At 65.9% G+C, this 115,343-nt stretch carries 113 protein-coding genes (2 of these 113 only partly in view); 48 read left to right on the top strand and 65 right to left on the bottom strand.

The features are described from left to right. Positions 1 to 331, top strand: the 3' portion of a protein-coding gene (locus F7O44_RS21950) for an O-methyltransferase (RefSeq protein ID WP_343073906.1). 242 nt of this gene lie to the left of the window's left edge; the window shows 331 of its 573 coding nt (coding positions 243-573); its start codon lies off the left edge, out of view; its stop codon occupies positions 329 to 331. 52 nt (positions 332 to 383) lie between these two features. Here F7O44_RS21950 and glgC read toward each other — a convergent pair whose 3' ends face one another. Beyond that, positions 384 to 1,604 (bottom strand): glucose-1-phosphate adenylyltransferase, encoded by a 1,221-nt coding sequence (gene glgC, locus F7O44_RS21955; protein WP_162452421.1) that lies wholly within the window; start codon positions 1,602 to 1,604, stop codon positions 384 to 386. A gap of 112 nt (positions 1,605 to 1,716) precedes the next feature. Here glgC and glgA point away from each other — a divergent pair, with 112 nt between their 5' ends. After that, complete coding sequence (gene glgA / locus F7O44_RS21960; RefSeq protein ID WP_162452422.1) at positions 1,717 to 2,877, top strand: glycogen synthase; 1,161 nt, start codon at positions 1,717 to 1,719, stop codon at positions 2,875 to 2,877. Positions 2,878 to 2,997: 120 nt separating this feature from the next. Here the strand turns inward: glgA and fdhD are convergent, their stop codons facing one another. From fdhD to F7O44_RS21985, 5 genes are all read right to left on the bottom strand, one after another. Further along, the gene (fdhD, locus tag F7O44_RS21965) at positions 2,998 to 3,822 is read right to left on the bottom strand and encodes a formate dehydrogenase accessory sulfurtransferase FdhD (RefSeq protein WP_174255970.1); all 825 of its coding nucleotides are present in this window, start codon (positions 3,820 to 3,822) and stop codon (positions 2,998 to 3,000) included. Positions 3,823 to 4,151: 329 nt separating this feature from the next. After that, a complete protein-coding gene (locus tag F7O44_RS21970; protein ID WP_162452423.1) occupies positions 4,152 to 6,416 on the bottom strand; it encodes an ABC transporter ATP-binding protein in 2,265 nt (754 codons plus the stop codon). A gap of 19 nt (positions 6,417 to 6,435) precedes the next feature. Further along, on the bottom strand, positions 6,436 to 7,602 hold the full coding sequence (locus F7O44_RS21975; protein ID WP_162452424.1) for an ABC transporter permease: 1,167 nt from the start codon (positions 7,600 to 7,602) through the stop codon (positions 6,436 to 6,438). A 16-nt stretch (positions 7,603 to 7,618) separates the two neighbouring features. Further along, positions 7,619 to 8,614 (bottom strand): ABC transporter permease subunit, encoded by a 996-nt coding sequence (locus F7O44_RS21980; protein ID WP_162452425.1) that lies wholly within the window; start codon positions 8,612 to 8,614, stop codon positions 7,619 to 7,621. 84 nt (positions 8,615 to 8,698) lie between these two features. Then, the gene (locus tag F7O44_RS21985; protein ID WP_162452426.1) at positions 8,699 to 11,128 is read right to left on the bottom strand and encodes a golvesin C-terminal-like domain-containing protein; all 2,430 of its coding nucleotides are present in this window, start codon (positions 11,126 to 11,128) and stop codon (positions 8,699 to 8,701) included. Positions 11,129 to 11,377: 249 nt separating this feature from the next. Between F7O44_RS21985 and F7O44_RS21990 the strand changes: the two genes are divergently transcribed. The 4 genes from F7O44_RS21990 to F7O44_RS22005 all read left to right on the top strand — a co-directional run bounded on the left by F7O44_RS21990 (position 11,378) and on the right by F7O44_RS22005 (position 18,690). After that, positions 11,378 to 13,180 carry an ABC transporter substrate-binding protein gene (locus tag F7O44_RS21990; protein ID WP_162452427.1) on the top strand — a complete coding sequence of 601 codons (1,803 nt, stop codon included), beginning with the start codon at positions 11,378 to 11,380 and terminating at the stop codon, positions 13,178 to 13,180. Beyond that, the gene (locus F7O44_RS21995) at positions 13,170 to 13,946 is read left to right on the top strand and encodes a helix-turn-helix domain-containing protein (protein ID WP_162452428.1); all 777 of its coding nucleotides are present in this window, start codon (positions 13,170 to 13,172) and stop codon (positions 13,944 to 13,946) included. The genes F7O44_RS21990 and F7O44_RS21995 overlap by 11 nt, the downstream gene beginning before the upstream one ends. Before the next feature lie 110 nt (positions 13,947 to 14,056). Then, positions 14,057 to 16,303 (top strand): FAD-dependent oxidoreductase, encoded by a 2,247-nt coding sequence (locus F7O44_RS22000; RefSeq protein ID WP_162452429.1) that lies wholly within the window; start codon positions 14,057 to 14,059, stop codon positions 16,301 to 16,303. Positions 16,304 to 16,404: 101 nt separating this feature from the next. After that, positions 16,405 to 18,690, top strand: a complete 2,286-nt coding sequence (locus tag F7O44_RS22005) for an FdhF/YdeP family oxidoreductase (protein WP_162452430.1) — start codon at positions 16,405 to 16,407, stop codon at positions 18,688 to 18,690. Between the two features lie 86 nt (positions 18,691 to 18,776). Here F7O44_RS22005 and F7O44_RS22010 read toward each other — a convergent pair whose 3' ends face one another. The 3 genes from F7O44_RS22010 to F7O44_RS22020 form a co-directional block, all read right to left on the bottom strand. Beyond that, positions 18,777 to 19,127, bottom strand: a complete 351-nt coding sequence (locus F7O44_RS22010) for a hypothetical protein (protein WP_162452431.1) — start codon at positions 19,125 to 19,127, stop codon at positions 18,777 to 18,779. A 161-nt stretch (positions 19,128 to 19,288) separates the two neighbouring features. After that, complete coding sequence (locus F7O44_RS22015) at positions 19,289 to 20,902, bottom strand: leucyl aminopeptidase family protein (protein ID WP_162452432.1); 1,614 nt, start codon at positions 20,900 to 20,902, stop codon at positions 19,289 to 19,291. A 96-nt stretch (positions 20,903 to 20,998) separates the two neighbouring features. Next, the gene (locus F7O44_RS22020) at positions 20,999 to 21,166 is read right to left on the bottom strand and encodes a DUF3117 domain-containing protein (RefSeq protein ID WP_162452433.1); all 168 of its coding nucleotides are present in this window, start codon (positions 21,164 to 21,166) and stop codon (positions 20,999 to 21,001) included. Positions 21,167 to 21,385: 219 nt separating this feature from the next. On the opposite strand from F7O44_RS22020, the gene F7O44_RS22025 reads away from it, so the two are divergent. Then, a complete protein-coding gene (locus F7O44_RS22025) occupies positions 21,386 to 22,174 on the top strand; it encodes an enoyl-CoA hydratase-related protein (RefSeq protein WP_162452434.1) in 789 nt (262 codons plus the stop codon). A 7-nt stretch (positions 22,175 to 22,181) separates the two neighbouring features. Continuing rightward, positions 22,182 to 22,781, top strand: coding sequence for a DNA-3-methyladenine glycosylase I (locus tag F7O44_RS22030; protein WP_425501414.1), 600 nt, complete (start codon positions 22,182 to 22,184; stop codon positions 22,779 to 22,781). 5 nt (positions 22,782 to 22,786) lie between these two features. Here the strand turns inward: F7O44_RS22030 and F7O44_RS22035 are convergent, their stop codons facing one another. Beyond that, the gene (locus tag F7O44_RS22035; RefSeq protein WP_162452435.1) at positions 22,787 to 23,122 is read right to left on the bottom strand and encodes a DivIVA domain-containing protein; all 336 of its coding nucleotides are present in this window, start codon (positions 23,120 to 23,122) and stop codon (positions 22,787 to 22,789) included. Positions 23,123 to 23,387: 265 nt separating this feature from the next. Between F7O44_RS22035 and folP the strand changes: the two genes are divergently transcribed. From folP to F7O44_RS22050, 3 genes are read left to right on the top strand one after another with little or no spacing between them, the layout of a single operon-like run. After that, on the top strand, positions 23,388 to 24,200 hold the full coding sequence (folP, locus tag F7O44_RS22040; RefSeq protein WP_162452567.1) for a dihydropteroate synthase: 813 nt from the start codon (positions 23,388 to 23,390) through the stop codon (positions 24,198 to 24,200). Next, positions 24,200 to 24,940 (top strand): pyrimidine reductase family protein, encoded by a 741-nt coding sequence (locus tag F7O44_RS22045; protein ID WP_162452436.1) that lies wholly within the window; start codon positions 24,200 to 24,202, stop codon positions 24,938 to 24,940. The genes folP and F7O44_RS22045 overlap by 1 nt, the downstream gene beginning before the upstream one ends. Before the next feature lie 53 nt (positions 24,941 to 24,993). Beyond that, a complete protein-coding gene (locus tag F7O44_RS22050; protein ID WP_162452437.1) occupies positions 24,994 to 26,052 on the top strand; it encodes a methyltransferase domain-containing protein in 1,059 nt (352 codons plus the stop codon). A 24-nt stretch (positions 26,053 to 26,076) separates the two neighbouring features. Here the strand turns inward: F7O44_RS22050 and F7O44_RS22055 are convergent, their stop codons facing one another. Together F7O44_RS22055 and dapE are read right to left on the bottom strand one after the other, a co-directional pair. After that, the gene (locus F7O44_RS22055; protein ID WP_162452438.1) at positions 26,077 to 26,877 is read right to left on the bottom strand and encodes a TIGR00730 family Rossman fold protein; all 801 of its coding nucleotides are present in this window, start codon (positions 26,875 to 26,877) and stop codon (positions 26,077 to 26,079) included. A 19-nt stretch (positions 26,878 to 26,896) separates the two neighbouring features. Further along, on the bottom strand, positions 26,897 to 27,967 hold the full coding sequence (gene dapE, locus F7O44_RS22060) for a succinyl-diaminopimelate desuccinylase (protein WP_162452439.1): 1,071 nt from the start codon (positions 27,965 to 27,967) through the stop codon (positions 26,897 to 26,899). Positions 27,968 to 28,033: 66 nt separating this feature from the next. On the opposite strand from dapE, the gene F7O44_RS22065 reads away from it, so the two are divergent. From F7O44_RS22065 to F7O44_RS22075, 3 genes are all read left to right on the top strand, one after another. Beyond that, positions 28,034 to 28,642, top strand: a complete 609-nt coding sequence (locus F7O44_RS22065; protein ID WP_162452440.1) for a hypothetical protein — start codon at positions 28,034 to 28,036, stop codon at positions 28,640 to 28,642. Between the two features lie 103 nt (positions 28,643 to 28,745). Then, entirely contained in the window at positions 28,746 to 29,384 is a 639-nt protein-coding gene (locus F7O44_RS22070) for an RNA polymerase sigma factor (protein ID WP_162452441.1), read from the top strand. Between the two features lie 3 nt (positions 29,385 to 29,387). Beyond that, positions 29,388 to 30,497 (top strand): hypothetical protein, encoded by a 1,110-nt coding sequence (locus tag F7O44_RS22075; RefSeq protein WP_162452442.1) that lies wholly within the window; start codon positions 29,388 to 29,390, stop codon positions 30,495 to 30,497. Positions 30,498 to 30,525: 28 nt separating this feature from the next. On the opposite strand, the gene F7O44_RS22080 is transcribed toward F7O44_RS22075, so the two are convergent. After that, positions 30,526 to 31,011 carry a MarR family transcriptional regulator gene (locus tag F7O44_RS22080; protein ID WP_162452443.1) on the bottom strand — a complete coding sequence of 162 codons (486 nt, stop codon included), beginning with the start codon at positions 31,009 to 31,011 and terminating at the stop codon, positions 30,526 to 30,528. A 3-nt stretch (positions 31,012 to 31,014) separates the two neighbouring features. Between F7O44_RS22080 and F7O44_RS22085 the strand changes: the two genes are divergently transcribed. Continuing rightward, positions 31,015 to 31,452, top strand: coding sequence for a hypothetical protein (locus F7O44_RS22085; RefSeq protein WP_222851590.1), 438 nt, complete (start codon positions 31,015 to 31,017; stop codon positions 31,450 to 31,452). Between the two features lie 17 nt (positions 31,453 to 31,469). Here the strand turns inward: F7O44_RS22085 and F7O44_RS22090 are convergent, their stop codons facing one another. Further along, positions 31,470 to 32,099 carry a peptidase inhibitor family I36 protein gene (locus F7O44_RS22090; RefSeq protein ID WP_162452444.1) on the bottom strand — a complete coding sequence of 210 codons (630 nt, stop codon included), beginning with the start codon at positions 32,097 to 32,099 and terminating at the stop codon, positions 31,470 to 31,472. 130 nt (positions 32,100 to 32,229) lie between these two features. Here F7O44_RS22090 and dapD point away from each other — a divergent pair, with 130 nt between their 5' ends. Genes dapD through F7O44_RS29475 form a run of 4 tightly spaced genes read left to right on the top strand, consistent with a single transcriptional unit; the run spans position 32,230 to position 36,547 of the window. Then, positions 32,230 to 33,159, top strand: coding sequence for a 2,3,4,5-tetrahydropyridine-2,6-dicarboxylate N-succinyltransferase (gene dapD / locus F7O44_RS22095; protein ID WP_162452445.1), 930 nt, complete (start codon positions 32,230 to 32,232; stop codon positions 33,157 to 33,159). Between the two features lie 18 nt (positions 33,160 to 33,177). Next, positions 33,178 to 34,167: a VldE C-terminal domain-containing protein gene (locus F7O44_RS31300; RefSeq protein ID WP_222851591.1), complete on the top strand. Its 990-nt coding sequence runs from the start codon at positions 33,178 to 33,180 to the stop codon at positions 34,165 to 34,167. 2 nt (positions 34,168 to 34,169) lie between these two features. Further along, complete coding sequence (locus tag F7O44_RS22105; RefSeq protein ID WP_162452446.1) at positions 34,170 to 34,937, top strand: alpha/beta fold hydrolase; 768 nt, start codon at positions 34,170 to 34,172, stop codon at positions 34,935 to 34,937. Then, positions 34,934 to 36,547 (top strand): hypothetical protein, encoded by a 1,614-nt coding sequence (locus tag F7O44_RS29475; RefSeq protein ID WP_162452447.1) that lies wholly within the window; start codon positions 34,934 to 34,936, stop codon positions 36,545 to 36,547. Before F7O44_RS22105 ends, F7O44_RS29475 begins: the two co-directional genes overlap by 4 nt. Positions 36,548 to 36,667: 120 nt before the next feature. On the opposite strand, the gene dapC is transcribed toward F7O44_RS29475, so the two are convergent. Further along, positions 36,668 to 37,762: a succinyldiaminopimelate transaminase gene (gene dapC / locus F7O44_RS22115; protein ID WP_162452570.1), complete on the bottom strand. Its 1,095-nt coding sequence runs from the start codon at positions 37,760 to 37,762 to the stop codon at positions 36,668 to 36,670. 35 nt (positions 37,763 to 37,797) lie between these two features. Continuing rightward, positions 37,798 to 38,127, bottom strand: coding sequence for a ferredoxin (gene fdxA / locus F7O44_RS22120; RefSeq protein WP_162452448.1), 330 nt, complete (start codon positions 38,125 to 38,127; stop codon positions 37,798 to 37,800). 97 nt (positions 38,128 to 38,224) lie between these two features. Between fdxA and F7O44_RS22125 the strand changes: the two genes are divergently transcribed. Continuing rightward, the gene (locus F7O44_RS22125; protein ID WP_162452449.1) at positions 38,225 to 39,226 is read left to right on the top strand and encodes an N-acetylglutamate synthase, CG3035 family; all 1,002 of its coding nucleotides are present in this window, start codon (positions 38,225 to 38,227) and stop codon (positions 39,224 to 39,226) included. Between the two features lie 206 nt (positions 39,227 to 39,432). Here F7O44_RS22125 and F7O44_RS22130 read toward each other — a convergent pair whose 3' ends face one another. The 3 genes from F7O44_RS22130 to mshB all read right to left on the bottom strand — a co-directional run bounded on the left by F7O44_RS22130 (position 39,433) and on the right by mshB (position 43,236). Further along, a complete protein-coding gene (locus tag F7O44_RS22130; protein ID WP_162452450.1) occupies positions 39,433 to 41,760 on the bottom strand; it encodes a VanW family protein in 2,328 nt (775 codons plus the stop codon). Between the two features lie 87 nt (positions 41,761 to 41,847). After that, positions 41,848 to 42,264 carry a DUF6113 family protein gene (locus tag F7O44_RS22135; protein WP_162452451.1) on the bottom strand — a complete coding sequence of 139 codons (417 nt, stop codon included), beginning with the start codon at positions 42,262 to 42,264 and terminating at the stop codon, positions 41,848 to 41,850. Between the two features lie 48 nt (positions 42,265 to 42,312). Next, on the bottom strand, positions 42,313 to 43,236 hold the full coding sequence (mshB, locus tag F7O44_RS22140) for an N-acetyl-1-D-myo-inositol-2-amino-2-deoxy-alpha-D-glucopyranoside deacetylase (RefSeq protein ID WP_162452452.1): 924 nt from the start codon (positions 43,234 to 43,236) through the stop codon (positions 42,313 to 42,315). A gap of 212 nt (positions 43,237 to 43,448) precedes the next feature. Between mshB and F7O44_RS22150 the strand changes: the two genes are divergently transcribed. Next, complete coding sequence (locus tag F7O44_RS22150) at positions 43,449 to 44,807, top strand: sigma-54-dependent transcriptional regulator family protein (protein WP_162452454.1); 1,359 nt, start codon at positions 43,449 to 43,451, stop codon at positions 44,805 to 44,807. Positions 44,808 to 45,094: 287 nt separating this feature from the next. Here F7O44_RS22150 and F7O44_RS22155 read toward each other — a convergent pair whose 3' ends face one another. From F7O44_RS22155 to F7O44_RS22205, 11 genes are all read right to left on the bottom strand, one after another. Further along, positions 45,095 to 46,036: an ABC transporter permease gene (locus F7O44_RS22155; protein ID WP_162452455.1), complete on the bottom strand. Its 942-nt coding sequence runs from the start codon at positions 46,034 to 46,036 to the stop codon at positions 45,095 to 45,097. Continuing rightward, positions 46,029 to 46,949, bottom strand: coding sequence for an ABC transporter permease (locus tag F7O44_RS22160; protein ID WP_162452456.1), 921 nt, complete (start codon positions 46,947 to 46,949; stop codon positions 46,029 to 46,031). The genes F7O44_RS22155 and F7O44_RS22160 overlap by 8 nt, the downstream gene beginning before the upstream one ends. A 93-nt stretch (positions 46,950 to 47,042) precedes the next feature. Beyond that, the gene (locus tag F7O44_RS22165; RefSeq protein WP_162452457.1) at positions 47,043 to 48,677 is read right to left on the bottom strand and encodes a peptide ABC transporter substrate-binding protein; all 1,635 of its coding nucleotides are present in this window, start codon (positions 48,675 to 48,677) and stop codon (positions 47,043 to 47,045) included. Positions 48,678 to 48,759: 82 nt separating this feature from the next. Continuing rightward, positions 48,760 to 50,634: a translational GTPase TypA gene (gene typA / locus F7O44_RS22170; protein WP_162452458.1), complete on the bottom strand. Its 1,875-nt coding sequence runs from the start codon at positions 50,632 to 50,634 to the stop codon at positions 48,760 to 48,762. Positions 50,635 to 50,826: 192 nt separating this feature from the next. After that, positions 50,827 to 52,623 carry a BCCT family transporter gene (locus F7O44_RS22175; protein WP_222851592.1) on the bottom strand — a complete coding sequence of 599 codons (1,797 nt, stop codon included), beginning with the start codon at positions 52,621 to 52,623 and terminating at the stop codon, positions 50,827 to 50,829. A 319-nt stretch (positions 52,624 to 52,942) separates the two neighbouring features. Next, on the bottom strand, positions 52,943 to 54,682 hold the full coding sequence (locus F7O44_RS22180; RefSeq protein WP_162452460.1) for a BCCT family transporter: 1,740 nt from the start codon (positions 54,680 to 54,682) through the stop codon (positions 52,943 to 52,945). 180 nt (positions 54,683 to 54,862) lie between these two features. Further along, positions 54,863 to 55,903 (bottom strand): ABC transporter ATP-binding protein, encoded by a 1,041-nt coding sequence (locus F7O44_RS22185; protein ID WP_162452461.1) that lies wholly within the window; start codon positions 55,901 to 55,903, stop codon positions 54,863 to 54,865. Then, positions 55,900 to 57,075: an ABC transporter ATP-binding protein gene (locus F7O44_RS22190; protein ID WP_162452462.1), complete on the bottom strand. Its 1,176-nt coding sequence runs from the start codon at positions 57,073 to 57,075 to the stop codon at positions 55,900 to 55,902. The genes F7O44_RS22185 and F7O44_RS22190 overlap by 4 nt, the downstream gene beginning before the upstream one ends. After that, positions 57,075 to 58,004: an ABC transporter permease subunit gene (locus F7O44_RS30580; RefSeq protein ID WP_162452571.1), complete on the bottom strand. Its 930-nt coding sequence runs from the start codon at positions 58,002 to 58,004 to the stop codon at positions 57,075 to 57,077. Before F7O44_RS30580 ends, F7O44_RS22190 begins: the two co-directional genes overlap by 1 nt. A gap of 97 nt (positions 58,005 to 58,101) precedes the next feature. Continuing rightward, entirely contained in the window at positions 58,102 to 59,613 is a 1,512-nt protein-coding gene (locus tag F7O44_RS32035; protein ID WP_162452463.1) for an ABC transporter permease subunit, read from the bottom strand. Between the two features lie 156 nt (positions 59,614 to 59,769). Then, complete coding sequence (locus tag F7O44_RS22205) at positions 59,770 to 61,578, bottom strand: ABC transporter substrate-binding protein (protein WP_162452464.1); 1,809 nt, start codon at positions 61,576 to 61,578, stop codon at positions 59,770 to 59,772. 609 nt (positions 61,579 to 62,187) lie between these two features. Between F7O44_RS22205 and F7O44_RS22210 the strand changes: the two genes are divergently transcribed. The 7 genes from F7O44_RS22210 (at position 62,188) to F7O44_RS22240 (ending at position 68,202) form a co-directional block, all read left to right on the top strand. After that, entirely contained in the window at positions 62,188 to 62,484 is a 297-nt protein-coding gene (locus F7O44_RS22210) for a hypothetical protein (protein WP_162452465.1), read from the top strand. Next, a complete protein-coding gene (locus F7O44_RS22215) occupies positions 62,484 to 63,356 on the top strand; it encodes a hypothetical protein (RefSeq protein WP_222851594.1) in 873 nt (290 codons plus the stop codon). Before F7O44_RS22210 ends, F7O44_RS22215 begins: the two co-directional genes overlap by 1 nt. Positions 63,357 to 63,491: 135 nt before the next feature. After that, on the top strand, positions 63,492 to 65,300 hold the full coding sequence (locus tag F7O44_RS22220) for a fumarate reductase/succinate dehydrogenase flavoprotein subunit (protein WP_162452466.1): 1,809 nt from the start codon (positions 63,492 to 63,494) through the stop codon (positions 65,298 to 65,300). A 93-nt stretch (positions 65,301 to 65,393) separates the two neighbouring features. Beyond that, positions 65,394 to 66,155, top strand: a complete 762-nt coding sequence (locus F7O44_RS22225; protein WP_162452467.1) for a succinate dehydrogenase/fumarate reductase iron-sulfur subunit — start codon at positions 65,394 to 65,396, stop codon at positions 66,153 to 66,155. A gap of 178 nt (positions 66,156 to 66,333) precedes the next feature. Further along, positions 66,334 to 66,639: a 4a-hydroxytetrahydrobiopterin dehydratase gene (locus F7O44_RS22230; protein ID WP_162452468.1), complete on the top strand. Its 306-nt coding sequence runs from the start codon at positions 66,334 to 66,336 to the stop codon at positions 66,637 to 66,639. Positions 66,640 to 66,659: 20 nt separating this feature from the next. Then, positions 66,660 to 67,286 carry a PadR family transcriptional regulator gene (locus F7O44_RS22235; RefSeq protein ID WP_162452469.1) on the top strand — a complete coding sequence of 209 codons (627 nt, stop codon included), beginning with the start codon at positions 66,660 to 66,662 and terminating at the stop codon, positions 67,284 to 67,286. 4 nt (positions 67,287 to 67,290) lie between these two features. Next, positions 67,291 to 68,202: a cation efflux transmembrane domain-containing protein gene (locus F7O44_RS22240; RefSeq protein WP_162452470.1), complete on the top strand. Its 912-nt coding sequence runs from the start codon at positions 67,291 to 67,293 to the stop codon at positions 68,200 to 68,202. Between the two features lie 6 nt (positions 68,203 to 68,208). On the opposite strand, the gene F7O44_RS22245 is transcribed toward F7O44_RS22240, so the two are convergent. The 3 genes from F7O44_RS22245 to F7O44_RS22255 form a co-directional block, all read right to left on the bottom strand. Next, on the bottom strand, positions 68,209 to 68,817 hold the full coding sequence (locus F7O44_RS22245) for a class I SAM-dependent methyltransferase (RefSeq protein WP_162452471.1): 609 nt from the start codon (positions 68,815 to 68,817) through the stop codon (positions 68,209 to 68,211). A 116-nt stretch (positions 68,818 to 68,933) separates the two neighbouring features. Next, a complete protein-coding gene (locus F7O44_RS22250; RefSeq protein ID WP_162452472.1) occupies positions 68,934 to 69,722 on the bottom strand; it encodes a GNAT family N-acetyltransferase in 789 nt (262 codons plus the stop codon). A gap of 60 nt (positions 69,723 to 69,782) precedes the next feature. Beyond that, positions 69,783 to 70,178, bottom strand: a complete 396-nt coding sequence (locus tag F7O44_RS22255) for a cupin domain-containing protein (protein ID WP_162452473.1) — start codon at positions 70,176 to 70,178, stop codon at positions 69,783 to 69,785. Positions 70,179 to 70,230: 52 nt separating this feature from the next. On the opposite strand from F7O44_RS22255, the gene F7O44_RS22260 reads away from it, so the two are divergent. Further along, positions 70,231 to 71,244, top strand: coding sequence for a GlxA family transcriptional regulator (locus F7O44_RS22260; RefSeq protein WP_162452474.1), 1,014 nt, complete (start codon positions 70,231 to 70,233; stop codon positions 71,242 to 71,244). 115 nt (positions 71,245 to 71,359) lie between these two features. Further along, positions 71,360 to 72,004 (top strand): GNAT family N-acetyltransferase, encoded by a 645-nt coding sequence (locus F7O44_RS22265; protein WP_162452475.1) that lies wholly within the window; start codon positions 71,360 to 71,362, stop codon positions 72,002 to 72,004. 68 nt (positions 72,005 to 72,072) lie between these two features. On the opposite strand, the gene F7O44_RS22270 is transcribed toward F7O44_RS22265, so the two are convergent. From F7O44_RS22270 to F7O44_RS22280, 3 genes are read right to left on the bottom strand one after another with little or no spacing between them, the layout of a single operon-like run. Beyond that, positions 72,073 to 72,525, bottom strand: coding sequence for a GNAT family N-acetyltransferase (locus F7O44_RS22270; RefSeq protein ID WP_162452476.1), 453 nt, complete (start codon positions 72,523 to 72,525; stop codon positions 72,073 to 72,075). A gap of 43 nt (positions 72,526 to 72,568) precedes the next feature. Then, a complete protein-coding gene (locus tag F7O44_RS22275; protein WP_162452477.1) occupies positions 72,569 to 72,928 on the bottom strand; it encodes a Rid family hydrolase in 360 nt (119 codons plus the stop codon). Beyond that, on the bottom strand, positions 72,925 to 73,299 hold the full coding sequence (locus F7O44_RS22280) for a Rid family hydrolase (protein WP_162452478.1): 375 nt from the start codon (positions 73,297 to 73,299) through the stop codon (positions 72,925 to 72,927). The genes F7O44_RS22275 and F7O44_RS22280 overlap by 4 nt, the downstream gene beginning before the upstream one ends. 152 nt (positions 73,300 to 73,451) lie before the next feature. On the opposite strand from F7O44_RS22280, the gene F7O44_RS22285 reads away from it, so the two are divergent. Then, positions 73,452 to 73,964 carry a DinB family protein gene (locus F7O44_RS22285; RefSeq protein WP_162452479.1) on the top strand — a complete coding sequence of 171 codons (513 nt, stop codon included), beginning with the start codon at positions 73,452 to 73,454 and terminating at the stop codon, positions 73,962 to 73,964. A gap of 9 nt (positions 73,965 to 73,973) precedes the next feature. Further along, the gene (locus F7O44_RS31305) at positions 73,974 to 74,105 is read left to right on the top strand and encodes a hypothetical protein (RefSeq protein ID WP_281353636.1); all 132 of its coding nucleotides are present in this window, start codon (positions 73,974 to 73,976) and stop codon (positions 74,103 to 74,105) included. A 58-nt stretch (positions 74,106 to 74,163) separates the two neighbouring features. Here F7O44_RS31305 and ychF read toward each other — a convergent pair whose 3' ends face one another. Beyond that, the gene (gene ychF / locus F7O44_RS30590; protein WP_162452480.1) at positions 74,164 to 75,237 is read right to left on the bottom strand and encodes a redox-regulated ATPase YchF; all 1,074 of its coding nucleotides are present in this window, start codon (positions 75,235 to 75,237) and stop codon (positions 74,164 to 74,166) included. A 165-nt stretch (positions 75,238 to 75,402) separates the two neighbouring features. Between ychF and F7O44_RS22295 the strand changes: the two genes are divergently transcribed. Next, positions 75,403 to 76,878, top strand: a complete 1,476-nt coding sequence (locus F7O44_RS22295) for a DNA recombination protein RmuC (protein WP_246221309.1) — start codon at positions 75,403 to 75,405, stop codon at positions 76,876 to 76,878. Between the two features lie 43 nt (positions 76,879 to 76,921). Here F7O44_RS22295 and F7O44_RS22300 read toward each other — a convergent pair whose 3' ends face one another. Then, positions 76,922 to 77,881: a 4-hydroxy-3-methylbut-2-enyl diphosphate reductase gene (locus F7O44_RS22300; protein ID WP_162452481.1), complete on the bottom strand. Its 960-nt coding sequence runs from the start codon at positions 77,879 to 77,881 to the stop codon at positions 76,922 to 76,924. Between the two features lie 89 nt (positions 77,882 to 77,970). On the opposite strand from F7O44_RS22300, the gene xseA reads away from it, so the two are divergent. Further along, positions 77,971 to 79,185, top strand: a complete 1,215-nt coding sequence (gene xseA, locus F7O44_RS22305; RefSeq protein WP_162452482.1) for an exodeoxyribonuclease VII large subunit — start codon at positions 77,971 to 77,973, stop codon at positions 79,183 to 79,185. 14 nt (positions 79,186 to 79,199) lie between these two features. Beyond that, the gene (locus F7O44_RS22310; RefSeq protein WP_162452483.1) at positions 79,200 to 79,406 is read left to right on the top strand and encodes an exodeoxyribonuclease VII small subunit; all 207 of its coding nucleotides are present in this window, start codon (positions 79,200 to 79,202) and stop codon (positions 79,404 to 79,406) included. A gap of 41 nt (positions 79,407 to 79,447) precedes the next feature. On the opposite strand, the gene F7O44_RS22315 is transcribed toward F7O44_RS22310, so the two are convergent. From F7O44_RS22315 to F7O44_RS22365, 11 genes are all read right to left on the bottom strand, one after another. Beyond that, positions 79,448 to 79,975 (bottom strand): DUF4245 domain-containing protein, encoded by a 528-nt coding sequence (locus F7O44_RS22315; RefSeq protein WP_162452484.1) that lies wholly within the window; start codon positions 79,973 to 79,975, stop codon positions 79,448 to 79,450. 72 nt (positions 79,976 to 80,047) lie between these two features. After that, complete coding sequence (locus F7O44_RS22320) at positions 80,048 to 81,103, bottom strand: ABC transporter ATP-binding protein (protein WP_162452485.1); 1,056 nt, start codon at positions 81,101 to 81,103, stop codon at positions 80,048 to 80,050. Then, positions 81,100 to 81,846 carry an ABC transporter permease gene (locus F7O44_RS22325; protein WP_162452574.1) on the bottom strand — a complete coding sequence of 249 codons (747 nt, stop codon included), beginning with the start codon at positions 81,844 to 81,846 and terminating at the stop codon, positions 81,100 to 81,102. The genes F7O44_RS22320 and F7O44_RS22325 overlap by 4 nt, the downstream gene beginning before the upstream one ends. An 83-nt stretch (positions 81,847 to 81,929) precedes the next feature. Continuing rightward, entirely contained in the window at positions 81,930 to 82,724 is a 795-nt protein-coding gene (gene modA, locus F7O44_RS22330; protein ID WP_222851598.1) for a molybdate ABC transporter substrate-binding protein, read from the bottom strand. Then, positions 82,721 to 83,125, bottom strand: coding sequence for a TOBE domain-containing protein (locus tag F7O44_RS22335; protein WP_162452486.1), 405 nt, complete (start codon positions 83,123 to 83,125; stop codon positions 82,721 to 82,723). The genes modA and F7O44_RS22335 overlap by 4 nt, the downstream gene beginning before the upstream one ends. A 143-nt stretch (positions 83,126 to 83,268) precedes the next feature. Then, positions 83,269 to 83,967 (bottom strand): DUF1707 SHOCT-like domain-containing protein, encoded by a 699-nt coding sequence (locus F7O44_RS22340; protein ID WP_162452487.1) that lies wholly within the window; start codon positions 83,965 to 83,967, stop codon positions 83,269 to 83,271. Next, positions 83,967 to 84,590: a DUF1707 domain-containing protein gene (locus tag F7O44_RS22345; RefSeq protein WP_162452488.1), complete on the bottom strand. Its 624-nt coding sequence runs from the start codon at positions 84,588 to 84,590 to the stop codon at positions 83,967 to 83,969. Before F7O44_RS22345 ends, F7O44_RS22340 begins: the two co-directional genes overlap by 1 nt. 248 nt (positions 84,591 to 84,838) lie before the next feature. After that, positions 84,839 to 86,032 carry an ABC transporter ATP-binding protein gene (locus F7O44_RS22350; protein WP_162452489.1) on the bottom strand — a complete coding sequence of 398 codons (1,194 nt, stop codon included), beginning with the start codon at positions 86,030 to 86,032 and terminating at the stop codon, positions 84,839 to 84,841. A 14-nt stretch (positions 86,033 to 86,046) separates the two neighbouring features. Continuing rightward, positions 86,047 to 86,892, bottom strand: coding sequence for an ABC transporter permease subunit (locus F7O44_RS22355; RefSeq protein ID WP_162452490.1), 846 nt, complete (start codon positions 86,890 to 86,892; stop codon positions 86,047 to 86,049). Between the two features lies 1 nt (position 86,893). After that, complete coding sequence (locus F7O44_RS30595; RefSeq protein WP_222851599.1) at positions 86,894 to 87,853, bottom strand: carbohydrate ABC transporter permease; 960 nt, start codon at positions 87,851 to 87,853, stop codon at positions 86,894 to 86,896. Continuing rightward, on the bottom strand, positions 87,850 to 89,142 hold the full coding sequence (locus F7O44_RS22365) for an extracellular solute-binding protein (protein ID WP_222851600.1): 1,293 nt from the start codon (positions 89,140 to 89,142) through the stop codon (positions 87,850 to 87,852). Before F7O44_RS22365 ends, F7O44_RS30595 begins: the two co-directional genes overlap by 4 nt. 223 nt (positions 89,143 to 89,365) lie before the next feature. Here F7O44_RS22365 and F7O44_RS22370 point away from each other — a divergent pair, with 223 nt between their 5' ends. After that, complete coding sequence (locus tag F7O44_RS22370; RefSeq protein WP_187361534.1) at positions 89,366 to 90,052, top strand: spermine/spermidine synthase domain-containing protein; 687 nt, start codon at positions 89,366 to 89,368, stop codon at positions 90,050 to 90,052. A gap of 33 nt (positions 90,053 to 90,085) precedes the next feature. On the opposite strand, the gene F7O44_RS22375 is transcribed toward F7O44_RS22370, so the two are convergent. Beyond that, positions 90,086 to 90,931 (bottom strand): hypothetical protein, encoded by an 846-nt coding sequence (locus tag F7O44_RS22375; RefSeq protein ID WP_162452491.1) that lies wholly within the window; start codon positions 90,929 to 90,931, stop codon positions 90,086 to 90,088. Between the two features lie 66 nt (positions 90,932 to 90,997). Next, positions 90,998 to 91,684, bottom strand: coding sequence for a PAQR family membrane homeostasis protein TrhA (trhA, locus tag F7O44_RS22380; protein WP_162452492.1), 687 nt, complete (start codon positions 91,682 to 91,684; stop codon positions 90,998 to 91,000). A gap of 182 nt (positions 91,685 to 91,866) precedes the next feature. On the opposite strand from trhA, the gene F7O44_RS22385 reads away from it, so the two are divergent. Further along, positions 91,867 to 92,628 (top strand): isoprenyl transferase, encoded by a 762-nt coding sequence (locus tag F7O44_RS22385; protein ID WP_162452493.1) that lies wholly within the window; start codon positions 91,867 to 91,869, stop codon positions 92,626 to 92,628. A gap of 412 nt (positions 92,629 to 93,040) precedes the next feature. Next, positions 93,041 to 94,384 carry an RNA 5'-3' helicase PhoH2 gene (gene phoH2, locus F7O44_RS32040; protein ID WP_162452494.1) on the top strand — a complete coding sequence of 448 codons (1,344 nt, stop codon included), beginning with the start codon at positions 93,041 to 93,043 and terminating at the stop codon, positions 94,382 to 94,384. Positions 94,385 to 94,439: 55 nt separating this feature from the next. Here the strand turns inward: phoH2 and F7O44_RS22395 are convergent, their stop codons facing one another. The 6 genes from F7O44_RS22395 to mca all read right to left on the bottom strand — a co-directional run bounded on the left by F7O44_RS22395 (position 94,440) and on the right by mca (position 100,368). Continuing rightward, a complete protein-coding gene (locus F7O44_RS22395) occupies positions 94,440 to 95,852 on the bottom strand; it encodes a class II fumarate hydratase (RefSeq protein WP_162452495.1) in 1,413 nt (470 codons plus the stop codon). Between the two features lie 167 nt (positions 95,853 to 96,019). Further along, on the bottom strand, positions 96,020 to 98,065 hold the full coding sequence (locus F7O44_RS22400; protein WP_162452496.1) for a DUF255 domain-containing protein: 2,046 nt from the start codon (positions 98,063 to 98,065) through the stop codon (positions 96,020 to 96,022). A 192-nt stretch (positions 98,066 to 98,257) separates the two neighbouring features. Further along, positions 98,258 to 98,707 carry a VOC family protein gene (locus tag F7O44_RS22405; RefSeq protein ID WP_162452497.1) on the bottom strand — a complete coding sequence of 150 codons (450 nt, stop codon included), beginning with the start codon at positions 98,705 to 98,707 and terminating at the stop codon, positions 98,258 to 98,260. A 43-nt stretch (positions 98,708 to 98,750) separates the two neighbouring features. Further along, positions 98,751 to 99,245, bottom strand: a complete 495-nt coding sequence (locus F7O44_RS22410; protein ID WP_162452498.1) for an AraC family transcriptional regulator — start codon at positions 99,243 to 99,245, stop codon at positions 98,751 to 98,753. A gap of 26 nt (positions 99,246 to 99,271) precedes the next feature. Continuing rightward, positions 99,272 to 99,499 (bottom strand): hypothetical protein, encoded by a 228-nt coding sequence (locus F7O44_RS22415; protein ID WP_162452499.1) that lies wholly within the window; start codon positions 99,497 to 99,499, stop codon positions 99,272 to 99,274. 5 nt (positions 99,500 to 99,504) lie between these two features. Beyond that, positions 99,505 to 100,368, bottom strand: coding sequence for a mycothiol conjugate amidase Mca (gene mca / locus F7O44_RS22420; RefSeq protein ID WP_162452500.1), 864 nt, complete (start codon positions 100,366 to 100,368; stop codon positions 99,505 to 99,507). Positions 100,369 to 100,528: 160 nt separating this feature from the next. Between mca and F7O44_RS22425 the strand changes: the two genes are divergently transcribed. Both F7O44_RS22425 and greA read left to right on the top strand, forming a co-directional pair. Then, positions 100,529 to 100,996 (top strand): DUF4307 domain-containing protein, encoded by a 468-nt coding sequence (locus tag F7O44_RS22425; protein ID WP_162452501.1) that lies wholly within the window; start codon positions 100,529 to 100,531, stop codon positions 100,994 to 100,996. A 191-nt stretch (positions 100,997 to 101,187) separates the two neighbouring features. Further along, a complete protein-coding gene (gene greA / locus F7O44_RS22430; protein WP_162452502.1) occupies positions 101,188 to 101,694 on the top strand; it encodes a transcription elongation factor GreA in 507 nt (168 codons plus the stop codon). Positions 101,695 to 101,769: 75 nt separating this feature from the next. On the opposite strand, the gene F7O44_RS22435 is transcribed toward greA, so the two are convergent. The 6 genes from F7O44_RS22435 to F7O44_RS22460 form a co-directional block, all read right to left on the bottom strand. Continuing rightward, a complete protein-coding gene (locus F7O44_RS22435; RefSeq protein ID WP_162452503.1) occupies positions 101,770 to 102,624 on the bottom strand; it encodes an ABC transporter permease in 855 nt (284 codons plus the stop codon). Beyond that, the gene (locus tag F7O44_RS22440) at positions 102,621 to 103,616 is read right to left on the bottom strand and encodes an ATP-binding cassette domain-containing protein (RefSeq protein ID WP_162452504.1); all 996 of its coding nucleotides are present in this window, start codon (positions 103,614 to 103,616) and stop codon (positions 102,621 to 102,623) included. Before F7O44_RS22440 ends, F7O44_RS22435 begins: the two co-directional genes overlap by 4 nt. 151 nt (positions 103,617 to 103,767) lie before the next feature. Continuing rightward, positions 103,768 to 104,142, bottom strand: coding sequence for a DUF2089 domain-containing protein (locus tag F7O44_RS22445; protein WP_162452505.1), 375 nt, complete (start codon positions 104,140 to 104,142; stop codon positions 103,768 to 103,770). Next, positions 104,139 to 104,969: a hypothetical protein gene (locus F7O44_RS22450; RefSeq protein WP_162452506.1), complete on the bottom strand. Its 831-nt coding sequence runs from the start codon at positions 104,967 to 104,969 to the stop codon at positions 104,139 to 104,141. Before F7O44_RS22450 ends, F7O44_RS22445 begins: the two co-directional genes overlap by 4 nt. A gap of 74 nt (positions 104,970 to 105,043) precedes the next feature. After that, positions 105,044 to 106,255, bottom strand: coding sequence for a threonine ammonia-lyase (gene ilvA, locus F7O44_RS22455; RefSeq protein ID WP_162452507.1), 1,212 nt, complete (start codon positions 106,253 to 106,255; stop codon positions 105,044 to 105,046). A 33-nt stretch (positions 106,256 to 106,288) separates the two neighbouring features. Next, positions 106,289 to 106,813: a 2'-5' RNA ligase family protein gene (locus F7O44_RS22460; protein ID WP_162452508.1), complete on the bottom strand. Its 525-nt coding sequence runs from the start codon at positions 106,811 to 106,813 to the stop codon at positions 106,289 to 106,291. 61 nt (positions 106,814 to 106,874) lie between these two features. Between F7O44_RS22460 and F7O44_RS22465 the strand changes: the two genes are divergently transcribed. Further along, a complete protein-coding gene (locus F7O44_RS22465; RefSeq protein WP_162452509.1) occupies positions 106,875 to 107,861 on the top strand; it encodes a TIGR03557 family F420-dependent LLM class oxidoreductase in 987 nt (328 codons plus the stop codon). 133 nt (positions 107,862 to 107,994) lie between these two features. Here the strand turns inward: F7O44_RS22465 and F7O44_RS22470 are convergent, their stop codons facing one another. Continuing rightward, positions 107,995 to 109,140, bottom strand: a complete 1,146-nt coding sequence (locus F7O44_RS22470; RefSeq protein ID WP_162452510.1) for a cystathionine gamma-synthase — start codon at positions 109,138 to 109,140, stop codon at positions 107,995 to 107,997. Between the two features lie 10 nt (positions 109,141 to 109,150). Next, on the bottom strand, positions 109,151 to 109,798 hold the full coding sequence (gene yczE, locus F7O44_RS22475) for a membrane protein YczE (protein WP_162452511.1): 648 nt from the start codon (positions 109,796 to 109,798) through the stop codon (positions 109,151 to 109,153). A gap of 60 nt (positions 109,799 to 109,858) precedes the next feature. On the opposite strand from yczE, the gene yczR reads away from it, so the two are divergent. From yczR to F7O44_RS22510, 7 genes are all read left to right on the top strand, one after another. Beyond that, on the top strand, positions 109,859 to 111,313 hold the full coding sequence (gene yczR / locus F7O44_RS22480; RefSeq protein WP_162452512.1) for a MocR-like transcription factor YczR: 1,455 nt from the start codon (positions 109,859 to 109,861) through the stop codon (positions 111,311 to 111,313). A gap of 75 nt (positions 111,314 to 111,388) precedes the next feature. Continuing rightward, complete coding sequence (msrA, locus tag F7O44_RS22485; RefSeq protein WP_162452513.1) at positions 111,389 to 112,063, top strand: peptide-methionine (S)-S-oxide reductase MsrA; 675 nt, start codon at positions 111,389 to 111,391, stop codon at positions 112,061 to 112,063. Between the two features lie 92 nt (positions 112,064 to 112,155). Continuing rightward, complete coding sequence (locus F7O44_RS22490) at positions 112,156 to 112,530, top strand: YybH family protein (RefSeq protein WP_162452514.1); 375 nt, start codon at positions 112,156 to 112,158, stop codon at positions 112,528 to 112,530. A 153-nt stretch (positions 112,531 to 112,683) separates the two neighbouring features. Continuing rightward, positions 112,684 to 113,559 carry a GNAT family N-acetyltransferase gene (locus F7O44_RS32045; protein ID WP_162452515.1) on the top strand — a complete coding sequence of 292 codons (876 nt, stop codon included), beginning with the start codon at positions 112,684 to 112,686 and terminating at the stop codon, positions 113,557 to 113,559. Between the two features lie 138 nt (positions 113,560 to 113,697). Then, positions 113,698 to 114,321 carry a GyrI-like domain-containing protein gene (locus tag F7O44_RS22500; protein WP_162452516.1) on the top strand — a complete coding sequence of 208 codons (624 nt, stop codon included), beginning with the start codon at positions 113,698 to 113,700 and terminating at the stop codon, positions 114,319 to 114,321. 55 nt (positions 114,322 to 114,376) lie between these two features. Further along, positions 114,377 to 114,916, top strand: coding sequence for a hypothetical protein (locus F7O44_RS22505; protein ID WP_162452517.1), 540 nt, complete (start codon positions 114,377 to 114,379; stop codon positions 114,914 to 114,916). A gap of 253 nt (positions 114,917 to 115,169) precedes the next feature. After that, a protein-coding gene (locus F7O44_RS22510) for a copper chaperone PCu(A)C (RefSeq protein ID WP_162452518.1) crosses the window boundary here: on the top strand, positions 115,170 to 115,343 show its 5' end (the start). It continues 465 nt past the right edge of the window; only the first 174 of its 639 coding nucleotides appear in the window; the start codon lies at positions 115,170 to 115,172; its stop codon lies off the right edge, out of view.

Here is a 115,343-nt window from a genome sequence, read left to right on the forward strand (position 1 = left end):
AATCGCACCGAACCGGACCCGCCTGATCTCCGGATCGGCTCTCGAGGTGCTGCCCCGCCTCACCGACGGCGCGTACGACCTCGTGTTCTGTGACGCGGACAAGACAGAGTACGTCGATTACCTCGAGCAGTCGGTGCGGCTGATCCGTCCCGGTGGGCTCGTGGCATTCGACAACGCTTTGTGGCACAACCGGGTCGCCGACCCCGCGCAACGGGATCCGGAGACTCTCGCCGTCCGCGAGCTCGGCCGTGTGGTCAGCGAGCACGACGCACTCATCCCGTCGCTGCTGCCGACCAGCGACGGCCTCCTCGTAGCCGTCAAACGCCCATGATCATGAACACTTGATGACCATATCCGTCACTTAGTGTTCATGATCATCGGTGTCACTCGACGACGACGCCCTTACCCACGGCGGTGATCCCGCCGGCGCTGACGGTGTAGCCACGTGCCCGGTCGGCGTCTTTGTCCACACCTACGGTGGCGCCGTCGCGAACCACGACATTCTTGTCGAGAATCGCATCCCGGACCGTCGCGCGGGCTCCCACCCGCACCTCGTCGAGCAACACCGACCGCGACACGGCCGCGCCTTCCATGATGAACGCACCGGGCGCCAGCACCGAGTGGTCGACCAGGCATCCGGACAAGATGCAGCCCGGCGCCACGATCGACTCCCGGGCGTGTCCACCCTCGACGAACTTGGCGCCCGGAAGCTGCGGATGACCGGTCAAGATCGGCCACTCACGGTTGTACAGGTTGAACACCGGCATGACGGACACAAGATCCATGTGCGACTCGTGATAGGCGTCCAGTGTCCCCACGTCGCGCCAGTACCCGCGGTCGCGGTCGGTGCTTCCCGGCACGTCGTTGTCGGCGAAATCGTAGACACCCGCCGACCCCTTCTCGACCATCAACGGAACGATGTCGCCGCCCATGTCGTGTGCCGACGCCGGACTCTGCGCGTCGGCTTTCAACGCCTCGAGCAGGGCTTCGGTGGTGAACACATAGTTGCCCATCGACGCGAGACAACGATCCGGGTCATCCGGCAGCGCCGGCGGATCCGCGGGCTTTTCCAGGAATGCCTCGATCCGGCGGCCGTCCGGCGTCTGGATGATGCCGAAGGCACTAGCCCCCGAGCGCGCGACCCGGATGCCGGCCACCGTGGCGTCCATCCCGCTGTCGATGTGGGCCTCAAGCATCTGCCGCGGATCCATCCGGTAGACGTGGTCGGCGCCGAAGACGACGACGTACTCGGGGCGCTCGTCATAGATCAGGTTCAGCGACTGGTGGATGGCATCGGCACTGCCCTGATACCAACGAGGGCCCAACCGCTGCTGCGCCGGCACGGGAGTGACGTACTGACCGAGGATGGTGCTCATCCGCCACGTCACGGAGATGTGCCGGTCGAGCGAGTGGGACTTGTACTGCGTCAGCACGCAGATGCGGTCGACCTCGCCGTTGACCAGATTGGACAAGACAAAATCGATCAGGCGGTAACTGCCACCGAACGGCACGGCGGGCTTGGCCCGATCCGCCGTCAGCGGCATGAGGCGCTTGCCTTCACCGCCAGCAAGGACAATCCCCAGAACATGCGGCCGCTTCGACATGACGGCACCCTACGGCCATCCGCCGTTTTGCCCAACCCCCGGTCCCTCTCCATGCGGGCAACGTGTTGCCCGCCGAAGCGTGCGCCGGGCATTCGCCGATACGCTGCGGGGCATGCGCGTTGGAATCCTCACCCGCGAGTACCCGCCCTACGTCTACGGCGGCGCCGGTGTGCACGTGGACTTTCTCGTCCGGCACCTCCGGGAACAGCCCGGCACCGAGATCGAGGTCCACGCACTGGGTCAGGCCCGCGAGGGCGCGCGAACCTACGACGAAGAAGACACCAGGCTCACGACGGCCAATCCGGCCTTACGAGTGCTCAGCGCCGACGTCGCCATGGCGGGGAACCTCGATGGCCTGGACATCGTGCACTCACACACCTGGTACGCCAACGCCGCCGGCCAGCTGGCACAGATGCTGTACGACGTGCCCCACGTCGTCACCGCGCACTCGCTGGAACCCCGGCGGCCCTGGAAGGCTGAGCAGCTGGGCGGCGGGTACCGGTTGTCCTCCTGGATCGAGCGCAGCTCCTATGAGTCCGCCGACGCCGTCATCGCCGTGAGTCACGGGATGCGCGCCGACGTGCTCGACGCGTACCCGGCCGTCGATCCGGACCGCGTCCACGTCATCCACAACGGGATCGATACGGACTTCTACCGGCCAGCTCCGGAAACCGATGTGCTGGAACGCCTCGGCATCGATCCCACCCGGCCGTACGTCACGTTCGTCGGACGCATCACCAGACAGAAGGGCGTCCCGCATTTGCTACGCGCCGCCCTCCGGCTACCCGCCGACGTGCAGCTAGTACTGCTGGCCGGCGCAGCCGACACACCTGAGCTCGCCAGCGAGACCGACGAACTCGTGACCCGGCTGCGAGCCGAACGCACCGGCATCGTGCTCGTCAGCGAAATGCTTCCCCGCGAGGACGTCCGCCAGGTCCTCACTCATGCCACCGTGTTCTGCTGTCCGTCGGTCTACGAACCGCTGGGCATCGTCAACCTCGAGGCGATGGCCTGCGAGACCGCCGTCGTCGCCAGCGATGTGGGCGGCATTCCGGAAGTGGTGGACGACGGCGTCACCGGCCTCCTGGTCCACTACGACGACGCCGACACCGCCGGCTACGAGGCCGGCCTCACGGCCGCGATCACCCGGCTGACCACCAATCCGGACCTGGCCGCACGGATGGGCCGCGCCGGGCGTCGTCGCGCCGTCGCCGAGTTCGGCTGGGCCGGCGTCGCCGCCAGGACGGTCGAGATCTATCGCGCGATTTCATGATCATTGTGCTCGTTTAGGTGCCATAGCGCCTAAACGAGCACAATGATCATGGAGCCTCCGCTGCCGCGACCTATGACACGTTCCGCTGCCGCGACCTAAGACACGTTCCGCTGCCGCGACCTAAGACACGTTCCGCTGCCGCGGAAATGGCCCCACGCGGACCCGTTCCTGGTGTGTGTAGACATTCATTCCGCCGCCGCGGACAAAGCCGAGTAGGGTCAGCCCGCACTCGGCGGCGAGATCCACGGCGAGACTGGACGGGGCGGAGACCGCCGCGATGACCGGGATTCCGGCGACCGCGGCCTTGTGCACCAATTCGAACGACGCCCGTCCGCTCACCTGCAGTACGTGACCGGCCAATGGCAATCGCCCACCGCGCAAAGCCGAACCGACCACCTTGTCAACGGCATTGTGCCGCCCCACATCTTCGCGAACCACCAAGCATTCTCCGGTGGACGTGAATAGTCCCGCCGCATGCAGACCGCCGGTACGGTCGAATATCTTCTGCTCCGAACGCAGGAGGTCAGGAAGCGCCGATAACACTCCCACATCGAACCTCGCGTCATCACCCAGTATCGGCCAGCGCAGAGAGGTACGCACCGCCTCGACGCTGTCCGCGCCACACACCCCACATGCGCTCGTCGTGGCAAACGCGCGCGGACGCGGCGGAGCGACGTCGGGCGCCAGCCGCACCTCTACGGTGTTCTCTTCATCCTGGCACATTCGCATCGCGACAATGTCGGCGGGCGCGGCTACGACGCCCTCACTCACCAGCCATCCCGCAACGAGATCAAAGTCCTGACCAGGTGTACGCATGGTCAGGGTCACGTTCTCTCCGCCGACACGCACGATCAGCGGTTCTTCGATGGCCAGGGTGTCCGGCCGCTGCGCGGCTCGCCCTGCCCTCAATCGAAGAACTGGCTGCCGAGTCGTCATCCGCCCCATTGACCCACCTTTGCCTAGTTCCGACCGCTCCGCCAGTCTTGTGGTCATATCCGAGGGTTCACTCAATATGAAGTTATAGTTCGGCTCTCACTCGTTCAGCGAATTGACCTTTCCCAGGGGCCAGCCACTTCACTCGCGAGCCGCATCACCGCCCATGATCATCTTGCCACGATTCTGCATGTGTGTGCGTGACTATATGCCGCCGAGAAACCAGTTTGGCGCGATTTCGCCAAACTGTGCGCAGAAATGCCCACATGAGGAGGTCCGCTTCACATGAGCCGCACTCAAGTGGTGCGCTCCTGACTCGTCCGCCGCGTGCCGGCCCTTGTTCAGACCACGCCGGTCAGGTTGAACGACTCCGTGTGATGGCAGCTCGTGAGCCGGCCAGAGCCAGTACGCCGCAGTTCAGGAACTGTGCTTACACAGCTGTCATCCCGCCGGTGCGGACAGCGGGTATGGAACGGGCAACCCGGCGGCGGATTGGTCGGATCAGGCAGATCGTCTGAAACCTCAGGCGCCTGCCGCTGGTTCCGGAGCCGCGGATCAGGCAGGGGCACCGCCCGCATCAGGGCCTCGGAATACGGGTGGTGCGGCTGCCGGTAGAGATCCACGGTGTCGGCGGCCTCGACCACCTTGCCCAGGTACATCACGGTGACCCGGTCACAGATGTGCTCGACCACAGACAAGTCGTGAGAGACGAACAAGTACGTGAGATCGAACTCGGCCTGCAGGTCGAGCAGCAGATTGAGGATCTGCGCGCGCACGGAGACGTCGAGCGCGGACACGGCCTCGTCGGCGATGACCAGGCGCGGCCTGGTGATCAACGCCCGGGCGATATTGATGCGCTGCCGCTCTCCGCCGGAGAACGCGTGCGGATAACGCCGGATGTACTCCGGCCGGAGGCCGACACGGGACAGCATCTGAGCCACCCGGTCCTCCCGCTCCGACCCCTCCGCCAGCCGGTTCACCCGCAATGGCTCACCGATGATCTGGCCCAGCGTCATCCGCGGATTCAACGACGAGTGCGGATCCTGGAAGATCACCCGGATTTCCCGGCGGTACTGGTGCAGATCCCGGCGTCGGATGCCGGCCAGGTCAACCCTTTCACCGTCTTCGCGCCGGTAGTGGATATGCCCCGACGTCGGCTCCAGCAGCCGCGCGATGCAGCGGCCGAGCGTGGTCTTGCCGCATCCGGACTCGCCGACGAGGCCCAGCGTCTCACCGGGCCGGATACTGAGGTCGACGCCGTCGACGGCACGGACGAAGCCACGGGTCCGCTGGAGCAGCCCGGACTTCACCGGGAAGTACAGACGCAGGTCTTTGACCTCGAGCAGCGGAGCAGCGGCGGTAGCAGAGTCAGGGCCAGGTGCTGTCTCTTCCACCACCGGCGCCGCCGGCGCCGCGACCGCGCGGCGAGCCACGTCATCGGATCCGTGGCCGCCACGGTTGACCGCGTCGGGGCCAGCGTGCGGCGTGTCCAGACCTCCCCCGCCAGCCAGCGCGTCCGGGACTGAGTACAAATGGCAGTGCGCCCGGTGCCCGGCCTCGCCGAACTGGATGAGCGGAGGCTCCTCGGTGTCGCACACCCCTGGCATGGCCCAGTCGCACCGGGTGTGGAACGGGCATCCGGCCGGCCGATTCTGTGGGTGCGGCACCATACCCCGGATCGCTTTCAGCCGTTCCCGGCCCGCGCTCACGGCTGCCGATCCGCCCCGCACGCCGCGCATCGTGGGAATCGAACGGAGCAACGACTTGGTGTACGGGTGTTTCGGATCGGAGAAGATCTGCTCCACCGAGCCGTGTTCGGCGACCTTGCCCAGATACATCACGGTGACCTCGTCGGCGATCTCGGCCACCACACCGAGGTCGTGGGTGATGAACACCATCGCCATACCGTTCTGCTCCTGCAGGTTCTTCAGCAGGTCGATGATTCTGGCCTGGGTCGTCACATCCAGAGCGGTCGTGGGCTCGTCGGCGATCAGCAGAGCCGGATCACACGACAACGCGATCGCGATCATCACCCGCTGGCACATGCCACCGGACATCTGGAACGAATAGCTGTCGAACCGCTTCTCCGCCTGCGGGATACCTACCCAGCGCAGGAGTTCGATGCCCTTCTCACGAGCCTCGGCCTTGGTGAGTCCACGGTGCAGCTGCAGCGTTTCAGCCAGCTGCGCTCCGACCGGGTACATCGGCGACAACGAGGCCATCGACTCCTGAAAGACCATGCCGATCTCGCCGCCACGGACTCGCCGGATCTCTTCACCGGCCGGGTCCAGCGCCGCCAGATCCGTCCACTCCCGCCGGTCCGGGCGCCATTGGATCTGCCCGCCGACGATCCGCCCGGGGCGGTCCACCAGCTGCAGCACGGATCGGGCGGTAATCGACTTTCCGCAGCCTGACTCGCCCACGACACACACCGTCTTGCCGTTCGGCACGGTGAGGTTCATGCCGTCGACCGCCTTCACCACCCCCTCGTTCGTGAAGAAGTGGGTCTGAAGCCCTTCGATCCGCAGCAGCGGCTCCCCCATCGGCAACCGCGACAGCTCCGGGTCGGCGACGGCAGTGGCCAAGGATCGGTTCGAGGCATCCATCAAATCTCCCTGGCAGTTTCTAGTGCTTGTATGGGTCGGCCGCATCGCGCAGGCCGTCGCCGAAGAAGTTCAGCGACAGCACCGCCACGATCACGGCGATGCCGGGCAGCATCATCCACGGCGCGGTCTCGATCACCCGGATGCTCTGCGCTTCCTCGAGGAGCACGCCCCAGCTCACGGTGGGCGACTGCAGGCCGATTCCGATGAACGACAGCGCCGTCTCCGCGAGGATCATCGCCGGGATCGCCAGCGACATGTTGGCGATGATGTGGCTGGTGAACGACGGCAACATGTGCCGGAAGATGATCCGTGGCTGGCTGGCGCCATCGACCGTCGCGGCCATCACGAACTCCTCTTGCCGCAGCGCGAAGAACTTCCCGCGCACTTCCCGCCCCAGCGCGGCCCAGCTGATCAAGGAGAGGATCACCGTCAGCGCGAAGTACCGCTGCAACGACCCCCAATGGGGTGGGATCGCGGCCATCAAACCCATCCACAACGGGATGGTGGGGATGGAGACGACGAATTCGATGATCCGCTGAATGATGTTGTCCACCCAGCCGCCGAAGTAGCCGGAGATTCCGCCGAGGGTGATCCCGAGCAGGAAGCTCAAGACCACACCGACCAAGCCGATCGACATCGAGACCGCCGTGGCATGGATGATCCGGGAGAGCATGTCGTGCCCCAGCGCGTCGGCGCCGAGGAGGTACATCGGCGGACCGTCCGGGTCTTTGGGTCCGATCAGATGCCGGTCCCAGGTGATCAGCCCGAGGATCTTGTATTCCTCACCACGCACGAAAAGCCCGACCGGAACCTTCTGGGATTCGTCGATCTCCCAGGTCAGGCCCAGCGTGTCCGGGTCCTGCTCGGCGACGTAGCCGTGCACGTGCAGACCCCATTCGCCGTCATCGACGAACTGCAGCCGTTGCGGCGGTGCGTACGTGTACTCGGAGTCGAAATGCGAACTCGAGTACGGCGCGAGAAATCCGGCGAAGATCGCCACCAGGTAAATGAAGATGGTGACGATCCCGCCGACGACGGCGAGCCGGTGCCGTTTGAAGGTCCACCACACCAGCTTCCACTGGGGGGCGACGGAGATCTCCGGTTCGTCGGAGATCTTGCGATCGAAGGCAGCCGGGCCGGAGCCGTCATCCGACGGGTCGTGTTCGTCAACATGCTGCTGTGTCATGTCCAGCTACTCCCAACTACCGGCCGTACCGCAGCCGGACACGGGGGTCGAGCCACCCGAGCAACAGGTCGGAGACCAGCGTGCCGATTACCACCAGCACGGCGCTGATCAGGATGAGCGAGCCCGCGAGATACATGTCCTGGGCCATCAACGCCCGGAGCAGAAGCGGTCCGGTCGTGTCCAGGTTGAGCACCCTCGAGACAATGGCGTCGGCACCGATCAGCGACGCCAGGATCCAGCCGATCGTGGAGAAGAACGGGTTCAGCGCCACCCGCAGCGGATACTTCACCGTCAGCCGTTTCTCCGGCAGGCCCCGGGCCCGGGCCGCCACTACGTAGGGCTTACGGAGCTCGTCGAGCAGATTGTTCCGCAGGATCCGGATCAACCCCGCCGTGCCGGCCGTGCCCCACACCACGATCGGGACCCACAGATGGCCCAGCACGTCGAGTATCTTCCCGAGGTTCCAAGCCGAGTCGGCGTACTCAGGTGAGACGATGCCACCGGGGCTCTGGCCGAAGTACCGCAAGCCCACCCACATCAGCACGAGCGCGATCATGAAGTTCGGGACGGCGAGCCCGATGAAGCCGATCATCGTGAAGGCATAGTCACCAACCGAGTGCTGCCGCAGGGCGGAGTAGACACCGATCGGGAACGCCACGATCCAGATGAACAAGATCGTGGCGACCGACAGACCCACCGTCAGCGCCAGCCGGTTGCCGATCAGCGCCGAGACGGGCCGGTTCCAGTCGAAGGAATGGCCGAAGTCCAGCCCGAACACGATGTTGGTGATCCACGTGTAGTACTGACTGATGAACGATTGCCCCAGCCCGTATCGTTCTCGCAGCGCAGCCAGCTGGGCGGAGTCGATCTCCCCGCCCTCTGCCTCCATCTGGGCGACCACCGTCGTGAGGTAGTCGCCCGGGGGCAGCTGGATGATCGCGAACGAGATAATCGAGATCACGAACAACGTCGGGATCATCACGAGAATCCGGCGTGCGATATACCCCAGCACTCGTCGGCTCTCCTCTCGCTGGGTTCATGGACACACGGTGCCGCAGCGGTTCAGCGCCGCGGCACCGCGTGTTCGGTGACGGTTCTAGTCGGCGTCTCCGGATGTCGTGCGCTCCTCGACCAGCCGGAACCGCAATGCGTCGGCGCGGTGATAGCCCGACCCGACCGTGAGTGTCACGCCGCCGCCGGTGCCGGCATCGAACGTCCACTGCCCGAGGGCGTACCAATCACCCATGCCGTCGACCGGATCGATCGTGACGTCGGCTGAGCCGTCGGCGTGTTCGACCGAGTAGTGCGCCGAACGCGTTGTGGTGGCATGGTCCGGCCACCACACGGCGACCTCGTATTCACCGCCGGTGGGCAGTTCCGGCACCCAGGTCGCCGTCGAACCCGCCGTGTTGCTGTAGCGGGTCAGCGAGCCGTCGTAGCCGGTGAGATTGCTGGAGATCCACGTTCCGCTCTCGGTGTAGGCCTTGGCGCAGTCCGCGTGAACGGTCTGCGTGGTGACGACGACGTCCTGATCGTCACCTGACGACGGCGGCTGTGGCACCCACGCCGGCGGGCCGGTGCGCTGTTTCTCATAAGGGATCAGCTGCGCGGCCGACGAAAGATCGCCGCCGCTGCTGTGCTCGATCTGCAGCCGCAGGTACCGCGCGGTAACGCCGTCGAGGTCGACGTCCTTGGGCAGCCTGGTGCGGTCCCACTCCACCTCGGCGACGTCGGTGAAGTCCGTGCCGTCGCGGCTGGCCTGCACCGTTGCCCGGAGGATGGTGCCGATCGCGCTGTCGTACCGCGGCTGGTAGCGCAGCGCTGACAACCGGCGTACCCGCTCCATGTCGATGGTGATCTCGTGCGGCAGCTCGACGGCGGCATCCGAGTGCCAGTGGGTGCGAATGTCGCCGTCGACGGCGCGCTCCGCCCCGCGATGCTCGGCCTCGGTGGAAGCCGTGGCGCTCAGCTGCCCGGCCGGAATGGCATGGCCGCTCGGCTCGTCCGGCCAGCTGGCATGAGGATCGGCCGCGTCTTCGGACAGCGGCTCCCGGTTGCCGGCCGAGGCTGTGCCGGAACCACGAATGACGAGGTCGGTCACGACGGCGGCGTGATCAGAGTAGAACGGGAACCGATCGTCGAGTGCGGAGCCTTGCTGCTCCGGCAGCCGCTCGGTGAGCGTCGCCGAGTCCAGGACCCGCACGTCGTCACCGCGAGTGAAGACGTAGTCGATACGGCCGGGAGCGAAGATCTGGCCACGGGCGGGGTCCATGGTCGAACCGGGGTAACGGCCGGCGTCGGGATACGCCCACCGATACGTGTCAGTGAAACCGGCCTCGGTGAACATCCGGGTCACCGGCCAGTCGAGTACCAGGCCGCCGTGACCGAAGACGGGTGCGAAGCGCTCGCTCCAGTCCAGATGCGAGAGCGTGTTCAGGTCGCCGCCGATGATGATGGGAGCGTCGTCGTCGCCGACATAAGTCGTCAGCCGGTCCTCGAGCACGGTAGTGGCCATCCGCACCCGGTTACGCTCGTCGGTGCCGATGACCTCGTCGTCGGTGTGATGCCGGCACAATCCGAGCGTCTCTTCGAAGGCGGCCCGGTTGGCGTGTGTACGGGCGTTGTCCTGGTGATGCAGCCAGGTGGAGAAGGCATGGACATGCCCGCCGTCCGGCAAGCCGAGGCGCGCGCCACCGAAGTGGAAGGACGAGACGCCACCACCGGAGATGCGCTCGTACACCTCCTCGACCGGCAACCAGGTGTACAGCCAGAGGTTGTCCCGGTCCGGAGCCTGGCCCGGCTCGCGGGTGATCTGGACGCCGGTGAACTCGCGACCGTCATTCCGGTTCCGGTTCAGGGCTGCCTCGATGTCTGCCCCGGCACCGTAGGTCTCGACCAGGAACAACACGTCGGGGTCTTCGTGCCGGACGAACTCCAGCAATTCGTCGAGGTTCTGTTCGCCCATTCCGGCGCCTTGCGCCGGGTCCAGGGTTCCGCCGAGCCAGATGTTGAACGTCATGACCCTCAACGCGGTGCCGACCTCGCCATCCGGTACCGCGCCGACGGTCACGTCGACGCTCAGGTCCTGGGGCGCGTCGCCAGTGGGAACGTGGAACTCTCGGGTGGTGGTCTCGCCGTCGGCCGTATAGCGGCGCCACCGCTCGATCGCGTCACCGCCTTCCGACACCTCGACGGTGGCCTCGTGGGTGAGTCCGTCTACTGCCTGCCATGAAGCGCTGACCTGGCAGTCACTCGCCAGGGACTCCAGCGGCATGGTCACCGACGGGTGGTCCGAGGTGTCGAGCTCAGCCGTCGCAGCCGGTTGGCCGCCGCAGATGAGCTCGGCCCGCACCAGACCCTCTTCTGCCGGCATGTCGGGCGGTGCGGCGAGGGTGAAGGTCACCGTCGCGCTGCCGCTCTGATCGGTTGGCCCCGCGTTCTTTTGGGCTTGGTGTCCGTTCGCCAGGGCGGACGACGCCGCCAGCATCACGCCAGCGACGACGATTACTCCAAGCGAGTCGCGCATCTTTCGACCTTGACTATGCGTAGGAGGCATGTTCAGATCAGAGCATGCACGAAATCGAGAGTCAATAGGCAGTTTCAAATCGGCGAACGGAGGACACTCGTGACCGGACACCTGTCACGCAGACGATTCCTCGCGGCCGGAAGTGGCGCCGTGAGTGCTTACCTGCTCGTTGGATGCAACCTCGACCCCGAACCACGAAACGGAGGAGACGACTCGGGTCCCGGCCCGAGCCCAAGCGGAGAATCGCCAATGCTGGCGAAGAGAGTCGAGGCAGGTGAACTGCCCCCGCTGGCCGAGCGAATCCCGATGAACCCGCTCGTCGTCGACCCGGTAGAGGAGATCGGCCGGTACGGCGGGAACCTGACCAGCGCGATCCTCGGCCCGGCCGAGGCCATCCAGATGTTCCGCGTCGTCGGCTACGAAGGCCTCGTGCGCTGGACTCCCGACTGGGACCTCGCCGTCATCCCGAACATCGCGGAGAGTTTCGAGGTCAGCCCGGACGACCGCGAGTTCACCTTCCGGCTGCGCGAGGGCATGAAATGGTCCGACGGCGAGCCGTTCACCGCTGACGATCTCGTCTTCGCCCGCAACGACGTGCTCAACAACGACGAGCTGTACCCGAGCGGCGCCGGAAATCCGGTCCGGGCCGAGAAGATCGACGACTACACCGTGACCTTCATCTTCGACGACCCGGAGGGCCTGTTCCTGCCCAACCAGGCCCGGGTGCACAGCTCAAACGCCGGCACCACGCTGGTCAGCCTGCCCAAGCACGTACTCGAGCAATACCACGCGGATTTCAACCCGGACATCGACGAGCTCGTCGACGCCGAGGGGGCCGCGGACTGGGTCCAACTGTTCCTGGACAAGACCGACATCTGGTCGAACTCCGACCTGCCGACGCTCAACCCGTGGATCATCATCGATCCGGTCGGGGAGGGCAACCAGGTCCGGCTCGAACGCAACCCCTACTACTTCAAAACCGATCCCGAGGGAAACCAGCTCCCCTACATCGACCGGGTCACCTACGACATCATCCAGGACGACGAGGTCATCCTGTTGCGGGTCGTGTCCGGTGACATCGATCTGCAGCTACGTCCGGTCAACAGCCTGGAAAACCGGCCGATCCTGGCCGCCGACCGCGAGTCGGGTGGCTTCCGGTTCTTCGACGCCATCCCGGCCAACATGAACACGATGGCGTTGTGCCTGAACCTCAGCCACAAGGACGAGGCGGTCCGCGAGGTCTTCCGCAACAAGGACTTCCGGATCGGGCTGTCTCACGCCATCAACCGAGAAGAGATCATCACCGCCGTCTACCAGCGGCAAGGTGAGCCATGGCAATGCGCACCGCGACCGGAGTCGCCGCTGTTCGACGAAAAGCTCGCCAAGCAGTACACCGAATACGACGTCGACCTGGCCAACGAGTACCTGGACAGTGTCCTGCCCGAGAAAGACGGCTCCGGGTACCGCCTGCTGCCGAACGGCGACCGGCTGCGGATTCTGATCGAGTTCGCCACCGGGATCTGGCCCGACTACCCGGGCACGCTGAACCTCATCGAGGGCTACTGGAAGGCGGTGGGGGTCGACACCAGCGTCAACGGCATGGATCGCTCGTTGTTCCTGGAAAGGACCGAGGCCGGCGATCACGACGCGGCCGTATGGCAAGGTTCCGGGGGCCTCAACGACATCTACCTCAATCCCCGTTTCTATGCGCCGACGGGCGCCGGCAATGCCGCCTATGCGTTCACCTGGACCGAGTGGTACACCAGCGGCGGCGAAAGCGGCGAGGAACCGCCCGAGCCGGTGCGTCGCCAGTTCGAGCTCTACGACCAGGTCAAGGCCACCACTGATGCGGACGAGCAAGCCACGGCGATGACCGAGATTCTCCAGATCGCCAAAGAAGAGTTCTGGGTGATGGGCATCAACTTGCAGCCCGAGGAGTACGGTGTGGTCAGCGCGGCGCTTCGCAACGTCCCCGACGCGATGCCCAATGCCTGGGACTACCCGACCCCGGCACCCACCAACCCGGAGCAGTACTTCTTCGATGGCGAATAGAGCAGCAGCCGAGCGGTCTGGCGCGTCGGCCAAGGCGCTGGCCAACGGGGTCACGGTGCTCCAGGCTCTGGTGGAGTCCAACGAACCTGTTTCGGCCAGCGAGATCGCCCGCCGGGTCGGGCTGCACCAGAGCTCGGTGTCCCGGATCCTGTCGACGCTCGCGGAGGCCGGTTACGCACGCAAGACCGGCTACCGCAGCTTCGCTCCGGACTTCGGTGTGCTGTCGCTCGGTGCGGCGGCGATCACACAGTTCCGGCTCGCCCACCGTCCTCGCAAGGCGATGGAGGACGCTGCCCGGCTTGCCCGGGGCGCCGCGGTGTCACTCTCGGTGCTGTGGCGTGGTGAAGTGATCTACTTCCTACGGACGCGTGGGGGGGATCAGCCGGTCCTGTTCAACGCCGACGGCTGGCCGCTGCATCTGTCCGCGCCAGGCCTTCGGCTGCTGCTCGAACTCCCGGAGAACGAAGCTCTCGAGCTGCTCCGGGAGTCCCGGAAGAAGTACGGCTGGGAACGCCCGGAATCACCGGCTCCACAGTCCGAGGAAGAGGCACTCGCGCGCGGCCGCGAACTGCTGGCACACGAGTGCCTCATCCTGGACGGCTGGCTGAAGCCCGGGCATATGTCCTCCGCCATCACCGTGGACGCGCCGGGCGAACCGCCCGTCGCGCTCTCGGTGACCGGACGGACCGAGCTCGCCGACCCGGACACGATCCGGTTGTGGCTGCACAGCTTCCGCCGCTCGGTCGAACAGGCGCTCAGCGACTAAGAACCCGCGCGGGTTTTAAACCTCTAGCCCTCCAAGCATTCCTTCCGCCGTGGTCGCCGCCGCATCGTGGCGTCCGCGACGGCGAAAACTCATACCGATAGGAACGAACCATGCAGGACGAGTATGTCCAAACCGATCTGACCGTCGTGGGTGGTGGTCTCGCCGGAGTCTGCGCGGCGATTGCCGCCGCCCGCCTTGGGCGAAGCGTCGCGCTGGTGAACAACCGGCCAGTACTAGGTGGGAACTCCTCGAGCGAGGTGCGGGTGTGGGTCTGCGGCGCGACGGCGCACGGGCGCCAGCGCTACGCTCGCGAGACCGGCATCATGGGCGAGTTGTACGTCGAGAACCAGTACCGCAACCCGGACGGCAACCCCTACTACTGGGACATGGTGGTCCACGAGGCGGTCCGCAACGAGCCCGGAATCCAGCTCTTCCTGAACACCGACGTGCATGACGTCGAAGCCTCCGGCGACCCGGACAACCGCCGGATCGACGCCGTGACCGGGTGGATGCTGGGCTCGGAGCGGCGCATCCGGTTCGAGTCGCCGGCCTATGCCGACTGCACCGGCGACGGCTTGGTCGGACACCTGGCCGGCGCACGGCACCGCATCGGACGAGAGGCCCGCGCGGAGTACGACGAGCCGTGGGCGCCGGAGACCGCCGACGACATCACCCTCGGCAGCACTCTGCTGTTCTACACCAAGGACGCCGGTCACCCGGTCAAATACGTGCCTCCGTCGTTCGCCATAGACGTCACCAAGACCCCCATCCCTGAGCGGCGCATCATCCGCTCCGGCGACAACGGCTGCGCGTACTGGTGGATCGAGTGGGGCGGCGAACTCGACATCGTCCAGCACAACGAGCGCATCCGCGACGAACTGTGGGCCGTGATCTACGGGGTCTGGGACTACATCAAGAACTCCGGAAAGTTCGACGCCGACACCATGACGCTGGAGTGGGTCGGGACCGTGCCCGGCAAACGGGAATACCGCCGGTTCGTCGGCGACTACACCCTCACCCAGCACGACATCCTCAACCAGACGCCGTTCGAGGACCGGGTCGCCTTCGGCGGCTGGTCGATCGACCTGCACCCGCCGCAGGGTGTCTACGCGACCGAGGCCGGCTCTAAACACTGGCACTCCAACGGCGTCTACCACATCCCGTTGCGGTCCCTGTACTCGGTGAACGTCGAGAATCTGTGGGTCGCCGGGCGTGACATCAGCGCCTCACACGTGGCGTTCGGCACCACCAGGGTGATGGCCACCTGCGCGGTTGTGGGGCAGGCGGCCGGCAGCGCCGCCGCCGTCGCGCTCGACACCGGTGTCACACCCCGCCAGCTGGCGCACGACCACCTCGACCGGCTCCACCAGGTCATGCTCCGCGAGGACGCCTCGGTCCTGGGGGTACGCAACGACGACCCGGCCGACCTGGCCCGCCACGCCCGGATGTCCGCGTCGAGCGCCTTGACCGACCTCGCGGTGCGGCCGGAACCGTCCGGCCCGACGGCGCGGCCGCTGACCACGGACGCCGGCGTGATCGTCCCCGTCGACCCCGAGCTGACTCAGGTCGGCCTGCTGGTCGAGGCCGCCACCCGCACCGACCTGACGGTCGAGGTGTTCGATACCGGGCTCGAGCAGAACTATGTCCCACACAAACGGGTCGCCCAGGCCGGCGTCACGGTCGAACCAGGCCCGCCCCGATGGACGTGGCTGGACCTGCCGTGGCAACCAGGGTCGCCGCAGAACGCCTTCGTGATCGTCCGGGCGAATCCGGACATCACCCTGTTCACCAGTGGCACCGCCGAGCCGGGTATACGTAGCTTCGAGCACCGGCCAGCACCGCCCGAGGCCGAGTTCGAGCAGCCGCTACTGGACTGGGTGAAGCTGCGGGACTGGCAGCACCTGTGCGTCGGCGTGCGCCCGGAGACCGCCGCGTGCCGTCCGGAGAAGGCCATCGGCGGGTTCGCCCGGCCCTGGGCCGGCCCGCAGATGTGGGCGTCCGAGCCCCTGGCCGGTGTCCCGGAGTGGCTGCGGCTGGACTGGCCGGAGCCGGTGACGCTGAACCAGGTGGAGATCGTCTTCGACGACGACGTCGACGAGTACCTGATCAATCTGCACCACTGGCGCACACCGTTCGACGTCATCCCCACCCTGATCCGCGACTATCGCATCGAGATCGACACCACGGGCGACGGCGACTGGCAGATCGTGACCCGCCAACAGGACAACCGCCGGCGCCGCCGTGTCCATCGGATGGACGAAGCCACCGAGGTCCATGCGCTGCGGGTCGTGGCCGAATCGACGAACGGCTCGCCACGCGCCCACATCGTCTCGGTCCGCGTCTACCACTCCCGCTGATCATTGGCACTTGGCCACCGATATCGGTGGCCAAGTGCCAATGATCAAGGGGGTCCGGGCGTCACTGGTCAAAGGCCACCACGGAGCCGTACCGTCGATGCATGACCAAGGACGCTCCGGAACACGACTACGACGACTCCCAGCTGTTCGTCCAGCCGCCCAAACACACGGCTGCCGGAGTACCGGGTGTTGTCCATGGTCTGCGCGATGTACTCGACCAGGCAGGCGCCAGGCGCGGCTGGCAGACCTTGCGGGTGCTCAACCAGCACGACGGCTTCGACTGCCCAGGCTGCGCCTGGCCGGAACCTGACAAGCCACACTTGGCCGAGTTCTGTGAGAACGGCGCCAAGGCCGTGGCCGAGGAAGCCACCACCCGCCGGGTCGGTCCGGAGTTCTTCACCACCCACCCCATCAGTGAACTCGCCACCAAGACCGACTACTGGCTCGGCCAGCAGGGGCGGCTGAGCACCCCGATGTTCCGCGACACCGACTCCGATCACTACCGGCCGATCTCCTGGGATGAAGCCTTCGGCGTCATCGCCGACGAGCTCGCCGGTACCGACAGCCCGGACCAGGCGGCGTTCTACACCTCCGGGCGCACCAGCAACGAAGCCGCCTTCCTCTATCAGCTGTTCGCGCGCAAGCTCGGTACCAACAACCTGCCCGACTGCTCCAACATGTGCCATGAGTCGTCCGGCGCGGCACTATCCGAAACCATCGGCATCGGCAAGGGCAGCGTCTCACTCACCGACATCACCGACCACGCCGAGCTGATCGTCGTCGTCGGGCAGAATCCTGGCACCAATCACCCACGTATGCTCACTGCCCTGGAGGAGGCCAAGCGGCGCGGCGCACGCATCGTCGCCATCAACCCACTGCCGGAGACCGGACTGCGCGCCTTCAAGAACCCACAGAAGGTGCGCGGCGTCGTTGGAAAAGGAACGCCGCTCGCCGACCTTTTCCTGCAGATCCGGCTCGGCGGTGATCAAGCGTTCTTCCAGGCCGTCAACCGGATCCTGGTGGAGTCCGACGAGCGCACCGGTGACGTCCTGGACCATCGATTCATCGCCGAGCACACCAGCGGCTTCGAAGCAGCAGCGGCCGGCTGGCGGGCATTGGATGCCAACGACGTGGTCGCCGCCACCGGATTGAGCTCGCGCCAGATCTCCGCGTTCGTCGACGAAGTGATCTCCGCGAAAAGCGTCATCGTGTGCTGGGCGATGGGCCTCACTCAGCACAAGAATTCGGTCCCCACCATCCGGGAGATCGTCAACTTCTTGCTCCTTCGCGGCAACATCGGCCGCCCGGGCGCCGGTGCCTGCCCGGTTCGCGGCCACAGCAACGTCCAGGGCGACCGGACCATGGGAATCTGGGAGAAGATGCCGGATGCCTTCCTGGACGCGCTGGGCGCCGAGTTCGGTTTCGAACCACCGCGGGAACACGGCCACGACACCGTGAACACCATCCGCGCGATGATAGATGGCCGGATCCGGGTATTCATGGCCCTCGGCGGCAACTTCGCCGCCGCGACCCCGGACAGCGAACGCACCGCCAACGCGTTGCGATCAGTGCCGCTGACTGTGCATGTATCCACCAAGCTGAACCGCTCGCACGTCGTTCCGGGGCGTCGCTCGCTCATCTTGCCGTGCCTCGGCCGGACCGAGAGAGACGTCCAGACCGGCCGCGAACAGTTCGTGACCGTCGAAGACTCCATGTCGATGGTGCATGCGTCCCGGGGCAAGCTTCCTCCGGCGTCGGGCGAACTGCGCAGCGAGGTAGCGATCGTCTCCGGCCTGGCGAGACGGGTGCTTGGCAACGACGACCCCACACCGTGGGAGGAATTCACCGCGGACTACTCGAAAATCCGCGAACGGATCTCCAGGGTGGTGCCCGGCTTCGAGAACTTCGAACAACGGGTGGCCGCGCCTGGCGGCTTCGTCCTGCCGCATCCGCCGCGCGACGAACGCCGCTTCAATACCGCCGACGCCCGGGCCCGGTTCACGGTCAACGATCTCGACGTGATGGTGCTGCCGCCCGGCCGGTTGATCCTGCAGACCATCCGGTCTCACGACCAGTTCAACACCACTATCTACGGCCTCGACGACCGCTACCGCGGCATTCACAACGGCCGGCGCGTCGTGTTCGTCAACCACGACGACCTCGAGGAGCTCGGCATCGCCGACGGCACCCCGGTTGATCTGGTCAGCGAATGGGGTGACGGCGAACGAAGGGCACCGGCGTTCCGGGTGGTTTCGTTCCCCACGGCCCGCGGCTGCGCGGCCGCCTACTACCCGGAGACCAACGCGCTGGTTCCGCTGGACCACACCGCCGACATCAGCAACACACCTGCCTCGAAGTCCGTCATCGTCCGCCTCGAGCCCACCTAAATGATCATGTTTGGTGGGTTTTCTCGTGCGTCACGATGCCTGCAGGCCTCTTGACGCAGGAGAAGTCCTGGGCATGTCCACCAGCCTCAGCCGGCCGGCGCCGGTCCGGGCCCCGCCGCGAACCCGGCCCCGCCCTCAGCTACAGCGACGACGTCGAACGATTCCTGCAGAATGGGCGCTGAGCCAATGATCTTCGACCCTGGCGAACCCGCGGCCTTCCCGGCGAAGTCAGCTGCGAACTCGTCCCGCGCTTGTGCCGTAGCGAACACGTACGTGCCCTCGAACCATTCGCCCGGCCGGGTACGCCAGGTCTTGAACCTCAACCCGGGCATGCCGGTGAAACGGTCCAGAGAGGTGCCGTGAACATACTCGCGCAGTTCGTCATCGACGCCGGCCGGCGCGTCGGCCAGGGACCAGCGCACGGTCAATCCATACATGAAATCAGCTCCATCCGAGTGCTCAATTGGGACAGCTACCTGGTCATCGACACGACGTCGTCGTTCCGTCGGCATCCAATGCCGACGTACCTCACCAGGAGTGCTCGCGCGTCAAAAGGCCTGCAGGCATGGTGACGCACGAGAAAACCCACCAAACATGATCATTTAGCCGGGTGGGATTCGAGCCAGGTCAGCAAGGCGCGGACGCCGAATGCGGTGCCGCCCTTCACCAGCTCGGCCCGGTTCTTATCCGCCCGGCCGACACCGGCGATGTCCAGATGTGCCCAGGGCACGTCTTTGGCAAAGCGCTCCAGGAAGAGCGCGCCGATGATGGAGCCGCCGCCCATCTTCGCCGTATCGATGTGCCCGATGTCGGCGACCTCCGACTTCAGCGCCTGCCGGTAATCGTCGACCAGCGGCAGCCGCCACATCCGTTCACCTGACTCCTCACCGGCCCGGAGCAGGTCGTCGGCAAGGGTGTCGTCGGTGGAGTACAGCGCCGCGTGTGACCGGCCGAGTGCCGTCGCCGCGGCGCCGGTGAGGGTGGCGACGTCGACGACGACGGACGGTTCGAGTTCGGCCACGGCGTAGGCGATCGCATCCGCCAGCACCAGACGGCCCTCGGCGTCGGTGTTGAGCACCTCCACGGTGGTGCCGTCGTACTGCATGATCACGTCGCTGGGACGCTGGGCAGAACGTCCGGGCATGTTCTCGGCCGCGGCGACCAGCCCGGTGACCCGGACCGCCACGCCGAGTTCGCGCACCGCGGAGAGCACACCCATCACCACCGCGGCACCGGACATGTCAGTCTTCATGGTGGCCATCGGATCGGACTTCTTCAGGGACAATCCGCCGGAGTCGAACGTGATCCCCTTGCCGGCCAGCACCACATGCGGCACGTCAGCCGGTGCGCCAGGTGGCTCATAGCGCAGGGCGATCAGCCGCGGCGGCCGGGAGGAGCCCATGCCGACGGCTACCAGACCACCGAAACCTTCGGCGGCCAGCTTCTTCTCGTCCCGGACGTACACATCCATGCCATGGGCATGGCCGATCTCCTCGGCACGCTCAGCCAGCCAGGCCGGGTCTTTCACGTTGGACGGCATATGCACCAGCTCGCGTGCGTACCAGCTGGCAGATGCCACGGTGGTGGCCTTGCGGACCGTTTCGGACGCTGGTTCGCCGAGCCCCGCCAGCACGAGTGTGATCAGTGGCGGCTTGCCCGGTTTGCTGCGAAAGGTACCGAGGCTGAACGTCGCCAGTACGACGCCTTCGACGAATGCCCGCACGCATGAGTCGTCCTCAGCGCCGGCCGCGACCGTGGTGGACAGGCGGTTCACGCCACGGACCGCGCGGGCCAGCGCGGCCCCGGCCTTGCGATACGACGCCGGGGATCCGTCCCCCAGTCCGACCAGCAGCACCCGGGTCACGTCTGTCTCGCCGTCGGCGCTGCTCGCTCCCCGACCTTCATCAAAGATGGGTATGGACACGATCTCGCCGGCCCTGCCCGATGCGTTCTCACGCTCCATCAGCCACAGGGGATCGAGCCCGAGCGCGTCGACAAGCTCGGCCCCGCCCGGTCCGATCCACGGGCCGGAACCGCCAGCGCCGTCATCGGGATCCGCGCCCGAGGCAGGTGCCTGGACCGCCTCGGCAGCGGTATCAGCGGGCCAGACGGGTACCGCCACAACCTCCGCGGCAACGTCGAGGAGCCCTTCCGCAGCCACTTCGACCGCAGTGGGCCGCACGGGATTCTCGTCCAGCACAATGCCTCCCATAAAGGGCACAGTACGGCCCCGTCCGGTGTGAGTCACACCGGACGGGGCGCGTGGAATTGTCTATGTCATCGGGTGCGACCGCATCCAGGCCTGGTCCTACCCGGTGACGTCCTTCAGCGCATCGCTGAGCGCGTGAGCCTCGTCGAGCGAGATCTCGACGACGAGACGACCTCCGCCCTCTAGAGGTACACGCATGACTATGCCGCGCCCCTCCTTCGTGACCTCGAGCGGCCCGTCGCCAGTCCGCGGCTTCATCGCCGCCATCCGCGCACTCCTTCCTGTCAGGCGTGCACGACATCTCCTTTTCTGTCAGGAGACGAGACACGTGCACGTCACGATCACAGTCATTATCCCGCATCAACTCCGATGCGGGGAGACCGCGGTCAACTCTAGGAGAACAACACCAGGCAGGATGGGAAGTGATCGAACTACGAGGGCGGCACGAAACAGGCCCGAGCGGGCCTCGACGAGAGGAGCCATGCCGTGACCGATCCGGTGAGCCATGAGATCGACGAGGACGTCGCCACCATCACCTTCAATCGGCCCGACGCCATGAACAGCCTCGATACGGCCACCAAGGTCGCGCTGCGCGACCACGTCCGGCGTGCCGCGGACGACCCCGGAGTGCGCGCCGTTGTGCTCGCCGGCTCCGGCCGTGCCTTCTGCGTGGGACAAGACCTTGTCGAACATGCCGGCGAACTGCGCGAGGGCGGCTCCGGTCTCGGCGACACCGTGCGGGAGCACTACAACGCGACGGTACGCACACTCATGAGCATGCCCAAACCGGTGATCGCCGCCGTCAACGGGGTCGCCGCTGGTGCCGGTGCCTCGTATGCGTTCGCGTGTGACCTTCGGATCGTCGCCGATACCGCCGGATTCAACCTGGCCTTCGCCGGTATCGGACTCTCGTGTGACACGGGTTCGTCGTGGACGCTACCCCGGCTGGTGGGCTGGGCGAAGGCACACGAACTCCTCCTTCTCCCCCGTACCGTGAAGGCCGACGAGGCGCAAGCGATCGGCCTGGCCACCGAGGTGGTGGCCGCCGACGAGGTCCTGAGCCGGGCACAGGAGCTGGCTGTCCAGCTCGCGGCCGGGCCGACGGTGGCGTATGCGGCGCTGCGGCGGGCCCTGAACCGTTCGGCCACCCACACGCTGGATGAGTCCCTCGAGTACGAGGCCGAGATGATGCAGCTCACCGGAGAGACACACGATCACCGCAACGCCGTCGAAGCGTTCCTGGCCAAGCAGAAGCCGACCTTCGACGGACGATGAGACGACGGTGAGCGTGGAAAACGAGGCCAGGCCCGGGCCCGACGGCAAACTGCGCTGCCCGTGGGCGTTGAGCACACCGGACTACATCGCCTATCACGACGACGAATGGGGCCGCCCGGTCCACGGCGACTCCGCGCTGTATGAGCGGCTCACTCTCGAAGGATTCCAGTCAGGGTTGTCGTGGCTGACCATTCTGCGCAAGCGGTCCGGATTCCGGCGCGCATTCGCCGGATTCGATCCCGCCGAGGTGGCCCGGTTCGACGAGGCCGACGTCGAGCGGCTCCTGGCCGACACCTCGATAGTGCGCAACCGCGCCAAGATCCACGCGGCGGTGACCAATGCCCGGGCGTTGCTCCGGTTGCAGGCCTCCGATGGCGGCGACGCCCTGCACCACCTGGTGTGGTCGTTCGCGCCCGAGCCGGACGGGCGCCCGGCACCACGCACGCTGGCCGACGTGCCCGCTATCACCCCGGAGTCCACGGCACTGGCCAAAGCCCTCAAAAAGCGTGGCTTCGTGTTCGTCGGGCCCACTACCGCCTATGCCACCATGCAGGCCGCGGGCCTGGTCAACGATCACCTGGCCGACTGCGTCGCGCGTGGCGGCTGAACCCCTCAGCCGTCCTCGTCCCACACCGGCCGCGGACGGCGCACCATCTCCGGCGCACCCCAGCGTCGCACCGTATCCTCGAGTTCGGCGATGCGCGCGTCGCGCTCGGCGAGTTCGGCCCGGACCCGGGCCAGCACGTCGTCCACCTGGTTCATCCGGTAGCCCCGAGCCACCACGGCAAAGCGCAGGCCGGCCAGGTCGTCAGCGGTGAGCGGCTGCTCGCCGAGCTCCGGTCCGACAACGACGGGTGGCTCGTCCTCCAGCAGTTGGCCACGGCCCAGGGTGAGCGCGACCACCATGAACACCACGGCGGCAATCAGCACGGCGAAGAGGACGTACATGAGGCAGATCGTGCCACGTGCGCATCAGAGAACATGCCAGGGGTGGTCGCCCGCACCCGGGCCGAGGCCGGTGGCATGCGCTGGGCTCGCATCCGGTGTCGTGGTTCAGCTGCGGGTTCGCATCCGTTCGGTATCTTGAGGACGATGGTCCTCGGGGCCGTCGTCAACGCCGATGTGAAGGGTGGCACGTGTGAATTCAGTAGCGTCCGGGCGCGTCGACCTCGTGTTCCGTGGCCGACACCTCGTCCGGGACCGGGCGTTGATCATGGCTATTGTCAACCGGACGCCCGACTCGTTCTACGATCACGGCGCCACGTTCGACGAGCAGCTGGCCCGCGAGGCGATCGCCCAGGCCGTCGCCGACGGCGCCGACGTCGTCGACATCGGCGGGGTCCCGGCCAGTCCGGGTCCGGAGGTCAGCGTCGACGAGGAGATCGGCCGGATCCTGCCGACTCTCGAATGGACCCGCGAGACTTACCCTGATCTGGTCATCAGTGTCGACACCTACCGTCACGAGGTCGCTGATCGCGCCTGCCGGGCCGGTGCGGATCTTCTCAACGACACGTGGGCGGCCGCCGATCCCGCCATGCTGGACGTCGCCGCGCAGTACGGAGCCGGCTACGTGTGCGCACACACCGACGGTTTGCCCCCCCGCACCGATCCGGTGCGGCCCGAGTACGACGACGTCGTGGCAGCGGTGGTGGAAGACACCGCAGCACTGGCGGAGAAGGCCGCGGCCCGCGGCGTGCCGCGAGAGGGCATCCTGATCGATCCCGCCATCGATTTCACGAAGCACACCCTGCACAGCCTGGCGGTACTGCGCCGGGTGGACTCGCTGGTCGAGACCGGTTGGCCAGTCCTGATCGCGATATCCAACAAGAACTTCGTCAGCGAGACGCTCGACGTGCCGCTCGACGATCGTGTTGTCGGGACCCTCGCGGCCACGGCGCTCGCGGCGCAGGCGGGGGCCTCGATGTTCCGCGCCCACCAGGTACGCGAGACCCGGCACACGGTAGAGATGGTGGCCAGCATCAATGGCACTCGGCCGCCGGCGCGACCCGAGCGGTGGCTGGACTGATGCACTACATCTGGCCTCTGACCGGCACCCGCGTCGTCGACGACCTCGAACTCGAGCAGCTCTACCGGTATCCGGCCGACCCGAAGTGGCTCGCGGTCAACTACGTGTCCAGCGCTGACGGCGCCGTCGAGATCGACGGCCGTTCCGCCGGCCTGTCCAATCCCGCGGATCGGCAGGTTTACCAGCTCGGTAGCGATCTCGCCGACGTGGTGCTTCTCGGCGCCGGCACCGCGACCATCGAGGTGTTCCGGGGTGTGCATCCGGACGAGAAGACCGCCGAGCGTCGGCGCCGCCACGGGCTGAGCGAGATCCCGCCGATCGCTGTGGTGACGACGGGCCGCTCCCTACCGCCCGACGCACCGGTGATCACCGAAGCGGCGGTGCCGACCCTAGTGCTGACGTGTTCCGCCGCACCGAAGTCGATTCGCGACGCGTGGACCGCGGCCGGCGCCGAGGTGGTCGTAGCCGGAACCGACACGGTGGACGTGGCCGGCGCCGTCGACCATCTGGTGAAGCGCGGGCTCGGCCGCATCGACTGCGAAGGCGGCCCGCGTCTGTTCGGCTCACTGCTGGCCGCCGGGATGGTGGACGAGCTACGACTGACCGTCTCCCCGCTTCTGGTATCCGGCGCTGCCGACCGGATCGCTGTCGGTGCCGGAATCGAACCAGCGGCGTTGGAACTCACGTCGCTGCTCGCAGAGGGAAACACCCTGTTGCTACGTTATCTGGTGAAACAGTGAGGCATCCTCGCTGTTCTCCCACTCCATCGCTGCGGCATTGAAAGGGTCCCCGTGTGACCAGAGACACGATTCGCTACCGCGAGGCGCGCGCACATTACCTGTCACCACGGCGACGTGATCCCGTCAAGACGCTGATGGAGGAGGTGGTGTCCCATCGTGTCTTCGCCGAGGCCGTCGATCACCTCCGGCTCCCGGCGGGGCAGGCACTGCGGGTTCTCGACCTCGGCTGCGGGCTCGGCGACGGCCTCGCGTTACTGACCCAGCCCCATGGCGACCTCACACCGGTGATCGCCGGGCGTCAGCTCGAATACACCGGGCTGGATGCCGATCCGGACATGGTGGAGACCGCTGCCACCCTGCACGACGTTCCGGGCACGACCTTCCGCGCCGGCGACATGCGCGACGACCTACCGCCCGGCGATATCGACCTGTATCTCTCCTGCGGTGTTCCGTACTCGCATCTGACGCCGGATGAAATGATCACCGTACTGAGCGCAATGATGACGCGGATCGTCGACGCCGGCCGTCGCGCCGTGATCGTCGTAGACGTCCTCGGGCGGTACTCCATCGAGTGGACCCCGAACTGGGACACCAGCCGGTGGAACTACGCGATGACGTTTCTCGAGGACACCAGCGAGCGTCTCGAACAACCGATGACGTTCTACGATCGGCCGGCCCTGAACTCGGCGATCGCCGAGGCGGCCCAGCGCGCGGCCGTGCCGCGCGTCGACGTGAGTTTCACCGATCGCTCCATCCTCGTGGGCCGGCATACCGCCACCCGGGCGTTCAACCCCTCGATTCCGCCCTACCGGACACTCGTCAACGACCTGGCCCGCGGATCGTCGACGGTTGCCCCCGCCGATCTCGCCTTCGATCCGCCGACGGTGGGAGCGCCCGACGAGATCCTCGGCTTCTTTCACGTGCTGGCCGCACGATGGAACAAGCTCCTCGAGGAGGCGGTTCCGGCCACGGGTGAGGTAGCCGGCGACGACCCAGCTGCCCTGGCCGCTGACCTGCTACAGGCCGAGATGGACGAACAGCGGGGCTTGGGAACCGGCCACTCACTGACGGCGACGGTGGTCGTCGACGCGACCGCGGGCTCAGCGCGCTAGCCTCCCGGACCGGGAGGGTGGGCTTTACTCGGCCGCTCCCGGGGTTCTCGCGACGGCCTCGCGTTCCTGGGCCCGGCGGGTCTCGCCCGCGCGGTTCAGCACGTCGAGCACCTCGTCGAGATCGTCGGTCAGGGTGACCAGCTCGAGATCGGCCGAGGAGATCTTCTTCTCGGCGGCCAGCGTCCCGCGTAGCCAATCCATGAGCCCGCTCCAGTACGACGTGCCGACCAGCACGATCGGGAAGGTGGTGACCTTGCCGGTCTGGACCAGGGTGAGCGACTCGAAGAGCTCGTCGAGCGTGCCGAACCCACCCGGGAACACGACGAAACCCTGGGCGTACTTGACGAACATGGTCTTTCGCGCGAAGAAGTAGCGGAAGTCGATACCGAGGTCGACGTACTCGTTGAGGCCTTGCTCGAAAGGCAGCTCGATTCCAAGACCGACCGACACGCCGCCGGCCTGACTCGCGCCTTTGTTGGCCGCTTCCATGATTCCCGGGCCGCCACCGGTGATCACCCCGAAGCCAGCGCCCACCAGCCGTTCGCCCAGCTCTACCGCCGACTGATAGAACGGGTCGTCCGTCGGCGTGCGAGCCGATCCGAAAACGCTGATCGCGGGGCCGAGCTCAGCGAGCGCGCTGAATCCTTCGACGAACTCGGACTGAATGCGCAACACGCGCCACGGATCAGTGTGTACCCAATCACCTGGTCCCCGGCTGTCGAGCAGCCGCTGATCAGTGGTGCCGGGCTGTACCTGGGCTCCGCGGAGCGTCACCGGACCGTGGTGCCGCTCGCCCGGCCGTTCTGGCTTTTCGTTGTGGTTCACGCCGCCAGATTAGCGGGGATCACCCGGCCAGCCACGCACGCATCCGTTCCTCGCACACCCGGATCTCTCTGAGATCGACCCGTTCGTCGTCGGCATGCGCGAGCAACGGGTCCCCGGGTCCGTAGTTGACCGCGGGAATCCCGAGCGCGGAGAAGCGGGCGACGTCGGTCCAGCCTTCTTTGGCTCGCACATCGCCGCCGACGGCCTCGACGAACGCGGCAGCCGCGGGCTCGCCGAGGCCCGGCCTGGCGGCGGGTGCGGTGTCGGCCAGCTTCAGCTCGAAGCCTTCGAACACCTCACTGACATGGGCCAGCGCCTGCTGTTCGGACTTGTCCGGTGCGAAGCGGTAGTTCACCGCCACCACACATCGGTCCGGTATGACATTGCCGGCGATGCCGCCTTCGATACCGACCGCGTTGAGGCCCTCGCGGTAGACCAGGCCGTCGACCTCGACCTCGGCGGGGACGTATGCCCGGAGCCGTTCGAGGACCGGCGCGACGTCGTGGATGGCATTGCTGCCCTTCCACCACCGGGCGCTGTGTGCAGCAGTGCCCCGGACGGTGACTTCAACGCGCAGGGTTCCGTTGCATCCGCCTTCGACCGCTGCCGCTGTGGGCTCCATCAGCACCGCGAAGTCGCCTCGAAGCAACTCAGGGCGGTTCCGGCTGATCCGGCCCAGGCCGTTGAGGTCCGCCGCCACCTCTTCGTTGTCGTAGAACACATAGGTGACGTCCCGGCGAGGCTCGGGGATATGGGCGGCCAGTCGCAACATGACGGCGACGCCGCCTTTCATGTCGACGGTGCCACGGCCCCACAAGAACTCGCCGTCACGGGTCACCGGAAGATTGCCCGCGACCGGCACGGTGTCGAGATGACCGGCGACTATGACCGCGCCGGCGTTGTGCGGGGCCGTCATGGTCCGGGCGAGCACGGTGTCGCCCTCGCGGTCGACCTCGAGGTGCGGGCACTCACGCAGCGCTCGCTCGACGGCATCGGCGAGCACTTGTTCGTCACCACTGACGGAGGCGATGTCACAGATCACCGCGGTCAGCTCGGAAACCGGGAGGTCCAGGTCCAATCGTGTGCTCACCCGGCCACCCTAAGCTCTGCCGCCGCTGACATTCACGCGGGAGCGGCGTTCTGGTTGACTACCGGAATGCGCCTTGATCCAGCACCAGTAACGCCCGAGGACGTCGAGCTTGCGGGCACAATTGTCATCGACGCACTGGCCGGCAGCGTTGAAGCCGATTGGTCTCTGTCCGCGGGCGGGCTCAGCTGGTCGTGCTGGGCCACGCTGGCGCACGTGTGCGATTGCCTGATCAGTTACACCGGCCAGCTCGCCGACCGGGCCGAGACGGACTACGTCCCTTTCGTGGTGCGGGTGAAGGAGTCGGCCTCGCCCGCGGGTCTGCTGCGGGTGGTGCGGGTCGCCGCCGGCTTGCTGGCGGCGGTCTGCCGCAGCACACCCGAGGATGTCCGCGCTTATCATCCCAGCGGGATGGCAGATCCCGAAGGCTTCGCCGCGATGGGTGTGGCCGAGCTTCTCGTCCACGGCAACGACGTCGCGCACGGCCTCGGGGTGTCATTCCACGTCGAGCCCGGCCTGGCCAGCAGAGTTCTCGCCCGGTTGTTCCCCCGCACCGCGATCGCCGACGACGACCCCTGGCAGGTCCTGCTGTGGGCGCACGGCCGGATCAGGCTGCCGGGCCGGGTTCAAGCCAACGGCTGGACGTGGACCGGAGCCCCCATCGGCGAACGCGACTGACGCGCCCGGCACTCACCTGACCAGCTGCGGAGTTCCTCACCCGAGGTCTGTCGGCTCCGCGTACGGCTGGCATCTGATAGGAAAGAATGGGACATTACTATCGATGAGTGTGGTCGAGCACGGGATGACCGCGCACGATCCCAGCGACGAGCAGCTGTGGACGCGTGCGCGTCTAGGCGATCCCGCCGCTTTCGGCGATCTGTTCACCCGGCACGCCGGCACCGTGTACTCATTCTGTTTCCGCCTCACAGCCAGCTGGCACACCGCCGAAGACCTCACCACCGTCGTGTTCCTGGAGGCGTGGCGCCGCCGGCATGAGCCCAACGGCAAGCCCGGGACTCTCGTACCCTGGCTGCTGGGCATCGCCTCACACGTGGCCCGGCACAGCACGCGAGCGGTACGCCGGCATCGCAAGCTTCTCGCCAAGCTGCCACCAGCGGTCATCGAAAGTGATCAAGGGGCCAGCCAGGCCGCACGCGCCGAGACCGAGAAGCAGATGAAAGAAATCCTGCAGGTCTTTCGGCGGTTGCCACACCGTGAGCAAGAAGTCCTGGCGCTGTGTGTCTGGGGCGAGCGCACCACCGCCGAGGCTGCCATCGCACTCGGCATTCCGGTGGGGACAGCCCGCTCCAGACTCGCCCGGGCGCACGAACATCTGCGCCGGCTGATGGAGAACTCTCACAACGGCCGGGCACATCCGCGACCGGCGGTATCCGCCAGGCCACCTAGGGAGGCAACGTAAGGCATGAGTTCGACGATGCTTCGGCTCAACTCGTTCGAGTCGCCGCCGGACGGCTTTCCTCCTGATCGTGAACACGCTGTGCGCCGCCTGCTCGAATCGGTGGTGCGTGAGACGCACGAGGCCGAACTCCGGGGAAACCGGAGCCGGCGGCCGCGGAAACGTCCCAGCCTCCCTGTCATTCGCCTGGGGCTGGCCACCGCCACCGCGGTCGTCCTGATGGTCGTGTCGTTGGGCCTGGCCGGGGTGTTGCGCCCGGATGCGGGCGTCGCACATGCCGCCACACCCACGCTGGTGGGCCACGAGACCAGCACCGGGGAACCCGCTGCCGACGTGCTCCGCGACCTCGCCGGGCGGGCGGCGGGCACGCCGTCCACGAGCGGTGACGACACGATCCGCACCGAACGCTGGTCTCTCGCGATCACCGCCGACGGCGGCAACGCCGCGGCCGGCGACGAGGGCGCGGGCGCCGATACCGAAGGCGCGGCCGGCCAAGAGGGCCCAGCCAGCCCGGCCACCACCACAGTGACCACCGCGATCATCCCGGTTCAGCGGGAGATGACCCGTCTCGACGACGGCAGCGTGTCGGTCCGCGAGGTCGGCGGTGAGCCGCAGTTCCCCAACGACGCGTACCGCCGGGCGTGGGACGACGAAGGCCGGCCCGGCCCGCACGGCGCGGTGCTCAGGGACGAGATCCTGCCGCCCGGGCAGTATCACCTGACCTATCCGGCGGACCTACCCACGGAGCCAGCACTGCTGCAGGAGACGCTCGCGACCGAGCAGCCCGACGCGCGACACGACACCGGCGCCTTGTTCCTCGCCATTCACCAGCTCCGCAATGAACAGGTTCCCAGCGGTGAGGTCCAAGCCGGACTGCTGGAACTGCTGGCCGAGCGGGCCGATGTCGTCACTCTGGGTCAGACCACGGACCGCGCCGGGCGCGAGGCCGTCGCGATCGCGACCAACAGCACCGACTCTGGCTGGCCGCTCCGGTTCATCCTGCTGATCGACCCGGACGACGGCCACATCCTCGGCTACGAACAGGTGCTCACCGGGGACGTCGCGCACGTCGATGTCGCTGCGCCCGCCGTCATCGACTACACGCTGTTCCACTGACCGATCCCCGCCGACCGGAGAGCTCGTGTCAGGCGCCGCGTAGGCGGCGGGCGCTTTCCCCGTTGGCTTCGGCCAGATCGTCGAGGAGTTCGGTCAGGGCCTCGATCTGTTCGGAGTCTCTCCCAGCCAGGGCGGCTGTGGCCGCCTCGGCCACCGGTTCCCAGATCTCGCGGCGCCTGCGGCGGTGGCGGTCGGAGGTGGCGATCGTGCGGGCGCGTCGGTCGGGGCCCTCGGTGCGGGTGATGTAACCGGCTCGTTCGAGCCGGTCGAGGATCTTGGTGATGGCGGCGGGGCTCAAGCCGCTGGTTTCGGCGAGTGAACTGGGCCGGGTCGGGCCCTCGCGTTCGAGGATCTCCAGACAGCGCAGGTCGTTACGGTTGATGCCGTATTGCTCGGCGGCGGCGTCGAACAGCGCCTCGGTAGCCGCGTGCAGGCGGCGGGTCGCCCGTAGCGCGGCCTCCTCGGCTCGCGTCCGGCCGTTCGACCCACTTGTTTCACGTCGCGTATTATTCACCCCGTGAATTATACTGCCGCTCAGATCGCCCCTGTCCGCCCGTGCCGCTGGGCCCTCGCAGGCGCGACCGCTTATGTCCTGTGGGGCATGCTCCACCTGGGCCTGGGGGTCTCCATGGTGGCCCGCGCGCTCAGCGGCGGCCTGCCGTCGGGCGAGCTGGAGTCCGAGAGCCTGATGTTCTTCGTGTGTGCTTCGGTGTTCGGCGCGCAGGCGATCGCGGTCGGACTGGTCCTCAACCGGGTGAACGACCGCTTCGGCTACTGGCTCAACCTGCTCACACTCGGCGTGATCGACACGGCGTTCGTGGCGTTCATGGTCGTTCCCGGCCACGTCGATCCGGTCGGCGGACTGTCAGGGCCGCTGGTCTGGGTAGCTGCTGCGGTCGCCTCCACGATCGCCCTGTCTCGCTCGTCGTCTGCGGCCCCGCACAATGAGACTTGATCATGGGACAACCTGCATCAGGTGTGTGAGCAGCGCCAGTAGCTCATCCGGTTGTTGTTGCTCGACCCGACGTATGAGCTCTGGCCCGGGTGCGGCTGGTGCCACAGCAGACTGCCACCGTTGCTGACATAGGTATAGATGATCTTCCGGCTGCCGGAGCGGTTGACCCAGGAGGATGTCTGGTTGTTGAAGCCCCAGCTCGATGCGTAGCCGGAGCAGGTGCTGGAGAACTGGTAACGCGTGCCGTCGTAGTTCGAGCTCGTGTAGAAGCAGTAGTAGGCCGATGGGCACGACGTGTAGACACCCATGGGCGAGAAGTCTGCCGAATTGGAGCCCTCCAGCCCCAGGTGCTCCACGACGTCGGTGCGCACGTTGCTGCCCAACCCCGAGGGCGCCCGTTTCTCACCAGGGTCCGGCCAGACCACGACCGTGGCGCCGTCATCCCATGCCATCGCGTTGTCCGATACCTGCACACCGCCCGGCTGGAGTTCGAGCAAGCCGGCCATCTCACTGGCCAGCGGCCCGGTCGGCTCGGCGTCGTCGGCCGATATAGCCGCCCCGGACATGAACGGTGCGACCAACAATGCGGCCGCACCAAAAGCTCCTGCTGTCATCCGTCGGGTACGCGAGCTGAGTCTCATACGCATTCCTACTCCCTCCGCCCAACCTTGGACGGCGTTTGCCTGACACAAGCGCCGACGTCGAAAAGGCCGGCCACCTTGGTACGCCGCTACCCACGGCAACGGTGGCGCCGCCTATCCGACTAGGCTGGGGTGTATGCCCGACGAACGTCTCGCCTGGGGTTTCGGACTCACAACCACAACCCATGACGGCACAATCCTGGATGTTTGGTACCCGTCGCCCGCTCTGGGCAAACCGCCTATGGGTTCCGATCCCCTCATCGACCTCCGGAGTCTCGAGGGGGACGACTCCGACCGCCGGGTCCGGCAGCGAGTTGTCCGCACCGCGATTGACCTGGACAAACCGCCGTCTGATGGCGCTGACGCATACCTGCGGCTGCATCTGCTGTCGCACCGGCTCGTCCGGCCGCGAGAACTGAACCTGGAAGGTCTTTTCGGGACGCTGGCGAACGTCGTGTGGACCAACCACGGTCCGTGCGCCGTCGAAGACTTCGAGACCGCCAGGCTGAACCTGCGGCGGCGTGGCGGCGTGACGGTGTACGGCGTCGACAAGTTCCCCCGCATGGTCGACTACGTGGTGCCGACCGGGGTTCGTATCGCTGATGCCGACCGCGTCCGTCTGGGCGCACATCTCGCACCCGGCACCACCGTGATGCACGAAGGCTTCGTCAATTTCAACGCCGGCACCCTCGGCGCGTCCATGGTCGAAGGCCGGATCTCCGCGGGAGTGGTGGTCGACGACGGTTCGGACATCGGCGGCGGAGCATCCATCATGGGCACCCTGTCCGGTGGAGGCACCGAGATGATCTCGATCGGCAAGGGGTGCCTGCTGGGCGCGAACGCCGGAGTGGGCATCTCGCTGGGCGACGGCTGCATCGTCGAGGCGGGCTGCTACATCACCGCGGGCACCAAGGTCAGCCTGCCGGACAGCCGGGTCGTCAAAGCGCGCGAGCTCAGCGGCCAGCAGGGCCTGCTGTACCGCCGAAACAGCGTCACGGGGACCATCGAGGCGCTTGCGCGCTCCGGAGACTGGGGCGGCCTGAACGCCGCGCTGCACGCGAACTAGGCCGCCGGGGACACTCACGTGCGCCGGACCGCCCGCCTCTTGCTGACCCTCACGGTGCTGACCGCGCTCGGTCTCGGCCTGGCCGCGTTGCTCATCTGGCGGCTCGACGGAACACCCGAGGTGTTCGGACCGCGTGAGAAGTGCGAGGCCATCGTCGGTGAACACCGGACCGAAGTAGATCTGCAGCAAGCCGAACACGCGGCCACGATCACGGCGATCGCGGTGGCGCGGGGACTACCCGCACGCGCGGCCACCATCGCGCTGGCGACGGCCTACCAGGAGTCCACGCTGTACAACATCGACTACGGCGACCGCGACTCCCTGGGCCTGTTCCAGCAGCGCCCGTCCCAAGGTTGGGGCACCGAGGAAGAGGTCCAGGACCCGCTGTACTCGACCGGCGCTTTCTACGACGCGCTAGTACGCGTCGACGGGTACCGCGAGATGGAGATCACCGTCGCCGCCCAAGAAGTTCAGCGCAGCGCTTTCCCGGACGCCTACGCCAAGCACGAGGACAATGCCAGGGCGCTCGCGTCGGCACTGACCGGGCACTCGCCGGCGTCTTTCCACTGTCAGTTCCGGATGGAGGCGTTCGACGAGCTCACGGTTCAGGAGATGGGCGACGACGGACTCACGCCGCGGGCGCGCGCCGTACATGACGGTCTCCGCGACGTGTTCGGCGAGCTCGACATGGGCGGCTTCGCTCCCGGAGGAGTGGACTCCGGCCACATCGACGGGTCGGCCCACTACGACGGCCGGGCCATCGACGTCATGCTCCGGCCACACGACGACACCGACGTGAACCGCCGCGGCTGGGCCATCGCCCACTGGGCGGTGGCCCATGCCCACCGGCTCGGCATCGCCACAGTCATCTACGACGACATGATCTGGACCGCCCGCCGCTCCGGCGAAGGCTGGCGAGCCTACGAGCATCCGTCCGGGAATACCGAGAACGTCACGCTCAGGCATCTCGACCATGTGCACATCGACGTCGTGGCAGGTTCTTCGTAACCATGCTGCCGCACACCGATTACGGCGGAGACGGACCCACGATCCTTGCCCTCCACGGCCATTTCGGCAGCGCCCGCACCTTCGCCGGTCTTGCTGCCGCGTTGCGTGGCCGAGCACGTGTGGTCGCCGTTGATCAGCGCGGGCATGGGCACGCACCACGCGGAGGACCATACACCCGCGAGGCCTACGTCGAGGACGTCGCCGGCTTCATCCGCTCCTCCGGGCTCACTCCGGCCATCGTTCTCGGGCATTCGATGGGCGGCGTGACGGCCTATCAGGTCGCCGCGTGGCATCCGGAACTCGTCCGTGCGCTGATCGTCGAGGAAGGCCCCGCCGTGGTGGAGCCACCGCTACTCGACACTCGTGGCTGGCCGCTCCGGGCCGCGACCCTGCGTGAGCTCGGCCGTGCGATCGAAGCCGAAGGAATCCCGGACGCGTCGTACTTCCTCGAGAGCGCGATCCGCTACCCGGACGGGTGGGGGCTCGCCTTCGATCCGGACGAGATGCTGCTATCCCAGGAGCTCCTACTGGGTGACCGCTGGCCGGACTGGATGTCGGTCGCGTGTCCCACGCTTCTGCTCCACGGCACCGGCAGCAACGTGCTCAGCACGGAACACGCACACGACATGATCAAGCGCCGGCCGCACACCCACTATCAGGAGTTCGGCGGCTGCGGGCACTGGATTCACGACGACGACCCCACGGGTATCGCCGCCGCGATCACCACGTTTCTGGCAGGTCTACGCTCGGATATTGTGGGTGAACGATGAGCCAGACACCGCCGCCGCCACCGCCGCCACCCGGACAGCCTTCTGCCGACGAGCACCCCGCCGCGCCGCACCAGCCCCGGCCCGGCGCCGGCCAGGCTGGCTGGAAAGTCGCCACCGCGTTGGCGGCCGGTTTGGGACTCCTTCTGTCCGGGACGGTCTATGTGCTCATGGACCGGCAGATCAGCAGTCTCGAAGACGACCTCGAGTCGGTCCGCGCGCAGCTCGCCGAAGCAGAGTCCAGCAGCAGCGATCCGCTCGGCGGCCTCGGGGACCTGCTCGGCGGCGACCTCGGCGATCTCGGAGACCTCTTCGGTGATCTGGACGGTCTCGGCGATCTGCTCGGCGGCGACCTCGGCGGCCTGGGCGACCTCCTAGGCGGAGACTTCGGTGACATCGACCCGATCCTCTTCGAATGCTTGTCACCCGGCGGCCTGGGGATGGACCTCGGTGGCGACGGCTCGATTCCGGACGCCGACATCGAGACACAGGTCCAGGCAGTACGCGACATTCTCGAAGAAGAGCGCGGACTCGCCGTTGACGGTGAGCTGTCCATCGAGTTCGTGACGGTCGAGGAAGTTCAGCGGCGCGCCGTCGAACTCACCGAGGCCGAACTCGACCGGGACCAAGCCGAACTCGACGGCAGGCTGCTGTCCACCATCGGCGCGCTCGAGCCCGGGATCGACCTCGCCCAGGCCCAGCTCGACGCTCTCGATGCGGGCGTCGGCGGCTTCTACAATCCGGACACCGGGGAGCTCGTCATAGGCTCCGAGGAGATGGACGGGCTCGGGGCGTACATCACCGCGCACGAGATGGTGCACGCTCTCGCCGACCAGATCTTCGGCTTGCCGGACACCGCGGAACTTGCCGAGACGGACGGCTCGGACGCCGCCTACGCCGCGTTGAACGCCATCGAAGGCGACGCCACACTTTACGGTCAGATGTTCATCTCCGAGCATCTGCCCATGACCGAACTCCTGGCGCTGGAAGCCGAGAGCGCGCAGTCGCAGGCGGCCCTGGACCAGATGCCGCACTTCGTCCGCCGCAACCTCGAGTTCCCGTACATCGAGGGCATGACCTTCACCTGCGATGTCTTCCTCGACGGCGGCTGGGACGCCGTCGACCACACCTACGTCGACCTTCCCGTCACCAGTGCGCAGATCCTCTTCCCGGACCGCTACCGAGCCGGTGAGGAAGCTGCCGGTGTGCGCATGCCCGACGCTCCCGGCGGCTGGAACCAGATCTACACCGACACTTTCGGCGCCGCCGATCTGCTGTTCCTTCTCGAAGCACCCGGCGGTGATCCGGCGGCCGCGCTCACCGACCCGAAGGAACTGGTCCGAGCCTGGGCCGGCGGCGAGGTCGCGATGTGGGACCGGGACGGCGACACCGCCGTGGCCCTGGCGCTCACCGAGCACACCGAGGGGCCGGACCTGTGCGGCACGGTGATCGACTACTACGCGGCCGCTTTCCCGGACAGCACCCGCTCCGACGACGGCGGCGATGCCGTGTTCAGCGGCGGCGACCAGACCGGCGTCATCGCCTGCGACGCCGGCACGATCACCCTCGGGATCGGCCCCGATGCCGAGACAGCCCGCGCCCTAACCCCCTGACCTGATGATCAGAAAGGTCCGGCAGGTGGAGTCTCTCCATGGTGCGGTCGGGCATCGGCGAGTGAGGTACGAACGAGCCGCGGGCGAGGAGAGACTCCACCTGCCGGGCGTACTAAGTGATCATCCAGCCAGGCGTTCGGCCGCGGCGGCGACTCGTTCGTCGGTGGCCGTCAGCGCCACCCGCACGTGCTCCCGCCCGCCGGGCCCGTAGAAGTCGCCCGGGGCTACCAGAATTCCCCGCTGGGACAGCCATTCAACCGTCTGCCAGCATGGCTCGCCGCGCGAAGCCCACAGGTAGAGCGACCCTTCGGAATGATCGATGCGGAACCCGGCCCACTCCAGCGCGTCCCGGAGAACGGCCCGGCGGCCACGGTAGCGCGCCAGTTGCTCGTCGACGTGGGAGTCGTCGTTCAACGCGGCCACCGTGGCAGCCTGGACGGGCGCCGGCATCATCATTCCGGCGTGTTTCCGCACGGCCAGCAGAGCCTTGATCACAACGGGATCCCCCGCCGCGAAACCTGCCCGGTAACCAGCGAGGTTGGACCGCTTGGACAGCGAATGCACGGCCACGATGCCTTCGAGCGAACCACCGTTGACGTCGGGATGGAGCACCGACACCGGCACAGCGTCCCATCCGAATTCGATGTAACACTCGTCGGCCGCGATCACTACACCGCGCTCACGCGCCCAGGTGACCATCTTGGCCAGATGCTCGGCGGGCAGGATCCGGCCGTGCGGGTTGGCGGGCGAGTTCAGCCAGAGCAGAGCAGGCCGCCCAGGTCCCAGCGCCACGGTGGAATCCGCCGCGACCGGCTCAGCCCCGGCCAGCCGGGCGCTGATGTCGTAGGTGGGATAAGCCAGCTCCGGGTGCACGACGACGTCGCCGGCCCCAAGCCCGAGGAGTGTCGGCATCCAGGCGATCAGTTCCTTGGACCCGATCGCGGGCAGAATGTTCGTCTCGGGATCGAGGGCTCCGATACCGAAGCGGCGCTCGAACCATGCCGCGACCGCCTCGCGAAGCGCCGGAGAACCGAGAGTGGTCGGGTATCCCGGCGCGTCAGCTGCCGTGGCTAGAGCATCACGGACCACCTGAGGCGTCGGATCAACCGGCGTACCGACAGATAGGTCGACCAGGCCACCGGCGTGGGCAGCTGCCCGTTCCCGATACGGAACCAATGCGTCCCACGGGAATGCGGGCAGGCTCACACCTCTCATTGTCGCCATGGGGATCGAGGCCGACGAGACGTCGGTCAGTGCTCCCCAGTCTCCTGCGGCGGCAAAGCGGCCACAAACGCGTGGTCTTTGTCGATGGCGCCGAGTTTGGCCGCACCACCCGGGGAACCGAGGTCGTCGAAGAACTCGACGTTGGCCTGGTAATAGTCCTTCCACTGTTCAGGAAGGTCATCTTCGTAGAAGATCGCTTCGACCGGGCAGACCGGTTCACACGCACCGCAGTCGACGCATTCGTCGGGGTGGATGTAAAGCATCCGCTCGCCCTCGTAGATGCAGTCGACCGGGCACTCCTCAACGCACCCCAGGTCTTTGAGATCCACGCACGGCTGCGCGATGACGTATGTCACGGCGGGTCTCCTCCAGACAGGTCGTGGCGCGATTTGAGCGCCGTTCAACCCCTAGTATCACGTTGCACCCCCACACCTATGCAACGAAGGTCAGCCTATGAGACAGCACCACCTGGAGGAGGGCCGGGCCCGCCTGCTGGGGCGGCGTGTCGTGGTGCGGTATCGCCTGCACAACGACACACATTCCGCGACCGACGTCCTCGGCATCCTCGAGACCTGGGCAGATGGCGTACTTCGAGTGCGCCGAGACCGCGCCGAGCCCGACGACACACCAGTGACCATTGCCGAGCCCGACGTCATCGCCATCAAGGCGATACCGGCCCGGCCGGTCACCAATCGCGACATCCGTGATCTCGAAGCCGCGGCCGCGCAGGGCTGGCAAGGGCTTGAGATTCATCACATCGAGGGCTGGATACTCCGAGCCGCCGGCGGATTCACCCGCCGGGCGAACTCCTGCTTGCCGCTCGGCGACCCGGGACAGCCTCTGGACGACGCCATCGCGGCCGTGGAGCAGTGGTACCGGGATCGTGCCCTCGCCCCTACCTTCCAGATCCCCGACCGGCTGGCTGGCGCCCTGGGGCATGCTCTCGACGCTCGTGGCTGGTCCCATGATGCCGACGTGATCGTCATGACCGCGCCGGTCGACGACGTTCGCCGCGGAACGAAGGCGGAACTGCCCGCGGTACGGGTCGATCCCCGCCCCGACGACGCCTGGCTCGGCAGCTACCACTACCGCGGCGGCGATCTCCCTCCCCATGGCATCGACGTACTCACCAATGCTGACACCGTGGGCTTCGCGTCAGTGGACGACGGCGGGCAACGAGTCGCCATCGCTCGGGGCGCCGTGACCGACGCGCCCAGCGGCCGCCGCTGGCTCGGCGTCACCGCCGTGGAGGTAGCGCCGCACGCACGCCGCCGTGGCCTCGGCAGTCATATCGTCGCCGGCTTGGCCGAATGGGCGGCCAACCACGACGCGTCAGACGCCTACCTTCAGGTCGAGGAGATCAACACCGTCGCCCAAGCCACCTACCGCAAGCTCGGTTTCGGCGACCACCACAGCTACCACTACCGCCAGAACGCCCACCACACGACAAGGTGACGGGCACCATGGAGGTCTGTGGTGGGCTGCCCCATTCAGGGTGCGGACGGGCATCGGCTACCTTGCTCCACCCCACCGAGAGCCGCAACGAGTGACGCGAGGGCTGTGGCGGGAGACCCCGTTCAGGGTGCGGACGGGCATCGGCGAGCGAGGTACGAGCGAGACGCGGGCGAGAATGGGCTCTCCCCCGCGGCCCTCACCACCGCCTAGTCGTCGTCGGGATCCGGGCCACACACCACCCGGTGGTTGGGGTTGTACGTCCACGGGTTTGCTTCGTCCTTCACCAGTTCACCGTCGAGGGTGCGCACCTGCCGGTAAGCCGTCACGGTGAAGCCTTGGCTGCCGCCCTGCGCGGAACAGTTGGAGCTTGTGTCGTAGATGGTTTGCGGCGAGGTGAAGTTGCTCCGCTCCGAGGTGGACAACTCGACGTCGTAGTACTCGGTGCTCCAGATCCGCACGGTGATACTGCCTTGGCCGCTTCCACCGCTGGCACTGAACCGCGTTTCGAGCAAGACACCATACGGGGTGTCGTTCTTGAAACGCAGGTCCTTCGATCCCCAGGCCACGGTTGCCTCGTGCCCGAGCGGGTACCGGTCGAAGTAGATCGAATGCGGCCAGTGCTCGACGTCCTCCAGTCCGGCCAGCGCCGCCGCATGGTAGGTGGTGGTGGCGACCTGGGACACTCCACCGCCCATCGCGTCTTCGAGGCGGCCCTGGTTGATGATGATGCCGGACGTGAAGCCGTTGGCTTCGGTGCGCTCCCCGACGGTCTCGTTCATGCTGAACTCGTCGCCGGGACGTAAGAACGTATTGTTGATCAACTCCGCGGCGCGGCCGATGTTGACGTCACGGTACTGCGCGCCCGGGAACTGAGTGGTGAACTCGGCCACGACCTCTTTGACGCCCAGCTCTTCGGCGTCCTGCGTGGTCAACTCCGGCTCCGTTTCGATCAGCTCGACCTCTGCCCTGCGGTCGGTGCCTTCCTCGGTCAGCGCCAGGAGCACCACGTCACCGAGCGAGTCGGTGTCTACCCCCTTGCCCACCTGCGCCGGCACAACCTCAGGAGCGCCGTTTCGGATACGGATAGTGGCGTCCTTGCCGTCCCGGCCGATCTGGGCGAGTTCGTCGCTGGCCAGATCCGCCAGCGCCGAGCCGTCGATCTCGGGCTGGAGCGTTCCGTTCTCGTTGGGAGACAGCGAGAGCACCTCCCCGATCATCTCGGTCGGCAGATCGACGCTCTCGTCACCCGCGACGATTGTCACGGGACCAGACATGGCCGGCTCGGCGAACTCCGCGACCGCGCGTTCGAGTTCCGCCTCGTCGACTTTGGGCTCGATCTTGTCGACCGGCACCGTCAGCTCGCCGATCGGCAACTCCCGGGCGTCACTGCCGAAGAAGGCGGCCGAGATCAACTCCACAGCGCCGTCGATGTCGAGTTCGGTACCGATGACCGGATCACTCGTGACGACCTCGCCGTCGTTGAACCCGACAGCGGCATTGACCGGGGATGTGTCGGCCTGCTCCGCGATCGCGTCCAGGGCGCCGCGCAACTCGTCTTCGTCCACCGCGGGCCTGGGCGTCACCTCGTCACCGCCGAACAACGCTTGCACCAGCGAGACAGGATTGGCACTGCCGCCGGGAACGGCGGCCAGGGTGCCTGGAATGTCGATGTCCAGGCCGGCTTCCGAGGGAACGATGTCGTACATCGATTCGGTGTCGCCGACATGTATATGGATTGGCTCGTCCACCACGGCCGGCAGTTCGGCTTCCAACCGCTCCCGCGCCTCGGTGGTGGTGAGCCCGCCGACCTCGATGCCCGCCACCGTCGCATTGCTGGCGAGCTTGTTGCCTGCGATGAGGTAGGTGACGCCGTACAGCACGCCAATCGTGACCACGACCGCGCCCGCGATGATCGCGGCCTTGCGACCACGTCCTGATGATCCAGCAGCCGTAGCGGGCTCTTCCGGCGGCGCGCCGGCAGGCGGCGTACCCGGCGGCTGTTGAGCGGGCGGCGGCGGCTTCGCTGACTGGGGCACAGCGAGTTCTTGCGTCGCGTCGGCATCTCCGGGCGTACCGGCGTCCTGAGTTGACGGTGCGGGCTTACTGATGTCCAGGGCGGCGATCCTCGTGGCCTGGCTCGGCGCTTCAGTACCGGAGTCCGCGGCCACAGCTTTGGTATCCGGTGCCTTACCGTTCGTGGGGGCGTCATCGGCAGCGGATCCAGCCGAGCCAGAGCCGGCCTTAGCCGCCTCGGCACCGCCCGCTACCGACCCCTCGGGCGTGCCGCCGTCGGCGGTGCCGTCCGGTGAGCTCTCAGCCCCGGCATTGTCTCCGGCCACATCCGCCGTACCGGCCTCGCCGGAGGACCCGACGTCTTCCGGTTCCGCTGCCGAGCCATCGGCCGCTGAGTCCGTGCCGCCAGCCGTCGCTGCGTTGCCGGAGAGCCCGGACGAAGCTTCCTCGGAGGAGTCGTGCGCTCCTTCGGTGACGCCCCGCGTGCTCGTGCTACTTTTGTCTTCGGACGAGTTAGTCAAAGGTACGTGTTTGTCGGTCACTAGGGCATATACCTAACAGTCGACCTGTTCAGCATGTGGACGGATAGTCCATCCGCCTCGCGCATCTTACTCGACATATGTCGAATTGTTCTCTTCAATTCTGACCACTTTGTCGCCCTGCGGGCGACCTGCTCCCATTCCGAGAGCCACCGATACCGCCATAGCCCCGCCGAACAACAAGGTGAGCCCGGCCGCGTCACCGGCGATCACAACATCCCCCGCCGACCTCGGCTGGGCGAGCACCAGTATCGGCGCAAGCCAAGCGAGTCCCACCCAAGCAATCCCCCACCGGGTACGAGCAGCGTACCGGGCAAAGACGGAGATCCCAAACACCGCACCGAGCGCCAGTGCGAGGCCGGCCGGACTGGCCCACCGATGAAGGAACGCACCCGTCACCGCGACGATGACCGCCAGACCCCCAAGCGCCGCGACCAGCAGCAGCCGCGCGGCCCTGCCGACCCGGGACGCCTCGAAACTAGCCACCACCCACCCCGTTCGACACCGGTCTCGAGGCCACCCGCAGCCGTCCCGTCATATCCCAAGACCGGCGAAGAGGTCGGGCTCGTAGCCCGTCGCGGGATCGGCAGGACCAGCCGTGCCGCACACCAAGCGATAGTGCTCCGTACCCCACATCTCGTGGCCGACCTTGTCCGACAACGCGAAGAACGGACCACTCACGTCGATCTGAGTGGGATGGGCCCTCATGGCGGCGGCCTTCTGCGCCAGCCACGCCCGGCCGTCGACCGCGGCCGTGATGTCGGCGTCGTCCACCACGAATCCCATCTCATCAGCGGATTCAACGCCGCGGAAAGGATTGTCCGGGTGTTCTTTCATGCGTTCGATGGCATGCTGAATGACACTGCGCGGCATAGCGGTCCAGTACATCTTGGCCGGACTCCACGGCGCGCCGAGATCCGGGCGATAGCTGGCAACACCTGCCAGAACAAAAGCGTAGGTGGTGACCCGGTGCGCTTGAATGTGATCGGGATGCCCGTAACCTCCGTTCTCGTCATAGGTCACGACCACTTGAGGCCGGACCTCGCGAATCACCTCGACCAGGTGATCGGCAGCCTCTCGAAGGTCAGCCATCCAGAAACTGTCCGGACGGACGTCGTCCGGTGCGACGGCGCGACGGCCGTGCTCATCCCATGCCATACCGGAGTCCCGGTAGCGGCCGGCGCCGCCCAGAAAACGGAAATCGGTGACACCGAGCTCGGCCATAGCCGCTTCCAACTCCTTGATCCGGTGCTCGCCGAGACCGTCCTCGCGCTCCGGCGCGAGATGCTCGAGCTCCGGCACCAGGATTTCGCCCTGCTCGCCTCTGGTACACGTGACCAGCGTGACGCGGGCCCCTTCGGCCACATAACGAGCCATCGTGGCGCCGGTGCCGATGGTCTCGTCATCAGGGTGAGCATGGACCAGGAGAATGCGGCGCTGAGCATCGTTTTCGACCATGACCGCAACGATAGTCACGCGCTCCGACAAACACGCCATCGCCCGCCGGGCTCGGACGGGTCCGGCGCAAGACCAGGGTCCCGACGGCGGACATTACTCTTGTACGGAGTACAGCTGGCGACAGCCGTTCCTGGTCGCCTGAGCGCAGGGCACGCAGATGTGCATGGTGGGTTCATACAACGCGAGCCGGATGTCGAGGGGACGATCGATCGATGGGTAGACCGCGGTACGGAGATGGCATCGCAGCTGCGCTGGCGCTGCCGCCCGGCGTCGACGCACGCCGCCGTTGGCGCAGCACGGCGCGCGCTCGCGAGTCGTTTCTCAGTTCGGCGACGGCGCCGACGTGGTTGCGGCCACTGATCCGCGATTCGTGGGAACGCTCCATGAAGTACCGCGTCAACCCAGAGACCAAAGCCGCTCCCGTGCTCCTGGACAGCGACGAGGTCGCCGAGACTCTCCGCGCGAACCCGCTGCGGGCCGCCATCCCGATCCTGCAACGTCTTCTCGTCGAGCCGGCGACCGACGCCGGCGTCATCGTCGCGCTGGCCGACAACGACGCCCGGGTCCTCTGGATCGAAGGAGACAACCATCTGCTGCGTAAAGCCGAGGCAATACACGCGGTGAGCGGCTCGGTCTGGACAGAAGGGCTCACCGGCACCAATGCGCTCGGCACCGCGCACGAGCTCGGCGCGCTCGTGCAGATCTTCGGCAGCGAACACTTCGCGCAACCAGTACACGCATGGAGCTGTACGGCAGCCCCGCTCCGAGACCCGGCCACCGGCGAGATCTGCGGGTATGTCGACATCACCGGGCACGACGAGGTCGCATCTCCCCAATCCGCGCTGCTGATCAGATCGGTCATCGCCGCTGTCGAGGCCGAACTTCGGCTAAAGCGAACCGAACGGGCACGCCCGGTGCGTCAGGCCCGGCGGGGCCCCGCGGCCTACCTACGCATCCTGGGCCGGGACCGCGGGCAGCTGACGGTGAACGGCCAAAGCGCCGAGCTCAGCCTGCGGCACACCGAGCTACTCCTCCTTCTCGCGGTTCACCCGGATGGGCTGTCGGCCGGCGAGCTGGCCTGGAAGATGTACGAACAAGACGCCGCTGAGGTCACTGTCCGCGCCGAGGTGTCCCGGCTGCGCAAGGCCTGGCCGACACTCGTCGCGCCTACGTCGCCGTACCGGCTGAACGTTGAGCTGAAGACCGATGCCGCTGATGTCGCGGAGAGTCTGCAGCGGGGTGCGTACCGTCGCGCCCTGGACCTTTACCGTGGTCCCGCCCTTCCCCGGTCTGAAGCGCCCGGCGTCGCCGAGCACCGCGATCACCTGCACGAATGGCTACGTCAGGCATTGCTGCGATATGCCGGCGTGGACGTGCTGCTCCGCTACGCCCGTTCAGTCCCTGGCCGGGACGATCTCGAGGTGTGGCAGGCGTGCCTCGAGCGCCTGCCCAACGGGTCACGCCGCCGCGCCGAGGTCGAAGCCGCCGTCGGAGGTCTGCAGGACACGTTCGGGTTCCCTGGTGATCTGCACCGCAACGGGCTTGCAACGCGGCGCACGCTACCGTCGTGACGTGATCGGGCCGGGCGTCCGCGAAGACCATCGTCCACGTCCGCCTGGTCACACCTTTCGAGGGGAGCCAAAGACTCGTGGCGTGTTGACTACACGTAGCCCCACATCCGTCAACACGCCACGATCCCTCTTCTGGGCGTGCGGCCTCGTAGCGGCCCCGGCAACTTAGAGCCTGTTCCTGAACCCCGACGAGCTGCGGCGGGCATCAGCGAGGAAGGCCGACGGCGAAGCCTCTCTCCGACCGATACTGCTGGGCGAGGAGAGATTCCATGTGTCGGAGCCGTTTATCAGCGCCGGGACCGCGGATCGAGCGCCCCGCGCACGGCATCGCCCAGCAGAACGAACGACAACACGGTGAGCGACAAGAACGCGCTCGGAAACAACAGCATGTGCGGCGACTGCCGGATGAACGCCTGTGCCTCGCCGATCTCCGTTCCCCATGACACCACCGGCGGTTGGAGGCCGATGCCGATGAAGGACAGCGTCGCCTCGACAGCGATGAACGTCCCGACGGCGATGGTGGCCCACACCAGTACTGGAGTGACGGCGTTCGGCAAGATGTGGCGCAGCAGGACACGGCAATGCCCCGCCCCCAGCGAACGAGCAGCGAGTACGTAGTCGGCCCGGCTGAGCTGGATCGTGGCCGCTCGCATGATCCGGGCGACGGTGGTCCACCCCAGGACGGCTAGCGCGAGCACAACCTTGCCCGTGGTCTGCCACGCCGCCGTGCGAGGGTCGGACGGAAAGGCGACGAGTACCACCAGAGCGCCGAGCAAGAGCGGGATACCGAAGAACAGGTCGGTGAGCCGGGACAGGATCGCATCGGCCCATCCGCCGAAATAGCCTGCGAGCAGCCCGATCGTTCCGCCGACGATCACTGCGGCTGCCGTGGCGCAGAACCCCACCACAAGCGATGCGCGGGCTCCGTAGATGGTCCGGGCGTACAGATCGCAACCCTGGAGGTTGTAGCCGAAGTACGCGCCGTCGCCCGGCCCTCGCCGGGAAAACTCCAGGACACAGTATCCGGGATCCCGCGTGGTGAACAGCCCGGGAGCCGCCGCCATCAGCGCAAAGACCAGGATCACTGCGGCGGCCGGATAGAAGACCGGACTGGTCCGCAGAGCACGCCACATCGGGGCCCGGTCCACCGTGACGCCGTCTCCGGTAGCGGCGACCGTGCCGTGCCGCTGGCTCGGCGGATCGGGCGTCCGGCCCAGCCGCCTAGCCAAGGCGGATCCTCGGGTCGAGCAGCGGATACAGCAGGTCGATCACGAGGTTGACCAGGAGGAACGCCAGCACGAGTATGGTCACCGCCGCCGTCACGGTGCCGATCTCGCCGCCGCGGATGCTGCGCAGGAGCAGGTCACCGACGCCGTTGATGTTGAAAATCATCTCGACGACAACGGCGCCGCCGAGCAAACTGCCGAAGTCGGCCCCAGCCAGCGTCACCACGGGGATCAGCGAGTTCCGCACGCCGTGGGCCAATACCACTCGTCGCCTCGACAGCCCTTTGGCCACCGCCGTGCGCACGTGCTCGGAGTGCATGTTCTCGATCAGGCTGGACCGCATCAGCCTCGCCACGAACGCCAGCGACAAGCTGCCCAGGACGAATGCCGGCAGAATCAGCGACCCCAGGCTGCCGTCGGACGTCACGGGAGCCCAGCCGAGCTGCACGCCGAAGATCGCCTGCGCCAGCAGGCCGGCCACGAAGACCGGTATCGACATCACGAACAGGGTGCTCACCAGGACGAGGTTGTCGAGCAGACCGCCTGGACGCAACGCGGCGACGATGCCCGCGACGACCCCGATCACGATCTCTACCAGCACCGCCAACGCGGCAAGCTGGAAGGTGACCGGAAACCGCTGCCACAGCTCGTCCGCGATCGGCACTCCTGCGAACGTCGTTCCGAAATCACCGGAGAGCAGCCCGGCCATATAGTTCAGGTACTGCAGGATCAGCGGATCCGCCAGGTTGTAGGCCTCGGTCATCCGGTCGATGTAACTCTGCGGGCACGGCGTGGAGCCGCACCGTCCAGCCAACGGGTCGCCTGGCAACGACCACATCATCGTGTAGATGAGAAACGTCGTCCCGATCATCACGGGCACGAACTGCAGCAGTCGTTTGAGGATGTACCGGCCCATATCGACAGCGATCCGGTTCTATCGTCCGCTGCCCGCGGACCGGCACGAGTTCCGGCGACCTCTGACAGCGGCCATAGGCATCGTGACGCCCGGCTACCTGAGCGTCACGTTGAGCAGGTCGACGCTCTGGAACGGGGTGATCTCGACGTGGTCCACACGTGTCGAATAGCCGGCGACGGTGCTCGCGTACCACAGCGGTATGGACGGCATTCCCGAAGACAGTAATGACTCCGCGGCGTTGTACCGGTCGATCGCGTCGTCGCCCTGCATCGATGCCGCCTCGCCGATGAGCTCGTCGAACTCCGGGTCGCTGAAGTCGCCGTCGTTGGAAGGCGCACCGGTCGAATAGACCGGGCCGAGAAAACTCTCGATGCTCGGATAGTCCGCTTGCCAGACATTCCGGAATATCCCGCCGATCTCGCGCGCTTGGATCTTCGTCCGGAAGGTGCCGAAATCGGCTACGGGCACTCCGACACACTCGATGCCGAGCGTGTTGTGGATGCTGTTGCAGGTGGCGTCGACCCATGGCCTGTTCTCGCCGTCGGCGTTGTACGTCAGCGTCAAGGTGTCCGAGTAGCCTCCGGCCTCTTCCAGCAACTCACGCGCGCGGTCGGGCTGGAAGGTGCAGTACTCTCCGCACACGTCCGGCTCGTAACCTTCGACTCCGGGCGACACCCAACCGGTGGCGGGCTCGCGGGTGCCGTGAAAAATGTTGTCGATGATGGCATCCCGGTCAATGGCCATCGAAATGGCCTGCCGCAGACGCGGATCCGCCAGGGCGGGATCGACCGACTCCGGCGCGAATGTCACCTTGCTGACAACCAGCGCCTCCCGCTCCACGAAACGATCACCGAGGTCGCTGCGGTAGGCGTCGTCCGCCAACGCCGAAGACGGCAAGTGCGGCATGATGTCGAGATTGTCGGCCTGCAGATCGCCGTACGCCGCCGTGTCGTCCTGATAGATCCTGAAGATCACTTCGTCGATTTGCGGCCGGCCCGCTCCTTGATATCCCGGGTAGGCTTCGAGCCGGATCTCCGCACCAGGTACCCATTCGGCGAATTGGAACGGCCCGGAGCCGACTGGCGCATCTCCGTATGCTTCCGGATCGGCAAAGAATTCTTCCGGTAGCGGCGCGTACGCCACGTAACCGAGCCTTAACGGAAATGACGACTCCGGTTGGGAGAGGGTGACAGTAAACTTCATGTCGTCGTCCACCTGTAACCCAGACATTTCTTCTTCGCGGACCATATCTGGCGTTATCTCGCCGCCGGAGAATTCATCCTCGTCCAGGTCGCTGGGCTGTAGTTCGTCATATCCTTCGATAGCCTGAAAGAACCGAGAGTTCACCGCACCATTGGGTGCGTAGGCCGCCCAATTCCACGCGTCGACGAAACTATGCGCGGTAATGGCCTCGCCGTTGTGAAAGGTCCAGCCCTCTTCGAGCGTGACGACCCACGTCTGGTTGTCGTCCGACTCGATGGATGCCGCGATCTCGTTCACCGGCTCGGCGGTCTCCGGGTGGTATCGCACCAGCTTGGAGAAGAGCTGGTCGACAACCTGACCACCGCACGACTCCGCCGTCCAGGCGGGGACCAGAGGGCTCTGAGGGTTGCACCCCCTGACCGAGACCGAACTCGAACCGTCCCCGGCAGGATCGCTGTCGGCACCGCACGCACTCAGAATCACGATGCCAACCCCGAGCACCGCACCGCGAGCAGACCAGCCCATCGAGCTCCTCCTTGCTTCTCCCACACGCGGCCCACCGCCACGTTACGGGATGGCGGAATTCGAGCCGCCCCGCCCCTGGACTTTAGGGCTGAGAGTGTTTCCGTCGCGCAGCGGTACGTGCTCGCTCCGTAGCGTTCAAAACCACCTTCCGCAAGCGCACAGCTGCCGCGGTGACTTCCACACATTCATCGTCACGGCAGAACTCTAGCGCCTGTTCGAGCGAGAGCCGGCGTGGTGGAATCAAACGCTCCAGTTCGTCCGCGGTAGAAGAACGGACATTTGTCAGTTTCTTCTCCTTTGTGATGTTGACATCCATATCGTCAGGCCGGGAGTTCTCGCCGACGATCATTCCCTCGTAGACCTCTGTCCCGGGTTCGACGAACAGGGTGCCGCGCTCCTGGAGGTTGAACATCGCATACGACGTCGCCACGCCGGTACGGTCGGCGACCAGCGATCCGGAGCGGCGAGTACGCAGCTCGCCGAACCACGGCTCATACCGGTCGAAGACATGGTGCGCGAGCCCGGTCCCACGAGTCTCGGTCAGGAAGTCGGTGCGGAAGCCGATCAGACCACGAGCCGGAACGACGAACTCCATCCGGATCCACCCGGATCCGTGGTTGGTCATGTGTTCCATACGCCCCTTGCGGACCGCAAGCAGCTGCGTGACGGCGCCGAGATACTCTTCCGGACAGTCGATTGTCAGCCGCTCTACCGGCTCGTGCACCTTGCCTTCGACCTCACGGGTCACCACCTGCGGCTTGCCGACCGTGAGCTCGTACCCTTCCCGGCGCATGGTCTCCACGAGCACCGCCAGCGCGAGCTCACCGCGACCCTGCACCTCCCAGGCGTCGGGACGCTCGGTGGGCAGCACCCGCAGCGACACGTTACCGACGAGTTCGGTCTCGAGTCGGTCTTTGACCAGCCGGGCGGTGACCTTCGACCCGCGAACGCGGCCCACCAAGGGCGACGTATTCGCTCCGATGGTCATGGACAGCGCGGGCTCGTCGACCGTGATGAGCGGCAACGGCCGCGGATCTTCGGGATCAGCCAGCGTCTCACCGATGGTGATGTCCGGAATCCCGGCCACGGCAATGATATCGCCCGGGCCGGCGGAGTCGGCTGAAACACGGTCCAGCGCTTCGTTGACGAGCAGTTCAGTGATCTTGACCCGTTCGACGCTACCGTCTTTCCGGCACCATGCGACCTGCGAACCCTTCACGATCTCGCCTTCTCGGACCCGGCACAGCGCCAACCTGCCGAGGAACGGCGATGCGTCGAGGTTGGTCACATGGGCCTGCAGCGGCGCGCCTTCGGTGTAGACCGGCGACGGGATCGTCTCGAGAATGGTCTGCACAAGTGGCCCGAGGTCTTCGGAGTCCGGCACCGCGCCGTCGGCCGGCCGCTCGAGAGAGGCCTTGCCGTCGCGGGCGCACGCATAGACCACCGGAAAGTCGAGCATCGTCCCCAATGCGTCCCCGGCGATGTCTTCGGCGAGGTCGAGCACGAGGTCGTAGGACTCTTCCACGACCTCGGCGATCCGCGCGTCCGGCCGGTCGGTCTTGTTGACCACGAGAACGATCGGCAGGCCGGCGGCCAGAGCCTTGCGCAGCACGAACCGGGTTTGCGGCAGCGGTCCCTCGCTGGCATCGACCAGCAGCACTACCCCGTCAACCATCGACAGGCCGCGCTCCACCTCACCGCCGAAGTCGGCGTGGCCGGGCGTGTCGATGATGTTGATGGTGGTCTCGCCCCATCGCACCGCGGTGTTCTTGGCGAGGATCGTGATGCCTTTCTCACGCTCCAGGTCGCCGGAATCGAGAACTCGATCGGCCACGTCCTGGTTGGCGCGGAAAACGCCGGACTGCCAGAGCATGGCGTCGACAAGAGTGGTCTTGCCGTGATCGACGTGGGCGACGATAGCGACGTTACGGAGATCGTCGCGACTGCGCATGGGCATGCGGAAGGGCTCGTTTCAATTAGTTGGGGCTGACGCCCTATGGTACGAGCCCGCACGGAGAACATCGACAAACGCCCCGGGCGCTCGCGAGTGAAGGCACGCTCGACGGCAGACTTTTAGGGCCCTGTGGTTGAGGGATAGGTGCAGCCAGGGCTACACCTATCCCTCAACCATCGACAACGACGGAGGCTGCTAGGCGCGGGTTGGCCTAGGACGTTGGGGATCGTCGTCGTCGCGTCGACTCTGCTGGGACTCCTCGCCGTTTCCGGCCACACCGATTTCTTCCAGTGCATGGTCGATGCGCTCGTCGACCTGGTCGCCGAAATGATCGTCGAAGTTCTCGGTGAGATCACCGGTCACATGCGCACTCACGTGGCGTTGCAGTTCCTCGCGCCGAGAGCGCCGTTCGGCCGCCTGCAGAACCCGGTACTCAGCCTTCAGCGACCGGTACGTGGCGACGCACATCGCGAGCATGACCACGCTGAACGGCAACGCCATGATGATCGCGCCGGTCTGCAGGGCGCCGAGGCCACCAGCCAGGAGAAGGCCGGCCGCAACGGCGCCTTCCAGCACACAGAACAGCACCCGGCTCCAGATCGGCGGCTCGGGGTTCCCGCCGGAGGCGAGCATGTCGACGACCAGTGAACCGGAGTCCGACGACGTGATGAAGAAGATTGCCACCAGCACCACGACGGTCACTGTCAAGATCCCGCTGAGCGGCAGGTCGTCGAGGAAGTTGAACAGGACGTTCTCGGAGATCACCCGGTCGAAGGCGCCCTCCTCGTCCCGGTTCACGAGGCCGCCGTCGCCGTAGAGCTGCCGGTGCAGGGCGCCACCGCCCAGAACCGCGAACCAGAGGAAGGTCACCGTGGTGGGCACGATCAGCACACCCGCGACGAACTCACGGATGGTGCGGCCCTTCGAGATGCGCGCGATGAACACACCGACGAAGGGCGCCCAGGAGATCCACCAGCCCCAGTAGAAGGTCGTCCAGGCACCTTGCCAGGACTGCCCGGCGTCCTCCGTGTACGCGCTGGTATCGAACGTCGCCGGGAGGACCTCCTGCAAATACGTACCGAACGACTGCACGAAGTCCCGCAGGAAGAACAGAGTCGGACCGAGGATCAGCAGGACGACGAGGAAGATCGCCGCCAGTCCCAGGTTGAAATTCGACAGCCACTTGATGCCCTTGCCGACGCCGGACACGACCGACACCGTGGCGATGGCGGTGATGATGACGATCAGAATGACCATCACCGTGTTGGTCGACTCGTCCACGACCCCCATCGACACCAGGCCGGCGCCGATCTGGCTGACGCCGAGGCCCAGCGAGGTGGCGACGCCGAAGACCGTCCCGATGACCGCGACGGTATCGATCAGATCGCCCAGCCAGCCCTTGACCCGCTCCGCGCCGAGCAAGGGCTCCAGCGCCCACCGGATGGAAACCGGACGTCCCTTGCGGTGGATGGCGTACGCCAGCGCCAGCCCGACCACCACGTAGATGGCCCAGGCGTGGAAGCCCCAGTGCAAGAAGGTCGTGGCCATGGCCTGGCCCGCGAGATCGGCACCCTCAGCACCGATACCCTCCATGCCGTGACCGTCCGGGCCGATGGCTTCGCCACCGTCGGTGCCGGGCTTGGGGGTGTCGTAGTGCATCAGTGGTTCCGCCGCGCCCCAGAAGACTAGGCCGATCCCCATGCCGGCGGCGAAGAGCATGGCGAACCAGGCCATCAGGCTGAAGTCCGGCGGGTCGTCGTCTTTGCCCAGTTTGATGTCCCCGAACCGGCTCAGTCCCATCCAGAGCGCGAATACGACGAAGACGGCCACGATGAGCACGTAGTACCAGCCGAACCCGCCGACGATGTTCTCCTGGATGGTGCCAAGAGCCTCACCGGCATCGTCGGGCCAGACCATGGTCACGATGACGGCGAGACCAATCACGATGATCGACGGGTAGAAGACCCACGGCGTCACCCCGCCCGGTGCCATCCTCGGCTGATATCTCGCTAGGTTCGATGATCGGCTCGGACTCGTTGTATCCGGCGGGGAACTCATAATTCGCCCTTCTTGTATGCGGCAACTCCGACTCCGAGGTCACAGCGGCACGAGCGCCGGCGATTCACACGAACCCGCCGAAACTCGGCTAGACCTCAGATGCCGTACTACCGTTGCGGGAGAAAGGCGAGCCGTCAAGCGCAACATGCCGACCGAACTGCCTCACCTGTCAGCAAGGACGTCCGTGACCTGCTACGTTTCCCCAAACGACCAAGCTGGTGACCAAGTTGTGATGTCGGACGAAGCTATTTAGTCACCGCCGGTCGGCCATCGCCTCGCTCACTTCTCCGGACACCTGCTGGCTGATTCGCTCGTCCATCTGTTCGCGCTGCTCCCGGCGCTGGGCCGCCAGGCGAACCCGGTGCTCGGCCTTCAACGACCGATACGTGGCCAGCACCATGGCGAGCATGACCACACTGAACGGCAGCGCCGTGATGATGGCGCCGGTGCGCAGCGCTTCCAATCCGCCCGCGAGCAGCAACCCCGCGGCCACGGCGCCCTCCAGGACCGCGAACATCACCCGGCTCCATGTCGGAGGCTCAGGGTCGCCACCGGAGGCGAGCATGTCGACAACCAGCGAACCGGAGTCCGACGACGTGATGAAGAAGATCATCACCAGCACGACGACAGCCACAACCATCACGCCACCGAACGGGAAATCCTCAAGCAGCTCGAACAGGGCGTTCTCGGGCACCACCCGTTCGAACGGGTCATCGGCGTCACGATCGACCAAGCCACCGTCGCCGTACAGGTGCCGGTACAGCGAACTGCCGCCGAGGACAGCGAACCACAGGAAGGTGACCAGTGTCGGCACGATCAGCACACCCGCGACGAACTCGCGAATGGTGCGGCCTCTAGAGATCCGGGCGATGAAGATGCCGACGAAGGGCGCCCAGGACATCCACCAGCCCCAGTAGAACGTCGTCCACCAGCCTTGCCACTCCTGTCCCGCCTCACCCGTGTAGGTTCCCGTGTCGAATGTCAGCGGAATCAGGTTCTGGGCGTACGCGCCGGTCGATTGCACCAGGTCGCGGAAGAAGAACAGCGTCGGTCCGATGATCAGCATCGCGATCAGCAGCGCGCCGGCGAGGCCGAGGTTGAAGTTCGACAGGTACCTGATGCCTCGCCGTAGTCCGGTGACGACTGAGATCGTCGCGATGAAGGTGATGATGACGATCAGCGTCACCGACGTCGCGGTGTCGGCTTCTTCCACCACACCCATCGACACGAGACCTGCCCCGATCTGCTCGACACCCAACCCGAGCGATGTCGCGACCCCGAAGATCGTGCCGATCACCGCCACCGTGTCGATCACATCGCCGAGCCAGCCCTTGACGCGCTGCGCCCCGAGCAGCGGCTCCAGCGCCCAGCGAATCGACACCGGACGTCCTTTGCGGTGGATCGCGTAGGCCAGCGCGAGCCCGACCACCACGTAGATGGCCCACGCGTGGATGCCCCAATGCAAGAACGTCTGGGCCATGGCCTGCTCCGCGAGGTCCCCGCCTTCCGCGCCGATCCCTTCCTGGCCGAACCCGTCTTCGTCGCCCGCGGCGCCTGGGTCCACCCCCGGCCTGGGCGCGTCGTAGTGCATCAGCGGTTCCGCGGCCCCCCAGAAGACCAAGCCGATTCCCATACCCGCCGCGAAGAGCATCGCGAACCAGGCGTAGAGGCTGAACTCGGGTTCTTCGCCGTCCTTTCCCAGGGTGATGTCACCGAACCGGCTGACACCCATCCAGATGGAGAAGATCACGAAGAACGCGACGATCACCACGTAGTACCAGCCGAAGCCCTGGACGATGTTGTCCTGGATCGTCTGCAGGACCTCGCCTACCCGGTCGGGCATGCTCATGGCCAGCACGCACACCAGCCCGATGATGGTGAGCGAGGGGAAGAACACCCATGGTGTTACCCCCCATGAGTTGCGTCTCGGCGTGTAGCTCGACAGTTCAGGGGAAGACTGTTCGGCATTCTGCGCGTGCTCTGGGCGGCTCATGGAGCGTGCCTCCCGCGTCCGGCGGCTAGATCATCACCGGAAGCCCATACCCAGTACGCCGAGAACTACGCGAGCGCGATGACAGGCCCTGGCCCAAACCCGTGCATGGCACGTTGAGTACACGCTGTACGGATCGAGATACCGGTTCCCAACGTGTATCCAGCGTGCCATGTGCCGCTCTCAGATGACCCTGGCGTTCGCCTCCGCGAAATGACACGCGACCGGGTGCCCCTGGCCACGATCAACCAGGGCGGGCTCCTCCACAGCGCAAATGTCCTGAGCCTTCCAGCAGCGAGTCCGGAACCGGCAGCCGCTCGGCGGATCCAGCGGGCTGGGGACATCGCCGGTGAGCAGAATGCGCTCGCGGGTCCGCTCCTGTTGCGGGTCGGCCGCGGGAGCCGCCGAGAGCAGCGCCTGAGTGTAGGGATGGGCCGGCTGTTCGTACACCTGGTCGCGGGTCCCCGTCTCCACGACCTTGCCGAGATACATCACGGCGACCCGGTCCGAGATGTGCCGCACCACCGAGAGGTCGTGGGCGATGAAGATGTAGCCGAGGTTGAGCTCCTGCTGCAATTCTTCGAGCAGATTCACGACGCCGGCCTGCACGGACACGTCAAGCGCGGACACCGGCTCGTCGAGAATCATCGCCCGGGGCGAGAGCACCAATGCCCGGGCGATACCGATCCGCTGCCGCTGTCCGCCGGAGAACTCGTGTGGGTAGCGGTTGCCGTGCTCCGGGTTCAGCCCCACCAGCTCCAGCATCTCGGCCACCCGTGCCTTGCCGCCGTCGCGGAACTTGCCGTGCACCTTCAACGGCTCGGCGATGATGTCGTTGACCGGCATCTTCGGGTTCAAGGACGCATACGGGTCCTGGAAGACGATCTGCAGGTCGCGGCGGACGGCGCGCATCTCCGCGGGCCCCATTGTGGTCAGCTCGTTGCCGTCGAACGTGACCGACCCGGACGTCGGTTTGTGCAGCTGCAGGATGGCCCGGCCGGTGGTCGACTTCCCGCAACCCGACTCGCCCACCAGGCCGAGTGTCTCGCCCGCGTCGACATGCATCGAAACACCGCTGACGGCCTGGACATAACCGACGACTCGACGGAACAACCCGCCACCACGGACAGGGAAGTTCATCACCAGGTCCGACACCTCGAGCAGGTGCTGTCCGGACGGAGCAGGTGCCGGCCCGCGGGTGGCATCGGTAGCTGTCGCGTTCATCGGTGCGCCTCGCTCTCCACCCGGAAGAACTCCGTGGGGTCTTCGGTCTCCGCCAGCCGGTTCCAATGGTGGCAAGCAGCCGTGTGGTCGAGCCCGTCCGTACTGCTCAACGGCGGCTCCTCCTGATGACAGACGTCGGTCGCCAGCGGGCAGCGCGGGGCGAACGGACAACCGGACGGCATGTTGATCAGTGATGGAGGCGTGCCCTTGATCGGCCGGAGTTTCTCTCCGCTCGCCGTATCAAGCGACGGAATCGAACCGAGCAGGCCCGCGGTGTACGGCATCCGCGGCCGGTAGAAGACCTCGTCCGTCTCACCGACCTCAACCGGGCGGCCCGCATACATGACGAGGACACGGTGCACCGTGCCGGCCACCACGCCGAGGTCGTGGGTGATCAGGATAATCGCCGAGTTGACCTCGTCCTTCACCTCCAGCAGTGTCTCCAGGATCTGGGCCTGGACCGTGACGTCGAGTGCGGTTGTGGGCTCGTCGGCGATGATCACATCCGGGTTGTTGATCACCGCCATCGCGATCATGGCGCGCTGGCGCATGCCGCCGGAGAACTCGTGCGGGTAGGCGCTCAGCCGCTGCCTGGGCTGCGGGATACCGACCAGGCCGAGCATTTCCTCGGCCCTGGCCAGCGCATGTTTACGCGGCATCGTCTCGTGCGACAAGACGGCTTCGGCGAGCTGGTCACCGATCGTGTAGACCGGGTTCAGCGCCGTCATCGGGTCCTGGAAGATCATCCCGATGCGCTTGCCACGCAGGGACCGCTGGCCTTTCTTGGACATCTGCAGGATGTCGTCACCGCGGTATCGGATCGTCCCGGTGATGCGGGCGTTCTTCGGCAACAGTCCCATGATCGCCATCGACGAGACCGACTTGCCGGAGCCGGACTCACCGACGATGCCCAGCACCTCGCGCTCGTGCACCGTATAAGACACACCACGGACCGCCTGCACCAGACCGTCGTCGGTGGGGAAGCCGACGGTCAGGTTCTCGACTCGCAGCACTTCCTCCTTGGACGGAGGTTTGACGGCGGAGATACCGGCGGCGATGTGTGCGTCACCGGCTGCCTGGCCGACGTCGGGCGTAGCCGCCCGGGCTGCTTCCGAACGTTCCGGGGTCACCCCCGGCTGAGCCTGCGCGGATGGGTTGGTAGGAATGCTCATCAGTCACGCACCCGGGTCTGTCGAGGATCGAAGGCGTCACGCAGGCCGTCGCCGATGAAGTTCACCGACAACGCGATGGCGACGATGAACATGCCCGGCCACCAGAACAGCCACGGCCTGGTCTGCATGGCCGTCTCATATCGGCTGATAAGTGAGCCCAGCGAGACATCCGGCGCCCGCACCCCGAGGTCCAGGTAAGACAGAGCGGTCTCCAACAGGATGCCGGCGGCGATGGCCAGGGTGGCGCTCACGATGATCACGCCGACCGTGTTGGGCATGATGTGTTTGAAGATGATCCGCGCCGACTTGGTGCCGGCTGCCCGGGCCGCCTCGACGAACTCCTTCTCCCGCAGCGAGAGGAACTCGCCACGCACCAGCCTGGCCAGGCCGGTCCAGGTCACCGCCCCGATGGCGATCCCGAGCGCTACGATGCCGGCGCGCCCAGCCGCTGCCGCGAGGATAGCCGCGAAGACCAGGGTAGGGATGGCGATCATCACGTCGGTGAACCGCATCAGCACCGCCTCGGTGCGGCCCCGGAAATAGCCTGAGGTGGCGCCGACCGTCGCGCCGATGACGGTGGACACGAAGCCGATCAGGAACGCGACCGTCAGCGATTGCTGCGTGCCACGCATGACGAGGGCGAAGTAGTCGACGCCGACGTTGTCCTGGCCGAACGGATGCTCACCGAGGCGGATGCCGTCCCCGCCCAGGAAACTGGGAACCACGCTGAGCGTCGGCCGGCCACCGTCGAGCACCGAAGCGGTCGACATGTAGCCCTTGTCCCACCATCCCGGGATCGGACCGACGCCGATGGACGAATACGCCAGGACGATGACGAAGCCGAGCGTGATCAACCCGCCCATCGCCGCGCGATGCCGGAAGAACCGCCGCCGGATGATCTCGGCCTGGGTCCGGGCGACGACGGCCATTCCTTCGGCGGCATCGGAGGTCTTGCGCCCCGATGTCGACGGCCGATCGGTCTCCGTGCTCACAGCCGCTCCCTCCTCAACTCAGTGATCATCTTCATCACGACACCCGGATCCGTGGGTCGAGGTAGGCGTAGGCGATGTCGGCCAGCATGTTGAAGACCACGATCGAGCCACCGGCGATCAGGAAGAACGCCATGACCGGTGGTGGATCCACTTCTTGCAGGCCCTTGATGAACATGTGACCCATGCCCTGCCAGCCGAAGACCCGTTCGGTGATCACCGCACCGCCGATGACAGCTCCGAAGTCGAACGCCATCAGGGTGGTCACGGGGATCAGTGCGTTGCGGAAGGCGTGCTTGGTGATCACCGTGCGCTCGGTGAGACCTTTCGATCGCGCCGTGCGCACGTAGTCCTGGTTCATCACTTCCAGCATGCTGGCCCGGCTGTACCGGGTGTATACGGCGAACGAGATCAACAACAGCGCCAGCGTCGGCAGGATCAGGTGTCCGATGGAGTCCAGGCCGGACTCCCAGAAGCTACCGCCGAAGTTCGGGGTGCTCGCGCCGATGGTGGAGATGGGCCGCCCGCGCACCCGGCTGAAGTAGTCGGAGTAGGCCTGCAGCAGATAGTCGATGAAGATCACACCACCGGTGAGGAACGCGGCAAGAGCTGCCACGGGCATCGCCTGCCGGCGGTGAATTCCGCCCACCATGTACCCCACACCCAGCCCAACCCCCACGGCGATGACCGCAAGCAGCAAGATGAGCAGCCAGTTCGGGTCCTCGAGAATGGGCTCGGAAAAGAGGTAGAACACGACGCCGATTCCGGCGGTGACCAATGCCGCGAGCAGCGGCTCCCGGTGCCGGAAACCGGCCACCAGGAACGTCGCACCTACTGCGCTACCTGCCGAGAGCACAACCACAGCCAGCAGTCCCAGCCCCGGATCGGAGAACCAGCCACTCGCCGACAACGCCCAAAACAGCCCTGCGGTCACCAGCGCGGCGGCAGCGAAAGACGTCAGCCGCCGCTGCCGGTTTCCGCCGAGAATGGCCATCCAGGCCAGCCCGCTCAACGCAGCCACCACGGCGAGCACCGGGAGCGCGATAGATGGGTCTCGCAGCCAGTTGTTGAACTGGATCGCGCCGTACTGTTTGAGCATGACCGCCACCCAGAACACGGGCAGCGAGAAGAAGAGGAACGCGGCGAAGGTCAGTGAGTAGTCGAAGCCGCTGTACTGCCGCAGCGCCGAGATGATGCCGATCGTGATCCCGCAGACGATGGCGAGCACCGTGGCCGCGATGACGAGTTGCATCGTGGCCGAGACGGCCGGGCCGAGGATGCCGCTGACCGACTGGCCGAACTTGTTCTCGCCCAAGTCACCGGTGAGCAGGCCGCTGAGCCAGGCCAAGTAGCGCACCGGGATCGGATCACTGAGCCGCATCCGTTCATGGCGAGCTTCGATCCGTGCCTGGGCATCACCTTCGTCCTGAACACCTCGCAGGTCTTCCATCGGGTCCCCAGCGATCGAGGCACCCCAGAAGACGATGAACGACGCGGCGAGCAGGGTGAAGATGGAGATGACCAGTCTTCGCACCATGAAGACGGCCACGCCTCACCTCCGAATTCGTCGGGAACGGGAACAAACAGGACGTGCTGTCGTCAGGAAACGGGGCCAGGAGCCGTGGGCTCCTGGCCCCGTACGTTTCGAGTTCCGGCTGCTGGACCAGCCCGTGGACCGGCCCAGCAGCGTGGAAATCGACCTGAACTACAGCGCCCGGTTCCATTCGTGCTTGGTGGAGGTGACGCCCTGCTGAGTCGGGTTGGGGGTGACGCCCGTGACGTCGTCTGCCCAGGCCAGCAGGTAGGGGTGGGTGAACAGCGGAATGGTGGGAATGTCGGCCCACAGCTCCGCCTCGATTTGCTTCACCAGCTCACGCTGAGCGTCGATGTCGACCTCCTGCAGGAGCTCCGCGTAAAGGTCGTCGACGGTCTCGCTGGAGTAACACTGGCTGTTGTTTCCGGTGCCTTCCGGCGTGCACGACGCGGGCGTCATGAACGTGGAGGCGGTGCCGGCCACGTAGCCGGAGCCGACCCAGGCGAACATCGCGATGTCGAAGTTGCCTTCCGGAATCTCCACACCGAACGGGTCGGACGATCCCGCATCGACGACATCCCAGCCGGCCTCGTTGCAGGCGTCGCGGATCAAGGCCACCTGGTCCTGGCGGCGCACGTTCGCCTCGGTGTAGACGATGCGCACCTCGGTGTCCACCATGTCCTTGTCCTCGAGGATCTGCCGGGCGCCCTCGATGTCCTGCTCGGCGTAATCAGGAGCGGCACTGCCCTCGACCTGGAAGTCGTAGTCATCCTGGAACGAGTACGTCAGCCGCGCGTCGAGCACCACGGCGTCCGGGTTGACCGGGTGGATCAGGTTCTCCACGATCAGCTCACGCGGCAGGCACTTGGCGAACGCCTCGCGCAGGTCGCGGTCCTCGAAGTAGTGACCCGAGCGCATGTTGAAGTCCACGTGCTCGTAGACGAACGACTCGTCGACGTGCACCTCGACGTTCTGCAGACCCTCGAGCTGGTCCACCAGGTCCGCGGTCGGCTGCGGGTCCATGATGTCGATCTCGAGGTTTTCCAGCGCCTGGGTCTGCTGCTGAGCATCGATGAACCGGAAGATGATGGTCTCCGCGGCCGGCGGGGTGCCCCAGTAGTTCTCGTTGTACTCCGCTGTGATCGACTGACCGGCTTGCCAGTCGGTCAGCTTGTACGGGCCGGACGACGGGATCAGCTCCTCGTCGAGCAGCTCACCCGGTGCCATGACCCAGCCGGTGTTGTAGAACTCGGCGGCCGGCAGCAGCGCGTCGACGTCGTCGTCGCGGATCGCTTGCAGCAGCTCTTCGTTGGTCATCCCGGCTTCACGGGCCACCACGTGTGCCGGCATGTCGACGGCATCGTAGAGAACCCAGCTGGCGTTTGGCGTCTCGTACTCGGCGGTCATCGTCTTGTCACCGAGCTCGCAGTCCGGCTTCACCCACTCGGCATAGCCGGTGGTGCCCGCGCTGGAGAACAGCGTCACCGGGTCGCCGTCGTCGTCGGTATCGGTGGGGTGCTCGTAGTAGCCCGACCTGGCCGCCCAGCCGAGCATCCAGTCGAGGCAGTCGATCGGCTCGCCGTCGGACCAGATGGCGTCCGGGTTGATGTTGAACTCCACCATCAGGGGGTCTTCGGACACGACGTCGTAGTTGCCGAACTCCTCGTTCGGGATCACCAGCCCGTCCGGGCCGTAGTCCCAGAAGTTGCCCTTCACCTGGTTGAGCACTTGGGTGTTGGCGGACAGATTGCCCTCGGACGTGTTGTTGGCGTAGTTGGTGAACTCCTGCTCGGCCGCATACGTCACAACGACGTCGTTAGGCGCATCGCCAGGGTCACCGTTCTCGTCGGCCTCGCCGTTCTCCTCGGCCGTGCCATTGTCGTCGGTCGCACCGTCATCGTCGCTGCCACAGGCGGCGAGCACGAGGGCACTTGCCGCGGCGACAGCGACAAACGCCGCGCCTCTGCGCTTGATAGTCAAGATGGGACTCCTCCGCACGTATTGGACCCAGACAGGCCCCAAAAAAGAGTTGACTCAGCCCACCATCCGTGATGGATGCGACACAAGTCACAGACAGAGACGTTACTGACCTGCAACTCAAGTGTCTCCAGATCGCGCGAAATATAACACTTAGGGCACGAAGATCAGCGGAAATTTTGTTGCAACCTCACATTCACACCGGACACCTAACTGAGGGCCCTCATAAACTCGAGTTATGACCACTCGATATGTAAGGCCCCACGAGCCGTGCCCAGAATCCGGTCATTTTCTGTCTGCACTGTGAGACGAGTGAGGAATTACTGCTGACATTTCGAATTTCCGACTCGGTTGAACTATCACCCAGAGCCTGCGGCTGCGGTCGGGCCGCGCGGCACGACGGCGGCCGCCGCGTCACGCCGAGCGTCACTGTGGCATGTCCCACGATTTTCGATCCGAACACCGCAAGCCCTGGATTTCCGCCGCTGCTCCATGCCAAGCTGCGTAGCTGATGAGTGCTTGTTCGCGAATCCCTGCGGGGCTCGTGTGCCCAGCGGGGGTTCAGGGACAAGCACCCCGAGCCAGCGACCGCCGACGTTCGCAGGAGGCTGCATGAGCGCGACCAGCGCATCCGATAGCAGGGACGCGGTTGCCGCTGCCTTGACCACCCTCGAGTCAGCCGTGGCGGGCCTCCGCCGCACATACGGCGACACCTTGGGTGTTCGACGGCTAGCCAGCGACGTATCCCGGATTCGTGACGACCTCGACGAGCTCGGTGATCCTCAGCCCGGCCGCTTGATTCCCCCTGACGGTCCCCTCGAGACCGTTCCGGACACCCCGTACGACCCCCAGATGTGGGTAGGGGCCCAGGACGAAGGTCTCGGCGCACCAGATCGGCACGCACCCTGATGACAACTACCGGAACCGAACAACCCGACCCTCAACACTCCTCCGGCGCAGCGACCACCACGGCCGCGCCCAGCGGTCCTTTGACCGGCGGCGTACACGAGCCCTCGCGGGCTGACATAAGCGCCAAGACGCTGCGCAAAGATCGCTACTGGGTGGCACCTGCCGTCACGGTGATCGGCCTCGTCGCCTGGTTGACCTACGCAACGGTCCGCGTCTTCATGCAGGACTACTACTACGTCGACGAGTTCCACTACCTGACACCGTTCTACTCGCCGTGTACGTCCACCGGATGTATCGAGGAAGCGGCGCATTTCGGTAGGTTCACGCCTAACCACGCGCTGATCCCGTTCGCCATGCTCAGCCTGCCGTTCCTCCTGGTGTTCCGGCTGACCTGTTACTACTACCGCAAGGCGTACTACCGCAGCTTCTGGATGTCCCCGCCGGCCTGCGCCGTGCCTGACGGACACAAGCGATACACCGGCGAGACCCGGTTCCCGCTCATCCTGCAGAACCTGCACCGCTACACGTTCTACATAGCAACGGTCATCGTGCTGATCAACACCTGGGACTTCATCCTCGCCTTCGGCGGCACGGAAGGGTTCGGCGTCGGCCTCGGGAACGTCGTGCTGCTCATCAACGTGATAGCACTCTGGGCGTACACCTTGTCGTGCCACTCGTGCCGGCATGTGACCGGCGGCCGGTTGAAACACTTCTCCAGGAATCCGATCCGGTACCGCTGGTGGACGTTCGTGTCCAAGCTGAATACCCGGCACATGCAGTACGCCTGGATCTCGCTGGGCACCCTCGCGCTCGTCGACTTCTACGTCATGGCGGTCGCAGCCGGCTGGTTCGACGACCTCAGATTCTTCTAGGCGGCGAGCCATGCACAACTCCCCTATCGCCCGGCCGAGCGTCGTCGTTCGCATGCGCTCTACCGTCTTCCCCGTTCCGTACGTTCATCCCTCGGGCTCGCACCTCAGAGGTCTTCGAGAAGGAGCCGACCGCTCATGACCGACCCCAGCAGCATCGAACGCCACAGTTACGACGTATTGGTCGTCGGCGCCGGCGGGGCGGGCCTGCGCGCAGCGATCGCCGCCCACGATGCCGGCGCCAGAGTTGCCATCATCTGCAAGTCGCTGCTCGGCAAGGCCCACACCGTCATGGCCGAAGGTGGTGCCGCGGCCGCGATGGGCAATGTGTACTCCGAAGACAACTGGCGGGTGCACTTCCGTGACACCATGCGTGGCGGGAAGATGCTCAACCACTGGCGAATGGCCCAGTTGCACGCCCAGGAAGCCCCTGACCGTATTCACGAGCTCGAAGACTGGGGCGCGCTGTTCGACCGCACGCCTGACGGCCTGATCTCCCAGCGCGACTTCGGTGGCCACCGCTATGCCCGGCTGGCGCACGTCGGCGACCGCACGGGCCTCGAGCTCATCCGCACGTTGCAGCAGCGCGCCGTAGCCCTGGGCATCGACGTCTACATGGAATGCACCATCACCAAGCTCTTCCAGAGCGGCGGGCGTATCTCCGGTGCGTTCGGCTACTGGCGCGAGAGTGGCCGGTTCATCGCCTTCGAAGCCCCCACCGTCGTACTCGCCACCGGCGGCATCGGCAAGTCCTACAAGGTCACATCCAACTCGTGGGAGTACACCGGCGACGGCCACGCACTGGCGCTGGAGGCGGGCGCGTCGCTGGTCAATATGGAGTTCGTCCAGTTCCACCCCACCGGAATGGTCTGGCCACCGTCGGTCAAGGGCATCCTGGTCACCGAGTCGGTCCGTGGTGACGGCGGGGTCCTGCGCAACAGCGAAGGCCGCCGGTTCATGTTCGACTACATCCCCGAGTTCTTCAAGTCCGAAACGGCGGACAACGAAGACGAGGCCGATCGCTGGTACGAAGACAAGACCAACAATCGCCGCCCGCCGGAACTGCTCCCTCGTGACGAGGTCGCTCGTGCCATCAACGCCGAGGTCAAAGCCGGTCGTGGCTCACCACACGGCGGGGTTTTCCTCGACATCGCTTCGCGGCGCTCCGAAGAGTTCATCAAGCGGCGGCTACCGTCGATGTACCACCAATTCAAAGAGCTGGCGGACGTCGACATCACCGCTGAGCCGATGGAAGTCGGCCCCACCTGTCATTACGTCATGGGTGGCGTCGCCGTCGATGCCGACACCGAGGAATCCATCGTGCCGGGCCTGTACGCCGCCGGTGAGGTTGCCGGCGGTATGCACGGAGCCAACCGGCTGGGCGGCAACTCCCTCTCCGATCTACTCGTTTTCGGACGGCGCGCCGGAACAAGCGCGGCCGAGGCCGCGGCGGCGCTGGCCGGAGAGCGGCCCACCATCCCGGACGACGACATCCGGGCCGCGGCCGAGGCCGCGCTCGCACCGTTCGAGCGCCAGGGCGGAGAGAACGCCTACACCGTGCAGCAAGACCTGCAGGACATCATGCACCGCCTCGTCGGGATCATCCGCAAGGCCGACGAGATGGAACAGGCCCTCGAGGAACTCGACACACTCAACGAGCGTTGTTCGCGGCTGAGCGTGGAGGGTCATCGCCAATACAACCCCGGCTGGCACCTGGCGTTGGACCTCCACAACATGTTGCGGGTGTCCCAGTGCATCGCGATGGCGGCTCTGGAACGCACCGAGAGCCGCGGTGGGCATACCCGCGACGATTTCCCCGCCACCGAAGATTCCTGGGCCACCGTCAACCTGCACTGCGTGCTCGACGACGACGGATCCGTCGCCGTCCGGCACGAGGAACTGCCCAGCATGCCCGACGAGCTGCGCACGCTGTTCGAGGACAAGTGATGTCCGGCCGTGTCCTGCGGGATGCGGGCCGTGGCGTCGGCCAGGCAGACCGCGGCCGGGGCCCCAGATACGTGACCGAGGAGAAATAGACATATGGGCTACGACCTGAACATGAAAGTCTGGCGCGGCGACGAATCCGGCGGCGACCTGGCCGACTACGTCGTTCCCGTCGAGGAAGGCGAAGTTGTCCTGGACGCGCTGCACCGGCTGCAGGCGACCCAGGCCGGCGACCTCGCCGTCCGCTGGAACTGCAAGGCCGGCAAATGTGGCTCGTGTAGCGCCGAGATCAACGGCAAGCCGCGGCTGACCTGCATGACGCGGCTGTCGCTGTTCGAGCCGGACGAGACCATCACCGTCACGCCGCTGCGCACGTTCCCGGTGGTTCGCGACCTCGTCACCGACGTCTCGTACAACTACGAGAAGGCCAAGAAGGTCCCCGCGCTGTCTCCCGAGCCACGCCAGCCCGACGGCACGTACCGGATGCAGCAGGAAGATGTGGAACGGGGTCAGGAGTTCCGCAAGTGCATCGAGTGTTTCCTGTGCCAGTCGGTGTGTCATGTCATTCGCGACCACGAAGACAACAAGGAAGCATTCTCGGGCCCACGGCTCTTCCTGCGCTACGCCGAACTCGAGATGCATCCCCTCGAAACCGGTGACCACCGCGAAGCGGCCAAGGCCGAGGCCGGTGTAGGGCTGTGCAACATCACCAAGTGCTGCACTGAGGTGTGCCCGGAGAGCATCAAGATCACCGACAACGCCATCATTCCGGTCAAGGAACGTGTCGTCGACCGCTCTTACGATCCGCTGGTCTGGCTGGGTTCGAAGATCTTCCGGCGCTCGTCGTCCGACGACTGACGGCGCAAGCCGCGAAACCACTGGTATACCCGGATCGACGCACACCTTCCGAAGTAATCTCTGGAGTCGCTGGTAGGAGCCCGCGGCTGACCTCTAGGCTGTGTCGGATACGCGCGCATCGGCAGCGTTGGTCGCGCGGAGCCCGGAATCACCACCGCCATCGCAAGGGAGCACCTCGATGACTGTGTTCGACGACGACGCACTGCACGCCATGCTGGCGGGCATCCCGCAATGGTCGGGCGATTCGAAGGGCATCAGCCGCACGGTCGAAGCGGCAGACTTTCGTACCGCCATCATGATCGTCGACGACGTCGCTGAGGCGGCCGAGGAAGCCAACCACCATCCGGACATCGACATCCGCTACCGAACGCTCACGTTCCACTTGTCCACCCATTCGGCGGGTGGCGTCACCAGCGCCGACGTCGACCTCGCACGCTCTATCGACGCGATCGTCAACAGCCACGGCGCCACTTCGGACACCTGACGCCGCTTATCCTGACAAGCATGGCGCCACCACCCACCCGGCAACTCGTACTCGCGATCGTCCGGCTTCTCCAGCCGGTTCATGGCTACGACGTGCGTCGGGAGCTGATGTCGTGGGGTGCCGAAGACTGGGCGAACATCGCGCCGGGCTCGATCTACGGCGCGCTCAAAACGCTTGAGCAAGACGGGTTGATCAGCGTGGTCGACACCTCGCGCGACGGCCACCGACCGGCTCGTACAACGTACCGGGTCACCGACGAGGGCGAGAAACAGTACCACTCGATGCTCCGCGATGCTTGGTGGGACGCCAAGCCAGCGCCGCATCCGCTGCTGGCCGCCGTCGCGCAACTGCCGTTCTCCAATCACGATGATGTCCTCGCCGCGCTCAAAGCCCGCCAGCACAGGCTGACCAGCGACATACTGGTCGCGGAGCGGGAAATCGAACGGATCCAGAGCGGTAGCGGAGACCCGCTGCACGACACTCCGTTCCACGTTTCTGCCATGCACCGCCTGAACATCGCACTCGCCAAGGCGGAACTGGCCTGGGCGCAAGACATGGTCCACCGCATCAAGTCCGGCGACCAAGGCGTCTGGTCTTGGGAAGGGCCCGGAAATCCCCCGTCGAGTTCAGCCGGACCAGTACCCTGAGCGGGTGAAGAACTCGCGGACTGTCACCCGCCTGATTCTCTTGTCCATTTGGGTGGCGCTTTTCTGGGCGGCTGCCGCGATTGTCTGGGGTCTCTCCGTGAGTTCCCAGATGATCGTCTTCGATGGCTTGTACTCACTTATCAGTGTGCTGCTGTCCACTCTTTCGCTCCTAGCATTCCGAGTCATCCGCAAGGGACAGAGCAAGCGTTTCCCATTCGGCCGCGACGCTTTGGAACCATTGACGATTATCGTCAAGGCAATAGCGATCGGATCACTCTGTGTCTACGCGCTGATAGTCGCGGTCATGGACCTGCTGGCAGGCGGTCGTGACATTGACACGGGCTGGGCCGTAGCCTACGCCGCCGCGGCAACCACTGGATGTGGCATTGTCGCGTTCTACCTGCACCGCAAACAGCGCGCCGTGCGATCAGACTTGCTCCGCGCCGAGACCACTCAATGGCTGATGGATACAGTGCTGAGCGCCGGTGTGCTCGCCGGCTTCATCCTGGCCGTGATCCTGGAACGGCTCGGTCACGAGGCGGCCGCCAATTACATCGACCCGGCAATGGTGGCATTGGTGTGCCTGCTATTCCTGGTGATGCCGGCCCGGCTGCTGGGTCAGGGATTGCGCGAAGTGCTTCAAATGGCTCCTCCCGCCGATATCGAAGGGCGGTTGCGCAATTGCATCGACGCCATCGAGCAGCGGTATGGATTCGACGACTCATATCTGCGCAGCACGAAAATCGGCGGGCAACTCGTACTCGAGGTCGACTTCGTGGTGGGTGAGGAGACGTCAGCGAGATCGGTGGAATCGCTCGACACAATTCGCCAAGACATCACCGACGATCTCGGGGATCTCGGATACGACCTGTGGCTCTCCGCCTCGTTTACCGGCGATCGCAGGTGGGCTGAATAGCGGCTCTCAAGCCGGGTTGACGTGCCGCAGAACCGTGACGGCGAAATCAGCGTCGGAGTGCCACGCCTTCAGGTCCCACGTGGCGAACCGGTGCTCGATGCGCAGCCCGGCGTCGGCCACATATTGGTCGAAGTCAGCCAGCGCCAGCTCCCGATTGACGTGGAATCCGGCGACCACGAAACCTTCCGCCGTGACAGCCGCTTTGATCCGCCGCAGTACTTCGGTCTCTGTTCCAGGCGCGAGGAACACCATCACGTTCCCGGCGAGCAACACGGCATCGAACTGCTTTGTCTCGCCGATCATGCCAAGGTCCAGCTCGGCCAGATCGGCCACGACGTACGACGGGCCCGGATGGTCCTTCTCCGCTGCCTCGATCAGCTCCGGATCCGCGTCAACCCCGACGACAGTGTGCCCGCGCGCATGCAGATCACCCGAAAGCCGCCCGGTGCCACAGCCGGCGTCGAGGATCCGCGCCTGCCGGGCGACCATGGCGTCGACCAGCCGAGCCTCACCCACAAGATCCTCTCCCTGCGCCGCCATCCGGCGGAAGCGGTCGATATACCACTGCGAGTGGCCCTCTTTGGTGTCGGTCACCCAACGCGTCGGCCGTGTCATGAGACACAACTCTACGATCGGTGACCGACAGCCCGGTTTGCAGGACGTTGGTTTGCGTCCTGCCAGCCGTGCGCTGGGACGCTCGATCCGCAGGACACAACGCGACGTCCTGCTTGTCAGCGCCGCCACATGTAGGGCGTCGTCGTCGACACCTTGACCAACCCGGAACGTTCGAGAATCGGACGTGAATACTCGGTCGAGTCACTATTGATCAGTCTCTTACCGTGCGCGAGTGCCGAGCTTGCCCGCGCGGCGGTCAACGCGCGATAGATTCCACGCCCCCGCCATTCCTCGCGGGTAGCGCCACCCCAAATCCCGGCGAACTCGGTCCCCTTCACCGGTTCGAGCCGCCCGGCGCTGATCACCCGCCCCTCTGCCTCGGCCACCCATAACTCCATACCGTCGCCGAAAGACAGCCGCCGCATGAGCGCTTCCACCATCTGCATGCCCAGATCATCACCAAAGACTTCGTCCTGCATCGCGCACATCGCACGGACATCCGCTCCCTCGACCACCCGGCGCAACGCCACGCCGTCCGGCAACGCCACGTCGGTGGCAAGCGCTTGTGCCTCGCCAATCATGATCGACTCGGTCTCGCCGCGATCGAATCCGTTCTCCAGCAACGCTTCGTGCAATCCCGGCGCGTGGTCGTGGCCACGGGTCTTCCATTCGACTCGGTTGATATCGGCGTCCGCCCGGTAGTGGGCGAGTGCGTCGCCGACGAGCTGCCGGATCGTGCTGGCATCCGCTCCGCCGAGGTCGCGGTAGGTGACGAAGCCGCGTCCACCTGGGAACGTGATCAGTCGCAGCGGACCGTGCCGGATGACCGAGACCGCGCTGGGTGTCTCCGCGTCAGTGCGGAGCTGATCGTCGTATGCCGCGAGGAGGCGGTCAGGGCTTGTCATGCCCGTCATCCTGCTGGTGCGAGACACGACGTGGCAAACGAATTCCGACCCGCAGGACGGTCAGATCATCGGCGTGCCAGTCGTCGAGATGATATGCTCCGGCACATCGCCCGCGTAGTCGCCTGTTGTCAGGGTCCCCGACGGCTCGAACAGCATCATCGTCGCGCCGTTCTCCGACACCGGGCGGTGTTCCGTGCCCTTCGGTACGACGAAGACGTCGTGCCGGCCGAGACGTACGCTGCGCTCGGATCCATCGGCGCCGCGGAGGTAGATGTCGAGCACACCGTCCAGCACGATGAACAGTTCATCGGTATCAGCGTGTGCGTGCCAGACGTACTCGCCCTTGACTTTGGCCAGGCGGACGTCCCAATCGTTGACGTGGGTGAGAATCCGCGGACTCCACAACTCGTCGAACGTTGCCAGTGCGTCGTCGATGTTCAGCGTCGTAGCGGTCATACCAACCATGCTGACGCTTGCGTTCTAGCACCAACAGTGCGATAAACGTCGCATGTCGCAAGAATCCTCTCAAGGCACGCTCCATCGAATCGGAGCACTGGTCGACGAGGGTTCAAACCCGTTCGAGATCGCCTGCATGACGGAGGTGTTCGGCATCCACCGCCCGGAAGCCGGCGGACTGCTGTACGACTTTCAGTTGTGTGCCCGTCAGCAGCGGGTGCCGATGCGCCAGGATTTCTTCACGATGACCGAACTCGCCGGCCTCCGTGTCCTCGACCAGGCGGACACCGTGATCGTGCCGAACCGTCCCGACACCTCCAGCCCGCGGCACCCGGAGGTGCTGGCCGCGATCACCCGGGCCCACGAACGCGGCGCACGCCTGGTTGGCATGTGCAGCGGCGCTTTCACCCTCGCCGAGGCCGGCGTACTCGCCGGACGCCGGGCCACCGTCCACTGGAAATGGGCCGACGAATTCCGCCTCCGGTTTCCCGACGTCGTTCTGGACGAGAACGTGCTGTTCATCGACGACGGCGACATCCTCACCTCCGCGGGCAGTGCCGCCGCGCTCGATCTCGCACTGCACATCGTGCGCACGGACCACGGTACGGACATCGCGACCGCCGTGGCACGCCGACTCGTTTTCGCCGCTCATCGTCCCGGCGGTCAGCGACAGTTCATCGAGCGCCCCATACCTCGCGACACCGGATCGGCACTCTCAGCGGCCCTCGACTGGGCGGAACGGCACGCCACCGAGTCCATCGGCGTCGGAGACATCGCACGACGCGCGGCCATGAGCCCCGCCACCCTGCACCGCCGGTTTCGCGCGGAGATCGGCCGCACCCCGTTGGAATGGTTGTCCGCCCTACGATTGGCGCATGCCCGCAGACTCCTCGAGACCACGGCGCTGTCTGTCGAGCAGATAGCACACGCAAGTGGCCTAGGCACCTCCGCGAATCTGCGGACTCATCTCACCGCCGAGACCGGGCTGTCGCCCACCACCTATCGTCGGCAGTTCCACAGCTCCGGCCGCGCGTCCAACAGCTCCGTACAAGAAGCGCGGGTATAGGCGATCACCTGCTGAAACGGAACTCGGCCAGAGGCTGCGTCCCCGACAACCCGACGTCCGGACAACTATGGAAATGCGTTAGCGCACCGACCCGATTTGTTGCACCATCTCGGGTGTGATCAACGATCTCTGGCCAACATTTCACCTCACCATCACCACCGCGCATCTCCGGTTGCGCCTACCCCGAGAGGCGGAGATCGCTCAGCTCGCGGAACTAGCCGGACGGGGCATCCACCGTCGTTCAGAGCGCCCCTTCCTCACACCATGGACCGACGGCTCCGCAAAGGATCGAGCGGAGATCGTATTGCAAAGTCACTGGAGCGAACTGGCCGAGTGGACGGTCGATGACTGGGCCCTCGGGATGGGAATATTCACCGACACCGGCGAGCCGGTCGGCATGGTCACTCTGCGCGCAAAAGACTTCTCAGTCGTGCGCGAGGTGACCACGTCGTCGTGGCTGGGCCTCCCACACCACGGGCGGGGATTCGGAACCGAGGCTCGCAAGGGCGTCCTCACCTTGGCCTTCGACCACCTCGGCGCCGAAGCGGCACGAAGCGAGGTCTTTCAGGACAACCACGCCTCACAGGCGGTGTCCCGCAAGCTGGGGTACGAACCCGATGGGATCTCGCGCGACGCGAGAGGGTCCGAGGTTTTGACGTCTGACCGGCTGCGCCTGAGCCGTTCTCGGTGGGCCGACGTCCCGTCCGGCGGCATCGTGGTCGACGGTATCGACGCGTGCCGCCACATGTTCAACAGATGACCAGCCGCGACGCGCGTCGATTGCCCGGAGGCTGCCGCCGGCGCATGAGGGCCTGCTTCCATGGTGCTCTAATCAGAGCTCGCCTCTGTTGTGGCACGCTTGACCCAGCGGACCCACTCCTCCTGCGGATGGTAGTCCATCGCCGCCCAGGCGCTGGCCCCGGCAGAGTTCGTAGCCAGGACCATCGCGTCGAACCGGATCGCACCCAGCGAGCGCAGTCGCCGCTCTGCATCCTCGAGAAGCAGTCTGGCGATGCCTCTGCCCCGATGATCGGGAGCCACGGCCAGCCGGTAGAGATGGGCCCTCCATCCGTCCCATCCGGCGATCACCGTCCCCACGATGATCTCGCCGAGTTCCGCGACGATCAGCGCATCGGGATCTCGTGACAGCAATGCTTCGACAACAGGTGCGTTGTCGACAGGCCTCCCGTGGTTCTCCCCCGCTTCGGCCCAAAATGCCAGGAGGACGGGGATGTCTTCCACCCGCGCGGGCCGAATCACGATATCCGCCGGCTGGTTCATGCCGCCATCCTCAGTTGCCGCGCTCGCCACGTGCCCGCACTCCTCAGGGCGCGCCGTAGGCGCGGATCTCGACCAACGAGTCTCGGCGCGACGCCGCAGCCTGCACCACCGAGAGCGCGGGAACATGGTCGGGGTCTATCCAACCGTTCCACACGTCGCGGAACGCCGGGAACTCATCCATGTGAGCCAACCAGACCTGAACCATCAGTAGCTTCGCGCGCGACGAGCCGGCTTCTCGCAGATGGCCGTCGATGATCTCGAGTATCTGGCCGGTTTGCTCGGCCAGCGTGCCCGACTTTTCCGGGGCCGTGAGGCAGACCGACACCATCGAGGCGCAGACCGCGCCGAGGTGGATGTTCGGCGCCGGCGGTCCCGTTACCCGTCCGATCTTCGTGATGCTCACGAATTGCCCCGGCTGGTACGGCACGCGGTGACGACGAACTCGACCAGCAGGTCGGGCCGGTACAACTCACCGGACACACAGGTGCGAGCCGGCGGATTGTCGGGATCGGCCCACTCATTCCAGGCTGCGTTCATGGCACCGAAGTAGCGCATGTCTTTCAACCACACGTGGATCATCAGGACCGACGCCTGGTTCTCGCCCAACTCGCCCAGCAGCGTATCGAGTCGCGCCAACGCCGAGCGGGTCTGCTCCTTGACGTCGCCGTCGGTGGAATCGGGGTGGATACCGGAGAAGAAGATCAGCTCATCGGTAGCCACGACCTGAGCCTTGCGGGCACCATCCAGGCTCTGGATATGTCGTCTCTCGATCACCGCCGTACAGTATCCGGCCCGCGAAGCGCGGACAAAGACCGCCCCAGCGACGAGCGGTCAAGCAGCCACGACGGTACTGTGCATCGGTCGGCTTCGTCACACCAGGCACAGTGCGGCGCCGGGCGGCACCATCGAGGCCTAACATCTGTCTCATGAAGGTCTACCTGGCAGACGAGCGGGCACTCCTCGAAGGGCTCCTCGACGCACAGCGGGCGGAGATCGCGAAGCTTCTCGACAACATCGACGATGCCGAGGCCCAACTGCGTCTGGTTCCGTCGCTGACCACGCCGCTCGGGCTGGTCAAGCACGCGACATTCGTCGAAAAGGTGTGGTTCCACTCCCGAGTCGCGGGAGTCTCCCGTGGGCAGCTGGGCCTGCCGGACGCCATCGACGACAGCTTCACCATCGAGCCGGAGGACACCATCGAAGGGGTCCGGCAGGCATTCCTCGACGCATGTGACCACTCACGCGCCGTCGCCGCGGCTCATGACCTGGACGAGCAGTTCCCCTGGCATCAAGGTCCGGTGAACTTGCGTTTCATATACGGGCACATGATCGCCGAACTGGCCCGGCATGCCGGTCACGGTGACATCCTGACCGAGCAAATCCGGGCACGACGGGCGGCATCACTCACCAACTCCGGCACTTCGACGACAAAGGAATAGAGCTCGGCCATGGCAAGCGGCTCCCTCGCGTGCGACGAGGACGTCGGCGTAATGGTCGACAGCCTTGTCGTCAAAGCCGAGCACCGCCTCGGTCTCCCGGTACGGCTGCAGAGCGGCGTCGATCCTCGTGCTCAACACTGACCGACGTCGACCATCCGGGAGACGGCGCACCCCGGCCAGCAGTTGAACCGGAACGCGACTACACGTTGAACCGGAACTCCACGACGTCGCCGTCGCGCATCACGTAGTCCTTGCCCTCCATCCGGACCAGGCCCTTCGCCTTGGCCTCGGCCATGGAGCCCGCCTCCACCAGATCGTCGAACGACACGATCTCGGCTTTGATGAATCCGCGCTGGAAGTCCGTGTGAATGACGCCGGCCGCTTCCGGCGCGGTGGCACCCTTCGGAATGGTCCAGGCCCGTGCCTCTTTCGGGCCGGCCGTGAGATACGTCTGCAAACCCAGGGTGTCGAAGCCGACCCGGGCCAGCATGTCCAGACCGGACTCTTCCTGTCCGATGGACTGCAACAGCTCCAGGGAGTCCGCTTCGTCCAGCTCGGCGAGCTCCGCCTCGATCTTGGCGTCGAGGAAGATCGCTTCGGCCGGAGTCACCAGCTGCTGCATCTCGGTCCTGAGCTGTTCGTTGGACAGCTCTTCGTCGTCCATGTTGAACGCGTAGAGGAATGGCTTGGCGGTCAGCAGGTGCAGCTCGCGCAACGGCTCGAGGTCCAGTTCAGCGGCGAAGACCGTACGCCCCTCTTCCAGGACCGCCTTGGCCTCCTCGACCGCGGCGACGGCGGCCTGTTTGTCCTTGGCCATCCTGGCCTCCCGGGCCAGCCGTGGCAGTGCCTTCTCGATCGTCTGCAGATCAGCCAGGATCAGCTCGGTCTCGATGATCTCGATGTCGGACTTCGGGGAGATCCGGCCGTCGACGTGCACCACGTCAGGGTCGTTGAACACCCGGATGACCTGGCAGATCGCGTCCGCCTCACGGATGTTGGCCAGGAACTGGTTGCCGAGGCCCTGCCCTTCGGATGCGCCCTTGACGATGCCGGCGATATCGACGAAGTCGACGGTGGCCGGCAGCTGCCGAGCCGAGCCGAAGATCTTCGCCAATGTCTCGATACGAGGGTCCGGGACGCCTACGACACCGACGTTGGGCTCGATCGTGGCGAACGGGTAGTTGGCTGCCAGGATGTCGTTCTTGGTCAGCGCGTTGAACAGGGTGGACTTGCCGACATTGGGCAGCCCGACGATGCCGATGGTGAGACTCACGGTGCTCAAGCGTACGTGGGGTTGAGCGGCGCGGGTAATCGGGAGACCACCTGAGGCCCCACGGCGGCTACCGGAGGTGGGAGTGTCGCGGATTATCCGACACCAGACAGCCGTTCCCGCCGCGTCTTCACAACATTGTCCCCGCCGTCCGGCAAAGTAAGAGACATGGATGGAGCCGCCTTTCTCGTCGCATTCCTCGCCCTGCTCATCGGAGCAGCGCTGGGGGCGCTCGTGGTGCGGGCCCGCGTGGCCGGCAGCACAGCCACGGTGACCGCTGAGCGCGATGCCGCCCGAGACGAGCGGGATTCCGTACGCGCGGACCGAGACGCCCTCATGGCCAAGTACGACGAAACCACGCGCCAGCTTCAGACCGCGCAGGCAGAGCAGGCCAGACTGGAAACCCAGCTCGCGCACGCCAAGTCCGACGCCGAGCAGAAGCTGCAGCTGCTCCGTCAGGAGCGGGAACGGCTCGGCCCGGAGTTCGAGCGCCTCGCCACCGCCGCGCTCCGGCAGAACCGGGACGAGTTCCTTCAGCTGGCCAATGACCGGCTCAAGGGTTCCGAAGAACGGGCGAAGGGTGAGCTTGACCAACGCCGCACCGCTGTTGAGGCGTTGGTCAAGCCGCTGAATGAGCAGCTCGAAAAGGTCAGCAATCATGTGAGCACGCTCGAGCAGGCACGCACCAACGCCTATGCCGAGCTACGCACCCAACTGGAAGCCATGGGCAAGAGCTCGGAGCAGCTTCGCACCGAGACCCAGCAACTGGTCACCGCATTGCGCGCGCCGCAGGTCCGGGGCCGCTGGGGTGAGCTTCAGCTGCGCCGCGTGGTCGAGGCCGCGGGCATGCTCGAACACGTCGACTTCACCGAGCAAGCCACCGCTGACACCGCCGACGGCCAGCTCCGTCCCGACATGCTGGTCAACCTCGCCGGCGGAAAACACGTGGTCGTCGACGCCAAGGTGTCCTTCAACGGATTCCTCGAAGCCCAGGAGGCGCGGGACGAAGCCACTCGGAACGCCCGGCTCGCGGCCCACGCGCGCCACCTCAAGAGCCACATCGACAGCCTGGCCGGCAAGCAGTACTGGGAGCAGTTCTCCCCCACGCCGGAGTTCGTCGTCATGTTCGTGCCGTCCGAGGTGTTCCTCAACGCCGCGATGGAACAGGACCCGACGTTGTACGAGTACGCGTTCGAGTGCAACGTCGTGCTAGCCACCCCGGCCACCTTGGTCGCGCTGCTACGCACGGTCGGCTACACGTGGCGGCAGGACGCGCTGGCCAAGAACGCCCAGCAGGTGCTCACGCTCGGCCGTGAGCTGCATTCGCGCCTGGCCACCATGGGCGGGCACGTCAGCAAGCTCGGCCGCCAGCTCGACAGCGCGGTCAGCGCCTACAACAGCACAGTCAGCTCGCTGGAGAGCCGGGTCCTGGTCACCGCACGGAAGATGGCCGATCTGAAGGTGGTCGACGACGATCTCGACTCGGTCGCGCAGGTGGAGAAGGCAGCGCGACAAGTCCAGGCGCCTGAGCTGGTGGCCGCCGCCGACGACGCACTCGTGGCCCTGGACGAGATCGACCGCCGCTACGGGATCGATGCCGGCGCCGAAGAGTCACCGTCCTCACGAGACGGCACCGCCGGTTGAGACCTGACGATCAGATCCCACGTCACCGCCACCGGCGTGCCCGTCACGAGTCGGTGTTCTTCAACTCCTTGCGCAGCTCGCGGGGGAGCGAGAAGATCAAGGACTCTTCGGTGGTGCGGTGCTCCTCCACGTTGGGGAAGCCCCGCTCAGCCAGCCAGTCGATCACGCCGGACACCAGTTCCTCCGGCACGGAAGCACCACTGGTGAGTCCAACAGTGCTGACGCCCTCGAGCCACGTCGCGTCGATCTCCGAGGCGTTGTCGACCCGGTAGGCGGCGTCGGCACCGGCCTCGAGGGCAACCTCGACCAACCGTACCGAGTTGGACGAGTTGGCCGAACCCACCACCAGGACGAGTTCGGACTCCGCGGCCACTTCCTTGATGGCGACCTGCCGGTTCTGGGTGGCGTAGCAGATGTCGTCACTGGGTGGGCTCATCAAATCCGGGAACCGGTCGCGCAATTTGTTGACGGTCTCGTAGGTCTCGTCGACCGACAAGGTGGTCTGTGACAACCACACCACCCGCGAGGGATCCCTCACCTCGACGTTGGCGACATCGTCCGGACTCTGGACCAGCTGAATGTGCTCCGGGGCCTCTCCGGCGGTGCCCTCGACCTCCTCATGGCCCTCGTGGCCGATCAGCACGATGTCGAGGTCTTCGCGCGCGAAGCGGCGCGCCTCGTTGTGCACCTTGGTGACCAGCGGGCAGGTGGCATCGATGGTCCGCAGCCCTCGCTCGGCGGCTTCGTCGTGCACCATGGGCGAGACCCCGTGGGCGGAGAACACCACCAGCGCGCCCTCGGGAACCTCGTCTAGTTCCTCTACGAAGATGGCCCCGCGCTTCTCCAGCGTCTGAACCACGTGCAAGTTGTGCACAATCTGCTTGCGGACGTAGATGGGCGGCCCGTAACGGTCAAGGGCCTTCTCGACCGTGACCACCGCGCGGTCTACCCCCGCGCAGTAACCTCGGGGAGCGGCCAACAGCACACGTCCTTCAGCAGTCATACGTTACATCGTAGGTGCGATACCCACGCGGCTTCGAATAGCGCCCGCCCGAAGCCGGAACATCACCGGTAGCGGTACCGTGTGCGGCTATGGCGCTCGACACCTCCCCAGAGAATCCGGCACCGGTGCGGGTCATCACCCAGGCGATCGGCCAGTGGGTCAACCGGCTCGGCGCCGTCTGGGTCGAAGGACAGGTCACCCAGATCTCCCGCCGGCCCGGCACGCAGACGGCTTTTCTGACATTGCGCGACGCGGCGGCTGAGGTATCTTTGCAGGTCACCTCCCCCACCAGGGTCCTCGACGCGCTCGAAGTTCCCCTGACCGAAGGGGCACGGATCGTCGTGCACGCGAAGCCGTCCTGGTACTTCACCCGGGGCACCTTGTCGCTCGCGGCCGACGACATCAGGCCGGTCGGCCTCGGACAGCTCCTCGCCCGCTTGGAGCGCCTGCGCAAGATCCTCGCGGCGGAAGGCCTTTTCGCCGCCGACCGCAAACGCGCCCTGCCTTTTCTCCCGGGTGTGATCGGACTCATCTGCGGCCGGGACTCCAAAGCCGAGCACGACGTGCTCGAGAACGCGAAGCGGCGCTGGCCGGGGGTGCGTTTCCAGGTGGAGAACGTGGCCGTTCAGGGAACCTCGGCGGCCAGCCAGGTGATAGAGGCGCTACGTGCGCTGGACCGCGACCCCGAGGTGGACGTGGTGATCATCGCCCGGGGCGGTGGTTCGGTGGAGGACCTTCTCCCGTTCTCCGACGAGGCGTTGCTGCGCGCCGTCTCCGCCGCCCGTACACCGGTGGTCAGCGCCATCGGCCATGAGGGTGACAGTCCACTGCTGGATCTCGTCACCGACGTCCGGGCATCGACCCCCACCGATGCGGCGAAACACGTGGTACCCGATGTCTTGGAAGAACTCACCCGGGTGACCCAGGCGAGGCAGCGAATCCGCGTGCGACTGCGGCAATGGATCGATCATGAGCAGGCCGGCCTCGACGCCACCCGCTCCCGGCCGGCTCTGGCCGATGCCGCACATAGCATCCGAATCCGCGCCGAGGATCTCGACATGCTGCGTAAACGCGCCCGCCGCACCATCGGGCATGCTTTGGATCGCGCGGCCGTCGACATCGACCACACCCGGGCGCGGATCCGTGCGCTGTCTCCGGCGGCGACGCTCGAGCGTGGGTATGCGGTGGTCCAGCACACGGAGACCACCGACGGAGCCGTCATCACGAGTCCCGACGACGTCACGTCGGGTGAACGGCTACGTGTGATGGTCAGCGGTGGTGAGTTCGCGGCCACCGCGGACTGATAAGTTGGCTGGCTATGAGCGAGGCCGACCCCACCTACGAGCAGGCACGCGACGAGCTCGTACAAATCGTCGCCAAGCTCGAAGCCGGCGGCACCACGCTGGAAGAGTCATTGAAGTTGTGGCAGCGCGGTGAAGAACTCGCCGCCCTGTGCGAGCGCTATCTCGAAGGCGCCCGGCACAAGCTCGCCCAGGTCAGCAAAGACGACGGCACTGACAGCTGAGGCCTAGCCAGGCCCGCTGCCCCGACGCCGGGCGCCGAGCCTCACTCGAGCCAGGTGACGAACTCCTCGAGCGTCTCGTAGGACTCGGTTCCGCGCACGATGGTGACCACGCCGCCGGCTGTGCGCACAAGTGCGCGGTCCTGGTTGCCGCCGCGTTCCACCAATCGTTCCCAGTTCTCGCCATCCACCGTGCTGACGCCGTCTTCTTCGAAGTCGTGCAAGCGGTCCTGCAGGTAAGCGGCCGTCTCACCGTCCGACTGCTCCAGTCCAACAAAACTCTCGCCATCGATCAGGAAGCCGATGCGCCACTGGTCTCCACCACGTTCCTGGGCCTGATGAACGCTGGTGGCCCGCCAGTCCTCCGGCACCCGCGCCGGGGCTTCGACGTGGTACGAGTACTGGTCCTGGACGTTGGCCAATACTCCCTCGTAGTCGACCGGGTCGGGCAGCGTGGGCTCAGGACGATTGATCGCGAACAAACCGGCGACCAACGCCAGCCCACCCAACAGGAAGAAGACTGCGCGAACCATGTCGCCGGTGGTTTCCGAACCACGAGCTTTACCGGCCATATGCACTATCTTCGCAAGGTGCGCGCCGTCCCCGGGCATCACCCCCGCACTTCCCCGTGATCGTGAGCACGATCACCGCGGATAGGCGTTGACCTCGGTCGCCTTCACCGACGCCCAGATCGAAGCCCCCGGCTCCAGGCCGAGCTCAGCCACGGCCAAGGGGGTGACGTCGGCCAGTAAGGGCACGGCCCCCTCTACGCTGATCCGCACCACGTCCCCATGGGCTTCCATGTCCTGAATCGTTCCGGGCCACACATTGCGGGCGGAACCGCCAGGGCGGTCCGGGCTCAGCGTCACCGCCGACGGCGCGAACGCGACGTGCACCGGCCCGTGCTGATCGTGTGGAAGGGCCACGGCAGCGCCGGCACTGAGCTCGGCGCTCTTCCCGTCCGCATGACCACGCAACAGGTTCAAGCCCACGAGGCGCGCCACATATTCGGTTCGTGGGTGCCGGGCGACCGCCGCGGGGGTGCCCTCCTGGACCACCCGCCCCCGTTCCAGCACCACGATGCGGTCGCCGAGCACCATGGCCTCCAACGGATCATGGGTGACCACGATGGCGCATCCCGCGTATCCGGTGAGGTGGCGCCGGAGCCCGGCGCGCACTGCAGGCCGGGTGCCGGCGTCCAGCGCAGCCAGCGGCTCGTCCAGCAGCAGTAGCGCGGGATCCACGATCAACGCCCGCGCCAGCGCCACCCGCTGTGCTTGCCCGCCCGAGAGCTCGGTCGGTTTGCGTCGTCCGTGCCCGGCCAGGCCCATCTGCTCCAGCCACTCCCCGGCCCGCGCCCGAGCGGTCGCGCGGGCGACACCGCGGGCGCGCAGCCCGAAGGCGATGTTCTCCGTGACATCAAGGTGTGGGAAGAGCAGGTAGTCCTGTACGACGAGCCCGACTCGGCGATCTCGCGGCTGCATATGCCGGCCGGTAGCGGTGTCGTCGAGGACGGTCCCTCCGAGCTGGATCCGCCCTTTGCGCAGCCGCCGTAACCCGGCTAGCGCCCCCAGCAACGTCGACTTGCCGGACCCGTTGGGGCCGAGCAACGCGACCACCTCACCCGCGTCCACGTGGAGGGACATGTCCAGCAGGAACTCCCCCTGCCCGACCGTCACCGCCGCGTCCAGGGCGTTCATCGCGTTCCCACCCAGCGCCCGCGCAGGCCGACCAGGATCGCCACGCAGATGGCGATCATCAGCAGGCTGAGCACGATCGCGGTGTCGGTGTCGCCGGCGCCGACGGCTACGTACGCCTCCAGCGGGAGTGTCCTCGTCGTTCCGGGAAAGCTACCGGCGAAGGTGATGGTCGCGCCGAACTCGCCGAGCGCCCGGGCCCAGGCCAGGATCGCGCCAGCCATGATGCCGGGTCCGACGGCCGGTAATGTCACCCGCCGGAACGTCGTCCACGATGACGCTCCCAGGGTGGCGGCGATGTCGTCGTACCGGCGGTCGGCGGTCCGCAATGATCCTTCCACCGAGATCACGAGGAACGGCATCGCGACGAACGCCTGGGCGAAGACGACTGCGGCGGTGGTGAACGGCAGACTCAACCCCCATGTCTGCTCCAGCCAGCCGCCGATCACGCCGCGGCGACCAAAGGCGACGAGCAGGGCGACCCCACCGATCACCGGCGGCAGCACGAGCGGCACCAGAACAAGTCCCCGCAACAGCGCCATGCCGGGTAGCCGGCTTCGGGCGAGGATCCAAGCCAACGGCACCCCGCAGACTAGAGACACCAGGGTCGCGATGGTCGCCGTCGTGACCGAGAGCCGCAACGCGGTCAGCACTTGTTCAGATGTCACGAGCTCCGGCAACCGGCTCCACGGCGCCCGCCACGCCAGCCCGGCGAGCGGCAAAAGCAGCAGCGCCAGGCCGGTCATAGCCGGGATCAGCAACACGACGGGGACGCGCCCGTCCTGCCGTACCGTATCGGCGGCGCGGCGGGCGAGCGCGCTTTGCCGATTCACGGTTCGGCGAACCCAGCCGTGTCCAGGGCAGAGCGTCCGACCTCGCCGGTCATCGCGTCCATCACCAACCTGGCCGCCTGTGGACTGTGTGCCTGAACCAGGAGGGCAGCCGGATACTCCGTGGAAACCTTGGTGAGTTCCTCGGCCGTGACCGTCAGGATGGCGTCGCCGGCTGCGAGGGCGTCGGTCCGGTACACGAGCGCCGCGTCGACCTCACCGAGGGTCACCAGCGCCATCACTTCCTTGACGTCGGTGGCGAGAGTGTCCGGCGCCGCCGCGACGCCGGCCTCGCCCAGCACTTCATCCGCCTTGGCACCGCACGGCACTTTCGGCTCGCACAACGCGATTCGGAGGTCACTGCGAGCAAGGTCAGCCAATCCGCGAACGTCGCCTGGATTGTCGGCAGGCGTCACCAGAGCCATCGTGTTACGCGCGATGACCTCCGGTGCGCCGGCGACGACGCCGGCCTCGACCGCCACGTCCATGGTCTCGATGTCAGCAGTGACCAGGATGTCCGCCGGAGCCCCGGCTACCGCCTGCTGGGCGAGCGTCGAGCTCGGGCCGAATGAGTACACGATGTCCAGTTCAGGATGTTGCGCCGTCAGCTCGTCAGCCAAGTCCGTGAACGCCTCGGTCAGTGATGCGGCCGCGAGGACCGTCACCGTGCCACCGGCCTCAGCGGAAGCCTCTTCGTCCGTCGATGGATACTCGTCGTTTCCGTTCCACCACCAGAGCCCGAGGGCGGTGAGAACACCGACGCCGGCCACCAGTGCGACACGGGTGCCTTTCACGCCCGCCCGCCCGGCAAGTCGACAACGACGTTGGTTGCTTTGACGGAGGCGATGGCAGCGACACCCACCTCGAGGCCGAGTTCCTCGGCCGCTTCCCGGCTCATCAAGGAAACCACCCGGTGTGGTCCGGCCTGGATCTCTACCTGTGCCATCAGTCCGTCCTTACGGACGCCGGTGACGAGGCCGGGGAAATGGTTGCGAGCCGACTGCTGTGGCGCCGGCAGCGCCGCCTCGGCCGGCCCGATCTCCTGCGCGGTACGAGCGAGTTCCACGCCGTCGACCACCAGCCGGCCCGCCTCGTCACGGCCCAGCGTCAACCGGCCTTGATCGGCCCATCGACGCAGCGAGTCATCGCTGACACCGAGCAATCGGGCAGCATCAGCGATCCGAAATTGCGGCACGAGATTCACTCTAATACCGCATCTGCGGATCCGCAGCCTCCATCACTCGTCCTTGCGTCCTGCAGAGTGCGCCCTATGACACTCGCGCTGCAGGACACACGCGGACGGCGGCGTCGCGCTGGGCAGCACACCGGAGAGTCTGGCTACCGCTTGGGCGGACGAACCGTGACTTCGCCGAGCAGCACGAAGCCACTGATCCGGCAGTTAGGAGCCCCAGGGGTCACCGACGTCTCGAGCTTCATCTTGCGGTCACCCAGAATGTTGGTGATCGAGTCCATCCGCACGTCGATGCCGTCGGGAACAATGACCGTCACACTGCCCAGGACCACACCGATGCGGATCTCTACCTCAGGCGCGCGCACGATGGCCTCGGTGAAGTCCAGTTCGACGCTGCCGAGGATCGAGGTCAGGTCCAGACGGCCCGGGACCTCCCATCGCCCGCTGCGCTTCTCCTCGCTGAGGATCGCGTTGATCTGTTCCTTAGGCACCGCGGGGCGCGGCGAATACTGGGGGGCGGGCCGCTGAGGCGGCGGCTGAGCTGGCTGAGCCGCCGACGCCGGCCGCCGGTTCTGCCAGCTCTGCTGCGTGGCGCCGCCAGGCATCGGGTATGGACCCTCAGGAAGATCGCGGGTGATTGGCTGCAAGTCGCCGTAGGTGCGCGCCTTGAACGCCGCGTCCAGTCGCTCTTCGAGCTCGGTCAGGGTCAGCCGCCCCTCACCGGCGGCGTTGCGCAAGGCTTCGGCGACACGTTCGCGGTCCACGTCCGAACACCGGAGATCGGCCGGGCTCTCTACGTGAGGAAAACTCTCGGCTGGTCTCGGCTTGTCAGGGGTCTCGCTCATCAGGACTCCACCGGCTTGCGTTTCACCGAGACTCCCCCGAAGACTGCTTTGCCGCTGATCCGCACCACCGGTGCGCCCGGCGGCGGCTGCCGGGCGCTTGCCTCGTCGGCAAAACCGCCGAAGATGCCGTTGCCGTCCACGACAACGTGTACGTCAGCCGGGATGTAGACCACCGCGCCACCGAAGACCGTGGTGATCTCGATATCGACCTCGTGGGTCTCCAACTGGGCTTCGGTCAGATCGAGCTCGGCACCGCCGAATACGGCCTTGACCGAGTAGCGCGACGGTACGACCCAACGGCCGCGCCGCTGGACGCCGCTGAAGACCACTTTGACCGACCGGCCACCCGGTTGACCGCCGACCCGGTCGGGGACCGAGCCACCGGTCGCGAGCGGGGTCCTGGGCGCCGCCGGGGTGTTCCCGGGCAGGATGATGCCGGGGAGGTCGTCGACAACCAGTTCGAGCTCGCCATAGGTCTTCGCCGCGTACAGCGCATCGATCCGCTCGTCCAGCTCGGTCAGGCTGAGCCGGCCTTCCGCCGCCGCTTCCCGAAGGTCCTCCGCGACCCGGTCCCGGTCGGCATCGGAGGCACGCAGTTCTCGCTGGTCTCGGCTGTCGTTCACATATGCGACCCTACAACGACGCGAGCCCTCCTCGGGGAGGAGAAAGCACCGGATCTTTCGAAGATCACCAACTCCACATCCCAGCCACCCGCACCGGCGCCTTCTAACAGCTCCGACGCATGGAGCGGCTCCGGCAGATGGAGTCTCTCCATGGTGCGGTGGGCATCAGCGAGGGAGGCGATGGCGAAGCCTCTCTCCGACCGAGTCTGCGGGCAAGGAGAGACTCCGTCTGCCGGAGCCTCTAGCCACTACGCCGGTTCGGAGACATCGGCTGGCTCATCGGTCTGGGCGGTGAGGTTGGCACCGGTCGATGGATCGAAGATGTGCACCTTTCGCAGGTCCAGCCACAACGGAGCGTTGCTGCCCTCGGCCATCCGGCTGGTGGCGTCCAGTGACACGACCAGCTGGGTCCGCAACGCTTCGCTGTCCAGCTCACGCTCGAGTTCGGCGAGCTGCACGCGGATGTCTTCCGGAGCCTCGTACGGCACGTAGGCGTACTGCTCGTTGCCGAGCCATTCGATCACGTCAACGTGCACGTCGAAGGTCACCCCGTGATCTCGGATGGTGTCCGAGACAACGGCTGCGTCCTCGAACGACTCCGGCCGGGCGCCAATCAGCACAACCTCGTGCTCCGACAGGTCCACCGATCTCGACTCCGGGAGATGCATCGGGCCGAAGGGGGTGCTGAGCTCGCCGTCACCAACCGTGGCCGGGATGAAGTTCATCGGAGGCGACCCGATGAAGCCCGCCACGAAGAGATTGACCGGTTCCTGATACAGCGTGCGTGGCGACGCGACCTGTTGCAGGATGCCCTTACGCAGCACAGCCACCCGGTCGCCCAACGTCATCGCTTCGACCTGGTCATGCGTGACGTAGACGGTGGTGATCCCCAGCTGCTTCTGTAGCCGGGAGATCTCCGTGCGCATCTGTCCACGCAACTTCGCATCCAAGTTGGACAACGGCTCGTCGAACAGGAATGCCTGGGCTTCGCGGACGATTGCCCGGCCCATGGCGACTCGCTGGCGCTGGCCGCCGGAGAGGTTGGCGGGCTTGCGATCGAGATGCTCGGTGAGCTCGAGCAACTCCGCCGCTTGGTTCACCCGTTCTTTCACCTCGGTGTCCGGGGCCTTGTGCAGCCGCAACGGGAACGCGATGTTCTCGAACACGGTGAGGTGCGGATACAGCGCGTAGTTCTGGAACACCATGGCCAGATTGCGGTCGCGGGGAGCCTTCTCGTTCACCCGGTCTCCACCGATGAGCATCTCACCACTGGTGATGTCTTCGAGTCCGACGATCATCCGCAGCAGCGTCGACTTCCCGCAGCCGGACGGGCCCACGAGAATCATGAACTCCCCGTCAGCGATGTCGAGGCTGATGTCGTTGACCGCTGGGAAGCCGTCACCGTACTTCTTGACGATGTTCTTCATTGTGATGGCAGCCATGAGATCTCCTAAGGTCAGCCCTTCACGGCACCCTGGGTCAAACCCGAGACGATGCGCCGCTGGAACAAGAGGACGAGGATGACGACGGGGATGGTGACGATGACGGCCGCGGCGGCGATCGCACCCGCGGGCTCCTCGAATTGCGAAGCGCCGGTGAAGAACGCCAATGCCGCCGGCACCGGCCGGGCCGCTTCGGTCGACGTCAGCGAAATGCCATAGACGAAGTCGTTCCAGGCGATGAAGAACGAGATGATCGCGGTGGTGAACACCCCGGGCGTCGCCAACGGCACGATCACCCGCCTGAACGCCTGCCAAGTGGTGGCACCATCCACCTGCGCGGCCTGTTCGAGCTCCCACGGAATCTGCCGGAAAAACGCCGATAGTGTCCAGATGGATATCGGCAGCGTGAGCGAGAGGTACGGGATGATCACGCCCGGCCAGGTGTCGTATAGCCCGATGTTGCGCCAGAGGTTGAACAACGGCGTCACGATCGAGATGACCGGGAAGATCGCCACCGCCAACGCGGTTGTCAAGATCACCCGCTTGCCCGGGAAGTCCAGCCTGGCGATCGCATAGGCGCAGAACGTGGACAACACCACCGCGATGAAGGTCGCGATCAGGCAGATGCCGATTGAGTTCCGCAGGGCCGACAGGAACAGTGTCTGAGCATCCCCCACCAGGATGGTCTCGTAGTTGTCCCACACGAGGTTGGTCGGTAAGAACTGCCTGTTGCCGAGATCGGCGGAGCTCTTGAACGACAACGACACGATCCATGCCACCGGGAACAGGGCATAGACCACGACGACGACTCCGGCCAACCACCACAGACTCTTCTCGCGGCCTGTCTTCTGGTCGTCCACGTCAGCCCTCCCCTCGCGCGCTGGCCAGATTGACCTTGAACAGCTTGATGAAGGTGATGCTGATCAGCACCACGCAGAGGAACAGCAAAACCGACACCGCCGAGCCGAGGCCTATCTCCAGCCGGCTGATCGTCTGTCTATAAGCCAGGAATGACACCACTTCTGTGCCTTGTGATCCCTGCGTCATGATGAAGACGTTGTCGAAGATCCGGAACGCGTCGAGAGTCCTGAACAGCAGGGCGACCATGATCGCGGCCTTCATGTTCGGAATGGTCACCTTGTACATCCGCTGCCACCAGGTGGCTCCGTCGACCTTCGCCGCTTCCTGAAGGTCTTCCGGCACCTGCGCCAGTCCGGCGAGCAGGAGGAGAGAGATGAACGGCGTCGTCTTCCAGATCTCGGAGATGATGATCACCGTGACGGCGGATCCGAAACTGCCGAACATGTTGGTGTCTTCGGAGATCCCGGGCACCCAGCTGAACCATGTTGTGAAGAAGCCGGTATTGATGTCGAACGCGTAGAGCCAAGCGAAGGCCGATACCACCGTGATGATCGCGTACGGAATGAGAATCGCGGTGCGCAGTACCGGCCGCAGTATGGTCAGCGCACGGTGCATCACCAAGGCGAGCGCGAACCCCAGCACAGCCTCGATGGCGACGGTGATGGCCGTGATGAAGACCGTGACCCCGACGGCCTGCCACCACACGCCGTCGGTCAGGATCACCGCGTAGTTGCCGAGCCAGTTGAACTCGCGGGCATCGGGATCGGTCAGCCGGAACTTGAACAGCGACTCATAGATGGCCTGAGCGATCGGGTACGCCGTGACCGCCAGCATCACGATGAATGCCGGGCCGGCAAGCCACCAGCCCAACCGCCGCTCGCCCCTGGCCCGATCGCTGATCCGGGCCGGTGCGGCCGCGCCCTTTGACACGCCGGTAGGGGCCTTCTCCGAAGTACTCACAGCAGTCTCTCCCCTCGCAGCACGGCCAAGATCAATTCGGCGGCCGACTCTGGTGTGGACTCAGGCCGGATCGCCCCGGCCGGATGCCAGGTGTTCTGCAGGCCGGTGGAGACCTCGTTGTAGTAGGGGGTCTGTGGTCGCGGCGCCGCGGCTTCCAATGACTCTCTGATCGTCTCCGCCATCGGGAACGCCTCCTGCACTTCTGGATCCTCGTAGGCGGCGACGTGAGCGGCGGGGTTGCCGTCGTTGACGAAGTAGAACGCCTGGTTCTCCGGCGAAACGATGCACTGGACGGCGTCGAGTGCCTCGTCCAAATGGTCGGTGAACGCTCCGATGCCGATGTTGATGCCGCCGTACGGAGGCCGCGCTTCTTCGCCATCGGCCATCGCCGGGTACATCGCCCAGCCGATGTCGTCGAGCACTTCTTGATCGACAGTGCCGTCCTCGACGCCGGCCAGGGTGGCAGCCCAGACGAACGGCCAGTTGACCATGAACGATCCGCGATCACCGCGGAATTGGAACATCGACGCGCCTTCGTCTTCGTTGGTCAGGCCGGGACCACCGAGGCCTTCCTGGCCAATGGTCCTCATCACCTCCGCTGCTGCCTGGCCTGCCTCGGAATCCAGACCCAGCTGCAACTCCTCCACGGGCACCGTCGGGTCGGCGATGATGTGTCCGCCGGCGGACTCGACCAGCGCGTTGATCCACACGGTCAGCGCCTCGGCGCGGATGCCTTGCACGCCGAGATACTTGTCTTGTTCGCGAGCGGCGTCGATGACCTGCTCCCAGGTGACCGGCTCGTTTTCAGGATCCAAACCCGCGGCTTCGGCGACGGATCTGCGATACCAGAGGATCTGAGTATTGGCCCAGAACGGCACCGCCACCAGCTCATCGCGCCAGGTGGCCCCGTCGATGGCTCCCTGCACCACGTCCTCGGTGACCACGGCGCCGACGTCGTCGGGAATCTCGGCCAGGAAGCCCGCTTCGGCGAACTCCGGTATGAACGGCGGGTCGAGACTCATCAGGTCAATGGAGTTGTCATTGGCCGCGAGGCGCCTGGCCAACTGTTCCCGCTGCGCCGAGGCTTCCCGCGGAAGCAGGGACGTCTCGATCCGGTACTGCCCGTCTGCCTCGTCGGTGCACCGACCGGCGATCTCGGCCTGCCCGCCGTCGTCGGGATTGATGTACCAGGTAAGTGTGGGTGGCCCGTCGTCGGTTCCGCATGCGACAAGGGCAGACATCAAGGCCACGGACACGGTGATGGCTGCGGCTGCGCTTCTCTGGCCCACGCTTGCCTCCCCTGAGACGGCACATACGTCGCCACCGGGCACAGCGCTGACGCCACGACATCGGGACGACGTGAATCGCAGATTACGCCACCTACGATCATTGTCCAAGCCTTTTCGCCCTTGACATGACTTGTGTATTCACCTCGTCGCCAGCGCCGGGTAAGAAGCACCGTCGGCAGCAGTCATCGCCGCGTCGAAGCCGGGGGCCACTAGGCTTCGCTTCGTGCACGCGCGTCCTGAAGTCATCGCCCAAGGGGAGGGCACGTCCGGCGAAATTGTGCTTCGCCGGCGTGAGGCTACCGGTCAACCGGTCTACGAGCTGATCGTCAACGGTGTCTTTCTCATGGATACCGCCGAGACCTCGACCGAGCGCCTCCTGGCCGAGGCGTTTCTCACCAGCCACGCGGCCCCCGCAAGAGTGCTGGTCGGCGGGCTGGGCTTCGGGTTCACCGTTGCTGCGCTGCTCGCTGATCCGAGGGTCGCCGAGATCGAGGTCGTGGAACTGGAACCACTACTGGTCACCTGGCTGACGCAAGGGCGAGTCCCGGGTACCGGCGCCATCCTTTCCGACCGACGAGTCAATGTGGTGGTCGACGACGTCCGCGCTGTGTTGGAGCGAGCCGAACCCGGCCGTTACGACGGCATCCTGCTCGACATCGACAACGGCCCAGGATTCCTGACAAGGCAGGCAAACGCGGAGGTCTATCGGCGTCCGGCCCTGCGGTCGGCCATCCAGGCGCTGACACCGGGCGGGGTGCTGGCTATCTGGTCGGCCGCGCCGTCCGCGACCCTGTCAGCCGACTTGGCCGGCATCGCCGGGCATGTGGACGAGCTGGTCCGCACCGTCCCACGCGAGGGACGCGAGTTCGATTACCACATCTACCTGGCACAACGAGAACCGCTGGATTAGCCGAACAAGCTGGACTTCTGCAGTAGGAGTCGGCTACTCGTCCATGCCGTCGCTCAACAAACTCGACTCCGTCGGCGGCCACGGCCGCTTCAGTGCGGGTTCAGTGCTTGCATCGAAGACGGAGCGTTCTCCCAGTGCCTCGTCGAGCTCGATCTCAAGTGAGAAGCTCGGATTGCCCGGACATTCCGCGTCACCTCGGACCGGCTCGACCAGCACCACAATCGACACACTGATCGCATCCTGGCTCAGTACCACCGGTCGCACTTCCCGCCCGTCCGGGGCTTGACCGCTGGCGCAGGCTACCTCCCATGCTTGGACCGCGACGCTCACCGACGACGGGTCAGGCTCCACATCGGGATCAAGCACGAAGCGTGCGTGACCCCAGCCCTCAGCCGACACGTCGATCCGGCACTGGCCCCAGCTCGACGGCACCCAACTGTCGTCCTGCCGAACCAACGTCGCGTCGGCGTACGGCGCCGCCTCGAACTCTTGCTCATGTGGAATGCCGAACAGGACAAGCTCGTCATCAGATTCGGAGGCGATGTGCCAGTCGTGTATCTCGAAAAACTCGTGCTCGCCCTCGACCGGGGTGAGATCGACGTCCTGCTCGACGTCCCCCAGAGGCGGGAACGACGACGGATCAGCCGGCAGGTCATTGAATCGCACGGCACCACAGGTGGCGACCAACTCGTCCGGAGCTGTGGGCTCCTGGCCTGCCGCCGAGGCACCTGAGCCGCCCGTCGCCGGAGCGCCAGGTTCCGAGCCCGAGCCCGCGGTTTCTGGCTCGGTACTGACCGTGGGTGGCTCGTCGCCGCACGCCGACGTGAACACGATCGCGGCGACCGCGAAGACGACGGCACACGTGCGACGACTCTCCATGCCAATACGACGGGCCTTTACCGCAAGCGGTTCCCATGGGTCAAGAGGCGTTGCGGGTTTGACGAACTACGCGACCGCTACCGCGCCGACGCCGAACGCGGCCAGCCAGATACCGACATGGTGGCTGGCGAACCCGGCCAGCGTGAAGGCGTGGAACACCTCGTGGAAGCCGAACCACCGAGGTGAGGGGTTGGGTTTCTTCATGCCGTAGACCAGCGCACCGGCCGTGTACATCAGACCGCCGACAATGATCAGCGTGACGACCGCCGCGCCCCCGTGCGAAGCGAACTGCGGCAGCCAGAAGACCGCCGCCCAGCCGAGACCGATGTAGATCGGCACATACAGCCACCGGGGCGCACCGAGCCAGAAGACTCGAAAGCCCACTCCGAGCAGGGCGCCGATCCACACCAATGAGAGCAGGATGCGCGCTTGCTCAGACGGCAGGATGAGCAGCGTGAACGGGGTATACGTGCCAGCGATGATCAAGAAGATGTTGGCATGATCGAGCCGTTTGAGCCTGGCCTGCACCCGCGGCGACCATTGCCCGCGGTGGTAGACAGCGCTGATCCCGAACAGCATCGCGGCCGTCAGGGTATAGATCAGCGCACTGACCCGGACCGTCGTGGACGGAGCCAGCGCCACGAGCGTGAGACCGGCGAGGACAGCTATCGGAAACGTGCACGCGTGCAACCAGCCACGAAGCTTCGGCTTGACCGCGGCCAGCGTGTCACGTATTTGCCCGTCGATCGGCATGCCCCAACGGTAAACCAAGAAGCTGCCATAGCCGTCTCAACAGCAGGAGAGGTACCTCACCCGAACCCAAGGGCTCCCCCGCCGGGCTCGCGGCCGATCACCGGCCACAACAGCACGTGGCTGGTTCCGGGGTACTCTTCTCGCCGGAGCACACGCGCGAATTGTCAGGGAAGGATGCCTTCATGGGCCTGTCGGACGTGGTCTACCGGGTCTACGGTCGCAATCTCCAGCGGCAGCTGGACACAGCCCGGATGCCTGGACACGTCGCGGTCATCCTCGATGGCAACCGCCGCTGGGCGCGGGCCTTCGGCGCCCCCACAGCCAGCGGCCACCAAGCCGGCGCCGAGAAGGCACAGGAGTTTCTCGCCTGGTGCGACGAACTGGATATCCGGGTCGTCACGCTTTGGCTGCTCTCCACCGACAATCTCGACCGCCCGGAAGAAGAACTCATCCCGTTGCTCAGCATCATCGAGGGCCTGATCAGCGACCTCGCCGCCGCCCGGCGGTGGCGGGTGCATCCGGTAGGCGCTCTCGACCTGCTACCGGACCGCACCGCGACGGTGCTCAAAGAGGCGGCCGACGCCACCCGGGACCTCACCGGTATGCATGTGAACGTGGCAGTTGGCTACGGGGGCCGGCGGGAGATCGCCGACGCCGTACGTGCTCTGCTCCAGGAACACGCCGAAAAAGGGACACCGATCAACGAACTCGCCGGTACCGTCACCGCCGAGGACATCGCCCGCCACCTCTACACCAAAGGTCAGCCCGACCCAGACCTCGTCATCCGGGCCAGCGGCGAACAGCGGCAGTCGGGATTCTTGCTCTGGCAGAGTGCCAACTCGGAGTACTACTTCTGCGAGGCCCTATGGCCGGACTTTCGCCACGTCGACTTCCTCCGCGCGCTGCGCTCGTACACCGAACGTGAGCGCCGCTTCGGGAGGTGACGATCGGGACGGGTGGAGAATCCCGCCCTCGCCCGCGGCTCTCTCCTTCGTCGTTCGCCGATGCCCGACCGCACCCTGGTCGGGATTCTCCACCCGTCCCGATCGTGTTCCTGAGCAGTCTCGCGTTCCGAGGGCAGCGCGGAGTTTCGTCGTGCTTGGACCGAGTGGTCCGCGGGCCGGGGCAACGCAATGTTAACCGGCTGTTCTGGCGTGTCCGGACCCACAAGAGCCCTTCACAGGTACCCTGGTTCTTGACAGTTGGGGAGAGAACCAGCTGTCCGGGAGGCTCGTCCAACGTGCTGAAGCTATGGCGCGAGGGGAGGGCCGGCACCCGGCCCTCTGGGCCCGGTCCCGGTTCTTCACGCGACTAGACACCTGAGTCAGGGTGCACTCAGGCACGAGGGAGACGGACGTGGCCGCTTCCAAGACTCACACTCGTCGTCATCAACCGGACCCAACGACCCCGCACACGACGTACGTGCTCGACACCAGCGTGTTACTCGCCGATCCGTACGCGATCTTGCGGTTCGCCGAACACGAGGTCGTCCTGCCGATCGTCGTGATCACCGAACTCGAGGGCAAACGACATCATTCCGAGTTGGGTTACTTTGCGCGCAGCGCATTACGCCTGCTGGACGAGCTGCGCATCGAACACGGCCGGCTCGACAAGCCCTTGCCGGTCGGGCCGGACGGCGGGTCTGTCCGCGTGGAGCTCAACCACACCGATCCTGAAGTGCTCCCGGCCGGGTTCCGGCTAGGCGACAACGACTCCCGCATCTTGGCCGTCGCGTTGAACCTCGGTTCTGACGGGCACAACGTCGTCCTGGTCTCCAAGGACCTTCCCATGCGTGTCAAGGCATCCGCCGTCGGGCTACAGGCCGAGGAGTACCGAGCCGAGGCCGTCGTCGAATCCGGATGGACCGGCATGGCGGAAATCGACGTCCCCGGTTCGGTGCTGAACGAGCTGTACCAGGGCGGAACCGTCGACCTCGAGGCAGCCCGTGAGCTGCCCTGCCATACCGGCCTCGTGCTCCACAGCGAACGTGGCAGCGGGCTGGGGCGGGTCACACCGGACAAATCGGTGCGCCTGGTCCGCGGCGACCGCGAGGCGTTCGGGCTGCACGGCCGCTCCGCCGAGCAGCGGATCGCGTTGGACCTCTTGCTCGACGACGAGGTAGGCATCGTCTCTCTTGGCGGCCGGGCCGGCACCGGCAAGTCCGCGCTGGCGCTGTGCGCCGGCCTGGAAGCGACTCTCGAACGGCGACTGTACAAGAAGGTCCTCGTCTTCCGGCCGCTGTACGCCGTTGGTGGCCAAGAACTCGGATACCTGCCGGGCAACGAAGCCGAGAAGATGAGTCCGTGGGCACAAGCCGTCTACGACACCTTGGGGGCTCTGACCACTCAGGATGTTGTCGACGAGGTCATCGAGCGCGACATGTTCGAAGTGTTGCCACTGACCCATATCCGCGGGCGTTCACTGCACGACGCGTTTGTGATCGTCGACGAGGCGCAATCTCTCGAGCGCAACGTCCTGCTCACGGTTTTGTCGCGCATCGGCAGCAACTCCCGGGTGGTCCTCACCCACGACGTCGGCCAGCGCGACAACCTCCGGGTAGGCCGGCATGACGGCGTCGTTGCCGTTGTCGAGAAGCTCAAGGGCCACCCGTTGTTCGCGCACGTCACGCTGACCCGATCGGAGCGCTCGCCGATCGCGGCCCTGGTGACGGAGATGCTCGAGCACTCCCCCGCCACCTGACCGCTCCGATGATCATGAACACTTGGTGACCATATAGGTGACCAAGTGTTCATGATCATGGCGTTGTCATGCTGAGCACGTCCAGAGCCTCATCCAGCTGAGCCTCAGTGAGTTTGCCCTGCTCCACGTACCCACGCTCGATCACAACCTCGCGGATGGTCTTCCGCTCAGCCAGTGATTGCTTGGCGACCTTGGCTGCTTCCTCGTAGCCGATATACCGGTTGAGCGGCGTGACCACCGACGGCGACGACTCCGCGTACTCCCGGCAGCGTTCCTCGTTAGCCGTCAGCCCGCTCACGCAACGGTCGGCGAACAGCCGGCTGATGTTGGCCAGCAGCCGGACCGACTCTAGGACATTTCGAGCAATCACCGGCAGCATGACGTTGAGCTCGAAGTTGCCCGCCGCGCCCGCGAAGGTGACAGTGGCGTCGTTGCCGACCACCTGAGCACACACCATGCACAGCGCTTCCGGGATAACCGGGTTGACTTTGCCCGGCATGATCGAGGACCCAGGCTGCAGGTCCGGGAGGGCGAGCTCGGCCAGGCCGGTACGCGGCCCGGATCCCATCCAGCGCACGTCGTTGGAGATCTTGTTCAGCGAGACCGCGATGGTGCGCAGTTGACCGGATAGCTCCACCAATCCGTCCTGCGAGCCCTGGGCTTCGAAATGATTGCGGGCCTCAGTGAACGGCAACCCGGAGTCAGCGGCGAGCCGGCCGATGACCTTTTCGGCGAATCCGGGAGGAGTGTTGATGCCGGTGCCGACTGCGGTGCCGCCCAGTGGAAGCTCCGCCACTCGCGGCAGGGCAGCCTGCAGCCGCTCGATGCCGTAGGAGACCTGGGCGGCATACCCGCCGAACTCTTGTCCGAGAGTGACGGGTGTGGCGTCCATCAGGTGCGTGCGGCCGCTCTTGACAACGGAGGCAAACTCGTCGGACTTGGCCGACAAGGTGGCTCGCAGGTGCTCCAGCGCCGGGATCAGATTCCCGACGACGGCCGCGGTAGCGGCCACGTGAATCGCCGACGGGAAGACGTCGTTGCTCGACTGCGACGCGTTGACATGGTCGTTCGGGTGCACGGGCGCACCCAGACGTTCGGTGGCGAGAGTCGCGATGACCTCGTTGGCGTTCATGTTGCTGGACGTGCCGGAGCCGGTCTGGAAGACGTCGATCGGGAAATCGTCGTCGTAATTGCCGCCGGCTACTTCGGCCGCGGCCTCGTGGATGGCTTGACCGATCTCGGCGTCGACGACACCCAGCTCGGCGTTGACCGTGGCTGCGATGCCTTTGATCGAGGCCAGCGCGTGAATCAGCGAGTTCTCGATACGGGTTCCAGAGACCGGGAAATTCTCAACCGCGCGCTGGGTCTGAGCACGATATTTGGCCGCGGCCGGCACACGGACCTCGCCCATGGTGTCGTGCTCGATGCGATACGGGGAATCAGTGGTGTTCGTAGCGTCGTCGCTCATATGCCTATCATCCCGCGCCTATCAGCTCGCCAGCTCCGCGGGTCCATCCCCCGTGATCGTGAGCAGATCTACGCTCTCCCACCCTGTGATCGTGAGCACGATACTGCCGCGATAGCGACACGAATCCGCTCACGATCATGGATGGGAGTGCAGAAAACCGCTCACGATCACGGGGTGGAGGATATCTGGTCGGCCAGCTCCGCCGGATCATCGGTAGGTCTTGCACAGACGAAATGCCGGCACACGTACGCCGCCGGCGCATTGTCGACGAGCGGACGATCGCGCAGAAGAGGAACCATGGCCGAGGCTGGCTCCTGCGGATCGCCGGCGACGACGGCGGCTCCTGGGGACGGCTGCCGCAGCGCGGCCGCGTGCAAGGCGCGAGTCCGCTCATCTGCGGGATCTCCCACGACGGCGACCTCCACCGGACCGGAGACCAATGCCTCCGCGACCGTCATGCCCCAGCCGGCGAAGCGCGGCGCCTGCGCCGCCAGCGCATCGTAGACGCCCAGGGCGTTCTCAGCGGCCTCCCGGTGCCGCGCAGATCCGGTATACGCGGAGAAGGTCAGCAGCGCGCCAGCCGCGGCCGACCAGCCCGAGGGGGTGGCGTTGTCGGTGGGATCCTGTGGTCGCCGGACCTCCGCGAGCCTGACGTCGGTGGCGTCGTCGGCGGTGTCGAAGAAGCCGCCGTTGGGGTCGGCGAAGTGTGCCAGAACCGTACCCAGCAATTGCTCGGACAGTTCCAGCCACACCGGATCCCCCGTGACGGCGAGCAAGGTGAGGAAACCCTCGGCGACGTCGGCATAGTCTTCGAGGACCCCGCTCGGCGTGCCCGCGGCACCGTTTCTGGACACCCGGCGCAGCCGACCGCCGGAATCCAGGTGGACCCGGATGAGCACGTCGGCGCACTGAACCGCGGCGTCGATCCACGGCCGCTCGTCAAGTAGCGCCCCGGCCTCGGCCAGTGCCGCGATGGCGAGACCGTTCCATGCGGACACCACTTTGTCGTCACATGCTGGCTGGGGCCGCTCCGCGCGGGCGGCATGCAAGGTGGCTCGCACCCTGGCCCAGCGTTGCCAGTCGTCCGGATCAGTCGGCAGCTGGAGCGTGGATCTGCCGTGCTCGAAGGTGCCGGCCTCGGTGACATTGAGCAGCCGCACCGCCCACGCGGCATCGTCGGCATTGAGCACGTCGTACACCTGGGCGGGGGTCCAGACGTAGGAGGCGCCTTCAGCAGAGTCCCCGGTGTCTGGATCTGGGGCATCCGCGTCGAGTGCGCTGGCAAAGGCGCCTTCCGGTGTCCTCAGATCGCGTAGCAGGAACTCGGCGGTCTCCCGGACCACTCGCTCAGCCAGCGGCGACTCGGTGGAGCGCCACAGGTGAGCGTAGACGCGTAGCAACAACGCGTTGTCGTACAGCATCTTCTCGAAGTGCGGCACCACCCAGGCGTGGTCCACGCTGTATCTGGCGAACCCACCGGCCAGCTGGTCGTATATGCCGCCGCGGGCCATCCGCTCGCAGGTCTGCTCCACCATGGTCAGCGCATTCTTGTCGCCCGTGCGGGCGTGGTGGCGCAACAAGAACTCGAGGACCATGGACGGCGGGAACTTCGGTGCCCCGCCGAACCCGCCGTGCTCCTGGTCGAATGTGGCGGCCAGCCGCTGAACCGCAAGACCGAGGCGCTCAGCCGAGGGGGCAGGACGCTCGGGGACCGTTCGCGGGCCGTCCAGCCGGGAAGCGATCTGCTTGGCGGCGTCGTCGACCTCGTCGCGCCGATGCCGCCACGCGTCTGCGACAGCCTCTAGAACCTGGGGAAATGATGGCATTCCATGCCGTGGCTCCGGCGGGTAATACGTGCCGGCGTAGAACGGCTTGCCTTCCGGGGTGACGAACACCGTCATCGGCCAGCCGCCTTGACCCGTCAGGGCTTGGACAGCCTCCATGTAGACGGAGTCGACGTCGGGACGCTCCTCGCGATCTACCTTGATCGACACGAAGTGCTCGTTGAGGAAAGCGGCGATGATCTCGTCCTCGAACGACTCGTGCGCCATGACGTGGCACCAGTGACAGGCCGCGTAACCGACGCTCACAAGAACGGGAGTGTCGCGGCGCCGAGCCTCGGCAAAGGCTTCGTCACCCCATTCCCACCAATCCACCGGATTGTCCTGATGCTGGAGAAGATAGGGGCTGGACGCGCTACTGAGACGGTTCACCCAGGTCCTTCGTGGCGTTTGCAGAGGCACACATCAATCTCTACCAACACACGCTACCCCTCGGGCGCCATTTCACTCGAATATCGGGCGTACGGCCGACCCGGCCCCGGAAATCACGAGACTCCCCGGCGTTCAGGAACCTCCCGGGCATCCGGGGCGGCCGCACCCCATGACGCCGCACCACGGACATCCTCAACTGAAAGCCTTCTTCATCGCGTCCGGGTCGAGCGCCTGTTCGTTGATCTCGTTCAGGCTGTACCAGTTGCCCGACACGTCGCGGAACACGGCTTCCACGCCGTACGGCCGCTCGGCCGGTTCCTGCAGGAACTCGACCCCTCTCGCGGAGTACTCCTCGAATGTCTTCCGGCAGTCGTCGGTGTGCCAGGCGCCCGCACTCAACGCTCCCTTGGCCATGAGCGTGCGCAGCATCGACGCCGTTTCCTCGTCGTGCATCGGAGGCCCTGGCACCGAAAGATGGAGCTGGAACCTGGGGCTGGCGGGAGGACCGACCGTCAGCCACCGGAACCCGTTGTCCATCGTGAGGTCCTGGCGGAGTTCGAAGCCGAGCTTCTCGAGGAAGAAGTCCTTGGCTTCGTCGTAGTCGTGGACGTAGGCGCCGGCCACGCCGAGCGAAGTGATCACCGTCTTGTCCCTTCCGTCGATGTCCGTTCGAACAGAAACGACGTTATTCCCCCGGGAGCGAGTCAGGCTTCTCCGTGGTTGCCGTCTTGGAACCCGCGCGACTAGGAGATTGCCGGGCCGGCGGGTTCTCACCCGGAATCGAAGGTGCGCCCCACATGAACACGTAACAGCCGGGGACCGGAAGTCCCCCCGATGCGCGCGCGGTGCGCTGGAACTGCACGGGAGATGTGCCCACGATCTGGTGAAAACGAGTGCTGAATGAACCCAGACTGGAGAATCCGACCAGGTGACAGACCTCGGTCACGGTCAGGTTCGCCGAGCGCAGCAGGTCTTGTGCTCGTTCAACCCGCCTCCGGGTCAAGTACCGCCCCGGGGTCTCGCCAAAAGCCGCGCGAAACGCCCGGATCAAGTGGAAACGCGAGTATCCGGCGGCCTGTGCGATCTGGTCGAGGCTCAGGGACTCGGCATAAGACCGATCGATCAGATCGCGAGCTTTGCGCACCGCGATCAACGTCTCAGCCGCGGCTCTCCCTGACACTCGCGGCTCACCCCCGCTCGCAGCGACTAGTCGCCGTTCTGCTGCCGCTGCCCCATCCGCTCCTGGTCAGAGGTCGCTGCCTCGTCGAAATGGATCCCGCGGACATGCTTTCGCATGCTTCGGTAGAGCACGATCACCACCAGAATCAGCGCAACAACCAGCCAGAAGCTGATCGACCCAGCGTTCACCGCCAGCCCACCGGACTCACCGGTTCGGCCATCGCGGAACATGCCCACGGCCATCAAAACGTCCACAACACTCACCTTACCCCTGCGAACAGGTCGTCCTCAGGAAGCTCTGTGTCCACAAGGGTCCGGACCAGTTCGTAGTCCTCGCTCGGCCACGTCGTCTGGTGTACCTCCAGCGGGACGGCGAACCACGGACCTTCTGGGTCGATCTGGGTGGCGTGCGCGAGCAACGCCTTGTCACGAACCGGGAAGAATTTCGCACATTCCACCCTGGTGGTGATCCGCCTGTCCCACTCCGGATTCGGCTTCCACTCCCGCAGCCGCTCCTCGTAGGGCGACGGCAGGCCACGTCGTTCCATCTCCTCGTGCAACGCGACCAGTCGCTGCCGGTGAAAGGAGTGGTGATAGTACAGCTTGAGTGGCTGCCAGGGCGGCCCGGCGTCGGGATAGGCGGATGCGTCTCCCGCCGCGTCGAAGGCCGCCACGCTGATCTTGTGGCACATGATGTGGTCGGGGTGCGGGTATCCACCATTCTCGTCATAGGTGGTGACCACGTGCGGCCGGAAGCGGCGGATGGACTCGACCAAGCGCGCGGCCGCGACGTCCACCGGCTGTGCGGCGAAACACCCGTCGGGCAACGGCGGCAACGGGTCGCCCTCCGGAAACCCGGAGTCGACAAAACCCAGCCATTCTTGCCGGATCCCGAGGATCTCGCGGGCTTGATCCATCTCCTGCCGGCGGATCTCACTGATGTTGGCCAGCACGTCCGGACGATCCATATTGGGGTTGAGAATGGAGCCGCGTTCACCGCCGGTACAAGTGACGACGAGCACATCGACACCGTCGGCGACATAGCGCGCCGTTGACGCCGCTCCCTTGCTCGACTCGTCATCAGGGTGTGCATGGACATGCATCAACCTGAGTTGCTCTGCCATAGTTACCTCACCATGTGCCTTGCTCCGGCGTTCTCAACGGCCAAGGCCCGACCCGGTGTTCCGGACCCCGATTACTACATTATGTAGTGGGGCCCTGCACGCAGCCTGGACCGCCAAGACATAATGGTGCCATCTTCCACCGACAGCCACCGGAGCACCGTTGTCCAATCCCGGCACCCCGGAGCCACAGCCGACCGCCCAGCCGCAGGCAGACGCGGATGAGCGGCTACAGCAACGCTACGGGCGAGGATCCAGCCATCTGGGCCAGCGGGCCGGCAACCCGGGTATCAGCCGGCGCAACATCATCATCGTCGTGTTCATCGCCGCCATCGCCGCCGTGGCGACCTGGTTCATCATCGATGCCCAGAGGGGCTCCATCCAGGCGGCGCTGCGCTCGTGGGAAAGCCCTGCCGACGGCGTCATGCCCGTCATCGTAGAAGTCGACCGCAGCCCGGACACGGTTCTCACCTGCGAGCTGATCGCCGTCGACATCAGGCACATCGTGGTCGGGCAACTGGAGTTCGAGATACCGGCCGGTGAGCCGGCGCGGCAGTTGGTCGAGGCCGACATACCGCTGCGGGGCGACGCCATCGCCCCGGAACTCCTCGGCTGCTCGCGTGACGGCTGACAGGCGCCGCGCGGCGGGATGACCAGATCCGGGCGGAACAGCCCTCCGGCTGAGGGATCGCCGGAGACGGCCCTTGCTTGGTACTGTTGTCTATTCTTCATGAACCCGACATCTACCGGGTAGAGGCTCGGTTGTGGACCACACTCACCGGCTGAGTGTGGTCTTGTGACGATAGGCAAGGAGCAGATGCTGTGACCGCTGCAAGCGACAACGTCGCCTGGCTCACCGAGGATGCCTACAAGCGTCTTCAGGACGAGCTCGAGTATCTGATGGGACCGGCTCGCACCGAGATCGCCAAGCGTATCGAGGCTGCCCGAGCGGAGGGTGACCTCTCGGAGAACGGTGGTTACCACGCTGCCAAGGAAGAGCAGGGCAAGCAGGAAGCCCGAATCCACCAGCTACAGCAGTTACTACAACGCGCCAAGGTGGGCGAGACTCCCGCCGACGACGGAGTGGTCGAGCCGGGCATGATCGTCGAGGTGAAGTTCGCCGGTGATGACGAGGTCGAGCGCTTCCTGCTCGGTTCCCGGGAGCTCGCGTCGCTCGACGAGTCGGTCGAGATCGAGGTCTACTCGCCCCAGTCGCCGCTCGGCGCCGCGATCCACGGCAAGCGTGCGGGTGAGAAGGCCTCTTACGAAGCTCCGAACGGCCGCACCGTGACGGTTGAGATCGTTAGCGTCAAGCCCTACAAGGGCTGACTCAGCGGACGAGTTCGAAGGCCCGGGAGGACGAACCTCCCGGGCCTTCACTTTGCGTCAACGGTTACCGGCCGGTCACTTGCTGGCAGCCGCCTTGTACTTGCGCACGGCCAGCGGCGCGAAGATCACAATGATCAGCATGCACCAGAGCACCGCTGCCAGTACGGGATTCTGCATCGGCCAAGCCTCTGAGGTGATGATCCCCTCGTTGCCGAACAAGTCCCGCGCCGCCGCGACCAATGCGCTGATGGGGTTCCACTCCGCCAGGTTCCGGACCACCGTGGGCATGGTGTCCGGCGGAACGAACGCGTTCGACAAGAACACCACTGGGAACAACCAGATCAGGCCTGCGGAAGCGGCGACCTGGGGGTTGCCCACAGAGAGCCCGATGAGCGCTCCGACCCACAACATCGCGAAGGCGAAGAGCAGCATCAAGCCCACCGCGCCGAGGAACGGCAGCACACCGTTGTGTACCCGCCATCCAACGATGAGCCCGCAGATCATCATGATGATGAGCACGATGAACTGGCTGGCCAGGTCAGACACCACGCGCCCGGCAATGACGCCGGACCGGGCCATGGGCAGCGAACGGAAACGGTCGATGAGCCCCTTGTGCATGTCGTCGGCCAGGCCCACACTGGCCGGAGCCACAGCGAACGCCATGGTCTGCACGAAGATCCCCGCCATCAGGTACTCGCGGTACGCCCCGGCGACGTCCTCCGCACCGGGCACCCGAATGGCGCCGCCGAACACGTAGGCGAACAGCAGCACGAACATGATCGGCTGGATGAACATGTAGATCTGCGTGTCCGGCACCCGCAGACCGCCGCGGATGTTCCGCCACGCGATGATCATCGTGTCCTGGAGCACTTGCCCGACACCGGCACTCTTGGGCGCGGCCTGGGAGGGCCGAACGTCTGTGGTTGTCATGCGCTGACCCCCTCGGCCTGCTCGGTGTTTTCTGCTTCGTCGTCTTCGGCACGCCGGCCGGTGAGTTCGAGGAAGACATCATCCAGAGTGGGCCGCCGCAACGCGATGTCGTCGATGTCGATCCCTTGCTCATCAAGGTCACGGATCACTTGGACCAGGCCCTTGGAGCCCATAGTGGTGGGCACGGTGAGCTTGCGAGTGTGCTCGTCGACGACGCATTGGCCGTCGCTGCCACGCTGCAAGATCTCGACAGCCTGCTGCATCCTGGCTGGCTCGTGGACGATTACCTCGATGCGCTCACCACCGACCTTTGCCTTCAGCTCATCAGCTGTGCCCTCGGCGATGATCTTTCCGTGATCGATGACGACGATGCGATCGGCCAGTGCGTCGGCTTCCTCGAGATACTGCGTGGTCAGCAGAATCGTGGCACCGCCACGGACCCGCGCACGGATGACGTCCCAGAGGTCGAGCCGGCTCGCGGGATCCAGCCCTGTGGTGGGCTCATCTAGAAAGAGAATCTTCGGATGGATGATGAGACTTCCGGCAAGGTCGAGTCTGCGGCGCATGCCGCCTGAATACGTCTTGGACGGCCGGTCTGCTGCCTCGACCAGGGAGAACTGCTCGAGCAGCTCTTCAGCACGCTTCTTGGCTTCCTTGCTGGAGAGTTGGTAGAGCCGGCCGAACATCCAGAGGTTCTCGCGACCCGTCAGATTCTCGTCAACGGCGGCGAACTGCCCCGACAGGCCGATACTTGCGCGTACCGCCTGCGGCTGGTCGACGACGTCGTGACCCGCGACCAGAGCGCGTCCGCCGTCGAGCGGGAGCAGTGTGGTGAGCATCCGGACCGTCGTGGTCTTACCCGCGCCGTTGGGGCCGAGGAGCCCGACAACAGTGCCCTCGGCGACGGTCAAGTCGACGCCGCTGACCGCCTTCACGGTCTTGTCGCCGGAGCCGAAGGTCTTGACCAGACCTTCGGCGATGATTGCATTCACGTTGCTTTCCTCTCCTGAACACGGCTGTGCCGTGTGGCTGTGTGCAAGGCGGCATCATCGCAGCCCGCACTGACAGCCGTGGGTGTTGCGACGGGTGGGTGCACCCGTCAGTTTCAATGGCGAGCCCCGGATAGGCCGGGAACCAGGGCCCTTACCTCAGAAGGTCCGTCGCCTCGTCGAGATCGAGTTCGCCTGCCGCCAGCCGTCGCAGCACGTCCTCACGGTCGACAGGCTCCATGGTGACCTCCAGTCCCCCAACTTCTTCGATGTCGAGACGGCCCAGCAGTTCGGCGTAGCGGATCCGGGCCGTCGGATAGCTCACCCCGAGCTCGCGGGCGAACTCCTTCATATTGCCTCGGGAGGCAAGGAACACGCTCAGTATTTTTCGATCCTGGATACTCAGGGAGCAGTAAGCACAAGAGGTAAACCTGCCGGACAGCTCGGTTCCGCAGCCGTCACAAGCCAGGCGCGTGACGTTCAGCACGTCCGCGCACACCGGGCAATCGCGCGGAGGCTGGTGTGTCATCGGGCGTCTCCGCGGTCTGGAGTGCGCAGGTTGACCGCACCCATGACGACTTCGAGGTCGATCTCGGCGCCGCCGAGACCCACGACGACGTCACGCTGCCGGTCCTTGTTTCGCGACTCCGGCTCAACAGACAGCCGGCCCAGCTGGATGTCAGAGCGAACCCGGGCATCGGAGCCCTCCTCCAATGTCAGCTGCAACGAGCCGGACTCACAGCGAATCCGCGACTGGCCGTACGTCTGCCGGGTACTCACCTGCGCCGAGCCGGCCTGAACCAGCAGGTCGATCGGTGCCTCCGAGCCGCGCACCCGCAACGAGCCGGCCGTCACTCGCACATGATCCAGCATGCGAGCCCCCTCGACCTGCAAGGAACCGGCGATCACCTCGACTCCCACCGGCAGATCTGGCCGGACTCGGACCGTCAGCTCGAGGTCTTGCCCGAGACTGTGCTGTACCCGGTCTGCCATCTCACGCCAGCGGCCACCGGCCAGCAAGACGAAGGCGTTGTTGGTCGGCACCAGCTCGGTCTCTCCCGTGATGAGGAGCGTCGAACCGTCGCGGCGGACCGTGTGGGGCCCATCGAGCGCAGCCGTGGCGACAGCGGGGTCGCCGACGATACGGACCCGGCGCGAGGTAGCACGGACGAGAATCCGCTTGATCTCGGTCATCGAGGGCAGGGTGGCGCCCTCCAACGGCTCCGCATCTGTGGCGCGCAGCTCGTCTGATCCGGATTGTTTGATCTCATCGAGCATCTTGGCCGCCTCAGCGGGGTCAAGCTCGCCAGCGGCTACCTTCTCGAGGATCTCGCGCGCATCTTCACTACCATTCACGCGACCAATGATGCGGAAAACCTTTCACAAATGTCAATGCCTCTTTATAAAACGGCAAGTCGGCCGCTGTTGGATCAATCTTCTGGTATGGACAACGGGTAGTTCGACTGCCGCAGCCTGGCCAGCACCCTTGCCCGGTGCTCCGGGCCACGCGTCTCCAGTTGCAGCGCCACTTCGACTTGGTCGACCGGAAGGGAGGCCGCCGTCCGCTCGTGCACAACGTCGAGCACGTTGGCGTCCACCGATGCGAGTTCGCTGAGCAACTGCGCCAGGGCACCGGGCGCGTCGGCCACGCGGACCCGGAAGGTGAGATACCTGCCCGCGGCCGCCATACCGTGCCGGACCACCCGCATCATCAGTAGCGGATCGATGTTTCCGCCGGAGAGAATCGCGACCACTGGTGGCTCGAACGCTCCCGGATCTTCCAAGATCGCACCGACGGCCGCCGCTCCCGCGGGTTCGACCACCTGCTTGGCACGCTCGAGCAGTGACACCAGCGCCCGCGACAACGCCTCTTCCGACACCGTCACCACGCTGTCGACATATTGCTGGATCACCGAGAACGGGACGTCACCCGGACGCCCCACAGCGATACCGTCGGCCATGGTGGACATCCGCTCCAGCGACACCGGCGCGCCGGCCTCCAACGACACCGGGTAGGCGGCAGCCCCTTCAGCCTGGACACCCACCACCCGCACGTCCGGCCGGAGATGATGTACGGCGAGCGACACACCAGCCAGCAGGCCTCCACCACCCGTTCCGACGATGATGGTGCGCACGTCGGGGCATTGCTCCAGAATCTCCGTACCGACGGTGGCCTGGCCGGCAACGACATCCGCGTGGTCGAAAGGATGGATCAGGACGGCGCCGGTCTCGGCCGCGAATGCCCGAGCGGCCAGGAGCGCTTCGTCGACAGTGGCCCCGGCGAACCGGACATCGGCACCATAGGCTTGAGTGGCCCGCTCCTTGACGATCGCCGCACCTTCCGGCATGAACACGGTGGCCGGCGTGCCCAGCATGCTCGCGGCCAGTGCCACACCCTGAGCATGGTTGCCGGCACTTGCCGCCACTACGCCATAGCGACGCTCGTCGTCGGATAGCTTCGCGATGCGCACGTAGGCGCCACGAATCTTGAACGAGCCAGCTCGCTGAAGGTTCTCGCATTTGAGGTGTACCGGCCCGCCCACCTTGCCGCCCAGCCATCGCGAATCCTCGAGCGGAGTGGGTCGCACGACGTCGCGCAGCATCTCCCGGGCAGCGTCGACCTCCGTCATTGTCAGGTCCATGACACTAGATCCTGTCACCACGTGCTTACGTTGTCATGGGAGACCACGCAGTGGCCATCGCTCGCCCGTGCCGCTGTCGATCAACGCCGCGTGGTCCGCCCGTGCCCGCAGAGGCAGAACGTCGTAAACAGCCGCTGCTACGACCGACAGTGCCGTGAGCTGAACCCGCGGCGCGAGCGTGCAATGCGGGATCCATGCCCCCGGCACATAATTCCGGTGAAGCTCGGCGCCAGCCGCCCGCACAGCCTCAACGACCCGCTCCTGCCGAAACGCGACGTCGCTGGTCAACGCCGGGATCAGCCACGTTCTGCCACGACGGAAGGTGCCAAGTCCATCGAAAGAGAATTCAACGGGGCCGTTTGACGAAAGGGCGTCGACGGCTGCCCGGACGTCGTCGAGCTGCCACGACCGCAAAACGGCGTACGAGAAGTGCGGGACGTGGCGACCATGTGTGTGTGAACGCAAGCTCGGGACGCCGTTCTCCTCCAGGCGATCCCAGAGGCGGCACATCGCACGTTCGCCTCGTGCGTCGAACAGCAGACAGACCGCGAGCGCCACGTTCCCACGGTAGTCGCTACAGGTGTCTACCCATCCAGAGTGCGCGAATAGAGTGAGTTCCATGAAGCTTGCGTGGTTGTGCAGTCATGAGTCCTATCAGCCCGAGATCCTCCTGGAACACGCCGTCTTGGCCGAGCAGTCCGGCTTCGATGTGGTCACCGGCGCTGACCACTTCCATCCCTGGGTCGACGACGCGTCGGCCTCCAGCTTCGTGTGGAGCTGGTTCGGCGCCGTGGCCCAGGCGACATCGCGCGTCGAGCTGGCCACCAGCGTCACGGCCCCCCTCTTCCGCTACCACCCAGGGCTGATCGCTCAGGCCGCGGCCACCCTCGACCGTCTGTCGGGTGGACGGTTCATCCTGGGTGTGGGCACCGGCGAGGCCATCAACGAAGCGCCCCTGGGATACGAGTTCCCCGGCTATACCGAGCGGATCGCCCGCATGGACGAGGCGCTGCGGATCATCCACGGGTTGCTGGCGGGAGAGAAACTCGACATCGACGGCCAGTACTACCAAGCCCGTACGGCCAAGCTGTACAGCGCTCCCGTCGGGACCGTCCCGGTGTGGATGGCCGCCGGCGGCCCGAAATCGGCCACCTTCGCCGGGCAGCACGCCGAAGGACTGATCACTAGTGTCAAAGATCCGGCCGACGCCATGGAGCGGGTGATCACCCCGTATCGCGAGGCCGCCGGGGCACGTGGCGCCTCGACCACCATCATGGCCACTCGCTGGGTGGTGCTGGCCGGCAACGACGACGAAGCGTGGGAAGCTCTCGCCGCCATGCGCGGGCTCCGGGCGCCGGGGCGACTAGAAGTCGCCGACCCGATGGTGCTGCGGGAACGGGCCGACGCGATGGACCGGCAGGAGATCCTGAGCAAGTACACGATTGTTCGTGATCTCGACCAGCTGGCCGAGGCGTACCGGCCACTCGTGCACGACGTCGGCGCGGACTACGTGGCCATTCAGGTGGCCAGTCTCGACCCGGTGAGGACCATCAAGCAGGTCGGCGAGCAGGTACTGCCCGCGCTGCGCGAGTGGTCACGCGAGTGACGTCCAGCTGAACCGCTTCGGCAAACGGAGTCTCTCCTCGCCCAGCAGACTCAGTCGGACAAGAGGCTTCGCCATCGACCTCCCTCGCTGATGCCCACCACACCATGGAGAGACTCCCTTTGCCGAAGCGCCCCTACGTCGCGTGTTTCAGCGCCTGGTCAAGGTCGGCGAGGAGGTCGTCCACACTCTCGATCCCCACCGAAAGCCGGACCAGGTCGTTGGGCACTTCGAGGACGCTGCCGGCCGCGCTGGCGTGAGTCATCCGGCCCGGATGCTCGATCAGGGATTCGACACCGCCCAGCGACTCTCCCAGGGTGAAGACCTGGGCGCGGTTGCACACCTCGACGGCCGCGTTCTCCCCGCCGGCTACCCGAAACGACACCATGCCCCCGAAGCGGCGCATTTGGCGTCGCGCGACATCGTGACCTGGGTGTGAGTCCAGCCCCGGGTACAGGATCTCGCTGACCTGAGGATGCCGGCCGAGCGCCTCGACCACCCGTTCGGCGTTGTCGCAGTGCCGCTCCATCCGGATCGCCAGCGTCTTCAGCCCGCGAAGGACCAGCCACGCGTCGAACGGCCCGGCCACCGCCCCGATGGCGTTCTGGTGAAAGGCGAGCTGATCACCCAGCGTCGGGTCGCCAACCACCAACGCTCCACCGACGACGTCGGAGTGGCCGCCGCAGTACTTGGTCGTCGAATGCACGACGACGTCCGCGCCCAGCGTCAACGGCTGCTGGAGGTAAGGCGTGGCGAAGGTGTTGTCCACGACCAGCAACGCTCCGGCGTCGTGCGTCACCTGCGCGAGCGCGGCAATGTCAGCGATGTTGAGCAGGGGGTTCGTCGGCGTTTCGACCCACACGACGGCGGTCTCGGGGCGGATGGCCTGGCGGACGGCGTCGACGTCAGACACTGGGACGGCCGTCCAGGAAACCCCCCACCGCTCGACCACCTTGCTGATCAACCGGTAGGTGCCGCCGTATGCGTCGTTGGGAATGACGACGTGGTCGCCGGGCTTGAGCACGGTTCGCAGCAGCGTGTCCTCTGCCGCCATGCCGCTGGCGAAAGCCAGCCCGCGCCTGCCTTCTTCCAGCGCGGCGATGCACTCTTCCAGCGCCGTCCGCGTCGGATTGGCCGATCGGCTGTACTCATACCCGCCGCGCAGCCCGCCGACGCCGTCTTGGGCGAAGGTGCTCGTCGCGTAGATGGGCGGCATGACAGCGCCGGTTGTCGGGTCGGGCGCCTGGCCGGCGTGAATCGCTCGTGTCTCGAATCCTTCCACGACTTGGACCCTATGCCGGACCCGCGGTGACGCGCACGTTCTCAGCCGGTTTCGTTGGTTCGGAAACGGTCAGCCGCGGCAGCAGAATGTGCACCAGCGGACCGATGCCGACGGCGTACAGGACGGTGCCCACGCCCACCGTGCCGCCGAGCAACCACCCGGTCGCCAGCACGGTGACCTCGATACTGGTGCGAACCAGCCGAACGGACCGACCGGTACGGCGAACCAAGCCGGTCATCAGGCCGTCCCTGGGACCCGGCCCGAATCGCGCTCCGATATAGGCGGCCGTAGCCACCGCGTTCAGGGCGACACCGAACACCATGAACGCGATCCGCAGCGCCATGAGAGCCGGAGCGGGCAGCACCCACAACGACACATCGGCTGCCACACCGATCACGATCACGTTGCTGACGGTGCCGAGGCCGAGCCGCTGACGCAGCGGAATCCAGGCCAACAGCACCAGGACGCCGGTGAGGATCACCACGGTTCCGAATGAGAGCGGCGTGCGGTCCGCCACGCCTTCGTGAAGCACGTCCCACGGGTCGAGCCCGAGACCAGATTTGATCATGAGGGCCATGCTGAAGCCGTACAGCAACAACCCGAGGTAGAGCTGGAGAAGCCGTCGGGGCAGCGCATCCCGCGCGAAAGGTTCAAGCACGTTGCCATCTTGATGCCAAGTGGACTTTTAATATATAGCCACTTGTGCCAAAGTGGACCCATGCGATCTATCGGCGGGCGTCAGCTGGCACGTTCGATCGGCCATTGGTCCGAGGGTCAGGGGACGCGTCCCGCGTACATCCGGCTGGCCGACGCCATCCGGACACTGATCCTCGACGGCCGGCTGCCGCTCGAGACGCGGCTGCCCGGTGAACGCGAGCTCGCCGGCGCGCTGGAAGTCAGCCGGACCACCGTCACCGCCGCCTATGACCTGTTGCGCACCACCGGATATGCCGCCAGCCGTCAAGGTTCAGGCACACGATCGGCGCTGCCCGCCAACCGGAGCGGAACCTCTGCGGGCTCACCATGGACGCCGTTCGGTCCAGACGGCTCGGACATCCTCGACCTGGCGCATGCCGCTCCAGAGGCTCCTGGCCACGCGTTGACCACGGCCTACCAGGCGGCCCTCGAACAGCTACCCCGGCAGCTGCCCACCTGCGGCTACAACCTGTTCGGGCTCCCCGAGCTCCGCGCTGTGATCGCTGCCCGGTTCACCGCCCGCGGCCTCGCCACCGAACCGGAGCAGATACTTGTCACCTCCGGCGCCCAACATGCCTTCTCACTCGTTCTGTCGCTGATCACCGATCCGGGCGACCGCGTCTTGATCGACCATCCGACCTACCCGAACGCCATCGACGCCATCCGGCGCGCGATGGCGCGCCCAGTGCCCGTCCCACTCTTGGAGGACGGGTGGGATCTCGACGCGTTCGAAGCCGCCGTCCGCCAGACCGCACCGCGCCTGGCGTATATCGTCCCCGACTTCCACAATCCGACCGGGCTGCTGGCTTCAGACGACGAACGACGCGCGATGGCGTCGGCGCTGGGCCGGAATCGAACACTGACGGTTGTCGACGAGACGCTGGCCGAGTTGCCACTCGAAGGTCAGGTCCCTTCACCGGCTGCGACGTACCTGCCCCGTGGCCTCGCCATCACCATCGGCAGCGCCAGCAAGACGCTGTGGGGCGGCCTACGGGTCGGCTGGATCCGCGCGGAGGAATCCCTGATCCGCAGGCTGGCCGCGGTGCGTGCCAGCATCGACATCTCCTCTCCGGTCATCGACCAGCTCGTCGTTGCTGAACTGATCCGTGTCCTCGACGACGTCCTCAGCGAACGGCTGCCGGAATTGCGAGAGCGCCGGGAGGTGCTGCTGGCCACCCTGGCCGAGGCGGTTCCAGACTGGCGGGTGAGGCGCCCTGCCGGGGGCCTCGTCCTGTGGTGCGATATGGGCCGGCCGTTGTCCAGCTCGATGGTGATGGCTGCCGAACGGTACGGAATCCGGCTCGCCGGTGGGCCGCGGTTCGGCGTAGAAGGAGCATTCGAGCGGCGTCTCCGCCTGCCTTATACCCTGCCGTCCGACGTGTTGCGACAGGCGGGAACGGCGATCGGCCAAGCGTTCTCCGCCATCGGGGCGGCTCCTCCACCCGCCACCGGACAGCTCCAGGCCGTTTTCGCCTGACCCGTGTGCGGCGGAACAATGGTGAGGTGACCGGCGTTGTCCGGTATGTCGTCACACTTGTGAGGTGTCTTTACGTTGTCGCTCTTCGGTTCGCCCGCCAAGACCCGTTCTGTTGGTCCCCACGACGCGTTGCCCGGGCGTGGCGCACGTCCGTTCTCCCTGACCGGCATTCACACCGTCCTGGGAACACCCATCGAGGCGGAGCCGCCGGCCGGCCACCAAGAGGTTGTCTTCGGCATGGGCTGTTTCTGGGGTGCCGAACGCGAGTTCTGGCAGCTTCCCGGGGTTTGGACCACGGCGGTCGGCTATGCCGGTGGTTACACGCCGCACCCGACCTATGAGGAAGTGTGCACCGGTGGCACCGGTCACGCCGAGGTGGTCCGCGTGGTGTTCGATCCGGCCCAGGTGAGCTACGCCGACCTACTCAAGGTGTTCTGGGAGGCACACGACCCCACCCAGGGCATGCGTCAGGGCAACGACATCGGCACCCAGTACCGGTCCACCATCTACTGGACGACGCCCGAACAGCGCGACGCAGCGCTGGCCTCCCGTGACTCCTACGCCCGGCGCCTGGCCCAGGCGGGCCACCCAGACATCACGACGGAGATCGCCGAGCTGGCCGAGTTCTACTACGCCGAGGACTACCACCAGCAATACCTGTCCGACGCCAAGAACCCGAACGGCTACTGCGGGCTTTCCGGCACAGGCGTATCTTGTCCTGTTGGCGTGATCACGGAGCCTTCGTCCTGACCCGCGTCTTGTCGCCGATCAGGTAGCGATTGCGCTCGCACAAGCCGACCTACCGGGTCGGCTGTCGGAGCCACCTGGTAGTACTTGATCGTATGAATAAGGCCGTCGACGAGGTCACCTCATTCATGCGCGAGTACGAAGCCGCCAGCAACCGCCGCGACCTCGACCACCTCGCGTCGCTTATCACCGATGACGCGACGTACTGGTTCTCCGATGGATCACACCAGGGCATCACAGCCATCCTCGAGGCCATTAGGGCGACGTTCGACGTCATCCGAGACGAGACGTACGAGATTCGCGATCTCGAACTGGTCACCGTGACACAAGAGGCAGCGGTGTGCCGGTATCACTTCGCATGGACGGGCACGGTCGATGGAGAGCCGCAGGCAGGAAGCGGCCGTGGCACCAACGTCGTCGTCAAACGAGATGGTGATTGGCGGATGCTGCACGAGCATCTCAGCGCCTGACGACGCGGGACGACCGGTACGCCGATGAGCACGAAGGGTCATGAGTGGCAGGTTGGCCGGCACCGGAGTGAGTTGCCCGGTCGGCACCGGAACCAGCCTGTAACGTTCCTGCTGGCGGCGTTCCGAGGCGCTGAGTGGTGACGGGAGCTTCGAGTGAGGGAGGTTCGTCGGGTCGAGCTTGATCCATCCCAGGTCAGGCCAGGGTCGACGTTGCGGCCGATCACGCGTTTCGTGGTGGAACACGACGGCGTCGAGCAAGCGTCGGTGGTGTTTGGGCGGGCAGAGATCTTTGCGCGCGAGCCGGCCGAGTACGCGTTGGCTCGTTTGCGCTGGGTAGAAGGCGGGCTGGACGCCGCACGGGCGGCGGTAACCGCGGCCGTGGACTCGGCTCCGCCGGGCGCAGCGGTCTACCTGCCGGTCAACGCCGCGGTGAGTCCCGACCACGCCGCTCACCGCGTCGTCGCCGAGACATGCGGATTCGCGTTGTTCCAGGAGAAGGAGGCCTTCTGGTGGGCCGACACCGGCCAAGCCCTGCCCGAGCCCACCAGCCTGCGACTGGAACCTATGTCGCGGATCGGAAGAGAAGCGCTCGTACCCGTGATCGGGCGATGTCTGGCCCAGACCCTGGACCGGACCGACGCCTTGGTGTTCGGCCGGCACCGGCCCGAGCAGTGGGTCACCAGTTTCCTCGACCACCGCGCTACCGGCGCAGATGCCCAGTCGTGGATGTACGCGGAGACGACGAGCGGCATACCTGTCGGGTTCGTGGGTCTGGCCCAACGGGTAGGTGATCCGGGCGTTGGCACGATCGTGCTCATCGGTGTCCTGCCGGAGCAACGCGGTCACGGCTATGTGGACCAACTCCTCCTGGCGGCCTATCGTGCTGCCCGAGCGCGCGGCTTTTCGGCGGTGCAGTCCCTCGTCGATGTGAACAACCGCCCGATGATGGCGGCGATGTGCCGCTCTGGCGCGGACCCCAGCGCCCATCCGTGGCACAAATGGCTCTACACCACAACCCGTGCCGCATAGCTCTTTGGCACCGCTCAGCCGCGGCCCTCGGTTGAGTCTCCTCCCGGGGAAGAGACCACGCTGTTCCTGTATGACGACGGACACCGGAGCCGGCCGTTGGCGGATGTCGATTCAACACGGTTGGAAGGAACGCCCCGAATGCAGAACTACGACATCAAGAAGGAGCGGCGACATCTCTACGCGCCGAAACACGGCCGATTCGAGGTGGTCGATGTCCCGCGGATGACGTTCCTCATGGCAGACGGCCACGGCGACCCGAACACTTCCCCCGCTTATCGTGCGGTGGTCAAGGCGCTCTTCACCATCTCTTACGCCGTGCGTTCTGTCGCCAAGGAGAAGTTGGGGCGCAAACACACCGTGGGTCCGTTGGAGGGGCTCTGGTCCGCGGACGATCTCGGAGTCTTCAAGACCCGTGACAAGGACGCGTGGGACTGGACCCTGATGATCGTCCAGCCGGCCTGGGTCAACTCGGCGATCGTCGACGAGGCGTTGGACCGTGTCCGGATGACACAGGAACTCGGCGCCGGGAGCGACGTGAGGTTCGAGGAATTCGCCGAGGGCCGCAGCGTTCAAGTGCTTCACATCGGGTCCTACGACGACGAGGGCCCGACCATCGCGCGGATGCATGATGAGTTCATGCCCGCCGAAGGTTTCACGCCTCGTGGCCGCCACCACGAGATCTACCTGTCGGATGCCCGCAGAACCGAACCGAGCCGGCTGCGCACCATCCTCCGCCAGCCGGTGAGTTCAGCCCCGGGCTGATTCTCCCGAACGACCCCGGTCATTTCCGACGCGCGGGTGCTCCTAGGGTAAGAACGTGACGAATCCGGGTCGGGGTGGCGCGCGCATCGCGCGTGGCCTGACCCTGTCCATCCTGTGCCTCCTGCTTTCGCTCTTCGCACACGTCTGTGCCGGCGGAGCAGTCGAGATCTCGATGGGCCTCGTCATCGGCGGGCTCGCGCTCTCCGCCATGTGTGTGGCCGCAGCCGACGCCCGGCGCGGCTTCGGCACCATCGTCGCCGTCGTTGGCTTGTCGCAGGTCGTGTTCCACCTTCTCGCCGGCCTGGGTGGTCATCACGCCGTCGGCGCACACCTGGGTGCCGTCCCGGCCATGGTCGGCTCGCATGTCGTCGCCACACTCATCATCAGCGTGCTTCTCGCCCAGGGCGAGCGGCTGATCTGGGCGTTGTTCAGCCTGTTGCGTACGGCCACGGCGCTGGTGCTAGTCCAGCTCACACCCAGCCGGCCCACCCTGATCAGTCCCGTCAGCCTGGCCGCTCCACACTGGCTGACCAGCATCTACACCCGTCGGTGCGGCACTCTCCGGGGACCACCCGTAGCGGGGATTCTCCATTGAGAGGTCGCCCGAGCAGGCGCCTCTGAATTCTTCCGGGGTCAACCCAGCCGGTTGACGTCACCACGCGCGAGCTGTGGCCCGCATATCTGTGGGCCGACCTGGCGTAGTGGCGGCTCGACCCGCTTGTCTGAAGCGCCCTGGCGGTTGCGAACACACACCATGCCCACTTCCCGGCAGGTGTGGGGGCCTTCTCCGCCGTCATGCGTGCGCCCGCCCCGTCGACATTATTGATCTAGTCAGGAGTACAACCCCTATGCGTAAGAACACATCCCTCGCCGCCCGTCCGGTGCCGATCCGCCTGACCCGCCGGGCACTCGCGTCGTCAGCTGTTGTCGCCATCGCCGTGCTGGCCGGTTGCGGCAGCGACGACGATGCCTCCGGGCAGGATGCCGGCGTATCGGATCCGGCAAACACCAGCGAACCGGGC

Origin of the sequence: Phytoactinopolyspora mesophila (genome assembly GCF_010122465.1) — a bacterium.
GTDB classification, from domain to species: Bacteria; Actinomycetota; Actinomycetes; order Jiangellales; family Jiangellaceae; genus Phytoactinopolyspora; species Phytoactinopolyspora mesophila.

Coding starts and splice junctions, on each gene's coding strand:
- F7O44_RS22320 (WP_162452485.1), bottom strand. CDS start 81,103: ATGAACGCCCTGGACGCGGCGGTGACGGTCGGGCAGGGGGAGTTCCTG.
- F7O44_RS22300 (WP_162452481.1), bottom strand. CDS start 77,881: ATGACTGCTGAAGGACGTGTGCTGTTGGCCGCTCCCCGAGGTTACTGC.
- F7O44_RS22230 (WP_162452468.1), top strand. CDS start 66,334: ATGACTGTGTTCGACGACGACGCACTGCACGCCATGCTGGCGGGCATC.
- F7O44_RS22125 (WP_162452449.1), top strand. CDS start 38,225: ATGAGACAGCACCACCTGGAGGAGGGCCGGGCCCGCCTGCTGGGGCGG.
- F7O44_RS22215 (WP_222851594.1), top strand. CDS start 62,484: ATGACAACTACCGGAACCGAACAACCCGACCCTCAACACTCCTCCGGC.
- F7O44_RS22285 (WP_162452479.1), top strand. CDS start 73,452: ATGAAGGTCTACCTGGCAGACGAGCGGGCACTCCTCGAAGGGCTCCTC.
- xseA (WP_162452482.1), top strand. CDS start 77,971: ATGGCGCTCGACACCTCCCCAGAGAATCCGGCACCGGTGCGGGTCATC.
- F7O44_RS21990 (WP_162452427.1), top strand. CDS start 11,378: ATGCTGGCGAAGAGAGTCGAGGCAGGTGAACTGCCCCCGCTGGCCGAG.
- typA (WP_162452458.1), bottom strand. CDS start 50,634: ATGCCCATGCGCAGTCGCGACGATCTCCGTAACGTCGCTATCGTCGCC.
- F7O44_RS22010 (WP_162452431.1), bottom strand. CDS start 19,127: ATGTATGGATTGACCGTGCGCTGGTCCCTGGCCGACGCGCCGGCCGGC.
- F7O44_RS22070 (WP_162452441.1), top strand. CDS start 28,746: ATGAGTGTGGTCGAGCACGGGATGACCGCGCACGATCCCAGCGACGAG.
- F7O44_RS22395 (WP_162452495.1), bottom strand. CDS start 95,852: ATGAGCGACGACGCTACGAACACCACTGATTCCCCGTATCGCATCGAG.
- F7O44_RS22220 (WP_162452466.1), top strand. CDS start 63,492: ATGACCGACCCCAGCAGCATCGAACGCCACAGTTACGACGTATTGGTC.
- F7O44_RS22255 (WP_162452473.1), bottom strand. CDS start 70,178: ATGACCGCTACGACGCTGAACATCGACGACGCACTGGCAACGTTCGAC.
- F7O44_RS22160 (WP_162452456.1), bottom strand. CDS start 46,949: ATGGGCCGGTACATCCTCAAACGACTGCTGCAGTTCGTGCCCGTGATG.
- F7O44_RS22350 (WP_162452489.1), bottom strand. CDS start 86,032: ATGGCTGCCATCACAATGAAGAACATCGTCAAGAAGTACGGTGACGGC.
- F7O44_RS22005 (WP_162452430.1), top strand. CDS start 16,405: ATGACCAAGGACGCTCCGGAACACGACTACGACGACTCCCAGCTGTTC.
- F7O44_RS22185 (WP_162452461.1), bottom strand. CDS start 55,903: ATGAACGCGACAGCTACCGATGCCACCCGCGGGCCGGCACCTGCTCCG.
- F7O44_RS22250 (WP_162452472.1), bottom strand. CDS start 69,722: ATGACAAGCCCTGACCGCCTCCTCGCGGCATACGACGATCAGCTCCGC.
- F7O44_RS22260 (WP_162452474.1), top strand. CDS start 70,231: ATGTCGCAAGAATCCTCTCAAGGCACGCTCCATCGAATCGGAGCACTG.
- F7O44_RS29475 (WP_162452447.1), top strand. CDS start 34,934: ATGAGCCAGACACCGCCGCCGCCACCGCCGCCACCCGGACAGCCTTCT.
- F7O44_RS22340 (WP_162452487.1), bottom strand. CDS start 83,967: ATGAGCGAGACCCCTGACAAGCCGAGACCAGCCGAGAGTTTTCCTCAC.
- F7O44_RS22165 (WP_162452457.1), bottom strand. CDS start 48,677: ATGGGCTGGTCTGCTCGCGGTGCGGTGCTCGGGGTTGGCATCGTGATT.
- F7O44_RS22500 (WP_162452516.1), top strand. CDS start 113,698: ATGCAGAACTACGACATCAAGAAGGAGCGGCGACATCTCTACGCGCCG.
- dapD (WP_162452445.1), top strand. CDS start 32,230: ATGCCCGACGAACGTCTCGCCTGGGGTTTCGGACTCACAACCACAACC.
- F7O44_RS22465 (WP_162452509.1), top strand. CDS start 106,875: ATGAAGCTTGCGTGGTTGTGCAGTCATGAGTCCTATCAGCCCGAGATC.
- F7O44_RS22445 (WP_162452505.1), bottom strand. CDS start 104,142: ATGACACACCAGCCTCCGCGCGATTGCCCGGTGTGCGCGGACGTGCTG.
- mshB (WP_162452452.1), bottom strand. CDS start 43,236: ATGGTCGAAAACGATGCTCAGCGCCGCATTCTCCTGGTCCATGCTCAC.
- F7O44_RS22175 (WP_222851592.1), bottom strand. CDS start 52,623: ATGGCACCGGGCGGGGTGACGCCGTGGGTCTTCTACCCGTCGATCATC.
- F7O44_RS22435 (WP_162452503.1), bottom strand. CDS start 102,624: ATGACAACCACAGACGTTCGGCCCTCCCAGGCCGCGCCCAAGAGTGCC.
- mca (WP_162452500.1), bottom strand. CDS start 100,368: ATGGCAGAGCAACTCAGGTTGATGCATGTCCATGCACACCCTGATGAC.
- F7O44_RS22210 (WP_162452465.1), top strand. CDS start 62,188: ATGAGCGCGACCAGCGCATCCGATAGCAGGGACGCGGTTGCCGCTGCC.
- F7O44_RS22035 (WP_162452435.1), bottom strand. CDS start 23,122: ATGTACGTCCTCTTCGCCGTGCTGATTGCCGCCGTGGTGTTCATGGTG.
- F7O44_RS22045 (WP_162452436.1), top strand. CDS start 24,200: ATGCACTACATCTGGCCTCTGACCGGCACCCGCGTCGTCGACGACCTC.
- F7O44_RS22295 (WP_246221309.1), top strand. CDS start 75,403: ATGGATGGAGCCGCCTTTCTCGTCGCATTCCTCGCCCTGCTCATCGGA.
- F7O44_RS22190 (WP_162452462.1), bottom strand. CDS start 57,075: ATGAGCATTCCTACCAACCCATCCGCGCAGGCTCAGCCGGGGGTGACC.
- F7O44_RS22015 (WP_162452432.1), bottom strand. CDS start 20,902: ATGGGAGGCATTGTGCTGGACGAGAATCCCGTGCGGCCCACTGCGGTC.
- yczR (WP_162452512.1), top strand. CDS start 109,859: ATGCGATCTATCGGCGGGCGTCAGCTGGCACGTTCGATCGGCCATTGG.
- F7O44_RS30580 (WP_162452571.1), bottom strand. CDS start 58,004: ATGGCCGTCGTCGCCCGGACCCAGGCCGAGATCATCCGGCGGCGGTTC.
- ilvA (WP_162452507.1), bottom strand. CDS start 106,255: ATGGACCTGACAATGACGGAGGTCGACGCTGCCCGGGAGATGCTGCGC.
- F7O44_RS22385 (WP_162452493.1), top strand. CDS start 91,867: ATGGGCCTGTCGGACGTGGTCTACCGGGTCTACGGTCGCAATCTCCAG.
- F7O44_RS22020 (WP_162452433.1), bottom strand. CDS start 21,166: ATGGCGGCGATGAAGCCGCGGACTGGCGACGGGCCGCTCGAGGTCACG.
- F7O44_RS22150 (WP_162452454.1), top strand. CDS start 43,449: ATGGGTAGACCGCGGTACGGAGATGGCATCGCAGCTGCGCTGGCGCTG.
- F7O44_RS22375 (WP_162452491.1), bottom strand. CDS start 90,931: ATGGAGAGTCGTCGCACGTGTGCCGTCGTCTTCGCGGTCGCCGCGATC.
- folP (WP_162452567.1), top strand. CDS start 23,388: ATGGCTATTGTCAACCGGACGCCCGACTCGTTCTACGATCACGGCGCC.
- F7O44_RS22000 (WP_162452429.1), top strand. CDS start 14,057: ATGCAGGACGAGTATGTCCAAACCGATCTGACCGTCGTGGGTGGTGGT.
- F7O44_RS22310 (WP_162452483.1), top strand. CDS start 79,200: ATGAGCGAGGCCGACCCCACCTACGAGCAGGCACGCGACGAGCTCGTA.
- dapC (WP_162452570.1), bottom strand. CDS start 37,762: ATGAGAGGTGTGAGCCTGCCCGCATTCCCGTGGGACGCATTGGTTCCG.
- trhA (WP_162452492.1), bottom strand. CDS start 91,684: ATGCCGATCGACGGGCAAATACGTGACACGCTGGCCGCGGTCAAGCCG.
- F7O44_RS22235 (WP_162452469.1), top strand. CDS start 66,660: ATGGCGCCACCACCCACCCGGCAACTCGTACTCGCGATCGTCCGGCTT.
- glgA (WP_162452422.1), top strand. CDS start 1,717: ATGCGCGTTGGAATCCTCACCCGCGAGTACCCGCCCTACGTCTACGGC.
- F7O44_RS22225 (WP_162452467.1), top strand. CDS start 65,394: ATGGGCTACGACCTGAACATGAAAGTCTGGCGCGGCGACGAATCCGGC.
- fdhD (WP_174255970.1), bottom strand. CDS start 3,822: ATGGGGCGGATGACGACTCGGCAGCCAGTTCTTCGATTGAGGGCAGGG.
- F7O44_RS22325 (WP_162452574.1), bottom strand. CDS start 81,846: ATGACCGGCCTGGCGCTGCTGCTTTTGCCGCTCGCCGGGCTGGCGTGG.
- F7O44_RS21995 (WP_162452428.1), top strand. CDS start 13,170: ATGGCGAATAGAGCAGCAGCCGAGCGGTCTGGCGCGTCGGCCAAGGCG.
- F7O44_RS31305 (WP_281353636.1), top strand. CDS start 73,974: ATGGCAAGCGGCTCCCTCGCGTGCGACGAGGACGTCGGCGTAATGGTC.
- F7O44_RS22315 (WP_162452484.1), bottom strand. CDS start 79,975: ATGGCCGGTAAAGCTCGTGGTTCGGAAACCACCGGCGACATGGTTCGC.
- F7O44_RS22090 (WP_162452444.1), bottom strand. CDS start 32,099: ATGCGTATGAGACTCAGCTCGCGTACCCGACGGATGACAGCAGGAGCT.
- F7O44_RS21970 (WP_162452423.1), bottom strand. CDS start 6,416: ATGGATGCCTCGAACCGATCCTTGGCCACTGCCGTCGCCGACCCGGAG.
- F7O44_RS22270 (WP_162452476.1), bottom strand. CDS start 72,525: ATGAACCAGCCGGCGGATATCGTGATTCGGCCCGCGCGGGTGGAAGAC.
- F7O44_RS22180 (WP_162452460.1), bottom strand. CDS start 54,682: ATGAGCCGCCCAGAGCACGCGCAGAATGCCGAACAGTCTTCCCCTGAA.
- F7O44_RS21985 (WP_162452426.1), bottom strand. CDS start 11,128: ATGCGCGACTCGCTTGGAGTAATCGTCGTCGCTGGCGTGATGCTGGCG.
- F7O44_RS21975 (WP_162452424.1), bottom strand. CDS start 7,602: ATGACACAGCAGCATGTTGACGAACACGACCCGTCGGATGACGGCTCC.
- F7O44_RS22105 (WP_162452446.1), top strand. CDS start 34,170: ATGCTGCCGCACACCGATTACGGCGGAGACGGACCCACGATCCTTGCC.
- F7O44_RS22065 (WP_162452440.1), top strand. CDS start 28,034: ATGCGCCTTGATCCAGCACCAGTAACGCCCGAGGACGTCGAGCTTGCG.
- F7O44_RS22245 (WP_162452471.1), bottom strand. CDS start 68,817: ATGACACGGCCGACGCGTTGGGTGACCGACACCAAAGAGGGCCACTCG.
- F7O44_RS22490 (WP_162452514.1), top strand. CDS start 112,156: ATGAATAAGGCCGTCGACGAGGTCACCTCATTCATGCGCGAGTACGAA.
- glgC (WP_162452421.1), bottom strand. CDS start 1,604: ATGTCGAAGCGGCCGCATGTTCTGGGGATTGTCCTTGCTGGCGGTGAA.
- F7O44_RS22075 (WP_162452442.1), top strand. CDS start 29,388: ATGAGTTCGACGATGCTTCGGCTCAACTCGTTCGAGTCGCCGCCGGAC.